Annotated in this window: 101 protein-coding genes, 1 tRNA gene and 3 pseudogenes (1 of these 105 cut by a window edge); 67 read left to right on the top strand and 38 right to left on the bottom strand. The window is 62.5% G+C overall.

The window, feature by feature from the left end; translation table 11 throughout:
- The 8 genes from ccoN to ccoS all read left to right on the top strand — a co-directional run.
- On the top strand, positions 1-1,402 hold the 3' portion of the coding sequence (gene ccoN, locus YU9_RS0111175) for a cytochrome-c oxidase, cbb3-type subunit I (protein ID WP_027572904.1). Its footprint begins 248 nt before the window's first position; the window shows 1,402 of its 1,650 coding nt (coding positions 249-1,650); the start codon falls outside the window, past its left edge; it ends in the stop codon at positions 1,400-1,402.
- Between the two features lie 11 nt (positions 1,403-1,413).
- The gene (gene ccoO / locus YU9_RS0111170) at positions 1,414-2,148 is read left to right on the top strand and encodes a cytochrome-c oxidase, cbb3-type subunit II (RefSeq protein ID WP_027572903.1); all 735 of its coding nucleotides are present in this window, start codon (positions 1,414-1,416) and stop codon (positions 2,146-2,148) included.
- A gap of 13 nt (positions 2,149-2,161) precedes the next feature.
- Positions 2,162-2,326 carry a CcoQ/FixQ family Cbb3-type cytochrome c oxidase assembly chaperone gene (locus YU9_RS0111165; protein ID WP_027572902.1) on the top strand — a complete coding sequence of 55 codons (165 nt, stop codon included), beginning with the start codon at positions 2,162-2,164 and terminating at the stop codon, positions 2,324-2,326.
- Positions 2,327-2,332: 6 nt separating this feature from the next.
- Positions 2,333-3,205: a cytochrome-c oxidase, cbb3-type subunit III gene (gene ccoP, locus YU9_RS0111160; protein ID WP_027572901.1), complete on the top strand. Its 873-nt coding sequence runs from the start codon at positions 2,333-2,335 to the stop codon at positions 3,203-3,205.
- A 120-nt stretch (positions 3,206-3,325) separates the two neighbouring features.
- Positions 3,326-4,792: a cytochrome c oxidase accessory protein CcoG gene (gene ccoG / locus YU9_RS0111155; RefSeq protein ID WP_027572900.1), complete on the top strand. Its 1,467-nt coding sequence runs from the start codon at positions 3,326-3,328 to the stop codon at positions 4,790-4,792.
- Positions 4,793-4,809: 17 nt separating this feature from the next.
- The gene (locus YU9_RS0111150) at positions 4,810-5,295 is read left to right on the top strand and encodes a FixH family protein (RefSeq protein WP_027572899.1); all 486 of its coding nucleotides are present in this window, start codon (positions 4,810-4,812) and stop codon (positions 5,293-5,295) included.
- A gap of 10 nt (positions 5,296-5,305) precedes the next feature.
- Positions 5,306-7,495 carry a cation-translocating P-type ATPase gene (locus tag YU9_RS0111145; protein WP_027572898.1) on the top strand — a complete coding sequence of 730 codons (2,190 nt, stop codon included), beginning with the start codon at positions 5,306-5,308 and terminating at the stop codon, positions 7,493-7,495.
- Positions 7,495-7,707: a cbb3-type cytochrome oxidase assembly protein CcoS gene (ccoS, locus tag YU9_RS0111140; protein WP_027572897.1), complete on the top strand. Its 213-nt coding sequence runs from the start codon at positions 7,495-7,497 to the stop codon at positions 7,705-7,707. Before YU9_RS0111145 ends, ccoS begins: the two co-directional genes overlap by 1 nt.
- Before the next feature lie 245 nt (positions 7,708-7,952).
- Here ccoS and YU9_RS0111135 read toward each other — a convergent pair whose 3' ends face one another.
- From YU9_RS0111135 to YU9_RS45640, 3 genes are all read right to left on the bottom strand, one after another.
- On the bottom strand, positions 7,953-8,582 hold the full coding sequence (locus YU9_RS0111135; protein WP_027572896.1) for a DUF6538 domain-containing protein: 630 nt from the start codon (positions 8,580-8,582) through the stop codon (positions 7,953-7,955).
- 163 nt (positions 8,583-8,745) lie between these two features.
- A complete protein-coding gene (locus YU9_RS0111130; RefSeq protein ID WP_027572895.1) occupies positions 8,746-9,789 on the bottom strand; it encodes a tyrosine-type recombinase/integrase in 1,044 nt (347 codons plus the stop codon).
- Positions 9,740-10,018, bottom strand: a complete 279-nt coding sequence (locus YU9_RS45640; protein ID WP_084298945.1) for an AlpA family transcriptional regulator — start codon at positions 10,016-10,018, stop codon at positions 9,740-9,742. The genes YU9_RS0111130 and YU9_RS45640 overlap by 50 nt, the downstream gene beginning before the upstream one ends.
- A gap of 85 nt (positions 10,019-10,103) precedes the next feature.
- On the opposite strand from YU9_RS45640, the gene YU9_RS0111125 reads away from it, so the two are divergent.
- From YU9_RS0111125 to YU9_RS41295, 3 genes are all read left to right on the top strand, one after another.
- The gene (locus YU9_RS0111125) at positions 10,104-10,337 is read left to right on the top strand and encodes a hypothetical protein (protein WP_027572894.1); all 234 of its coding nucleotides are present in this window, start codon (positions 10,104-10,106) and stop codon (positions 10,335-10,337) included.
- The gene (locus YU9_RS49830; RefSeq protein ID WP_245266348.1) at positions 10,307-10,723 is read left to right on the top strand and encodes an excisionase; all 417 of its coding nucleotides are present in this window, start codon (positions 10,307-10,309) and stop codon (positions 10,721-10,723) included. The genes YU9_RS0111125 and YU9_RS49830 overlap by 31 nt, the downstream gene beginning before the upstream one ends.
- A 98-nt stretch (positions 10,724-10,821) precedes the next feature.
- Positions 10,822-11,811 (top strand): tyrosine-type recombinase/integrase, encoded by a 990-nt coding sequence (locus YU9_RS41295; protein ID WP_371259140.1) that lies wholly within the window; start codon positions 10,822-10,824, stop codon positions 11,809-11,811.
- A 17-nt stretch (positions 11,812-11,828) separates the two neighbouring features.
- Here YU9_RS41295 and YU9_RS0111115 read toward each other — a convergent pair.
- Both YU9_RS0111115 and YU9_RS0111110 read right to left on the bottom strand, forming a co-directional pair.
- Positions 11,829-11,904, bottom strand: a tRNA-Ile gene (locus YU9_RS0111115).
- A gap of 325 nt (positions 11,905-12,229) precedes the next feature.
- Complete coding sequence (locus tag YU9_RS0111110; RefSeq protein ID WP_027572892.1) at positions 12,230-13,204, bottom strand: tripartite tricarboxylate transporter substrate binding protein; 975 nt, start codon at positions 13,202-13,204, stop codon at positions 12,230-12,232.
- A 107-nt stretch (positions 13,205-13,311) separates the two neighbouring features.
- Between YU9_RS0111110 and YU9_RS0111105 the strand changes: the two genes are divergently transcribed.
- Positions 13,312-14,286: a TAXI family TRAP transporter solute-binding subunit gene (locus YU9_RS0111105; protein ID WP_027572891.1), complete on the top strand. Its 975-nt coding sequence runs from the start codon at positions 13,312-13,314 to the stop codon at positions 14,284-14,286.
- A 189-nt stretch (positions 14,287-14,475) separates the two neighbouring features.
- Here the strand turns inward: YU9_RS0111105 and YU9_RS0111100 are convergent, their stop codons facing one another.
- The 3 genes from YU9_RS0111100 to YU9_RS49555 all read right to left on the bottom strand — a co-directional run bounded on the left by YU9_RS0111100 (position 14,476) and on the right by YU9_RS49555 (position 16,936).
- Positions 14,476-15,690, bottom strand: a complete 1,215-nt coding sequence (locus YU9_RS0111100; RefSeq protein WP_027572890.1) for an ABC transporter substrate-binding protein — start codon at positions 15,688-15,690, stop codon at positions 14,476-14,478.
- A 98-nt stretch (positions 15,691-15,788) separates the two neighbouring features.
- A complete protein-coding gene (locus YU9_RS0111095; protein ID WP_027572889.1) occupies positions 15,789-16,682 on the bottom strand; it encodes a helix-turn-helix transcriptional regulator in 894 nt (297 codons plus the stop codon).
- A gap of 62 nt (positions 16,683-16,744) precedes the next feature.
- The gene (locus tag YU9_RS49555; protein WP_156951816.1) at positions 16,745-16,936 is read right to left on the bottom strand and encodes a hypothetical protein; all 192 of its coding nucleotides are present in this window, start codon (positions 16,934-16,936) and stop codon (positions 16,745-16,747) included.
- 31 nt (positions 16,937-16,967) lie between these two features.
- Here YU9_RS49555 and YU9_RS0111090 point away from each other — a divergent pair, with 31 nt between their 5' ends.
- Genes YU9_RS0111090 through YU9_RS0111080 form a run of 3 tightly spaced genes read left to right on the top strand, consistent with a single transcriptional unit; the run spans position 16,968 to position 20,919 of the window.
- Complete coding sequence (locus YU9_RS0111090; RefSeq protein ID WP_027572888.1) at positions 16,968-17,795, top strand: substrate-binding domain-containing protein; 828 nt, start codon at positions 16,968-16,970, stop codon at positions 17,793-17,795.
- A 54-nt stretch (positions 17,796-17,849) separates the two neighbouring features.
- Complete coding sequence (locus tag YU9_RS0111085; protein ID WP_027572887.1) at positions 17,850-18,956, top strand: molybdopterin-binding protein; 1,107 nt, start codon at positions 17,850-17,852, stop codon at positions 18,954-18,956.
- A gap of 13 nt (positions 18,957-18,969) precedes the next feature.
- Entirely contained in the window at positions 18,970-20,919 is a 1,950-nt protein-coding gene (locus tag YU9_RS0111080; RefSeq protein WP_027572886.1) for a molybdopterin biosynthesis protein, read from the top strand.
- 19 nt (positions 20,920-20,938) lie between these two features.
- On the opposite strand, the gene YU9_RS0111075 is transcribed toward YU9_RS0111080, so the two are convergent.
- The 3 genes from YU9_RS0111075 to fdhD all read right to left on the bottom strand — a co-directional run bounded on the left by YU9_RS0111075 (position 20,939) and on the right by fdhD (position 22,764).
- Positions 20,939-21,157 carry a hypothetical protein gene (locus YU9_RS0111075; RefSeq protein WP_027572885.1) on the bottom strand — a complete coding sequence of 73 codons (219 nt, stop codon included), beginning with the start codon at positions 21,155-21,157 and terminating at the stop codon, positions 20,939-20,941.
- A 79-nt stretch (positions 21,158-21,236) separates the two neighbouring features.
- Entirely contained in the window at positions 21,237-21,872 is a 636-nt protein-coding gene (gene mobA, locus YU9_RS0111070; protein WP_027572884.1) for a molybdenum cofactor guanylyltransferase MobA, read from the bottom strand.
- A gap of 1 nt (position 21,873) precedes the next feature.
- Complete coding sequence (gene fdhD / locus YU9_RS0111065) at positions 21,874-22,764, bottom strand: formate dehydrogenase accessory sulfurtransferase FdhD (protein WP_027572883.1); 891 nt, start codon at positions 22,762-22,764, stop codon at positions 21,874-21,876.
- A gap of 107 nt (positions 22,765-22,871) precedes the next feature.
- Here fdhD and mobB point away from each other — a divergent pair, with 107 nt between their 5' ends.
- From mobB to fdhF, 8 genes are all read left to right on the top strand, one after another.
- Positions 22,872-23,399, top strand: coding sequence for a molybdopterin-guanine dinucleotide biosynthesis protein B (gene mobB, locus YU9_RS0111060; RefSeq protein ID WP_027572882.1), 528 nt, complete (start codon positions 22,872-22,874; stop codon positions 23,397-23,399).
- 9 nt (positions 23,400-23,408) lie between these two features.
- On the top strand, positions 23,409-24,665 hold the full coding sequence (gene glp, locus YU9_RS0111055; RefSeq protein WP_027572881.1) for a gephyrin-like molybdotransferase Glp: 1,257 nt from the start codon (positions 23,409-23,411) through the stop codon (positions 24,663-24,665).
- 45 nt (positions 24,666-24,710) lie between these two features.
- Complete coding sequence (locus YU9_RS0111050) at positions 24,711-24,944, top strand: sulfurtransferase TusA family protein (protein ID WP_018317014.1); 234 nt, start codon at positions 24,711-24,713, stop codon at positions 24,942-24,944.
- A gap of 142 nt (positions 24,945-25,086) precedes the next feature.
- A complete protein-coding gene (locus tag YU9_RS0111045; protein ID WP_027572880.1) occupies positions 25,087-26,520 on the top strand; it encodes a sigma-54 dependent transcriptional regulator in 1,434 nt (477 codons plus the stop codon).
- Positions 26,513-28,537 carry a cache domain-containing protein gene (locus YU9_RS0111040; protein ID WP_027572879.1) on the top strand — a complete coding sequence of 675 codons (2,025 nt, stop codon included), beginning with the start codon at positions 26,513-26,515 and terminating at the stop codon, positions 28,535-28,537. The genes YU9_RS0111045 and YU9_RS0111040 overlap by 8 nt, the downstream gene beginning before the upstream one ends.
- Positions 28,538-28,878: 341 nt before the next feature.
- On the top strand, positions 28,879-30,531 hold the full coding sequence (locus YU9_RS0111035) for an OFA family MFS transporter (RefSeq protein WP_027572878.1): 1,653 nt from the start codon (positions 28,879-28,881) through the stop codon (positions 30,529-30,531).
- Positions 30,532-30,842: 311 nt separating this feature from the next.
- Positions 30,843-32,546, top strand: a complete 1,704-nt coding sequence (locus YU9_RS0111030; protein WP_027572877.1) for an NADH-ubiquinone oxidoreductase-F iron-sulfur binding region domain-containing protein — start codon at positions 30,843-30,845, stop codon at positions 32,544-32,546.
- Positions 32,543-35,308: a formate dehydrogenase subunit alpha gene (gene fdhF / locus YU9_RS0111025; RefSeq protein ID WP_027572876.1), complete on the top strand. Its 2,766-nt coding sequence runs from the start codon at positions 32,543-32,545 to the stop codon at positions 35,306-35,308. The genes YU9_RS0111030 and fdhF overlap by 4 nt, the downstream gene beginning before the upstream one ends.
- Positions 35,309-35,448: 140 nt before the next feature.
- Here the strand turns inward: fdhF and YU9_RS41290 are convergent.
- Positions 35,449-36,617, bottom strand: a pseudogene (locus tag YU9_RS41290) (IS481 family transposase).
- Between the two features lie 175 nt (positions 36,618-36,792).
- Here YU9_RS41290 and ybaK point away from each other — a divergent pair.
- Positions 36,793-37,266: a Cys-tRNA(Pro) deacylase gene (gene ybaK, locus YU9_RS0111010; RefSeq protein WP_027572873.1), complete on the top strand. Its 474-nt coding sequence runs from the start codon at positions 36,793-36,795 to the stop codon at positions 37,264-37,266.
- A 9-nt stretch (positions 37,267-37,275) separates the two neighbouring features.
- Here the strand turns inward: ybaK and YU9_RS0111005 are convergent, their stop codons facing one another.
- Positions 37,276-37,959 carry a GntR family transcriptional regulator gene (locus YU9_RS0111005; protein WP_027572872.1) on the bottom strand — a complete coding sequence of 228 codons (684 nt, stop codon included), beginning with the start codon at positions 37,957-37,959 and terminating at the stop codon, positions 37,276-37,278.
- A gap of 153 nt (positions 37,960-38,112) precedes the next feature.
- Here YU9_RS0111005 and tcuA point away from each other — a divergent pair, with 153 nt between their 5' ends.
- Positions 38,113-39,504: an FAD-dependent tricarballylate dehydrogenase TcuA gene (gene tcuA, locus YU9_RS0111000; RefSeq protein WP_027572871.1), complete on the top strand. Its 1,392-nt coding sequence runs from the start codon at positions 38,113-38,115 to the stop codon at positions 39,502-39,504.
- Positions 39,491-40,591, top strand: coding sequence for a tricarballylate utilization 4Fe-4S protein TcuB (tcuB, locus tag YU9_RS0110995; RefSeq protein WP_027572870.1), 1,101 nt, complete (start codon positions 39,491-39,493; stop codon positions 40,589-40,591). The genes tcuA and tcuB overlap by 14 nt, the downstream gene beginning before the upstream one ends.
- A 40-nt stretch (positions 40,592-40,631) precedes the next feature.
- Here tcuB and YU9_RS0110990 read toward each other — a convergent pair whose 3' ends face one another.
- Complete coding sequence (locus YU9_RS0110990) at positions 40,632-44,036, bottom strand: acyl-[ACP]--phospholipid O-acyltransferase (RefSeq protein WP_027572869.1); 3,405 nt, start codon at positions 44,034-44,036, stop codon at positions 40,632-40,634.
- 670 nt (positions 44,037-44,706) lie between these two features.
- Here YU9_RS0110990 and YU9_RS0110980 point away from each other — a divergent pair.
- A complete protein-coding gene (locus YU9_RS0110980) occupies positions 44,707-45,327 on the top strand; it encodes a TetR/AcrR family transcriptional regulator (RefSeq protein ID WP_027572867.1) in 621 nt (206 codons plus the stop codon).
- Positions 45,328-45,342: 15 nt separating this feature from the next.
- On the opposite strand, the gene YU9_RS0110975 is transcribed toward YU9_RS0110980, so the two are convergent.
- From YU9_RS0110975 to YU9_RS0110965, 3 genes are all read right to left on the bottom strand, one after another.
- Positions 45,343-46,656 carry a GGDEF domain-containing protein gene (locus YU9_RS0110975; protein WP_027572866.1) on the bottom strand — a complete coding sequence of 438 codons (1,314 nt, stop codon included), beginning with the start codon at positions 46,654-46,656 and terminating at the stop codon, positions 45,343-45,345.
- Positions 46,657-47,201: 545 nt separating this feature from the next.
- Complete coding sequence (gene pncB / locus YU9_RS0110970; RefSeq protein WP_027572865.1) at positions 47,202-48,506, bottom strand: nicotinate phosphoribosyltransferase; 1,305 nt, start codon at positions 48,504-48,506, stop codon at positions 47,202-47,204.
- Between the two features lie 105 nt (positions 48,507-48,611).
- Complete coding sequence (locus YU9_RS0110965; protein WP_027572864.1) at positions 48,612-49,532, bottom strand: LysR family transcriptional regulator; 921 nt, start codon at positions 49,530-49,532, stop codon at positions 48,612-48,614.
- A gap of 101 nt (positions 49,533-49,633) precedes the next feature.
- Between YU9_RS0110965 and pcaH the strand changes: the two genes are divergently transcribed.
- Together pcaH and pcaG are read left to right on the top strand one after the other, a co-directional pair.
- Positions 49,634-50,422, top strand: a complete 789-nt coding sequence (gene pcaH, locus YU9_RS0110960) for a protocatechuate 3,4-dioxygenase subunit beta (RefSeq protein WP_027572863.1) — start codon at positions 49,634-49,636, stop codon at positions 50,420-50,422.
- Between the two features lie 5 nt (positions 50,423-50,427).
- Complete coding sequence (gene pcaG / locus YU9_RS0110955) at positions 50,428-51,054, top strand: protocatechuate 3,4-dioxygenase subunit alpha (RefSeq protein WP_027572862.1); 627 nt, start codon at positions 50,428-50,430, stop codon at positions 51,052-51,054.
- 24 nt (positions 51,055-51,078) lie between these two features.
- Here the strand turns inward: pcaG and YU9_RS0110950 are convergent, their stop codons facing one another.
- Together YU9_RS0110950 and YU9_RS0110945 are read right to left on the bottom strand one after the other, a co-directional pair.
- Positions 51,079-51,690: an NYN domain-containing protein gene (locus tag YU9_RS0110950; protein ID WP_027572861.1), complete on the bottom strand. Its 612-nt coding sequence runs from the start codon at positions 51,688-51,690 to the stop codon at positions 51,079-51,081.
- Between the two features lie 351 nt (positions 51,691-52,041).
- A complete protein-coding gene (locus tag YU9_RS0110945; RefSeq protein ID WP_027572860.1) occupies positions 52,042-52,947 on the bottom strand; it encodes a helix-turn-helix domain-containing protein in 906 nt (301 codons plus the stop codon).
- A gap of 50 nt (positions 52,948-52,997) precedes the next feature.
- Between YU9_RS0110945 and pobA the strand changes: the two genes are divergently transcribed.
- Entirely contained in the window at positions 52,998-54,170 is a 1,173-nt protein-coding gene (pobA, locus tag YU9_RS0110940) for a 4-hydroxybenzoate 3-monooxygenase (protein WP_027572859.1), read from the top strand.
- Positions 54,171-54,346: 176 nt separating this feature from the next.
- On the opposite strand, the pseudogene YU9_RS51030 reads toward pobA, so the two are convergent.
- The 3 genes and pseudogenes from YU9_RS51030 to YU9_RS0110925 all read right to left on the bottom strand — a co-directional run bounded on the left by YU9_RS51030 (position 54,347) and on the right by YU9_RS0110925 (position 58,509).
- Positions 54,347-56,496 (bottom strand): annotated as a pseudogene (locus YU9_RS51030) (CHASE2 domain-containing protein).
- Between the two features lie 19 nt (positions 56,497-56,515).
- Positions 56,516-57,184, bottom strand: coding sequence for a hypothetical protein (locus YU9_RS0110930; RefSeq protein ID WP_027572858.1), 669 nt, complete (start codon positions 57,182-57,184; stop codon positions 56,516-56,518).
- 185 nt (positions 57,185-57,369) lie between these two features.
- Positions 57,370-58,509, bottom strand: a complete 1,140-nt coding sequence (locus tag YU9_RS0110925; protein ID WP_027572857.1) for an HD domain-containing phosphohydrolase — start codon at positions 58,507-58,509, stop codon at positions 57,370-57,372.
- 268 nt (positions 58,510-58,777) lie between these two features.
- Between YU9_RS0110925 and YU9_RS0110920 the strand changes: the two genes are divergently transcribed.
- From YU9_RS0110920 to YU9_RS0110860, 13 genes are all read left to right on the top strand, one after another.
- Complete coding sequence (locus YU9_RS0110920) at positions 58,778-59,101, top strand: lipid asymmetry maintenance protein MlaB (protein ID WP_027572856.1); 324 nt, start codon at positions 58,778-58,780, stop codon at positions 59,099-59,101.
- Complete coding sequence (locus YU9_RS0110915; RefSeq protein ID WP_027572855.1) at positions 59,101-59,466, top strand: response regulator; 366 nt, start codon at positions 59,101-59,103, stop codon at positions 59,464-59,466. The genes YU9_RS0110920 and YU9_RS0110915 overlap by 1 nt, the downstream gene beginning before the upstream one ends.
- Complete coding sequence (locus YU9_RS0110910; protein ID WP_027572854.1) at positions 59,463-61,544, top strand: chemotaxis protein CheA; 2,082 nt, start codon at positions 59,463-59,465, stop codon at positions 61,542-61,544. The genes YU9_RS0110915 and YU9_RS0110910 overlap by 4 nt, the downstream gene beginning before the upstream one ends.
- Positions 61,544-62,005 (top strand): chemotaxis protein CheW, encoded by a 462-nt coding sequence (locus YU9_RS0110905; RefSeq protein WP_027572853.1) that lies wholly within the window; start codon positions 61,544-61,546, stop codon positions 62,003-62,005. The genes YU9_RS0110910 and YU9_RS0110905 overlap by 1 nt, the downstream gene beginning before the upstream one ends.
- A gap of 37 nt (positions 62,006-62,042) precedes the next feature.
- Entirely contained in the window at positions 62,043-63,740 is a 1,698-nt protein-coding gene (locus YU9_RS0110900; protein ID WP_027572852.1) for a methyl-accepting chemotaxis protein, read from the top strand.
- A 65-nt stretch (positions 63,741-63,805) separates the two neighbouring features.
- Positions 63,806-64,294, top strand: coding sequence for a chemotaxis protein CheW (locus YU9_RS0110895; protein WP_027572851.1), 489 nt, complete (start codon positions 63,806-63,808; stop codon positions 64,292-64,294).
- A gap of 61 nt (positions 64,295-64,355) precedes the next feature.
- The gene (locus tag YU9_RS0110890; protein WP_027572850.1) at positions 64,356-66,155 is read left to right on the top strand and encodes a methyl-accepting chemotaxis protein; all 1,800 of its coding nucleotides are present in this window, start codon (positions 64,356-64,358) and stop codon (positions 66,153-66,155) included.
- A gap of 141 nt (positions 66,156-66,296) precedes the next feature.
- Positions 66,297-67,151, top strand: a complete 855-nt coding sequence (locus YU9_RS0110885) for a protein-glutamate O-methyltransferase CheR (RefSeq protein ID WP_027572849.1) — start codon at positions 66,297-66,299, stop codon at positions 67,149-67,151.
- Positions 67,152-67,167: 16 nt separating this feature from the next.
- Positions 67,168-68,259, top strand: coding sequence for a chemotaxis response regulator protein-glutamate methylesterase (locus YU9_RS0110880; protein WP_027572848.1), 1,092 nt, complete (start codon positions 67,168-67,170; stop codon positions 68,257-68,259).
- 5 nt (positions 68,260-68,264) lie between these two features.
- A complete protein-coding gene (locus tag YU9_RS0110875; protein ID WP_027572847.1) occupies positions 68,265-69,992 on the top strand; it encodes a hypothetical protein in 1,728 nt (575 codons plus the stop codon).
- A 154-nt stretch (positions 69,993-70,146) separates the two neighbouring features.
- Entirely contained in the window at positions 70,147-70,590 is a 444-nt protein-coding gene (locus tag YU9_RS0110870; RefSeq protein WP_027572846.1) for a hypothetical protein, read from the top strand.
- Positions 70,591-71,065: 475 nt separating this feature from the next.
- Entirely contained in the window at positions 71,066-71,350 is a 285-nt protein-coding gene (locus tag YU9_RS0110865) for a hypothetical protein (RefSeq protein ID WP_027572845.1), read from the top strand.
- Between the two features lie 141 nt (positions 71,351-71,491).
- Positions 71,492-71,938 (top strand): CHRD domain-containing protein, encoded by a 447-nt coding sequence (locus YU9_RS0110860; RefSeq protein ID WP_036017228.1) that lies wholly within the window; start codon positions 71,492-71,494, stop codon positions 71,936-71,938.
- 44 nt (positions 71,939-71,982) lie between these two features.
- Here YU9_RS0110860 and YU9_RS0110855 read toward each other — a convergent pair whose 3' ends face one another.
- From YU9_RS0110855 to YU9_RS50755, 3 genes are all read right to left on the bottom strand, one after another.
- Complete coding sequence (locus YU9_RS0110855; protein WP_027572843.1) at positions 71,983-72,345, bottom strand: VanZ family protein; 363 nt, start codon at positions 72,343-72,345, stop codon at positions 71,983-71,985.
- A 72-nt stretch (positions 72,346-72,417) separates the two neighbouring features.
- On the bottom strand, positions 72,418-74,010 hold the full coding sequence (locus tag YU9_RS0110850) for an EAL domain-containing protein (RefSeq protein WP_027572842.1): 1,593 nt from the start codon (positions 74,008-74,010) through the stop codon (positions 72,418-72,420).
- Between the two features lie 481 nt (positions 74,011-74,491).
- Positions 74,492-74,623, bottom strand: coding sequence for a hypothetical protein (locus YU9_RS50755; protein ID WP_256375875.1), 132 nt, complete (start codon positions 74,621-74,623; stop codon positions 74,492-74,494).
- A 1,086-nt stretch (positions 74,624-75,709) separates the two neighbouring features.
- On the opposite strand from YU9_RS50755, the gene YU9_RS0110835 reads away from it, so the two are divergent.
- From YU9_RS0110835 to YU9_RS0110825, 3 genes are all read left to right on the top strand, one after another.
- Positions 75,710-76,000 carry a hypothetical protein gene (locus YU9_RS0110835; RefSeq protein ID WP_027572840.1) on the top strand — a complete coding sequence of 97 codons (291 nt, stop codon included), beginning with the start codon at positions 75,710-75,712 and terminating at the stop codon, positions 75,998-76,000.
- Between the two features lie 41 nt (positions 76,001-76,041).
- The gene (locus YU9_RS49815; protein WP_027572839.1) at positions 76,042-76,458 is read left to right on the top strand and encodes a hypothetical protein; all 417 of its coding nucleotides are present in this window, start codon (positions 76,042-76,044) and stop codon (positions 76,456-76,458) included.
- 363 nt (positions 76,459-76,821) lie between these two features.
- A complete protein-coding gene (locus YU9_RS0110825) occupies positions 76,822-77,055 on the top strand; it encodes a hypothetical protein (RefSeq protein ID WP_245266344.1) in 234 nt (77 codons plus the stop codon).
- Between the two features lie 257 nt (positions 77,056-77,312).
- Here the strand turns inward: YU9_RS0110825 and YU9_RS41280 are convergent, their stop codons facing one another.
- Positions 77,313-78,545, bottom strand: a complete 1,233-nt coding sequence (locus tag YU9_RS41280; RefSeq protein ID WP_245266343.1) for a hypothetical protein — start codon at positions 78,543-78,545, stop codon at positions 77,313-77,315.
- 186 nt (positions 78,546-78,731) lie between these two features.
- Between YU9_RS41280 and YU9_RS0110810 the strand changes: the two genes are divergently transcribed.
- Both YU9_RS0110810 and YU9_RS47570 read left to right on the top strand, forming a co-directional pair.
- Entirely contained in the window at positions 78,732-78,977 is a 246-nt protein-coding gene (locus tag YU9_RS0110810) for a hypothetical protein (RefSeq protein WP_027572836.1), read from the top strand.
- Positions 78,978-79,054: 77 nt separating this feature from the next.
- Entirely contained in the window at positions 79,055-79,297 is a 243-nt protein-coding gene (locus tag YU9_RS47570) for a hypothetical protein (RefSeq protein ID WP_156951811.1), read from the top strand.
- A 65-nt stretch (positions 79,298-79,362) separates the two neighbouring features.
- Here the strand turns inward: YU9_RS47570 and YU9_RS49810 are convergent.
- A pseudogene (locus YU9_RS49810) lies at positions 79,363-80,150 on the bottom strand (IS5 family transposase).
- A gap of 593 nt (positions 80,151-80,743) precedes the next feature.
- Between YU9_RS49810 and YU9_RS41265 the strand changes: the two are divergent.
- From YU9_RS41265 to YU9_RS0110780, 4 genes are all read left to right on the top strand, one after another.
- Positions 80,744-82,474 carry an adenylate/guanylate cyclase domain-containing protein gene (locus YU9_RS41265; protein ID WP_198028226.1) on the top strand — a complete coding sequence of 577 codons (1,731 nt, stop codon included), beginning with the start codon at positions 80,744-80,746 and terminating at the stop codon, positions 82,472-82,474.
- 48 nt (positions 82,475-82,522) lie between these two features.
- Positions 82,523-83,365, top strand: a complete 843-nt coding sequence (locus tag YU9_RS44575; RefSeq protein ID WP_198028225.1) for a phosphatase PAP2 family protein — start codon at positions 82,523-82,525, stop codon at positions 83,363-83,365.
- 114 nt (positions 83,366-83,479) lie between these two features.
- Positions 83,480-84,082, top strand: coding sequence for a papain-like cysteine protease family protein (locus tag YU9_RS0110785; RefSeq protein WP_027572834.1), 603 nt, complete (start codon positions 83,480-83,482; stop codon positions 84,080-84,082).
- 30 nt (positions 84,083-84,112) lie between these two features.
- The gene (locus tag YU9_RS0110780) at positions 84,113-84,742 is read left to right on the top strand and encodes a hypothetical protein (RefSeq protein ID WP_156951810.1); all 630 of its coding nucleotides are present in this window, start codon (positions 84,113-84,115) and stop codon (positions 84,740-84,742) included.
- 482 nt (positions 84,743-85,224) lie between these two features.
- Here the strand turns inward: YU9_RS0110780 and YU9_RS0110775 are convergent, their stop codons facing one another.
- A complete protein-coding gene (locus YU9_RS0110775; protein WP_027572832.1) occupies positions 85,225-85,602 on the bottom strand; it encodes a hypothetical protein in 378 nt (125 codons plus the stop codon).
- A gap of 352 nt (positions 85,603-85,954) precedes the next feature.
- On the opposite strand from YU9_RS0110775, the gene YU9_RS0110770 reads away from it, so the two are divergent.
- Positions 85,955-86,401, top strand: coding sequence for a hypothetical protein (locus YU9_RS0110770; RefSeq protein ID WP_245266342.1), 447 nt, complete (start codon positions 85,955-85,957; stop codon positions 86,399-86,401).
- Between the two features lies 1 nt (position 86,402).
- Here YU9_RS0110770 and YU9_RS0110765 read toward each other — a convergent pair whose 3' ends face one another.
- Positions 86,403-87,065 carry a hypothetical protein gene (locus YU9_RS0110765; RefSeq protein WP_027572830.1) on the bottom strand — a complete coding sequence of 221 codons (663 nt, stop codon included), beginning with the start codon at positions 87,063-87,065 and terminating at the stop codon, positions 86,403-86,405.
- A gap of 62 nt (positions 87,066-87,127) precedes the next feature.
- A complete protein-coding gene (locus YU9_RS0110760; RefSeq protein WP_027572829.1) occupies positions 87,128-87,865 on the bottom strand; it encodes a metallophosphoesterase family protein in 738 nt (245 codons plus the stop codon).
- A gap of 193 nt (positions 87,866-88,058) precedes the next feature.
- Here YU9_RS0110760 and YU9_RS0110755 point away from each other — a divergent pair, with 193 nt between their 5' ends.
- A complete protein-coding gene (locus YU9_RS0110755) occupies positions 88,059-88,685 on the top strand; it encodes a transglutaminase-like cysteine peptidase (RefSeq protein ID WP_027572828.1) in 627 nt (208 codons plus the stop codon).
- An 11-nt stretch (positions 88,686-88,696) separates the two neighbouring features.
- Here YU9_RS0110755 and YU9_RS0110750 read toward each other — a convergent pair whose 3' ends face one another.
- The 3 genes from YU9_RS0110750 to YU9_RS0110740 all read right to left on the bottom strand — a co-directional run bounded on the left by YU9_RS0110750 (position 88,697) and on the right by YU9_RS0110740 (position 90,906).
- On the bottom strand, positions 88,697-89,692 hold the full coding sequence (locus YU9_RS0110750) for a hypothetical protein (RefSeq protein ID WP_245266341.1): 996 nt from the start codon (positions 89,690-89,692) through the stop codon (positions 88,697-88,699).
- Positions 89,693-90,110: 418 nt separating this feature from the next.
- The gene (locus YU9_RS0110745) at positions 90,111-90,386 is read right to left on the bottom strand and encodes a hypothetical protein (RefSeq protein ID WP_027572826.1); all 276 of its coding nucleotides are present in this window, start codon (positions 90,384-90,386) and stop codon (positions 90,111-90,113) included.
- Between the two features lie 76 nt (positions 90,387-90,462).
- Positions 90,463-90,906 carry a hypothetical protein gene (locus YU9_RS0110740; RefSeq protein WP_245266340.1) on the bottom strand — a complete coding sequence of 148 codons (444 nt, stop codon included), beginning with the start codon at positions 90,904-90,906 and terminating at the stop codon, positions 90,463-90,465.
- Positions 90,907-91,301: 395 nt separating this feature from the next.
- Between YU9_RS0110740 and YU9_RS0110735 the strand changes: the two genes are divergently transcribed.
- From YU9_RS0110735 to YU9_RS0110710, 6 genes are all read left to right on the top strand, one after another.
- Positions 91,302-92,504, top strand: a complete 1,203-nt coding sequence (locus tag YU9_RS0110735) for a polysaccharide biosynthesis/export family protein (RefSeq protein ID WP_027572824.1) — start codon at positions 91,302-91,304, stop codon at positions 92,502-92,504.
- A gap of 127 nt (positions 92,505-92,631) precedes the next feature.
- Entirely contained in the window at positions 92,632-93,249 is a 618-nt protein-coding gene (locus tag YU9_RS0110730; protein WP_245266339.1) for a hypothetical protein, read from the top strand.
- Between the two features lie 29 nt (positions 93,250-93,278).
- A complete protein-coding gene (locus YU9_RS0110725) occupies positions 93,279-94,766 on the top strand; it encodes an O-antigen ligase (RefSeq protein WP_027572822.1) in 1,488 nt (495 codons plus the stop codon).
- Positions 94,767-94,933: 167 nt separating this feature from the next.
- Positions 94,934-95,518 carry a hypothetical protein gene (locus tag YU9_RS0110720; RefSeq protein WP_245266338.1) on the top strand — a complete coding sequence of 195 codons (585 nt, stop codon included), beginning with the start codon at positions 94,934-94,936 and terminating at the stop codon, positions 95,516-95,518.
- A gap of 255 nt (positions 95,519-95,773) precedes the next feature.
- Entirely contained in the window at positions 95,774-98,029 is a 2,256-nt protein-coding gene (locus tag YU9_RS0110715) for a polysaccharide biosynthesis tyrosine autokinase (protein WP_027572820.1), read from the top strand.
- Positions 98,030-98,092: 63 nt separating this feature from the next.
- Positions 98,093-98,845: a hypothetical protein gene (locus YU9_RS0110710; protein WP_156951809.1), complete on the top strand. Its 753-nt coding sequence runs from the start codon at positions 98,093-98,095 to the stop codon at positions 98,843-98,845.
- 395 nt (positions 98,846-99,240) lie between these two features.
- Here the strand turns inward: YU9_RS0110710 and YU9_RS0110705 are convergent, their stop codons facing one another.
- Entirely contained in the window at positions 99,241-100,623 is a 1,383-nt protein-coding gene (locus YU9_RS0110705; protein WP_027572818.1) for a family 16 glycosylhydrolase, read from the bottom strand.
- Positions 100,624-100,628: 5 nt separating this feature from the next.
- On the opposite strand from YU9_RS0110705, the gene YU9_RS44570 reads away from it, so the two are divergent.
- The 3 genes from YU9_RS44570 to YU9_RS0110690 all read left to right on the top strand — a co-directional run bounded on the left by YU9_RS44570 (position 100,629) and on the right by YU9_RS0110690 (position 104,299).
- Positions 100,629-101,687 (top strand): glycosyltransferase family 2 protein, encoded by a 1,059-nt coding sequence (locus YU9_RS44570; RefSeq protein WP_051380371.1) that lies wholly within the window; start codon positions 100,629-100,631, stop codon positions 101,685-101,687.
- A 91-nt stretch (positions 101,688-101,778) separates the two neighbouring features.
- Positions 101,779-102,942, top strand: a complete 1,164-nt coding sequence (locus YU9_RS45615) for a glycosyltransferase (RefSeq protein WP_198028224.1) — start codon at positions 101,779-101,781, stop codon at positions 102,940-102,942.
- A gap of 61 nt (positions 102,943-103,003) precedes the next feature.
- Entirely contained in the window at positions 103,004-104,299 is a 1,296-nt protein-coding gene (locus YU9_RS0110690) for a hypothetical protein (RefSeq protein WP_027572816.1), read from the top strand.
- A gap of 16 nt (positions 104,300-104,315) precedes the next feature.
- Here the strand turns inward: YU9_RS0110690 and YU9_RS41245 are convergent, their stop codons facing one another.
- From YU9_RS41245 to YU9_RS0110675, 3 genes are all read right to left on the bottom strand, one after another.
- Positions 104,316-105,446, bottom strand: coding sequence for a glycosyltransferase (locus YU9_RS41245; RefSeq protein WP_084298938.1), 1,131 nt, complete (start codon positions 105,444-105,446; stop codon positions 104,316-104,318).
- Complete coding sequence (locus YU9_RS0110680; protein ID WP_198028223.1) at positions 105,407-106,804, bottom strand: oligosaccharide flippase family protein; 1,398 nt, start codon at positions 106,802-106,804, stop codon at positions 105,407-105,409. Before YU9_RS0110680 ends, YU9_RS41245 begins: the two co-directional genes overlap by 40 nt.
- A gap of 192 nt (positions 106,805-106,996) precedes the next feature.
- Complete coding sequence (locus tag YU9_RS0110675) at positions 106,997-108,439, bottom strand: undecaprenyl-phosphate glucose phosphotransferase (protein WP_245266337.1); 1,443 nt, start codon at positions 108,437-108,439, stop codon at positions 106,997-106,999.
- A 306-nt stretch (positions 108,440-108,745) separates the two neighbouring features.
- Here YU9_RS0110675 and YU9_RS0110670 point away from each other — a divergent pair, with 306 nt between their 5' ends.
- The 3 genes from YU9_RS0110670 to YU9_RS0110660 all read left to right on the top strand — a co-directional run bounded on the left by YU9_RS0110670 (position 108,746) and on the right by YU9_RS0110660 (position 112,852).
- On the top strand, positions 108,746-109,747 hold the full coding sequence (locus YU9_RS0110670) for an ABC transporter substrate-binding protein (protein ID WP_256375872.1): 1,002 nt from the start codon (positions 108,746-108,748) through the stop codon (positions 109,745-109,747).
- Between the two features lie 768 nt (positions 109,748-110,515).
- The gene (locus YU9_RS0110665; RefSeq protein ID WP_027572812.1) at positions 110,516-111,490 is read left to right on the top strand and encodes a GDP-L-fucose synthase; all 975 of its coding nucleotides are present in this window, start codon (positions 110,516-110,518) and stop codon (positions 111,488-111,490) included.
- Positions 111,491-111,547: 57 nt separating this feature from the next.
- Complete coding sequence (locus YU9_RS0110660; protein WP_027572811.1) at positions 111,548-112,852, top strand: WcaI family glycosyltransferase; 1,305 nt, start codon at positions 111,548-111,550, stop codon at positions 112,850-112,852.
- Between the two features lie 93 nt (positions 112,853-112,945).
- Here the strand turns inward: YU9_RS0110660 and gmd are convergent, their stop codons facing one another.
- On the bottom strand, positions 112,946-114,037 hold the full coding sequence (gmd, locus tag YU9_RS0110655; RefSeq protein WP_027572810.1) for a GDP-mannose 4,6-dehydratase: 1,092 nt from the start codon (positions 114,035-114,037) through the stop codon (positions 112,946-112,948).
- Between the two features lie 469 nt (positions 114,038-114,506).
- Between gmd and YU9_RS41240 the strand changes: the two genes are divergently transcribed.
- A partial coding sequence (locus tag YU9_RS41240) for a cadherin-like domain-containing protein (protein WP_036017225.1) occupies positions 114,507-115,063 on the top strand: 557 nt, incomplete at its 3' end.

Here is a 115,063-nt window from a genome sequence, read left to right as displayed (position 1 = left end):
GCCGATCAAGTTCTCGGCGTTCATGGCGATGTTCTGGGGCATTGCCGGATTCCTCGTCGGCCTCATCATCGCCTCGCAGCTGGCCTGGCCCGCGCTGAACTTCGATCTGCCCTGGATCAGCTTCGGCCGCCTGCGGCCGCTGCACACCTCCGCCGTGATCTTCGCCTTCGGCGGCAACGTGTTGATCGCGACCTCCTTCTACGTGGTGCAGAAGTCCTGCCGCGCGCGCCTTGCCGGCGACCTCGCGCCGTGGTTCGTCGTGGTGGGCTACAACTTCTTCATTCTGATCGCCGGCACCGGCTATCTGCTCGGCGTCACCCAGTCGAAGGAATATGCCGAGCCGGAATGGTACGCCGATTTGTGGCTGACCATCGTCTGGGTGGTCTATCTGCTCGTCTTCCTTGCCACCATCTTCAAGCGCAAGGAGCCGCACATCTTCGTCGCGAACTGGTTCTATCTCGCCTTCATCGTGACGATCGCGGTCCTGCATCTCGGCAACAATCCGGCGCTCCCGGTCTCGGTGTTCGGCTCGAAGTCCTACATCGCCTGGGGCGGCATCCAGGACGCCATGTTCCAGTGGTGGTACGGCCATAACGCGGTCGGCTTCTTCCTGACCGCCGGCTTCCTCGCCATCATGTACTACTTCATCCCCAAGCGCGCCGAGCGGCCGGTCTATTCCTACCGGCTGTCGATCATCCACTTCTGGGCGCTGATCTTCCTCTACATCTGGGCCGGCCCGCACCACCTGCACTACACGGCGCTGCCGGACTGGACGCAGACGCTGGGCATGACCTTCTCGATCATGCTGTGGATGCCCTCCTGGGGCGGCATGATCAACGGTCTGATGACGCTGTCGGGCGCCTGGGACAAGCTGCGCACCGATCCCGTGCTGCGCATGCTCGTGGTCTCCGTCGCCTTCTACGGCATGTCGACCTTCGAAGGCCCGATGATGTCGATCAAGGTGGTCAACTCGCTCAGCCACTACACCGACTGGACCATCGGCCACGTCCACTCCGGCGCGCTCGGCTGGGTCGGCTTCGTCTCCTTCGGCGCACTGTACTGTCTGGTGCCGTGGGCCTGGAATCGCAAGGGCCTTTACAGCCTGAAGCTCGTCAACTGGCACTTCTGGATCGCGACCCTCGGCATCGTTCTCTACATTTCGGCGATGTGGGTGTCCGGCATTCTCCAGGGCCTGATGTGGCGCGCCTACACCTCGCTCGGCTTCCTCGAATATTCCTTCATCGAGACCGTCGAGGCGATGCATCCCTTCTACATCATCCGCGCAGCCGGCGGCGGCTTGTTCCTGATCGGCGCGCTGATCATGGCCTATAATCTCTGGATGACGGTTCGCGTCGGCGAACAGGAGGTCCAGATGCCCGTCGCTCTTCAGCCGGCGGAATGAGGAGCTCCACCATGTCGTTCTGGACACGCCACCAAGTCTTCGAAAAGAATTCGATCATTCTCGTCGTCGGCATCCTGCTGGTGATCGCGATCGGCGGTCTCGTCGAGATCACCCCGCTGTTCTACCTCAAGAGCACGATCGAGAAGGTCGACGGGGTCAGACCCTACACGCCGCTGGAGCTGGCGGGGCGCAACGTCTACGTTCGCGAGGGCTGCTATCTCTGCCACTCGCAGATGGTCCGGCCCTTGCGCGACGAGGTCGAGCGCTACGGCCACTTCTCGCTCGCCGCCGAGAGCATGTTCGACCATCCGTTCCAGTGGGGCTCCAAGCGCACCGGTCCGGATCTCGCCCGCGTCGGCGCCAAATATTCCGACGACTGGCATGTCACCCATCTGACCAACCCGCGCGCGATCGTGCCGCAATCGGTGATGCCGGGCTATCCGTTCCTTAGCGCGAACGAGGTCGATCCGGACGCCATTGCCGACCACATGCGCACGCTCCGGACCGTCGGCGTGCCCTACACCCACGAGCAGATCGCCAGCGCAGGCGCCGATTTGAAGGCCCAGGCCGATCCGGACAATGCCGGCATCGACGCCTTCACCAAGCGCTATGCCAAGGCCGTCGTGCGCAATTTCGACGGCAAGACCGGAACGCCGACGGAGATGGACGCGCTGATCGCGTACCTGCAGATGCTCGGCACCCTGGTCGATTTCAAGATCTACAACGAGAAAGCCAATCTTCGCTGAGAAGGCATCAACGATGAAAGCCATCCTGACACTCGACAATCTCGCGTCCGGTCTCGTGACCACGATCTGGACGCCGGTGTTCGTCGCGATCTTTCTCGCGATCATCGCCTACGCTTTTTGGCCCCGTAACAAGGCTGCGTTCGACAAGGCAGCACACCTGCCGTTGCGGGAAGAGTGAGAGACCATGACCGATCATAGCGAATTCGATTCCGTTTCCGGCAAGTCCACGACCGGACACGAGTGGGACGGGATCAAGGAGCTCAACACGCCGCTGCCGCGCTGGTGGGTGATCTGCTTCTACCTCACCATCGTCTGGGCGATCGGCTACTGGATCGTCTATCCGGCCTGGCCGCTGATCTCCAGCAACACCACGGGCATGTTCGGCTACTCCTCACGCGCCGACGTCGCGGTCGAGCTCGCCAATCTCGAGAAGATCCGCGGTGACAGGATGACGGCGCTGGGCGCGGCCTCGCTCGCCGACATCGAGAAGGATCCCGCTCTGCTGGCGCTCGCCCGCGCCAAGGGCAGGACCGTGTTCGGCGACAATTGCGCGCCGTGCCACGGCTCCGGCGCCGCCGGTGCCAAGGGCTATCCGAACCTGAACGACGACGACTGGCTGTGGGGCGGCACGCTCGACCAGATCATGCAGACCATCCAGTTCGGCGCGCGGTCCGGCCATGCCAAGACGCATGAGGGCCAGATGCTCGCCTTCGGCAAGGACGGCGTGCTGAAGGGCGATGAGATCATCACGGTCGCCAATTACGTGCGTTCGCTGTCGGGTCTCTCGACCCGCAACGGCTACGATGCCGCCAAGGGCCAGAAGATCTTTGCGGAGAATTGCGCTGCCTGCCATGGCGACGCCGGCAAGGGCAACCAAGAGCTGGGCGCACCTGATCTGACCGACAAGATCTGGCTCTACGGCTCGGATGAAGCGACGCTGATCGAGACCATCAGCCATGGCCGCGCCGGCGTGATGCCGGCTTGGGAAGGCCGGCTCGATCCCGCCACCATCAAGGCGATGGCGGTCTATGTCCACTCGCTCGGCGGCGGCAAATAGGCCGATCCACGACCGACGACTTATGGCGGGGGCGAAGAAAAGCGCCCCCGTTTGCGTTGGATCAAGGGACTTGCCGGCGCCGGGTCTAGGTTCAATCGCACCTCTCGAAAAGATCCCGCGATGAACAAGACCGTCAACCCGAACCATCTCAAGCCGGCCGACGACGTCGGGCCGCTCTACGCGGCCCGCAAGAAGGTCTACCCCCAGAGCGTCTCCGGCACGTTCCGCCGGATCAAATGGGCCCTGATGGCGTTCTGCCTCGGCGTCTACTATTTCCTGCCCTTCGTGCGCTGGAATCGCGGCCTCGGCGCGCCCAGCCAGGCGGTGCTGATCGATATTCCCAACAGCCGCTTCTACTTCTTCTTCATCGAGCTGTGGCCGCAGGAGGTCTACTACTTCACCGGCCTGCTGATCGTCGCGGCGGTGGTGCTGTTCCTGATGAACTCCATCGGCGGCCGCATCTGGTGTGGCTATCTCTGTCCGCAGACGGTCTGGACCGACCTGTTCTATGCCGTCGAGCGCTTGATCGAGGGCGACCGGCGCGAGCGGATGAAGAAGGACAAATCGTCCGACCCGATGAAGCTCGAGCGCATCTCCGAGATCGTGCTCAAACATTCGATCTGGCTCATGATCGCCTGGTGGACCGGCGGCGCCTGGGTGCTCTACTTCAACGACGCGCCGACCCTGGTGAAGGAGCTCGCCACCTTCCAGGCGCCGATGATCGCCTATGTCTGGATCGGCATTCTCACCGCAACGACCTATCTGCTCGCCGGCTACATGCGTGAGCAGGTGTGTACCTATATGTGCCCGTGGCCCCGCATCCAGGCCGCGCTCACCGACGAATGGGCGCTCAACGTCACCTACCGCTATGATCGTGGCGAGAAGCGCACGTCGGTGAAGAAGGCCGCCGAGCTGCGCGCGCTCGGCCAGGAGGTCGGCGATTGCGTCGATTGCTACCAGTGCGTCGCGGTGTGCCCGACCGGCATCGACATCCGCAACGGACCGCAGATGGAGTGCATCCAGTGCGGGCTCTGCATCGATGCCTGCGACAACGTGATGACCAAGATCGGTCGGCCGAAGCGGCTGATCGGCTATGACAACGACATCAACATCCATCGCCGCCAGGAAGGCAAGGCGCCGGTCTACCGGATCGTCCGCGCCCGCACCGTCGTCTATAGCGCCATCATCGCGGCGGTCGGCGGCTTCATGATCTATACGCTGGCGACGCGCAGTCTGCTCGACGTCAACGTGCTGCATGACCGCAACCCGGTCGCGGTTAAGCTCAGCGATGGCTCGATCCGCAACGCCTACACGGTCCGGCTGCTCAACAAGAGCGGCTATGACCGCGTCGTCGCGATCGACGCCGACGGGCCGGTCAATTTGACCATTCACGTCATCGGCGTCGATTCGGTGACGCCGGATCGGCCGATGATCGTGATCCCGCGCGACTCGACGAGCGAGCTCCGGCTTCTCGTCACCGCGCCGGCCGAGAACAATCCGGAGAAGTCGATTCCGGTCCACTTCCACGTCACCGACATCGGGCTCGGCGTCGTCGCTTCCGCCACCGACAATTTCGTCTCGCCTTAAGGAGTGAGGAGACTGCCATGGCCTCCAAACCGCTGACCGGAACCAAGGTCTTGCTGATGCTGGTCGCCTTCTTCGGCGTCGTGATCGGCGTCAACGCGACCATGATGAAGCTCGCGATCGCGACGCTGCCCGGCACCGATGTCGACAGCCCCTATGCCGCGGGCCTCGTCTATGACCGCGAGATCTCGGCGGCGCAGGACCAGGCCGCGCGCAAATGGAAGATCAGCGCCCATATCGAGCGCCGGAACGACGGCGGCGCCTCGATCCAGGTCGAGGCCCGGGAGGCCGGCGGCCAGCCGATCTCCGGGCTGAAGTTCGGCGGCCGGCTGGAGCGGCCGACCGACAAGCGCGCCGATCTCGCCGTCGAGCTCACCGAAACCGGCATCGGGCTCTATCGCGGCAATGCCGCGTCCGCCGCGCCGGGCCAATGGAATCTGGTGATCGAGGGCGAGGCGCGGGGGACGCGCGTGTTCCTGTCGCGCAACCGCGTGATCCTGAACTGAAGGATTTTGCATGCAGGTCACGCGCGATTTCTCTCACTATGTTCGCGATGCGGGCGAGGGCGTCCAGCACATTGACCTCGCGGTCGAGGGCGTTCACTGCGCCGGGTGCATGGCGAAGATCGAACGTGGTCTCTCGGCCATCCCCGATGTCACGCTGGCGCGCGTCAACCTCACCGACCACCGCGTCGCGCTGGAATGGAAGGCGGGCACGCTCGATCCCGGCCGCTTCATCGATCGCCTCGAGGAGCTCGGCTACAAGGCCTATCCGTTCGAGACCGAGAGCGCGGAGGTGGCAGAGGTCGCCGAATCGCGTTTCCTGCTGCGGTGCCTCGGGGTTGCGGCATTCGCCACCATGAACGTGATGATGCTGTCGATCCCGGTGTGGTCCGGCAACGTCTCGGACATGCTGCCGGAGCAGCGCGACTTCTTCCACTGGCTGTCGGCGCTGATCGCGCTGCCGGCGGCGGCCTATGCCGGCCAGCCCTTCTTCCGCTCGGCCTGGCGCGCGCTGTCGGCCAAGACCACCAACATGGACGTGCCGATCTCGATCGGCGTAATCCTTGCGCTCGGCATGTCCGTGGTCGAGACGATCCATCACGCCGAGCACGCCTATTTCGACGCGGCGATCATGCTGCTGACCTTTCTCCTGGTCGGCCGCTTCCTCGACCAGAACATGCGGCGGCGGACCCGCGCGGTCGCCGGCAATCTCGCGGCGCTGAAGGCGGAGACGGCCGCGAAGTTCGTAGGTCCCGACGAGATCTCGCAGGTGCCGGTGGCGGCTATCCATCCCGGCGACATCGTGCTGCTGCGGCCCGGCGAGCGCTGCGCGGTGGACGGCACCGTGATCGAAGGGCGTTCCGAGATCGACCAGAGCCTGATCACCGGCGAGACGCTCTATGTCACGGCCGAGCAGGGCACGCCGGTTTATGCGGGATCGATGAACATCTCCGGCAGCTTGCGGGTGCGGGTCGCGGCGGCCTCGGAGGCGACGCTGCTCGCCGAGATCACGCGGCTGCTCGATCACGCGCTCCAGGCGCGCTCGCGCTACATGCGCCTCGCCGACCGCGCCTCGCGGCTCTACGCGCCGGTGGTGCACGCGACTGCGCTCCTGACCATCCTCGGCTGGGTTATTGCCGGCGCGAGCTGGCATGATGCGATCGTGACCGGCGTCGCCGTGCTGATCATCACCTGCCCCTGCGCGCTCGGTCTCGCGATCCCGACGGTGCAGACGGTGGCTTCGGGCGCGATGTTCAAGGCGGGGGTGCTGCTCAATGCGGGCGACGCGATCGAGCGGCTGGCCGAAGCCGACCATGTCATCTTCGATAAGACCGGCACGTTGACGCTGCCCGATCTCGAAGTCATGAACGCCGCCGACATCCCTGCCGATATCTTCGCGCTCGCCGGTCGGCTCGCGCTGTCGAGCCATCATCCGGTCGCAGCCGCAGTTGCGCAGGCCGCCGGTGCGAAGTCTCCGATCGTCGGTGCTGTCGAGGAATCCGGTCAAGGCGTCCGCGCGACCGTCGACGGTGTCGAGCTTCGCCTTGGCCGTCCGTCGTTCTGTGGCGCCGAGACGCTGGTCGGCGGCGCCACGCTCGATCCCGAAGCCTCCATCGTGGCCTTCAGCAAGGGCAACGAAAAGTTCATCCTTTCCGTCCGCCAGGGCCTGCGCCCCGACGCGCAAGCCGTGATCACGGCGCTGAAGGCGCGCAACATCGGCATCGAGATCCTTTCCGGCGACCGCGAGCCGGCGGTGCAGGCGGCGGCGCACGTGCTCGGCATTCCCGAATGGCGCGCCGGCGTCACGCCGGCCGACAAGATCGCGCGGATCGAGCAATTGAAACAGCGTGGCGCCAAGATGCTGATGGTCGGCGACGGCATGAACGATGCGCCTTCGCTCGCGGCAGCCCATGTCTCGATGTCGCCGATCTCGGCCGCGCATCTCAGCCAGGCCACCGCCGATCTCGTCTTCCTCGGCCGGCCGCTGGTCCCCGTCGTCGCCGCCATCGACGCTTCGCGCAAGGCGCTGCACCTGATGCGGCAGAACCTCTGGCTTGCGATCGGCTACAATGTTCTTGCCGTGCCGGTTGCGATCAGCGGTGTCGTGACGCCCCTGATTGCAGCGGCCGCCATGAGCGGGTCGTCAATCCTGGTCATGTTGAACTCGCTGCGTGCCCGCAGCGCCTCGCGGGAGATCGTGTGATGGAGATCCTGGTCATCCTGGTCCCGCTTGCCTTGATGCTCGGAGGTGCCGGTCTCGTCGCCTTCCTCTGGTCGCTTCGCAGCGGCCAGTATGACGATCTCGACGGCGCCGCCTGGCGGGCGATTTCCGATGACGATGATGAGACGCGATCGCTCCAGCCGGGGGCGGCGGCATCATCGGCAAAGGACTGGCCGCGACCGCGCGCACGCTAGTGATCATCGCGGTAACGAAATCGACATTCCGGTCAAGCACAGTGACACTCCCGGTGCTCGGCCACACCACTTGGCATATTTACCGCCGCATTGTTGTGCCGTTAGAGAGCGGCGCGACCTGACGCCGGCGAGCAGCTGGCCGCGGCGAATGCCGTCGCGTTTGACCTAGCGCAATGCAGACGTCGCCCTGCGGCAGGATATTGAACTCATTCAAAATCTTCGGGAGATTGCCATGACATCATTGGTCACAGCATCGGCATCGATCGCGAGCAGGTCGATTGCAAGATTTGCGGACTGGCTCGGCCGGTTTCACGGTTCCGAATATTCACCAGATTGGCGATTTTATCGTACTCGCCGACCCGGGCATGTTCGACGTCTGAAACGGCCTCGCGCCTGGGCTGGACCAGGAGCGGCATCAGGCGCGCCACGTTGGCCGGCGAAGCCTCATAGCCGCCACCCTGCAACAGATCGATCGCGTCCAGCTGGAGCGACTCCTCGTCGGCCGTGTGGCCCATTCTCAGTTTGGCGAATCCGGTCGGTGGCTCCTTCATCCAATGGTCGCTGATCCGGGTGTGTTCTTCCTTGCGGAGGGCGTGCAGATCCTGATGGGTGAGCTTGAAGGGCTCGGGCACGAAGGCATCGGCTGCCACCGGAGTCGCGTTCTCTCGGCCCGCAGCCGGCCCCATTCGGCCTCGATTTTCGCGTTCTCTGCGCGCGATCTTGATGGTGGCTTCCCGATCCTTGCTGGTTCCGAGGCTGGCCCAGATCTCGGTCTTGCCGACGAGCGGGCGCAGGTCGGACGGGACCTTCTTGCGGATCCAATAGTTCGCGGAGGTCGGTCGTTTGATGGGCTTGGGCATCTTGATCGTCGGCATGGTGGAGCACCTCGGTGTAGCACCGGCCGTTCAAGAAGCCCTGAAATGAAGGTTAGGCTTGTAAACAAGGGGTCTCCGAGCCCTCTCGGGGGAGAGTCCCACTCTCTCATGGCGACCAAGAACGCCTTCTTCTGGAATCGATCCACATCCCAATCTGTTGTTCCTACCCGTACACTTCGCTCAGCTTTTTGATCGCTGACTCCGCGAGTTCGAGCCGGCCACCCAGATAGTGCGCGTCCAGGATCTCTTGCACGGTCTTCATCGAGTGGCCGGTGATCGAGGCGATCTCCGGCACCGAGCAGTTGGATAGCGCGAGACGCGTAACAGCAGTGCCGCGCAAATCATGGAAGTGCAGGTCCTCCAAGGACGTTTTCTTAAACGCCTTGTCCCAGCTCGTCCTGAAGCCGTCCTCCGTCCACGGCCGTCTGAATGAATTGACCAAAATGGTCACTGCAGAGCGCTTTTCCTTGAGCGCAGCATCAAGCGCTGTCTTAAGCGGCGGCCCCACCGGTATGGTTACACGGCGCCTGCCCTTGCTGCCGCGTCCCTTACACTGACGCATCCGGATGTACGTGCCATCGTAGTCCTTCCAAGTTAGGCGCAGCAGGTCCCCTTGGCGCTGGCCCGTCCACAGTGCAAGCAGTAGAGCCGCCTGCAGCTCAACGGACGCAACGCTGCAGAAGGCCCGGATGTCCTCGGCGCTCCACACGATCTCCGATCGGTCAGAGTCGTAAAGCCGCCCGCCGCGCTCGCAAACGTTCACTGCGATCTTGCCGCGATCCTTCGCAACGGACAGAACACGCGCAATCGTTGTCCAAACGTAGTCCGCCTTGCGCGGCGTATCGGAGAATGAATCACGAAACTCTTTGAAGTCACCCCTCGCGCGCTTGTCTTCGAGAGCGCCGATTGGCATCGATCCAAACTTGGCCTCGACGAGCTTGAGATATCCATCGTAAGCGCGCTTACTCTTGTCGCCGAGATCTTTGTACTCGCTACAGTCCTTGAAGTAGTCAATGAGCGAGCTGAACGTCTCGGCATTCTTCGTTGTGTACGACGACGCTGCTTCGTTGTAGAGGCGCATAAACTCCGGTGTGCCGGGTTCCGCGTCAATGCGCGGGCCTCCTTTCCAAGCGTACCAGTAGGTCTTCGATGTACCGTCAGCGAGCTTTTTTATGGACCAGTTGATCCCTTTCAGCCGCACTCGCATTCTGGGAAGCCTTCCATGCGTCGTATGGTGTTAGTTGAGCTTCAATCTTAGGCTGTAAACCAGATAGCCGGTCAAGGGCCGCGTCAATAGCTTTTCTATCCCATTTGCGTGTTCCGGGAATCGGTTTAGGCATGATTCCGCGTCGAACCCATTCGTTGAACGCCGAAAGCGACTCGCAGCCAGCGTAAGCCGCAGCTTGTTTTTTCGAGATGCCACGCGGCTCGGTCACCCTGTGCTCCACTGCTGTGAATGGCGCCGTATTTCGATCAAACCCGAAAATGCGGCCGAACAAAGAGTGTGGGATCGGCTGTCGTATGTTCGGCCAGCCTGGCGTGGAAATCGGTCAGTCTGCGCGCATGATCACGGACTTGGCTGTGGAACATGATGCGGGACGCGGCAAGAGTGAAGGCGCTCGAAATCTGGACAAGCTTCCAAAAGATTATGAAGCACTGCTTTTCGGAGTTTTGTGCCTGCGTCTGATCAGCGTCGCGCGCGGCGTTCTTGGTGTTGAGCTGCTTTGGTCTCGATCGCTTGTCATGTGGTGCTGACGCACGAGCGCGGGCGGTTTACAGGTCCGAAAGGATCGACGCAACCTGAAATTACACCTGATACCCATCTTCGCCTTGCTGATGCCGTGAAGATCGCGTTTCCTTTAGGAGGAATGACGGTCGCGGGTTTGCGTCGTGAGCGCGATCGTAATGGATTGGTTATCGAGAAGATTGCCGGCAAGGATTTTACAACGCTGGCTCATATCGAACGGATGCGAGAGCTATGCCGCGAAGAAGCAAGGGGGCCCGACTTCAGCTCAAGGCCGCCCGCCGAAACAAGAGCGGGAAGATCAGCCACCAGGCAACCTGGATCATCAGAGACAACGGCCGGGATGTCAGCACAGGCTGCGCTGCAAATGAGATTGCGGCAGCGGAGCAAAAGCTAAGAGACTACATAAGCTCTAAACACACCCCAAAGCGACGAATTCGCCACATAGACGATATCGCTATTGCGGATGTCCTCTCGATTTATTTGGACGCGCAGTTGGACAAGCTTCGGGGGCGTTTCAATGTCGATAGCGAGAGCGAAGATACCATCCCCGATATCCGCAAGTTCAAGAAGCGGATCGAACGGTTGAACGAGTGGTGGGGAGCAAAAATGCTGGGCGAGGTAAATGGGCAGGCATGTCGCTCATACGCCAAGAAGCGCGGCAAAAGGGGAGGCGCGCGCAGAGACCTGGAAGACCTCCGCGCTGCCATTGGTCACCATGCAGCCGAAGGATATCATCGGGAAATCGTGAAGGTGTCGCTGCCGGCGAAGGGGCAACCGCGAGACAAGTGGCTGACGCGCAGCGATGCGGCCAAATTGGTTTGGACCTGCTGGCGCTATCGCGAAATGCAAAAAGGCTCGCGCCGTCCGATGGAGGACGTGAAGGTCCCCACAAGCAAGCGTCCCCTTCGCCATCTTGCGCGGTTCATTTTGTTGGGCATCTACAGCGGAACCCGTGCGGGAGCTATTGCAGCCGCGTCTCCCATTCCGGCGATCGGTCGCTCCTATGTAGACCTGGAGCGCGGCCGCTACTACCGTCTGAAACAGGGCAGCGCCAAAACCAACAAGCGGCAACCGACGGTGCCAATCCCCTTTCGCTTGCTAGCTCATCTGCGGCGCTGGCACCGGATTGATCCAGAGGCGAAGCATTTCGTCGAGTACAACGGAAGGCCCATTACCTCGGTCAAAACGGCGTTCAAGAGTGCTGTGAGGCTTGCAGGGCTTGGTCCGGGCATCTCGCCTCACACTCTGCGCCACACCGCGGCTACTTGGCTGATGCAGAGAGGGGCAGATCCTTGGCAGGCGGCAGGCTATCTCGGAATGTCGCTTGAGGTTCTGCTCAACACGTACGGCCATCACCATCCCGACTATTTGTCCGACGCCGTCGAGAAAATCGCCAAGCGCGATCCCGCCGGCGAACGAAAAGGGGTCGTATCTGGTGCGGTTTCTGGTGCGGTGATTCCGATCAGACGAAACGGGGTCTGATAAGTTGCTGATTCTATTGGTGGGCCCGGCAGGACTCGAACCTGCAACCAGACCGTTATGAGCGGCCGGCTCTAACCATTGAGCTACAGGCCCCGCCGCGAGACAGCTCGCGGGAACGCGCGCCGGCAACGGTGCGCGGTTCGTTTACAGGGATGGAGGCGGGGGTGCAATGCTGGCTCCGGCGGATAGGAACGCCAGCGCGCCCGATTTTTTGAATACCCGAAATCTGCGATGATGCCCTTATAGTCCTGTTTTGCCCGACGGGTCAAATCGAGCTCCGGCAAGGCTCGTTTGGTGGTCGGTAACCCCTTGTAATTGCTGGCCTCGTCTACTGTGCATGGGGTTGTTTTTCGACTTTTTGTTTGAGGGGGACCCGCGGGTCCCCAGATGTCTCGCAAGCAAGCGGATGGGCCTCGGCCTAGTCCACCGAAACCCCGGCGAACTCCACGACCTTGCGCCACTTCTCGGTTTCGTCCGCAACCAGCTTGCCGAACTCGGCTGATGTCATCGGCTTGGGGATGCCGCCGACTTCAGTGAGGCGCGCCACCAGCTTCGGGTCCTTCAGCGCTTCGCCGACGGCCTTGTTGAGGATCTCGATCACCTCGGGCGGGGTGCCCTTCGGCGCGGAGATGCCGTAGAAGCCGACCGATTCGAATCCCGGCACGGTCTCGGCGATCGCGGGCACGTCGGGCACGCTCGGCCAGCGCTGCGGCGAGGTCACCCCGAGCGCGCGGACATTGCCGCCCTTCACCTGCTCCATCGCCGAGGGCAAATTGTCGAAGATCAGCTGCACCTTGTTGGAGATGATGTCGGGGAAGGCGATGGCCGAGCCGCGATAGGGCACGTGCACCATGTCGCACTTCGTCATCACCTTGAACAGCTCGGCCGACATGTGCACCGAGGTGCCGTTGCCGGACGAGGCAAAGGAGATCTTGCCGGGATTGGCCTTGCAATAGTCGATGAACTCCTGAACCGTCTTCGGCGGAAACGCGTTGGAGACGACGAGCATGTTGGTGAGCTGCATGATGCTGGCGACAGGCACGGTGTCGCGCAAAAAGTCGAACGGCAGCTTCTTATAGAGCGAAGTCGAGATCGCGTTGTTGGGCGCGACGAACAGCAGCGTGTAGCCGTCCGGCGCCGAGTTGATCGCGGCCGCCGCGGCGATGTTGCCGCCGGATCCAGTGCGGTTCTCGACGATGACCTGCTGGCCGAGACGATCCGACAGCCACTGCGCCATGATCCGCGCCACGATGTCGACCGGGCCGCCCGCGGCAAAGCCGATCAGCCAGTGCACGGGGCGCTCGGGATAGGCGGCGGAGGCGGGCGGGGTGGCGCTGAAAAGACCTAAGAGAACTGCGAGCCCGAAAACACCGTTACGCAAAATTCGCAACATGACACCTCCCATTGTTCTATTGTCGTTGAGGCGCATGCTTTCACAAAAACCGGCCGCTGCCTACATCGCCGCAAGTCGGTGTTGACGCAGGTCCGCCAGGAACGACCATGAGATTCGCAACGATCCTCATCAGCGCGGCGTTGCTCGCAAGCCCCGCCGCCGCTCAAACCGGAGGTACGGCCATTCCGACCACGACGATCAGCTCAACGATCAGCTTGGGCACCGCAACCCCCGGCGGCGGCTTTCCGCTCTATGGCAATGCCTTCGCCGAGGTGATGAACGCGGCCGATCCGCAAATGTCCATCGCACCCCGCAACACCAAGGGCAGCAACGAGAACATCCCGCTTTTGGAAAAGGGCGAGCTCGATCTCGCGCTGGTCGCGGGCGAGCCGGCCTATGAGGCCTTTGCCGGCATCGGACGCGCGCCGGTTCGCTTGAAGATCCTCACCGCGATCTATTCCAACCCCGGCATGTTCGTGGTGCGGGCGGATAGTCCTTACAAGACGATTGCTGATCTCGTCGGTCAGCCCGTCGCGTTCGGCGCCAAGGGCTCCGGCCTGCCGATCCTGGCGCGCTATGTGCTGGACGGGCTTGGCCTGAAGCAGGACGAGGACTTCAAGGCGGTCTATCTCGACCGCGCCGGCGACGGCCCGGCCATGGTCGACGACGGCCGCGTCGCCGCGCTCTGGGGCGCCGGCATCGGCTGGCCCGGTTTTGCCGCAGTGGCCTCGAGCGCATCAGGCGCGCGTTTCATCGCGCCCAGTGCCGAAGAGATCGCGCGCATCCGCGCCAAGCACGCGTTCCTGAAGCCGCTCACCGTGCCGGCCGGCTCCTATCCGAAGCAGACCGAGCCGATCGCCTCGCTCGGCTCCTGGAGCTTTGTGCTGACGCGCGAGGATTTGCCTGACGATGTCGCCTATCGGCTCGCAAAGACGCTGCACGATGTCGAGGCGACATTCTGCAAGAAGCTCGCGCAGGCCTGCGAGACCACGGCCGCGAACACGGTCGCGGCCGCGCCGAAGGTGGAGCTGATCCATCCGGGGGTGATGAAGTATTTTCGCGAAATCGGCGTGGTGAAATAGCGCGCTCTTCCTTCCTTCTCCCCTTGTGGGAGAAGGTGGCGCGAAGCGCCGGATGAGGGGTTGTCCCCTCGAGTCCGGTGGCAGTTGCATTCGCTGAGAGAGACCCCTCACCCGGCTTCGCTTCGCGAATCCACCCTCTCCCACAAGGGGAGAGGGTGCACCGCGCGCGGCTTCGTAACCGCTACCTCGTCACTTCTTCACCAGCGCACACGCCGGGTCCGGCGGGCCGAACGCCTTGTCGCCGGAGATGGTCGTGAGGATCTTGTAATAGTCCCACGGATATTTGCTCTCCTCCGGCGTCTTCACCTGCACCAGCCAGAGGTCGTGCACCATCAGATTGTCCTCGCGCAGCTTGCCGTTGCGGGCGAAGAAATCCTCGATCGGCTTCTCCCGCATCTTGGCCGCCACTTTCAGCGGATCGTCGGTGCCGGTCTCCTTGATGGCGTTGAGATAGTGCATCACGCTCGAATAGACGCCGGCCTGCCACATCGACGGCATCTTGTTCATCTTGGCGAAATAGCGCTTCGACCATTCGCGGGTCTTGTCGTCCATGTCCCAGTAGAACGACGTGGTCAGGAGCAGGCCTTGAGCTGCCTGCAGGCCGAGCCCGTGGATGTCGGTGATCAGCGCCAGCAGCGCCGCCATCTGCTGGCCGCCCTTGAACACGCCGAATTCGGCGCCGGTCTTGATCTCGTTCATGTTGTTGGGGGGACCGGCGGCGATGCCGATGATCTTGGCCTTGGAGGCCTGCGCCTGCAGCACGAAGGATGAGAGGTCGGGCGTTGCCAGCGGCGGCCGCACCGAGCCCAGCACCTTGCCGCCATTGGCGGTGACGACGGCTGAGGCGTCGCGCTCCAGCGAATGGCCGAAGGCGTAATCGTCGGTGATGAAGAACCAGCTGTCGCCGCCGCGCTTGACCACCGCGTCCGCGGTGCCGACCGCGAGCGCGCGGGTGTCGAACACCCATTGGATCGCGTAAGGCGAGCAGAACTTGCCGTGGAAATCCGCGGTGCCGGTGGAGTGAGTGATGAACAGCCGCTTCTTCTCGTTGGCGATGTTCTGCACCGCGAGCCCGACCGCCGACACCGGCACATCGACGATCAGATCGACCTGATCGACGTCATACCAGCGCCGCGCGATCGCACCGCCGATATCGGCCTTGAGCTGATGGTCGCCGATCACGACGCTGATCGGCTTGCCGAGCACGGTGCCGCCGAAATCGTCGATCGCCATCTGCGCCGCGGTCACCGAGCCCTGGCCGGTCGGCGCCGAGGCCGGGCCGTTCATGTCGGTGAGCACGCCGATCTTGACGACGTCGTCGGAAACCTGCGCCGACACCGCACCCGATAATAGTGCCGCCGCCAGGGCGGCCGCGACCGGCAGTCCAAATCTGGTTGGATTCACGCTTGTCCTCCCCTGAGCCGGCTCGTTGGCCGGTGTTGCACCGGGTATGCCCGGCTGAATTGGTTTCTTTTGCAACTATTTGGGGGCAGGCGTCAACGTCAGGCCGCGAAGCGGATCAGTCCTGCGGGCGAGGGATCGTAGCCGGTCAGCTCCTCGGCACGCTGGCGCAGCCGCCGTTCGCTCAGGAGGCCGAGCAAGGCCTGCATGGCGGGACGGAAATAGCTGCGCTGCCGCATCGCAAGGTCAAAGTTCTCCCAGACCAGTGGCACGAAATCGAGACCGGCCGAGCGCGCCGCGGCGCGCGTCACGATGCCGCAATCGGCCTGGCCGGCGCGGACCAGTTCGGCAAGATCCGGGCCGGTCAGCGCCGGCGCCTCGATGCGGCGCAAATCCCGCGTCGAGGCGCCCGCGCGCTTCAGGAGCACGTCGAGCAGCATCTGCGCGCCCGTGCCCTGTTGCCGCATCGCCATCCGGGCGCCGGTTGCGAGCACGTCGGTCAGGCCGTGCAGCTGCTTGGGATTGCCGTGTGGCAGCACCAGACCCGCTTCGCGGCGCACGAATGCGACCAGCACCGCATCATGCAGGTCGGGAGCTGCCCGCAGGGCTTCGACACTGGCATCGTTGGCGAGATTGTCGGAGGCGTCCAAGGCGTGGAAGTGCACCGCCGCCGCCATCACCTCGTTGCGCTGCAAGCGCTCGAGCCCGCGCGCGCTGCCCTCGCTCATCGATCCGAGCCCTGAGCCGGATTCGCGCAGGCTCCAATCCAAGAGTTCGTCCTGGCCGCCGCCGACGACCGGCGGCGGCTCGGCGATCAGCATGCCGGCCGGACGCGCGAGGCCCGACAGGACCCAGAGGTCGAGCTCGTGCCGTGGGAAGAGCCATTTCCCCGTCACCTTGCTGCAGGGGATCGCACCGGTGGTGACGAGTTCGTAAAGCTTGCGTTCGCCGAGCCGAAGATAATCGGCGGCTTCGCTGGTCGTCAGGAATTCCATCCTGCATTCCTATGCAAATTCTTGCTTCTTTTTGACGTCCGACGCAGGTGGAATTCTGCATTTCAGATTTTTGTCCGCGGGAACCATGCCCGATCATCTCGCTGCTTTGCAACACATCCGCACGCGCGACTTCTGCTTTGGTGAACGATCCTGAATCGATCGCTCGCGCGGCGCGCCTCGGCGGCGTTGCCGAAATTTCCCGGCCGGGCAGCGCGAAAACGCGTCACGAGTGCGGCGCAATCGATCATCATCATGATAGCGTCATTGCTAAGGGGAACCCCGATCATGGGCCGCCTGTCCATTGCATTTGCGCTTCTCTGCGGCCTTACCGCGGGCGTTGCGGCGTCATTCGCGGAGGACCGCGGCATGGTCCTCGCTACGACGACGGCGACGCAGGAGTCCGGCCTGCTCGACTATCTGCTGCCGCTCTTCCGCGACAAGACCGGCATCGATGTAACCGTGATCGCGCGGCGCGCCGACGAGGTGCTCGACGGGGCGCGACGGGGCGAGGTCGACGTCGTGCTGATGCACGCGCGGCCTCAGGAGGAGAAATTCGTTTCCGACGGCTTTGGCGTGAAGCGCTACGACGTCATGTACAACGACTATGTGCTGATCGGGCCGAAGAGCGATCCCGCGGGCGTGAAGGGCAAGGACATCGCGACGGCGCTGAAGGCGATCGAAGCCAAGGGCGCGCCGTTCGTGACGCGTGGCGATCGGTCGGGCACCCACGCCGCGGAGCTCGCGCTTTGGATCGTCGCCGGTATCGACATCGCGAGCGCCAAGGGCGCCTGGTATCGCGAGGCCAAGCAGGGCATGGACGCGGCGCTCGAGGCCGCGCGTACGGCAAACGCCTATGTGCTGTCGGATCGCGGCAGCTGGATTGCCTTCAGGGATCGCGGCGATCTCGACATCGTCGTCGAAGGCGACCGGCGGCTGCTCAACCAGTATGGCGTGATGCTGGTGAACCCTGCGAAGTTCCCGAACGTGAAGAAGGACCTCGCGCAGACCTTCATCGACTGGCTGACGTCGCCGGAGGGACAGGCGGCGATCGCCAGCTACAAGGTCGACGGGCAGCAGCTGTTCTTCCCCAACTCGGACAGGTCGGGCGGCTGAGGCCGGCATCGCCGGCGGTTGCCAAACCGGACGATGCATGGTCCATCATGGCGCATGACCCAGCGCCTGCCGTCCTCGCTCACGCCGCTCGACACCGCGCTCGCGGCTTTGCTGCGAGGCGTCGATCCCGTCGCGCCGGCGGAGGTGCCGCTGGCGGACGCGATCGGCTGCATCGCGGCGGGCACTCCGCTGCTTGCCGCCTATCCTTCGCGCGACATTGCGGCTGCAGACGGCTGGGCGCTATCCGCCAATGATCTCGTCGGCGCGTCCGCTTACTCGCCGCTGCCTTTGACAGAAGTGCCGTCGTGGGTCGAGGCCGGTGACGCGATGCCGGCAGGATGTGACTGTGTGCTCGATGCCGACGCGGTAGAGGTGTCGGGGCCGCTTGCCCAGGTGCTGGCGGAGGCCGTGCCCGGACAGGGCGTCCGGCGCGCCGGCAGCGACATCGTGGAACGCACGCCTGCCGGCGCCGAGGGCCATCCCGTCGGTGCGGCGGATCTGATGCTCGCGCGCATTGCGGGCCTGGAGACAATCGGCGTGCGGCGGCCCCGGCTGCACATCGTGAACGTGCCGGATGGAACGGCAACGGCGCAGCTGATCGCCGGGATCGCGCGCGCGGCGGGACTGGATGTTAAGACGCATGAGGCCGGCGCACGCGATGAAGCGTCGATTGCCGATGCGCTCGATGTGTTCTCCTGCGATATCTTGCTGACGGTCGGCGGCAGCGGCGTCGGCCATCGCGATGCAGCCATCGCGGCGCTGGCCCAACGCGGCGAGGTGATGGCGCACGGCCTTGCCCTCCAGCCCGGGCGCACCGCCGCGGTCGGACGGCTGGGACGAGTTCCCGTCGTCGTCTTGCCCGGCTCGCCCGCTTCTGCGCTTGCGGTGTGGCTCGCGCTCGTGCTGCCGCTCGTCGACCGTTTGTCCGCGCGCCGGCCGCGCCTAAAAGTATCCCGGCCGCTCGCGCGAAAAATCGCATCCAGTGTCGGCATCACTGAGATCGCTTTGCTGGCCCAGGAACATCGTGCCTGGACGCCGCTTGCCGTGGGTGAATGGCCGCTTCAGGCAATCGCCCGTGCGGACGCATGGCTGCTCGTTCCCGCCGGTGACGAGGGATTTGCGGCAGCTACGCCAGTCGATGCCCATCTAATGCGGGAGTGATATGGGTCCCGGTATGACGATGATCCCGAAACCACCAGCCCCCGGCGCGCTCGAACAGGAGCAGTTCCTCAAGATCCTCTCGCGCGAGGAGGCCCTGGCGCGCTTCGAGGCGGCCTTGTTCCCGCGCGTGCTTCGGGGCGAATTGCGCAAGCTCGCTGCTGCGCTCGGCGCGGCGCTCGCTGAAGACATCACCGCACCGATCGACGTGCCGCCGTTCGACCGCTCCAATGTCGACGGCTTTGCCGTGCGCTCGGCCGACCTTGCGACCGCCGGCGAGGGCGCGCCCGTGCGCCTTGCGCTGAATGGCGAGACCATTCATTGCGGCACCGCGCCGACGCTGCAGGTGGTTGCCGGGACCGCGACGCCGATTGCTACCGGCGGTCCGCTGCCACGCGGCGCCGATGCCGTGGTCATGGTCGAGCACACCCAGCCGGCCGGCCTGGATGCGATCGATGTCCGTCGCGCCGTCTCACCGGGGCAATTCGTCTCGTATGCCGGATCCGACATCGCGCGCGGCGAGGCGCTGCTGCGCGCCGGCACCATCATGGGGTCGCGCGAGATCGGCATGCTGGCGGCTTGCGGCATTGCCGAGGTGAGTGTCGCGCGCAGGCCGCGGGTTGCCGTGATCTCCACCGGCGACGAACTGGTTCAACCCGGCCGGCCGCTCGGGTCTGCCGAGATCTACGACACCAACGGCGCCATCGTCGCAGCGGCGGTCGACGAGAATGGTGGCGAGGCCATCTTCCTCGGTGCCATTCCTGACGATGAAGCCGAGCTCGAATCCGCCATGCGGCGCGCGCTGGCGGACTCCGACATGCTGGTGCTGTCGGGCGGCACGTCGAAAGGCGCGGGCGATCTCTCCCATCGCATCATCGGCCGGCTCGGTCAGCCCGGCATCATTGCGCATGGCGTTGCGCTCAAGCCCGGCAAGCCGCTGTGCCTTGCGGTGTGCGACGGCAAGCCGGTGGTGATCCTGCCGGGTTTTCCAACCTCGGCGATGTTCACCTTCCACGACATGATCGTGCCGGTGCTGCGCAGGATGGCCGGCCTGCCGCCGCGCTCCGACGCCAAGGTGGACGCGACCGTGCCTGTGCGCATTGCGTCCGAACTCGGCCGCACCGAGTTCGTCATGGTCTCGCTGGTCGAGGGCAGGGACGGCCTGATCGCCTATCCCTCCGGCAAGGGCTCTGGTGCGATCACGTCGTTTGCGCAGGCCGATGGCTTCCTGCGCATCGATGCGCTTGCGGACCAGATGTCGGCCGGGACGGAAGCCGAAGTGACGCTGTTCACGCCGCATGTGCGCGTGCCGGATCTCGTTATCGTCGGCAGCCATTGCACCGGCCTCGATCTCGTTACCGCACAACTCGCGCATGCCGGCCTGACCGTGCGCTCGATTGCGGTCGGCAGCCTCGGCGGCCTCGCGGCGGCAAAGCGTGGCGAATGCGATCTCGCGCCGATCCACCTGTTCGACGACAAGAGCGAGACCTACAACACGCCCTATCTCGTCGAGGGGCTCGAGCTGGTCCCCGGCTGGCGGCGGATGCAAGGCATTGTCTTCCGCAGGGGCGACAAACGTTTCGAGGGCCTGAACGCGAAGGATGCGGTCGCTGCCGCGCTCGCGGACTCCACCTGCATCATGGTCAACCGCAACCAGGGCGCCGGCACGCGCATCCTGATCGACCGGCTGCTCGGCGGCGTACGGCCTGAAGGCTATTGGAACCAGCCGCGTTCGCACAATGCGGTGGCGGCGGCCGTTGCGCAGCATCGCGCCGACTGGGGCATGACGATTGCGCCGGTCGCCCATGCGGTCGGCCTCGGCTTCATTCCGCTGGCGGAGGAGCATTATGACTTCGCGCTGGTAACGGCGCGCAAAGACCGGCCGGGAGTGCAGGCCTTTCTCGATGCGCTCGGCTCGGACGCGGCGCGCGAAGCACTCGAGCGCGCGGGCTTCCGGCCAGCGTAGATACCAGCTGGGTCTATGGCTACCACGCCTGGTCGGTGCCGCTGCCGGCCTGAGCGGCGCGCTCGCGCTCCTCGGCTTCGGTGGGCGCACGCTGCGCGGCGGGCGGCAGCGGCTTCGGATCCGGCGGGACCTCGACGGTATCAGGCTTGCTCAGCTGTTTCGTGCTTTCGATCGCGTCCGAAACATCGAGTGCGAGATCGACAACATCGAATATGACATCCAAAAGAGAGTTGGCCATGGCTCATCCGGGGCAACGTACCAATCATTGGTCGTTCCCTTGCTCGGCCCGGTTCACGGCCAAGAGCAATGCACCGCCTTTAGGACGCGTCATCCAGCGCCGCCAGCCGCTCGGCCTCGGCGATGTCCTCGACCGTGTTCGCGTTGAAAAACGGATCAAGCGGCTCGGTCGGCCACGTGACCGTCGCCAGCGGATAGCGCGCGGTCCAGCGGTCGATCTTGCGGAGGTCTTCGACCACCAGCGCGTGGCGGAGCTCCTCGCGCAAGGCGACGCGCCAGAGGCCGATCACCGGATGCGACTGCTCGCCTGATGCGGCGACCGCAAGCTGCGCGTTCTCACGCGCGCGTGCGTCATGCAACCGTGCGACGAGATCGCGCGGCAGGAACGGGCAGTCGCCGGCGACGCTGAGCACCCATTCGATCTCCGGCCGATTCGCCGCGGTCCAGTCGAGCGCGGCGAGGATGCCGGCGAGCGGGCCGGGAAAGCCGGGCACGTCGTCGGCGACGACTTGCAGGCCGAACCCAGCAAAGCGGGCGGGATCGCCGTTGGCATTGAGAATCAGCCCGCTGCACTGGGGCGAAAGGCGCGCGATCACGCGCTCCAGAATGGTGCGCCCGCCGATGGTGCGCATCGGCTTGTCGCCGCCGCCCATGCGCCGTGCGAGCCCGCCGGCGAGCAGCACGCCAAGAGTCGAAGGAACACGCGTTGCCGCCATCCTAGTCGTCACCACCTTCGCCCTTGCGCTTGTGCTTGGCCGACTCCTCCTCGATATAAGCGAGGTTCTGATCGTAGACGATCCGCTCCTCGCCCGAGAGTGCAATGAAGCGCTTGCCGCGGGTGCGGCCGACCAGCGTCAGCCCGACCTGCCTGGCGAGATCGACGCCCCAGGCGGTGAAGCCAGAGCGCGACACCAGGATTGGAATGCCCATCCGCACTGTCTTGATCACCATCTCCGAGGTGAGACGTCCGGTGGTGTAGAGGATCTTGTCGGAGGGATCGACGCCGTGGCGGTACATCCAGCCTGCGATCTTGTCGACGGCGTTGTGGCGGCCGACGTCTTCGGTGTAGCAGAGCGGCGTGCCCTCCTTGCACAGCACGCAGCCGTGGATCGCGCCGGCCTCGAGGTACAGCGAGGGCATGGTGTTGATGGTCTGCGTCATCTGGTAGAGCCAGGAGGTGCGCAGCTCCGCTTTCGGCAGCGCGACGCTCTCGACCGCCTCCAAGAGGTCGCCGAAGGCGGTGCCCTGCGCGCAGCCCGAGGTCTGGGTGCGCTTCTTCAGCTTGGCTTCGAAATTGGTGTGGTGCTCGGTACGCACGACGACCACCTGGAGGTCGTCGTCGTATTCGACCTCGGTGACCACATCATTATATTTCAGCATGTTCTGGTTCAGCAGGTAACCGAGCGCCAGATATTCCGGGTAGTCGCCGATCGTCATCATGGTGACGATCTCCTGGGCATTCAGGTAGAGCGTCAGCGGCCGCTCCATCGGCACCTTGATCTCGACCCTGGCGCCGGTCTGGTCGGTGCCGGTGACGCTCTGGGTCAGGCGCGGGTCGTCCGGATTGGGGACGATCAGGGGCACCGGGGCTTTGTCGATCTTCATCATGGCGGCGAGGTTAGCATGACATTCGGGTCAAGCCGATATAAGCATCCTCAAGACAATGGAGAAGGCGGTTCCGGTCGCGTCGTGCGGCTGGCGGAGATCGAGTTACGATGAAAGTCATCGGCCTTGCAGGCTGGAGCGGTGCGGGCAAGACCACGCTGTTGACGCGGCTGATCCCGCATTTCAACGCGCAAGGCCTGCGTGTCTCCGTGATCAAGCATGCGCATCACCAGTTTGACGTCGATGTGCCCGGCAAGGATTCCTGGCGCCATCGCGAGGCCGGCGCGGCAGAGGTGCTGGTTGCTTCGTCGAACCGCTGGGCGCTGATGCATGAGTTGCGCGGGGCGGCGGAGCCGCGGCTGCCGGAACTGCTCGGCAAGCTCTCCGCGGTCGATCTGGTCGTGGTCGAGGGCTTCAAGCGCGAGCCGCATCGCAAGATCGAGGTGTATCGTGCCGCGAACGGCAAACCGCTGCTGTTTCCGGACGATCCCGGGATTGCCGGGATTGCGAGCGACACCGCGGTTGAAACCCGGCTGCCGACCGTCCATCTCGATGATATCCCCGCCGTGGCCGCGTTGCTGCTGGCTGCGGCGATGCCGGTCGAGGAAGTGGTGGCAGGAAGCACCGCGATACGCTGACGAGGCACCATGGCGCAACTGTCGGACGATTGCTTTGCCTTCGGCGGACCGATGATGTCGGTCGACGAAGCCGTTGGCCTCATCACGACGCGCGTCAACGCGATTACCGATCTCGAGACTGTGGCGCTGGTCGATGCCGACGGGCGCGTGCTTGCGCGCGATGTGGCCGCACCTTTGCCGCTGCCGCCGTTCACCAACTCCGCCGTCGACGGTTACGCCGTGCGCAACGCCGACCTTCCGACAAGCGCCGAACGGGCGTTCCCCCTCGATGGTCGCATCCAGGCCGGCGGTCTTGCGCAAGCGCCAATCAAGCCCGGTCACACCGCGCGCATCTTCACCGGCGCGCCGATGCCGCCGGATGCGGACACCGTCTTCATGCAGGAGGACGTCCGCATCGATGAGTCCGGCAAGATCGTGTTGCCGCCGGGCCTGAAGCCCGGCGCCAATGTCCGTCCCGCAGGCGAGGACATTCCGCAAGGTCACGTCGCGCTCCGCGGCGGCCAGCGCTTGCGGCCGCAGCATGTCGCCCTTGCCGCCGCCTTCGGCCTGACACGGCTCGACGTCGTCAGGCGCATCCGCGTCGCCGTGTTCTCGACTGGCGACGAATTGGCCTCGCCGGGCGAGCCGCGCGCCGCCTCGCAGCTATTCGATTCCAACCGCTTCATGCTGATGGCGATGCTGCGCCGGCTCGGCTGCGAGGTCAGCGACCTCGGCATTCTGCGCGACGAGCGCACCTCGCTCGCAAGCGGCCTGAAGCAGGTTGCAGATCACCACGACCTGATCCTCACCACCGGCGGCGTCTCGACCGGAGAGGAGGATCACGTCAAGGCGGCGGTCGAGAGCGTCGGCTCGCTGGTGCTATGGCGGATGGCGATCAAGCCCGGCCGTCCCGTGGCGATGGGCATCATTGATGGCGTGCCGCTGATCGGATTGCCCGGCAATCCCGTCGCGAGCTTCGTGACATTTGTCCATGTGGTGCGACCGACGGCGTTGGCGCTGGCGGGGAGCCTGCCGGAGCCGCTGACGCCCATCCCGCTGCGGGCGGCGTTTACTTACAAGAAGAAGGCCGGCCGGCGCGAATATGTGCGCGCCTCGCTGCGCCGCGCGGAGGACGGCGGGCTCGAGGCGATCAAGTTCCCGCGCGAAGGGGCCGGGCTGCTGTCCTCGCTGGTCGAGACCGACGGCCTCGTCGAACTCGGCGAGGACATCACCAATGTCGAGCCGGGGCAGGACGTGGGCTTCCTGTCCTACGCCGACCTGCTGTAGAGGCCTTCCGTTGACGCAATCGCTTCGTCCCGCCATGTTGCGGCCATGGCCAGAACGACGCTCGATCTCACCGGACTGAAATGCCCGCTGCCCGCCCTGAAGACGCGCAAGGCGCTCAAGCCTTTGCAGCCGGGCGATCAGCTCGAGGTTCACTGCACCGATCCCTTGTCGGTGATTGACATTCCGAACCTGATTCGCGAGACCGGCGACAAGGTCGAGATCACCGAGCGCAACGAGGCGCGCATCGTGTTCCTGGTCGAAAAGAGCGACGCCCCGTAGAAAGGCGAATGTTCACCGCCGCAACGCTTGACTATGCTGCGCCTGCGGGGGAAACCGCCGGGGCTTCGCTGCAATGCGAAAGGCGCCGACTGTCGCAGCGGATGATCTCAAACCTAAGACTCTCAAACCTAAGACATCGGGCATGACTTTCTCAACATCGAGGGCAAGCTCAGCCGCAAGCCCCGCGGTGGGCCGCGAGCCTGCCGTCAAGCCCGGCAAGACGGCTGCGGGGCCGGAGTTCAGCGCGCTGGCGCAGGCCTCCATCCTGATCGTCGACGACGAGCCGGGCATGCGCAATTTCCTGGTGCGCACGCTTGCGCCACGCTGCAAGCTGGTGGACGAGGCGGCCGATACCGACCAGGCTTCGCGCAAGCTCGATTCCAACCGCTACGACGTCGTCATTCTCGATAACATCATGCCGGGCAAGAATGGCGTCGATTGGCTCGCCGAGCAGCGCGCCGTCGGCTTTTTCGCCGACGCCATCCTGATCACCGCCTATGCCGATCTCGACACCGCGATCCAGGCCTTGCGCGCCGGTGCGGCCGATTTCGTGCTCAAGCCGTTCCGCTCCAACCAGATCCTCAACGCGGTGGCACGATGCCTCGACCGTGTCCGCCTCCAGCGCGAGAATTACGTGCTGCGCTATGCTTTGCGCGCCTCGTCCGACCGCACCTTTCTGCGCGACAATCTGATCGGACAATCGGCAGCGACGCTGCGCGTACGCGAGACCATCGCGCGCGTCGCGCGCCTGCCGACCTCGGTTCTCCTCACCGGCGAATCCGGCACCGGCAAGGAAGTGGCAGCGCGCTCGATTCACTCGCTGTCCGACCGCGCCGACAAACCCTTCGTGCCCGTGAATTGCGCAGCGATCCCGCCCGAGATGATCGAGGCCGAGCTGTTCGGACACATCAAGGGCGCCTTCACCGGCGCCGATTCCGGGCGCGAGGGCCTGTTCCTGTATGCGCATGGCGGCACGCTGTTCCTCGACGAGATCGGGGAGCTGCCGCTGCCGATGCAGAGCAAGCTGCTCCGCGTGCTCGAAGACCGCCGCGTCCGTCCGGTTGGCTCCGAGCGTGAAGTTCCGGTCGATCTGCGCTTCATCTTCGCGACCAATGCCGAGCTGCAGAAGGAGGTTGAGAAGGGCCGTTTCCGAGCCGATCTGTTCTACCGGCTCAACGTGATGCAGATTCGCCTGCCGCTCCTGAAGGATCGCGGCGATGACGTGCAGGAGCTTGCCGCCATCTTCATGAGCAAGCTGTCGGTTCAGCTCGGCATGCCGCCGGTGCCGATCGACGCCTCGGTGCGGGCGGCGCTTGCAAGCTATGACTGGCCGGGCAATGTGCGCGAGCTGCGCAATCTGATCGAGCGCACGCTGATCCTCGGCGCCTTCCCCGACGATTTCGCCGGTCCCCGCAACGACGGTCAGTCGGCGCCTGCCGACAGTCTCGCGGAGCTCGAGCGCCGTCACATTCTCGGCGTGCTGAAGGAGGTCAACGGCAATCGCGAGGAGGCGGCGCGGCGCCTCGGCATCTCGCGCAAGACCATCGACCGCAAATGCGCGTTGTGGGATGTCTGATGCTGCCGGCCGCAGCGGCGAGCCCGTGCGGGGACGCTCCGTCCGCTTCCGGCTGCTCGCGATCGCGCTGCTGCCGATGCTGGTCATCCTGCCGCTCCTGCTCGGCGTTGCGATCTATCGCTGGAGCGCGAAATTCGACGCGACCCTGATCTCCAAGGTGAACGGCGACCTCACCATCGCTCACCAATATCTCGCCCGCATTTTGGAAAAGACCGGCGTCCAGCTCCGGGCGCTCAGCCTGTCGGCCCGCTTCCACGAGGTGCTGGGGCCGGATGCGCGCGGCTCCCTGCAGGATCTGCTCGACGAGACCCGCAAGGAAATCGGTCTCGATTTCCTGTATCTGACCAACGATCGCGGCGATGTCCTGGCCTCGTCGCCGCCGTTGCAGCAGCGACCGAGAAGTGACTGGCCGATCATCATGTCGGCGCTGTCGGGCCAGGTCCCTGCGACGGGCGTCGACATTTTCGGCAATGACGAGCTCGCCGCGATTTCGCCGGCCCTGGCCGAGCGCGCGCGATTGGACCTCGTGCCGACCCCGAACGCGGTGCCGACCGACCGCAGCACGGAGACGCGCGGCATGGTCGTGCATGCGGCGAGCCGGGCGATGCTACCTGACGGCGGCGCCGCTGCACTGGTCGGCGGCACCCTGCTCAACCAGAATCTCGAGTTCATCGACACGATCAACGATCTCGTCTATCGCGCGGCGAGCCTGCCGGAGGGCAGCCAGGGCACCGCGACGCTGTTCCTGGACGACGTGCGGATATCGACCAATGTCCGTCTCTTCGAGGGCCGGCGCGCGCTCGGCACGCGGGTGTCGGCGGCGGTGCGCTCGGCCGTGCTGGGCGAGGGGCGAACCTGGCTCGACAGCGCCTTCGTGGTCAATGACTGGTACATCTCCGCTTACGAGCCGCTGGTCGACAGTTACGGCAAGCGCGTCGGCATGCTCTATGTCGGCTTTCTGGAGAAGCCGTTCAGCGAGGCCAAGTACCAGACATTGGTGATCATCATCGCAGCGTTCATTACAATCACCGCCGCGACCGTGCCGATCTTCCTGCGCTGGGCGAGCTCCATCTTCATGCCGCTGGAGCGCGTCACGGCGACGATCACCGAGGTGGAGCGCGGCAACCTCTCCGCCCGCACCAAGATGCCGGTGTCAGGTGACGAGATCGGCCGCGTCGCGGTTCATCTCGACAGCCTGCTCGACCAGATCCAGGAACGCGACCGACAGCTGCGGGAATGGAATGAGGAGCTGAACGTCCGCGTGCGCGAGCGCACCCGCGACCTCGAGCACGCCAATCTCAAGCTCGAGGCGACCACCAAGCAGCTCATCATGTCCGAGAAGCTGGCTGCGATCGGCGAGATCACCGCCGGCGTTGCCCACGAGATCAACAATCCGATCGCTGTGATGCAGGGCAATCTCGATGTCATCCGCAGCGTGTTCGGCGCCGATGCCGACAAGGCGAAGGTCGAGTTTCGCCTGCTGGACGAGCAGATTCACCGCATCAGCCAGATCGTGACCAAGCTGTTGCAGTTTGCAAGGCCGGAGGAATATGCCGGTTATGTCGAACGCCATGCGCCGGCAAGCGTCATCTCCGACTGTCTGCCGCTGGTGCAGCATCTGCTGAACAAGACCGAGATCGCCGTGGTCAGGGACGACCGCGCCAACCGGCTCGTGCTGATGAACCGCAACGAGCTGCAGCAGGTGCTGGTCAATCTCATCGTCAACGCGATCCACGCCATGCCGGAAGGTGGAACCCTGACGCTCCGCTCCTTCGATGCCGAGCGCGACGGCCAGCAAGGTGTCGCCATCGAGGTCACTGATACCGGCATCGGCATGAGCACTGAGGTGATCGAAAAGATATTCGACCCCTTTTACACCACGAAACGGCGGCAAGGCACGGGACTCGGCCTCTCCATCAGCCAGACGCTGATCAAGCGCCAGGGCGGACAGATCACGGCCGAAAGCCGCGTCGGTTCCGGAAGTACATTCACGGTGTGGCTGCCGGAAGCGGCCTGATTGGACATTTTGTCCGAGGCTCTCCGGACATTCTGTCCAGGGCAGCACATTGCGCTGCGGGAAGTCATTGAATCATCACGATGCGACTTCTGGCACGCGCGTTGCTCATATCAAGGCAGGATGTTGAGGGGGATGAGGGCGCGACAGCCGTCAAGGCAACGCTGCTTGCGGGGCGACGGGACATTACCCGCGATCAGCTGCTTGCTCGGCGCACATGAGGCGATGCGCATCAGACGATTCCGCTTCGACATGAAGTCCGACCTGTCATGCGCGGCTGCCAAGCGCGCACGACCGGTCTCAAACCGATGTGCCGGCAAGGCCGCGCTTGGGAGGTAATGCTTATGACGACTGCCGATACCGTTCTTGCACCGGTTGGTGCTTCCGGCTTGCTCGATCGGGAACGCACGATCGCGACGGCCGGTTTCAATCGCTGGCTGGTGCCGCCGGCGGCGCTGTGCATCCATCTGTGCATCGGCATGGCCTATGGCTTCTCGGTGTTCTGGCTGCCGCTGTCGCGCGCAATCGGCGTCACGGCGCCGAAGGCCTGCCCGGACATGTCGCTGTGGCAGGAGCTCTTCACCACGAGCTGCGACTGGAAGGTCGCGAGCCTCGGCTGGATGTACACGCTGTTCTTTGTCCTGCTCGGCGTCTCCGCCGCGATCTGGGGCGGCTGGCTCGAGCGCGCCGGTCCGCGCAAGGCGGGTGTCGTCGCCGCCTGCTGTTGGGGCGGCGGTCTCCTGATCGGTGCCTTCGGCGTCTACGCCCACCAGCTCTGGATCATGTGGCTTGGCTGCGGCGTGATCGGCGGCGTCGGTCTCGGCCTCGGCTACATCTCCCCGGTGTCGACGTTGATCAAATGGTTTCCGGACCGCCGCGGCATGGCCACCGGCATGGCCATCATGGGATTTGGCGGCGGCGCCATGATCGGAGCGCCTCTGGCCAATCTCTTGATCAACTACTTCAAGACGCCGACCTCCGTCGGTGTCTGGGAGACCTTCGTCACGATGGGGGTGGTCTATTTCGTCTTCATGATGATCGGTGCCTTCGCCTATCGCGTGACGCCGGCCGGCTGGCAGCCCGAAGGCTGGACCCCGCCAGTCAAGGCCAACGCGATGATCTCGAAGAACAACGTCCATCTCAACGATGCGCACAAGACGCCGCAGTTCTGGCTGATCTGGTGGGTGCTCTGCCTCAACGTGTCGGCGGGTATCGGCGTGATCGGCATGGCCTCGCCGATGCTTCAGGAGATCTTCGCGGGCAAGCTGATCGGTTTGCCGGAAGTCGGCTTCAACGCGCTCGATGCCGGACAGAAGGCGCAGATCGCCGCGATCGCCGCCGGCTTCGCCGGATTGCTGTCGCTGTTCAACATCGGCGGCCGCTTCTTCTGGGCGTCGCTGTCGGACAAGATCGGGCGGAAGAACACGTACTACACGTTCTTCATCCTCGGCATCATGCTCTACGCGCTGGCGCCGACCTTTGCGGCGATGGGCTCGAAGCTCCTGTTCGTGGCCGGATTCGGCATCATCCTGTCGATGTATGGCGGCGGGTTTGCCACCGTGCCGGCCTATCTTGCCGACATGTTCGGAACGCAGTTCGTCGGCGCCATCCACGGCCGTTTGCTGACGGCGTGGTCGACAGCCGGCATCATCGGCCCGGTCGTGGTGAACTACATCCGCGAGTTCCAACTTGCGGCCGGCGTGCCGCGCGACCAACTCTATAACACCACCATGTACATCCTCTGTGCGATGTTGATCGCGGGCCTGATCTGCAATTACCTGATCAAGCCGGTGGATTCGAAGTGGCACATGAAGGAGGCCGACGTCGCCAAGTTGCAGGCGGCGAGCGCCAGCGCCGCCGCTGCGGGGCCGCACGGCTCCTACGGCATCGGATTTGGCGGGCTTGACATCAAGGCGGCGTTCTTCTGGGCGATCGTCGGCGGTCCTCTCCTCTGGGGTGTCTGGAAGACGCTGGAGAGCGCGGTCAAGATCTTCTGATCGCACATTCGTCGCGAGCGGGAGCGCGCCTTGCGCGCTCCCGCCGTAGCCTCGGAGCGGAAGCGCGATACGATTTCGCTATCGCAGCATGGGAAGCCTTTATTGATATCCAGGCCAATTCAGGCTTCGTTCTATCAGTTGGCGCGTTGGACGAACGCAAGGCCGTGTCCGGGCAGCGATCCAAGGCTGCCCTTTGGGTTGCCCTTGGGCCCGCGCTTAACTGCTTCCGCGAGCATGATAATCTTCTTGGCATCTGGCATGCCAGAAGCTACAACTGGAGCCGTTCTAAAAGACGAGATTGAGACGAATCGATGAGCCACGACGTGCACCAGGTCCGCTCCTTCGAGCATCCCGGCGAGGGACGCCGACGCGCCAAGGCGACCCCCAAGGGGCGGCAGGTCGATCCCACGGCCGCGCACGAGATCGAGCTGTTGCTCGGTGACAGGCCACGGCGGCGCGATCTCCTGATCGAATATCTGCACCTGATCCAGGACAAGTACCACCAGATCTCCGCTGCGCATCTGGCCGCGCTCGCCGACGAGATGAAGCTTGCCTTCGCCGAGGTGTTCGAGACGGCGACCTTCTACGCGCATTTCGACGTGGTGAAGGAGGGCGAGCCCAACATTCCGCCGCTGACGATCCGCGTCTGCGATTCGCTGACTTGCGCGATGCTCGGCGGCGAGAAGCTGCTTGAGGATCTGCAGAGCGCGTCAGGCCCCGGCATCCGCGTCGTGCGCGCGCCCTGCGTCGGTCGTTGTGATACTGCGCCCGCCGCAGAAGTCGGTCACAACTTCGTCGATCACGCCACCGTCGCCAATGTGATGGCGGCGGCAAAGGCCGGCGACACTCACGCGCATCTGCCCAAATATGTCGACTACGATGCCTATCTCGCCGGCGGTGGCTACAAGCTGCTGGGCCGCCTGCGCTCGGGCGAGCTGTCGAAGGACGATCTTCTGAAGGCGCTCGACGATGCTTCGCTGCGCGGCCTCGGCGGCGCCGGCTTCCCCACGGGGCGCAAATGGCGCGCCGTGCTGGGCGAACCCGGCCCGCGGCTGATGGCGATCAATGGCGACGAGGGTGAGCCCGGCACGTTCAAGGACCGCTATTACCTCGAAACCGATCCGCACCGCTTCATCGAGGGCATGCTGATCGGCGCGCATGTGGTGCAGGCCTCCGACGTCTACATCTATCTGCGCGACGAATATCCGGCCTCGCGCGAAATCCTCGAGCGCGAGATCGCAAAGCTCCCCGCGGGCGGCCCGACGCTGCACATGCGGCGCGGCGCCGGCGCTTACATCTGCGGCGAGGAATCCTCCCTGCTGGAAAGCATCGAAGGCAAGCGCGGTCTGCCCAGGCACAAACCGCCGTACCCGTTCCAGGTTGGCCTGTTCGGGCTGCCGACGCTGATCAACAACGTCGAGACGCTGTGGTGGGTGCGCGACATCGTCGAGAAGGGCGCCGACTGGTGGAAGGGCCATGGCCGCCACGAGCGTCACGGCCTGCGCAGCTTCTCGGTCTCGGGACGCGTGAAGAATCCCGGCATGAAGCTCGCGCCTGCGGGTATCACCGTGCGCGAGCTGATCGAGGAATATTGCGGCGGCATGGCCGACGGTCATCAGTTCTACGCGTATCTGCCGGGCGGCGCGTCCGGCGGCATCCTGCCGGCATCGATGGACGACATCCCGCTCGATTTCGGCACGCTGGAGAAATACGGCTGCTTCATCGGCTCGGCTGCGATCGTGATCCTGTCGCACAAGGACAGCGTGCGGGCAGCGGCGTTGAACCTGATGAAGTTTTTCGAGGACGAGAGTTGCGGCCAGTGCACGCCGTGCCGCGTCGGAACCCAGAAGGCGGCGCTGCTGATGCAGAAGCCGGTCTGGAACCGTGCCCTGCTGGAAGAATTGAGCCAAGCGATGCGCGATGCCTCGATCTGCGGGCTCGGACAGGCGGCATCGAATCCGCTTTCCTCCGTGATCAAATATTTCCCCGACGAGTTCAAGGAAGCGGCCGAATGACGAAGATTACGTTCGAGCTCGACGGCAAGCAGGTCGAGGCCAATCCCGGCGAGACGATCTGGCAGGTCGCCAAACGCCAGGGCCGCGACATCCCGCATCTGTGCTATTCGCCGGCGCCGGATTATCGGCCCGACGGCAATTGCCGCGCCTGCATGGTCGAGATCGAGGGTGAGCGCGTGCTGGCGGCGTCCTGCAAGCGTACGCCGTCGGTCGGCATGAAGGTGAAGACGGAATCCGCGCGTGCGGTCTCTGCACAGAAGATGGTGATGGAGCTGCTGGTCGCGGACCAGCCGGCGCGCGAGACCTCGCACGACCCGGATTCGAAGTTCTGGCACTGGGCCGAGACCACCGGCGTCACCGAGAGCCGCTTCCCCGCCGCCGAGCGCTGGGCGACGGACGCCAGCCATCCGGCGATGCGCGTCAATCTCGATGCCTGCATCCAGTGCGGCCTGTGCGTGCGCGCCTGCCGCGAAGTGCAGGTCAACGACGTCATCGGCATGGCCTATCGCAACGCCGGCGCCAAGATCGTGTTCGACTTCGACGATCCCATGGGCGAATCCACCTGCGTCGCCTGCGGCGAATGCGTGCAGGCCTGTCCGACCGGTGCGTTGATGCCGGCCGTGATGCTCGACGACCAGCAGACCCGCGTCACCTACGCCGACAGGAAGGTCGATTCGCTCTGTCCGTTCTGCGGTGTCGGCTGCCAGGTGACCTACGAGGTCAAGGACGAGAAGGTGATCTATGCCGAGGGCCGTGACGGCCCCGCCAATCACAACCGTCTCTGTGTGAAGGGCCGCTTCGGCTTCGACTACATCCATCACCCACATCGCCTCACAAAACCGCTGGTGCGGCTGCCGAATGCGAAGAAGGATGCCAACGATCAGGTCGACCCGGCCAATCCCTTCACCCATTTCCGAGAAGCGAGCTGGGAAGAAGCGCTCGATATCGCTGCCAAGGGTCTGGTCAAGATCCGCGACGAGAAGGGCGTGAAGGCGCTGGCCGGCTTCGGCTCGGCCAAGGGCTCGAACGAAGAGGCCTATCTGTTCCAGAAGCTGGTGCGCACCGGCTTCGGCTCGAACAATGTCGATCACTGCACCCGGCTGTGCCACGCCTCGTCGGTGGCTGCGCTGTTCGAAGGCTTGAGCTCGGGCGCGGTGTCGGCGCCATTCGCGGCGGCGATGGATGCCGAGGTGATCTGGGTGATCGGCGCCAACCCGACGGTGAACCATCCGGTCGCTGCGACCTACATCAAGAACGCTGCCAAGAACGGCGCAAAGCTCTTTGTCATGGATCCACGCCGGCAGACGTTGTCGCGTCACGCGACCAAGCATCTGCAATTCAAGCCCGGCTCCGACGTTGCGATGCTGAACGCGATGATCAACACGATCATCACCGAGGGCCTCACCGACGACCAGTACATCGCCGGCTACACCGAGGGCTTCGAAGAGCTCAAAGAGAAGATCAAGGAGTTCACGCCGGAGAAGATGGAGCCGATCTGCGGCATCCCGGCGCAGACGCTGCGCGAGGTCGCGCGGACTTACGCGCGCGCAAAGTCGTCGATCATCTTCTGGGGCATGGGCATCAGCCAGCACGTCCACGGCACCGACAATGCGCGCTGCCTGATCGCGCTGGCGCTGATCACCGGCCAGGTCGGCCGTCCCGGCACCGGCCTGCATCCGCTGCGCGGCCAGAACAACGTGCAAGGCGCGTCCGATGCCGGCCTGATCCCGATGTTCCTGCCGGACTATCAGCCGGTCGGCCGCGACGATCTGCGCGGCGCCTTCGAAAAGCTCTGGCATCAGGATCTCGATCCGGTCCGCGGCCTGACCGTGGTCGAGATCATGAACGCGATCCATGCCGGCGAGATCAAGGGCATGTATATCGAGGGCGAGAATCCCGCGATGTCCGATCCCGATCTCCAGCATGCCCGCGAGGCGCTCGCCATGCTCGATCATCTCGTGGTGCAGGATCTCTTCGTCACCGAGACCGCGTTCCACGCCGACGTCATCCTGCCGGCCTCGGCCTTCGCGGAGAAGGAAGGCTCCTTCACCAACACCGACCGCCGCGTGCAGCTGGCGCGACAGGTGATCAAGCCGCCGGGCGATGCGCGGCAGGATCTCTGGATCATCCAGGAGATCGGCAAGCGCATGGGCCTGCCGTGGAATTACTCCGGCCCCGGCGACGTTTACACCGAGATGGCGGAGCTGATGCCGTCGCTGAAGAACATCAGCTGGGAGCGGCTCGTGCGCGAAGGCGCGGTCACCTATCCGGCCGACGCGCCCGATAAGCCCGGCAACGAGATCATCTTCACCACGGGCTTCCCGACCGCGAGCGGCCGGGGCAAGATCGTGCCGGCCAAGGTCATCCCGCCGGATGAGATTCCCGATGACGAATATCCGATGGTGCTGTCGACCGGCCGCGTGCTTGAGCACTGGCACACCGGCTCGATGACGCGCCGCGCCCAGGTGCTCGACCAGATCGAGCCGGAGGCGGTCGCCTTCATGTCGCCGAAGGACATGCGCAAGAAGAAGCTAGCGCCGGGCGACTTCATTCGCCTGGAGACGCGTCGCGGCGCCGTCGAGGTCAGGGTCCGTTCCGACCGCGACGTGCCGGAGAACATGGTGTTCATGCCGTTCTGCTACGCGGAGGCGGCCGCGAACCTGCTCACCAATCCCGCGCTCGATCCGTTCGGCAAGATCCCGGAATTCAAGTTCTGCGCGGTGCGGGCCGAGCGCGCGGAGATGCGCGACGCGGCGGAGTAGGGGAGAGCCTCGTCGTAATTACGCACGCGGTTTGCCACACCAACCGCTGTCATGCTCCGCGAAAGCGGGGCATCCAGTACGCCGCGACCCATCGATTCAATCACAACGGTCTCGGAGTACTGGATCGCCCGGTCAAGTGTTCAGCCCGGGGACATGACCGACGGGTGTTCGGGGACATAGCCGACACATTCTCCGCTCGCCAAGTCGATGATAGCGACTTGGTGGGCGGCAAAGAAGATCCCGTATTGCGCATCGTTTGCCGAGGGGCGGATGGCGAGGCGCTCGCCACGGAAGGCCTGTGGCACTTTCCAAAGACGTCCCTTGAAGCTGACATAGGCCTTGGTCGTGGAGACGCAGCGCACGATCTCATGGCTGTCGTATTCGACCTGTGGCAATCGATCGGGCATTGGTCGCTGGCTGGGCCGATATCGACTGGCCGGGACCTGTTGTCCGAGCGCCTCGTGTGGCCGTTCGAAGTTGTAGACTTCCCGCCAGGCGTCGAAGGCACGCTGCGTCTCTGCGAGATCGCGGAACTGTCGCAGTGCGACACCTCAGCCGCGAGGGTGCGGTGGAATCGTTCATTCTTGCCGCGGCTTTGCGGGTGATATGGGCGGCTGTGGATGACGGCGACGCCAAGCTTGAGCAGCCACACCGAGAACCGTGTCCATCGCTCGCCGGAAGGATCACCCCAGGGCGAACCATTGTCGACGAAGAAGGCCTCCGGGAGCCCGTAATGGCGAAAGGTCTTCTCCAGGCGGCTGCGCACGGTATCTGTGCGTTGATCGGCACAGGCCTGCAGGCACAGATCATAGCGGGAGTGGTCATCCACCACCGTCAGAGGATGGCACTGGGTATCGTTGCCGAGCCGAACCCAGCCTTTGAAGTCCATCTGCCACAACAGATTGGGGGCCGGCATCTCGAAACGCTGGCTTGCCATCGGGCCGCCGATCGGAGGCTTGATGCGGCCAGACCGACGCAAGATCTGATGAACTGTTGAGACTGCTGGCGAACGCAAGCCATTGCGCTCCAGGCAGTGAGCTATCTTGCGAGCTCCCCATGCCGGATGGGCATCGCGTACCGCGAGAATACGTGCCTCGAGCTCGCAATCGGTCTGTCCCGGGCTCGCATGCGGTCGGCGCGAGCGGTCGTCGACATTCTGATCCGCTTGCCATCGTGCAAGCCATTTGTAGCCCGTGTCCGGATGGATATTGAACCGCCGGCAGAGCTCCCGCCGGTTCGCTCCCTCCTGCATCGCAAGCCGCACGAACTCCCGCCGCTGATCCATCACCGACACCTCTCGCCAGGGCATGGACTTGGCCTCCTTTACCGCCAAATCCGTGCACTATGATGTGTCGGCTATGTCCCCGAACACCCGTCGGTCATGTCCCCGGGCTGAACATCAAGCCGGGCGATGACAGTGACTGTATGGAGCCGGCTTGTCCACACCGCTTCGCTCCTCCCAGTGACGGTGATAGATATGGCCCATGTCCAAGGTCACCCCAGCCACACGCGCGCTCACGGCCGCCGGAGTTGCGTTCACCGTCCACGCTTACGACTACGATCCTGACGCCGAGAGCATCGGGCTTCAGGCGGCCGCCGCCCTTGGCGAGGACCCGGCGCGCGTCCTCAAGACGCTGATGGCCTTGGTCGACGGCAAGCCGGTCTGCGTGGTCGTTCCGTCGGACCAGGAGGTCTCGATGAAGAAGCTCGCGGCGGCGGCTAGCGGCAAGTCGGCGCAGATGATGAAGCCGCCGGAGGCCGAACGCGTCACCGGCTATAAGGTCGGCGGCATCAGCCCGTTCGGGCAGCGCAAGCCGGTACGCACCGTGATCGAGCAGAGCGCGCTCGCGCACGACCTGGTCTATCTCAACGGCGGCCAGCGCGGCTTGCAGGTGCGGCTGAAGCCCACCGACGTCCGGGATGTCTTGAAAGCGATGGTCGCGGACGTGCTTGCGTGAGCGTCTCGCTTACTGCTTCTGCAGCAGCTTGAGCCGGCAGCGCAGCGCCTCGCGGATGTGCGCCCGCGCGAGCTGCTCGGCCTTGTCGCCGTCGCGCGCCGCGATCGCCTCGATAATGGCCTGATGCTCACCGTGGCTGGTCGAGGGGCGGCCCGATACGGTGAAGGTGGTCGGGCCGAGCAGGGCGATCCAGTCCTGCAATTCGCGAGAGGCGTTGTCGAGATAGCGATTGCGCGCGGCGCGGCAGATGGCGCCATGGAAAGCGCGGTTGAGCCTCGCCATCTCGGCTGCGTCGGTCGCGGATGCCTCGACAAAGGCCTGCTCGATATCCCTGAGTGCGTCGATCTCCGTGGCCGAGGCATGCGCCGCGGCGAGGCGCGCCGCGGCGCCTTCCAAGATCTCGCGCATGGCGTAGAGCTCGAGCACCTCGGAAATGTCGAGGTTGCGCACGATCAGGCCGCGGCCGCCGGCAGGCTCGACGAAGCCGCGCGCTGCGAGCCGGCCCAGGGCTTCGCGAACCGGGGTGCGGCTGACCTTCAGCCGCTGCGCCACTTCCTCCTCGCGCAGGCGGTCGCCGGCGCGGTAGCTGCCGGCCTGCAGCGCCTCGCATAGGGAGCGGAACACGGCTTCGCCGAGCGCCACGCCGCCGTCGCGCGCGATCGTTCCGCCTGTCTTTGCCGGGCGTCTGGCCATGCATCCTCGTCGACCGCCTAGCGCATCCTGCCCATGCAGAGATGTCGCTTGCGCCGCTTCTGTATATCTTTGTATACAAAAGTACGCAATGGGCGGGCCGGTTGATCCGCGTCGAGCAGAATGTCTCTAACTTCGTCGCATCGGACAGAGGGGATGAGCAGCAAATACGACGTGCTGGTGATCGGCGGCGGCAATGCGGCCCTGTGCGCGGCGATCAGCGCCCGGCGCGGCGGTGCCTCGGTGCTGGTGCTCGAAGGTGCACCAAGATTCTACCGCGGCGGCAACACCCGCCACACCCGCAACATGCGCTGCGCCCATGATGCGGCGACCGAAATCCTGACCGGCCCCTATACCGAAGAGGAATTCTGGGAGGACCTGCTGCGCGTTACCGGCGGACAGACCGACGAGGTGCTGGCGCGCCACATGATCCGCGAGTCCAAGGACATCCTGAACTGGATCGTGGAGCAGGGCGTACGCTGGCAGCCCTCGCTCGGCGGCACGCTGAGCCTCGGCCGCACCAACTCGTTCTTTCTCGGCGGCGGCCGGGCCATGCTCAACGCGCTGTATCTCACCGCTGAACGGCTCGGCGTCGAGGTCGAATACGATGCCGAGGTCACCGACCTCGTGATCGAGGACGGCATGTTCCTCGCCGCGCGCCTCAAGCGGCCGGTCAAGGGCGAGACCGAGATTCGCGCGACCTCGCTGGTCGCGGCGGCCGGCGGGTTCGAGGCCAACATCGAATGGCTGAAACAATATTGGGGCGAAGCCGCCGACAATTTCCTGATCCGCGGCACGCCCTACAATCGCGGCTCGATCCTGAAGATGCTGCTGGACAAGGGCGTGCAGGAGGTCGGCGACCCCACCCAGTGCCATGCGGTCGCGATCGACGCCCGCGCGCCGAAATTCGACGGCGGCATCATCACGCGGCACGACTCGGTCGTGTTCGGCATCGTCGTCAACAAGCATGCGCGGCGCTTCTACGACGAAGGCGAGGACATCTGGCCGAAGCGCTACGCGATCTGGGGCCGGCTGGTCGCGGCGCAGCCCGACCAGATCGCCTACATCGTCTTCGATTCCACCGTCGTCACGAGCTTCATGCCGACGCTGTTTCCGCCGATCGCCGGGCAGTCTGTGGCCGAGCTGGCGAGCAAGCTCGAGCTCGATCCAGCCGCGCTGGAAAAGACCATCACCGAGTTCAACGCCGCGGTGCAGCCCGGCACGTTCGACCACACCATCCTGGACGACTGCCGCACCGAGGGCATCACCCCGCCGAAGACGCACTGGGCGCGCAAGATCGAGACGCCGCCTTATCTCGCCTATCCGGTCCGGCCGGGCATCACCTTCACCTATCTCGGCACGCGCGTGAACAAGGAGGCGCGGATGCTGATGAAGGGCGGCAAGCCGTCCGCCAACATGTTCGCGGCCGGCGAGATTATGGCGGGCAACGTGCTCGGCAAGGGCTATGCGGCCGGCATGGGCATGACCATCGGCAGCGTGTTCGGGCGGATCGCGGGACGGGAAGCGGCGAAACATGCACGGAACTAGGATTTTGGACGAAGCCGACCGCCTGATGACGGTCTGCAATTCCTGCCGCTACTGCGAGGGCCTGTGCGCGGTATTTCCGGCGATGGAGATGCGCCGCGCCTTCTCCGACGGCGACCTCAACTATCTCGCCAATCTCTGCCACGCCTGCGGCGCCTGCTACGTCGACTGCCAGTTCTCGCCGCCGCACGAGTTCAGCGTCAACGTCCCCAAGACGCTGGCGGTGGCGCGCGCGGAATCCTATGCGGCCTATGCCTGGCCGCCGGCGCTGTCCGGCGCCTTCGCGCGCAACGGCCTCGTCATCAGCGTCATCGCCGCGCTCAGCATGGCCGCCTTCATTCTCGGATTCGCCGCGCTCAACGATCGCAACGTGCTGCTCGGTGTCCACACCGGTCCGGGTGCGTTCTACAAATTGATGCCGCACAATGCGATGGCCGTGCTGTTCAGCGCCGCCTTCCTCTACGCCATCCTGGCCCTCGTCATGAGCGTGCGCGCGTTCTGGCGCGACATCGGCGCACCGATTGGCGGCCGTGCGGACGGTGGCTCCATGTTTCAGGCGATCCGCGATGCCGGCGAGCTGCGTTATCTCCATGGCGGCGGCGTCGGCTGCTACAACGAGGACGACAAGCCCACCGACCGGCGCAAGCTGTACCACCACCTGACCTTCTACGGCTTCCTGCTCTGCTTTGCCGCGACCTCGGTCGCAACGCTCTATCACTATCTGCTGGGGCGCGAGGCGCCGTATCCGTGGTGGGACCTGCCGGTCGTGCTCGGCACGCTGGGCGGCATCGGTCTCATCGTCGGGCCGATCGGCTTGTTCACGGCCAGGATGCGGCGCGATCCGGTGTTGCTCGACGAGTTCAGCTACGGCATGGATGTCGGCTTCATCGCCATGCTGTTCCTCACCGGCCTCACCGGAATGGCGCTCCTGGTCCTGCGTGAGACCGCTGCCATGGGGCCGCTGCTCGCGCTGCATCTTGGCGCGGTGTTCGCATTGTTCATCACCATGCCCTACGGCAAGTTCGTGCACGGCATTTATCGCTTCGCCGCGCTGGTGCGTTACGCGCAGGAGCGGCGGACGGCGGCGTGAGCTGCGAACCCGCCTGGTTGAGGCACCTCATGCTTCCGTCTTACGCCACCTCGCGCTCCGGCGCGGATGCCTGTTCGCGGGCCATCGTCGTTGCCGTGACATAGTCGGTCTTGCCGGTGCCGAGCAGCGGCACCTTGTCGACCACCATGATCGTCGCGGGCACCGTCAGCTCGGACGCGCCGATCGTCTTGGCCTGGGCCTGCATGGCGCTACGCTCGGCATTCTTCTCCGTCGTCAGCAGCACGATGCGCTCGCCCTTGCGCTGATCCGGGATCGACACGGCGACGGAAGCAGCCTGCGGCCACAGCGCCGTCGCGATGGCTTCGACCGCCGACAGCGAGACCATTTCGCCCGCGATCTTGGCGAAACGCTTGGCGCGGCCCTTGATGGTGATGAAGCCCGCGGAGTCAATCGCCACGATATCGCCGGTGTCGTGCCAGCCGTCGGGAAGCTTTTCGAGCACGCCGGGATTTTCGGCCCTGAGGTAGCCGAGCATCACGTTCGGCCCGCGCACCGAGAGGCGTCCGCCTTCCTCGATGCCGGGGACCGGATCGAGGCGGCTTTCCATCAGCGGCGACAGGCGGCCGACGGTGCCGGGACGATTGGCCATCGGCGTGTTCATCGCCAGCACCGGCGCCGTCTCGGTGACGCCGTAGCCTTCGAGAATGCGGATGCCGTAGCGCTCCATGAACACCTGCCGCGTGCGGTCCTTGACCGCCTCGGCGCCGGCGATCACAAGGCGCAGGGTGCGGAAGTCATAAGGGTGCGCCGAGCGTGCATAGCCGGTGAGGAACGTGTCGGTGCCGAACAGGATGGTGGCGCCGGTCTGGTAGATCAGCTCGGGCACGATCCTATAGTGCAGCGGCGACGGATACATGTAGATCGGAATGCCCGCCAGCATCGGCATCATCATGCCGCCGGTCAACCCGAAGGAGTGGAACACCGGCAGCACGTTGAACACCTTGTCATCGGCATTGGCGTCGACCCGGGCCAGCGCCTGCGCCGCGTTGGCGAGGATGTTGCGGTGGGACAGCACCACGCCCTTCGGCGTGCCTTCCGAGCCCGAGGTGAACAGCACGACGGCGGGATCGTTGGCCTGGCGGGCGACGCGGGGCGTCGTGCCGGCGAGCAAGCCCTTGATCTTGTCGGCGATGCCGATCGAGGCGCGGACGTCCTCGAGATAGACGATTCGCGCCTCAGCCGAGATCGCGGCCATCAGCTTGTCGAGCTTGCCCTTCTCGATGAAGGCCTTCGACGTCAGCACGGTCTTGACCTGCGCGGCCTTCATGGCGGCGAGCACGTTGACCGGGCCGGCCGAGAAGTTGAGCATCGCCGGCACGCGGCCGATGTTCTGCAGCGCCATGAACACGACGGCGACGCCCGCGGAGTTCGGCAGCAACACGCCGACATTCTCGCCGGCAGCGGTGCCGCTCTCCAGCTTCCGGCTCAGGACCTGCGCGCCGAGGATCAGCTTGCGATAGGTCAGCTTGGTGCCGAGCGCGTCCTCGATGATGACCTTGCCGGTGTCGCGGTCGCGATAGGCGTGTCCAAGTGCTTCGAACAGCGTCTGATCGAGCATGGCGTTCTTCACGAGCGCGTCGATCATGACGTCCTGCAGCGCGGCGCCGGCGGCATTGCGGCGGGCCTTGCCCTTGAGCGATTCATCAACTGGGAGCTTGACCGGCGGCAGAATGGTGACCGTCACCCGCGGAAACCATGACCTCTTGATCTGGCTGCTGTTGAGATAGCTGAGATACGAGCGCTGTGCGCCTTCGATGCGAACCGGCACGACCACGGCGTCGGCCTTGTCGGCGATCATCGCGGTGCCGTCATAGACCTTCATCAGCGAGCCGGAGACGGTGATGCGTCCTTCCGGGAAGATCACCACCGGCTCGCCCGCGGCAACGAGCTTGATCAGGTCGCGTGCGGCCAGCGGCTTGGTCGGGTCCATGGTGTAGTGCTTGACGACGCGCAGGAACGGCTTGGCCCACCAGGCCTTGGCGATGCCGGTATCCACCGCGAAGCTCGCGTCGATCGGCAGCACGGCGTGCAGCAGCGGGCCGTCGATCAGGCTGACATGGTTGGGCGCGATCAGCATGCGGGTGCCCGGAGGCGGCAGGTTCTCGAGGCCACGCACCTCGGTGCGGAACAGTGCGCGGAAGAGCAGTCCGCCGAAGTCGCGCACGCCTTCCTTGCCCCACTTGGTGAGGACGAACCACACCGCGCCGAAGCTGGCGACGCCGAGGCCGAAGAAGATCCAGCCGACATGCAGCCCGCCCGCCTGCAGCAGCGCGACGAACAGCGAGCCGACCACCATGAAGGCGGCCTGCAGCACGTTGCCGGCGGCAATGATGCGCGCGCGCTCGGAAGGTTCCGACCAGGCCTGGACCGCGGCAAAGGATGGAACGACAAACAAACCGCCGCCGAATGCGAAGGCGACGAAGTCGACCAGCATGCGCAGGCCGCCGAACGAGGTTGCGAAGCCGAGCGCGGTAATGTCTTGCCCCTTGGCGGTCACGGCGATGGCGAAGGCGAGATCGAGGCCGGCAAACCCCATGATGATGGCGCCGATCGGCACCAGCGCGAGGTTGGGGCGAACGTGGCTGAGGCTTGCGGCAAACAGCGAGCCGATGGCGATGCCGATCGCGAAGATCGCAAGGCACAGCGTCACCACGCCCTCGGTGCCGCCGACCACTTCCTTGATCAGTGCCGGCAGCAGCGACAGCACGATGGCGCCGACCAGCCAGAACCAGGAGACGATCACGGTGCCGTCCCACAGCCGGTGATCGGCGTAGAGCGTCCTGAGCAGGCTCATCGTCGAGGTCCAGGGATTGGCGTTGACGGGCAGATCGGGCGCGGAGGGCGTTGTCTGCGGAATGCGGGACGCGAACGCCCAGGACAACAGCGCCAGCACCACGACGGCGGATGCGACCCAGCCCATATGCGCCGAGCCGGCCACGAACTGGCCGCCGGCGACGGTGCCGAGCAGGATCGCCATGAAGGTCGCGCCTTCGACCAGAGCGTTGCCGGTCGCGAGCTCGCCGAGCTCGAGCTGGTCCGGCAGCATGGCATATTTCACCGGGCCGAACAGCGCCGCGATGGTGCCGAACAGCGCGAGCGCTGCGAACAAGAGCGGCACCGAATGCAGGAAGAAGCCGGCGGCGGCAAAGCCCGCGGCGAAGATCTCGGCGAATTTGAGCCGCCGTGCGACGACGGACTTGACGTATTTGTCGGCGAGCTGGCCGCCCAGCCCGGACAGGATGAAATAGGGGAAGATGAAGACGGCGCCTGCGACCGTCACCAGGGCATCGCCGTGGCCGGTCGCCGCGCTGTAAAGCAGGATGATGACGAGTGCGTTCTTGAGCACGTTGTCATTGAGCGCCGAGAAGAATTGCGCCCAGAACAGTGGCGCGAAACGGCGTGACGACATCAATTCCCTGATCATGACTAGTCCTGTTTTGGAAAGGCAGCCTGAGGTTGTTACATTGACGGTGAGACGTCACGACCGGAGGCATTTGGGATGAACGCGTGCAGGATAACGACATCGCCGGCCTGCTCTGTCCCCTCAGTCCTCTGATCCTGTTGGTCTCCAAGTGGTCTCGTTAGGTTCGCAAATATCTGGTCGAGGCCGCGTCGAGCTCGGGTGGAGCGGCCTCGCTCGCCCGGATATGGCGCCGGGCGATGAAGGAAAGGCTGAACCGCATCGCTGAAATCCGCCGGATCGGCCGCGCACGTCCAGACATGGTGAGTCCATCCTTGCAGCCGGCTCTTGCATTCGAGCCGATCCACGTGTGCGCGCTTCAGGTGAGATGGGAGAGGTGGCGAAAGGGCGAGAGGCGGCCGAGCAGGCTGAACCGCCGGCCCTCGTGAGGCGCACGGGCGCGATTGGCCCACATCCGGACGGTCGCCCGGCGTTCCGCGAGCACACCCGCAACGTCGCAGGCATTGGCGATGCGATTGATCGGCGCCATGGCGAACCGCAGCAGGGCCCGGCCGAAGCCGGTCACGAGGGCGCCCGCGTCATCGACGAAGGTGGCGGCGATATCAACAGCGAGGGTTTGCATTTTCCAGGTCTCCGGGTTAATTTGAACAATGTTCACATGAGTAGCTTGAAAATGAACAATGTTCAAGAAGATTCGCCGCGTGACCAAAAAAAATCTCGGCGCCGGCTCCAGATCGTGGAGATCGCCCGCGGCATCATCTCAGCTAACGGGCTGAGATCATTGAAGGTTCGGGACGTGGCCGAGGCGGCCGGCTGTTCGGTTGGCAGCGTCTATAACGAGTTCGGCGACTTCGACGGGGTGATCCTGACCGTCAATCGGGAGACGGTACAGGCGCTCACGGCGCGGCTCCGGGGTGTTCCTGCCGAGGATCCGGTTCGCCAGCTCTATGGGCTTGCCCAGACCTATCTCGACTTTTTTGCGGGACACGCCAATCTGCTGCGCTCCTTGTTCGAGCATCGGATGGAGGACGATCGACCTTATCCGGACGACATCCTTCAGATGGTGATGGATGCGTTCGCGCTGATGCATCCACCCCTGGTGCGGCTATTGCCGGATGCGGATGACGTGAAGATCGCGCTGCTGTCGCGCACGCTGTTTTCCGCGGTGCATGGCATCATCTCGCTCGGCCTCGAGGAGCGCATGGTGGCCGTGCCGCCGCAGATGCTGCGCCAGCAGATCGAACAGTTCGTCGACGTCCATCTCAGAGGGCTCGGGATTCTGCCTATGCGGTGACAGCGGCGACCCGCGTCAGGCGCGCGCTGCCTCGCGCGGCCGGAGCGCGGCGGCGACGGTAACGACGCCCGGTCTTCCGCTCTCGACCTGAACCCGGTTGCGTCCCTTGTCCTTGGCGCGGTAGCAGGCGGCATCCGCGCGCCGCATCGCATCCTCGAGCGTGGTGTTGCGGTCGGTGATGCAGGCGACGCCGATGCTGGCGGTCACCGCGAAGCAGCGATCGTCCCAGGCGAAGCTGAACAGTTCGAGCGATCGTCGCAGTCGTTCGGCGATGTCGACGGCGTTTGATGGCGCGCACTGCGGCAGGATCAGGCCGAACTCGTCGCCGCCGAGCCGGGCCACCAGATCAAGCGACTGCCTGTCGTGTTGCAACAGGCGCGCGATCTGGCAGAGCAGGCGGTCGCCCGCGAGATGGCCGCAACTGTCGTTGACGTTCTTGAACTGGTCGAGGTCGAGCAGGATCAGGGCGAGCGGACCTGCCGCGGCATTGTCCAGCTCGCCTTGCAGGCGCGCCTCGAAGGCGCGGCGATTGGAAAGGCCGGTCAGCCAATCGTGCGATGCCTGCCAGGCGAGGCGCTCCTTCTCGGCATGCAGGGCGTCTTCGAAGGTCTGTCGCTGCAGCACCAATCGGCGCGTGTGCCAGATCAGGAGCAGGATCAGCGTTGCGGCGGTGACGATGTTGACGAACGTCAGCGTCACCTTGATGGCACGGGAGCCCTCACCGAGGACGGTGGAGAACCGCTTGGCATGAACAGTGAACTGCGCGTTGAGCTCCGAGAGCCGGGACGACAGGAAGTGCAGGCGGCCGTCGTCCTGAATGGGGCCCCTCGCCAGCTCAGACCGGATCACCTCGCCGAAGACGCTCAGCTCCAGCAGTATGGGATCCGTGGCTGCCCACTCACGGATCGCTTCCTGGAGGAAGCTGACGCGGTTGAAGTAGCGAAACAGCCAGATCAGTCCCGGGACGTCATCGGGATGGTTGCCGCCTTGCAGGAAGCCGATGCGGGCCGCCTCGACGTCGACCGGATCGCGCTGGAGCGCCCAGCGCGCGAACTCGTCCCCGATGGGAACGGCGAGCGAGGCCTGATATTGCGCGAACTGGCTCTGCTCGCCCGAATGCAGATAGCGATTGAGGAAATAGACGGCGTTCTTCTGCGAGCGCGACCACAACGCTTCGCCGGCGACATAGGCGCGGACCGAGGACATCACCTCGAGGCTGAATCCCGCGACCGCCGCCTGGAGCACGACGACCATCACGAAAGGCGAGACGAGCTTGATGACGTGAAGGAAACTATGTCCCTTCGTCGAGGTCGCTGTTCTGCGAGACACCCTGCATTCCCCAAATCGATCAACGATCCCAGCGGAGCGTTGCGCGCCTGCAACGCAAAGTAGAGGAGAATGTTGCTGAACTCGACCTGAAAAGCGCAAGCGACTGCGTCGCAGGGTGAAAGCGCCGTGAAGTGGATGCGCGCAGATCGCCTCAAATGCCGGTCGAACGGAACTGGCGCGGCATCGGTGAGCCAATGCCTCGCATTCATCGTGCGCGGTTTACTCGATATAGGGAAGTCCGCTCCGCAGCTAAAGCGTGATGAGATAAGGCTCGATAGCCGCAACGGCGAAGGTGGGCTCTCTCTCCCGCCTGCGGGAGAGGGTTGGGGAGAGGGTGCTTCCGCAATGGGACAATCCCCTAGTGGGGAGAGCCCTCACCCGGCGCTTCGCCATAGCCGAGGCTTTGCCTCGGCGTCTCTTGAGTTGACGGCCGCCGAAGGCGGCCTTCGCCTCTCTCGCATCCGCCTTCGCCACGGCTTCGGCGGACGAGAGCGGGAGAGGTGAGCGAGCCCGCGGCAATCGATTGGACCTAATGCGACTCCACCTTACACCAGCACCGGCTTGCGCACGCGACCGGCGTCGCCGAACACGCGCAGGTAACGCTCGATCTCCGAGGGAAGGCCGGTCGCCTTCTCCGGATTGTCGGAGAGCTTGACGGCCGGACGTCCGTCGACCGACGACACCTTGCAGACCAGCGAGATCGGATCGAGATCGAACGAGCCGTCCGGCGTGCAGCCGACGAAGTCGTTGGTGAGATTGGTGCCCCAGCCGAAGGAGAGCCGCACACGCCCGGCGAAGTGCTGATAGGTCTCTTCGATCGAGCCGACGTCCATCGCGTCGGAAAAGACGAGCAGCTTGTCCTTGGGATTGCGGCCCTTCTTCTGCCACCAGGCGACGATCTCCTCGCCGGCCTGGATCGGCGGCGCGCTGTCGGGGCGGAAGCCGGTCCAGTCGGCGACCCATTCCGGCGCATCGCGCAGGAAGGCTTTGGTGCCGAAGGCGTCGGGCAGCGCGATCAGGAGGTTGCCGCCATAGGTCTGGCGCCACTGGTCGAGGATGCGGTAAGGCGCCCAGCGCAATTCCTCATCGTCCCTGGCGAGCGCGGCTGCGACCATTGGCAGCTCATGCGCGTTGGTGCCGATGGCTTCGAGATCGTTGTCCATCGCGAGCAGCACGTTGGAGGTGCCGATGAAGGAGGAGCCGAGGCCTTCCTTCACCGCCTCGACACACCAGCGCTGCCAGAGGAAGCCGTGGCGGCGGCGGGTACCGAAGTCGGACAGCCGCAAGTTCTCGAGCTTGCGCAGCCGCTCCACCTTGGTCCACAGCTTCGCCTTGGCACGGGCGTAGAGCACGTCGAGCTCGAAGCGGCCGCGGCCCTTCATCGCCGCACGCGAGCGCAGCTCGTTGAGGATCGCAAGCGCCGGAATCTCCCACATCGTGGTGTGGGTCCAGGGCCCATGGAAATGCAGCTCGTACTGGCCTTCGACCTTGCGCAGCTCGTACTCAGGAAGGCGGAATTCCGCCAGCCAGCGGATGAAGTCCGCCGAGAACATATGGGTCTTGCCGTAGAAGGTGTTGCCGGCCAGCCAGATCAGCTCCTTCTTGCTGAAGCGGATGGTGCGGGCGTGGTCGAGCTGGGCGCGCAGCTCGCCCTCGTCGATGATCTCGGCGAGCCGCACATGGCGCGAGCGGTTGATGACCGAGAAGGTCACCTTCTGACTCGGGTAATCCTCCCGAATCATCTGCAACATCAATAACTTGTAGAAGTCGGTATCAAGCAGGCTGCGGATGATGGGATCCAGCCGCCAGCTGTGATTGTAGGTCCGGCTCGCAATGTCGGTCACTGTCATGAGAGGATTTTAGCGCGGCTCCCCTTGCGCAACCAGTGGGTTTGGGAAGGGCAGTCTTGCGGATGGCGGCACCCGATGTCTGCGCTTGATATCAGGACTTTGATATCAGGACTTGGCGGCCGTCGCCGCGACGGCCTCGAGCTGGCTCCTGACCCAGCGATGGGCCGGGTCTTTCTGGTAGCGCTGGTGCCAGACCATGAACATCGGCAGCTCGGCCAGGGTCCGCGCGCGGGACGCGAGCGGTATCGGCGTTTGCGCAAAACCGCGCATTACGCCGGATGCGAGCAGGCTCGGCATGCTCGCAAGCATATGCGAGCCGCGCAGGAAGGACGGCACGCCCGAGAAGCTCGGCACGGAGATCGCGATGTCGCGGTGGAGCCCGTTCGCGGCCAGCCGGCGGTCGAAGTCGAGGCGCTCATTATCGGTATAGACCACTGTGATGTGACGCGCCGCGAGATAAGCGTTGCGGCTGGCCGGCGCGGCACGTGCCTTTGCATCGTAGTAGCAGATGTAGTGATCCCTCAGCAGCCGCTTCTGCACGATGTCGACGCCGGATGGCGGCAGCGGCGTGATCAGGAGATCGCAGCGGTTCTCGCGCAGCATCGCAGGCGAGGGCGATTGCGAGGGGATCACGCGCAGGTTCAAGCTCTTCACCTGGCCGGCGACATGGCTGAAGAAGCGCGGCAGCAGCAGGTCGCGCTGCAAGTCGTTGGCGGCGATCGTCAGCGACAGCTGGGCCTGGGCCGGCGCGAAGCTGACGCCGCCGGCAAAGCTGCGCATCTCGTCGATCAGCGCGCGTGCCTTGTCGGCCAGCGCCTGGGCATGGGCCGTCGCAACGATGCCGCGGCCGGACTTGGCGAACAGCGGATCGCCTGCGATCCGCCGCAGCTTGTTCAGGGCGTGGCTGACGGCGGATTGCGTCAGGCCCAGGCGTGTTGCGGCCGCCGTGACCGAGCCTTCCTCCAGCACGGCGAGGAACAGCCGGAGGGCGTGGCCGTCGAGGGCCAAACGATCGATTTCATTCATGCAATATATTATAATCGATCTATTTATCTGTGGAATAGGCCGGCCCATGATCTCCCGACAAGCCGCGCCCGACCCCGGGCTCCCAGGGAGAGACAACGCCGATGAATGCCCAGGCACCAGCCTTGCGGGATCCCCGCCTCAACCGCCCTGAGCCCTTTACGCCGCCGCTCGGCGACGGCGGTTTCTTCCAGCGTGATCGTTCCGTCCATCCGCCGGCACATGCGCCGGGGTACAAATCCTCGGTGCTGCGCTCGCCGCGCCAGGCACTGCTGTCGCTGGAGAGCTCGATCTCGGAGATCACGGGGCCGGTGTTCGGCCACAACGATCTCGGCCCGCTCGACAACGACCTGATCCGCAACTACGCCAGGGATGGCGACCCCGTTGGCGAGCGCATCATCGTCCATGGCCGCGTGCTGGACGAGACCGGCCGCGGTGTTCCCAACACACTGGTCGAGTTCTGGCAGGCCAATGCCGGCGGCCGCTACCGGCACAGGAAGGACACTTATCTGGCGCCGGTCGATCCGAATTTCGGCGGCTGCGGCCGCGCGCTCACCGACGATACCGGCTACTACTATTTCCGCACCGTGAAGCCGGGACCCTATCCCTGGCGCAACTACGTCAACAGCTGGCGCCCTGCCCACATCCACTTCTCGGTGTTCGGCTCGGGCTTCGCCCAGCGGCTGATCACGCAGATGTATTTCGAGGGCGATCCTCTGATCCCGGTCTGCCCGATCCTGACGACGATCCCGGACAAGGATGCGCTCGACCGCCTGGTCGCGCCGCTCGACCTCAACGCCTCGACGCCGTTCGACTCGCTCGCCTACCGCTTCGACATCGTCCTGCGCGGCCAGCGCTCCACCTATTTCGAAAACCGCACCGCGGGGAACTAAAGCCCATGCCGCAGCCGCTCAACTATCTCAAGGAAACCGCCTCGCAGACGGCAGGGCCCTACGTCCATATCGGCTTGATCCCGGCGATGGCCGGCTTCGACATCTTCGAGAAGAACTTCTCCAACGTGCTGGTGACGTCGAACACCAAGGGCGAACGCATCACGCTGGAAGGCAGGGTGCTCGACGGCACCGGCACGCCGCTGCGCGACGTGTTGCTGGAGATCTGGCAAGCCAATGCGGCCGGCCGCTACAACCATCCGGCCGATCGCTCGGCCGGCGCGCTGGAGGAAGAGTTTCGCGGCTGGGGCCGTGCCGGTTCCGACTTCGACAGCGGCCTCGTCACCTTCGAGACCATCAAGCCGGGCGCGATCACCGACAAGGCGGGCCGCAAATGCGCACCGCACGTCAATGTCTGGATCGTCGCGCGCGGCATCAACATCGGCCTCAACACGCGGCTCTACTTCTCGGATGAAGAGGCGGCCAATGCCGCCGATCCCGTGCTCAACCTGATCGAGCCGCCGCTTCGCCGCAAGACGTTGGTCGCGACGCGCAGCGAGCGCTCCGGCAAGGTCGTGTACTCCTTCACGATCAATTTGCAGGGGCTGGAGGAGACGGTGTTCTTCGACGTGTGAGTGTTCGGAGGCCGTCTCGCAGGGTCACTCGACCCGGTCGTCGCGTTTGATCGTTCCGCGCGCGAGGAATTGCGGTGGCTGCCGCAGCTCGCGCGATCCCGGCCGCTCGACCGGATCGCGCCCCAATTTTGGTCTCAGGTCTGCCAAATCAATGAAGACGTCCGCCTGCCGGCGCAGGTCGTCGGCGACCATGGGCGGCTGAGTGGAGAGTGTGGAAACGACCGTGACGCGGACACCGCGGCGTTGCAGGGCTTCCACCAGCGAACGGAAATCCCCGTCGCCCGAGAACAACACGATCTGATCGACATGCTGGGCGAGCTCCATCGCGCTTACGGCGAGATCCACGTCCATGCTGCCCTTCACCTTGCGACGGCCGGTGGTGGCGTCGACGAACTCCTTGGTGAGCTTGGTGACGACGGTGAATCCGTTGTAGTCGAGCCAATCGATCAGCGGGCGGATCGACGAATATTCCTGATCCTCGATGACGGTCGTATAGTAGAAGGCCCGGAGCAGCGTACCTCGGCTCTGAAATTCACTGAGCAGGCGCCTGTAATCGATGTCGAAGCCGAGCGCCTTGGCGGTGGCATAGAGATTGGAGCCGTCGATGAAGAGCGCGATCTTCCCAAACGAAGACATTATGCACAAATCCCCAGGTCGGCACGAAAGCTGACGGTCCAGCCGAAATGGCGCGGTGTGTCGGCCGGAAAATACTGAAGGCGCCGATGGCTTGCTGAAAAAGCGGCGCAGACGACCGGACAGGGTTGGCCGTCTTGCGCCGAGGTTAGGGAGGAAGTTCCATGCCACCAGCGCCAGGGCGCCGAATGCAGTCACGCTAAGGCGTTCGCATCCCCTGCTCAATTGTACGGAGGTAAAGGGCCTCTATCCAAAGGATGGGGCGCCATATACGAAGGTAAGTGGCAAGCAGAGCCATCGCGGCTCGCAACGTGGGCGTCGACCACACGTGCCCCGGGTCTTTGGTCCGATGCGTCAGCCTTCGTCGCCATGGAGCTGCGCGCGAAACGCGCGCGGCGATACGCCCGTGGCTGCGGCGTAGACCCGGCTGAAATAGGCGGGATCATCGAAGCCGAGCGCATAGGCAATCGTCGAGACCGGCAGGTTGGTGTAGACGAGGTTGCGCCGCGCCTCGCGGATCAGGCGGTTGAGGATGAGGTGCGAGGCGGTGTCGCCGGTCGCCGCCCGGGTGATCCGGTTGAGATGCGTCGGGGTCACCGACAGCGCCTTGGCATAGTCGGCGACGCTCCAGCGCTGCAGATGATGCTGCTCCAGCAGTGCCTCGAAGCGGCGGAATAATCCGCTTTCCGCCGTACCGTTGCCGCCGCTCCCGCCCGCGAGCGCACGTGCCACGAGCCCGATCATGGCCGACGACAAGGCGCGGAGCACGTGCGCACGGCCGAAATCGCGAGCGGCGTGTTCGGCGAAGATCTGCTTCATGATGGCGCGGATCTGCGGCGTGCCGCGCACCACGCCCGATTGCGCCAGGACACCGCGCAGGCCTTCGGCCGAGAGCAGCGCCTCGTCCAGGATCTCGGCGGCGATGGTCAGTACCCAGCCCTGGGTATCCGGCACAAAGCGGAAGCCATGGACGTGGCCGACGGGCACGTTGACGATCTGCATCGGCTTTAGCGGCACCACCCGCCCGTCAAGTGTCCCCTCGCCGCCGCCGCGCTCGATCAGCAGCACCTGATGCAGCCTGGCATGGCGATGCACGGCCAGCGTCCAGTCGTGCAGCACCGAGCGGGACGCGATCGTCTCGCAATGCACGACGTCAGGCAGATCGCCGGACTCGCCGAACAGATTGTAGACCCGGATCGGCGGGGCAGGGGCGGCATTCTTCATGTTCGAATAGTACAAGACAATGACGAAACCCTCCATCGGTTTGCAGCGCCGATTCTGCAAGAAAGTGCCGACGGGAGGACGCAAAAATGAAAGTTCAGGTCTGTATCATCGGCGGCGGGCCGTCCGGGCTGCTGTTGTCCCAGCTCCTGCACCTCAAGGGCATCGATACGGTCGTGCTGGAGAAATACAGCCGCGATCACGTGCTCGCCCGTATCCGCGCCGGCGTGCTCGAGCACGGTTTTGCAAAGCTGATGCGCGAGGCGCAATGCGGCGAGCGGATGGACCGCGAGGGCGAGATCCACAACGGATTCGAGATTGCCCATGACGGCGTGCTGTCCCATATCGACCTGCACAAGCATTCCGGCGGCAATTCGGTGCTGGTCTACGGCCAGACCGAGCTGACGCGCGACCTCTACGAGGCGCGCGATCGCCTCGCCGGCAAGGTCGTGCACAATGCCGAGGAGGTGACGCCGCACGATCTGACATCGGAGCGGCCCTATGTCACCTATCGCTCGAACGGTGAAACGATCCGCGTTGATTGCGACTACATCGTCGGCGCCGACGGCTTTCACGGCGTCAGCCGCAAGTCGATCCCGAAGGACGTGCTGCGTGAATATGAGAAAGTCTATCCGTTCGGCTGGTTAGGGGTGCTGTCGCGAACCAAGCCCGTGTCGCCCGAGCTGATCTATGTGAAGCACGAGCGCGGCTTTGCGCTCTGCTCCCTGCGTTCGCAGGTGCTCAGCCGTTACTACATTCAGGTGCCGCTGACCGACAAGGTGGAGGACTGGAGCGACGATGCTTTCTGGGCCGAGCTGAAGCGCCGCCTGCCGGAGGAGGTCGCCGGCCGCCTGATCACGGGCCCGTCGATCGAGAAGAGCATCGCGCCCTTGCGCAGCTTCGTTGCCGAACCGATGAGCTATGGCCGCCTGTTCCTCGCCGGCGATGCCGCTCACATCGTGCCACCGACCGGCGCACGCGGGCTGAACAGCGCCGCGTCCGACATCTACTACCTCTACCACGCCTTGCTCGCGCATTATCAGCGCGGCGACGAGTCGGGCCTCAAAGGCTATTCTGCCAAGGCGCTCGCGCGGATCTGGAAGGCGCAGCGCTTCTCCTGGTGGATGACGATGCTGCTGCATCGTTTCCCCGACCGGCTCGAATATGAGGATCGTCTGCAGCAGACGGAGCTGGACTATCTGCTCTCGTCCGAGACGGCGCAGCGATTGCTTGCGGAGAATTACGTGGGGTTGCCGTTCTAGGCGCCCTTGACCCTCCCCTGGAGGGGGAGGGTCGATCGCGCGCAGCGCGAGCGGGGTGGGGTGGTCTCTCCACGCGGGCACCATCTCGGTGGAGAGACTGTCACCCCACCCCGTCTCACATTTCGCTGTGCTCCATGTGAGCCGACCCTCCCCCTCCAGGGGAGGGTAAGAGGCCGCTACTTCCCTTCCAGGATATTGACCGGCGTCCAATCCGACGGCGGTGGATTTGCGGCAAGAGTTCTCGCGCGCTTGGTGAACAACGCCGCCGCCGGATCGCTCTCCGCCGTCTTTCCGAACGCATCCGCGGCCTTCGCAAACTCCCTTGCCCGCCAGCACGTCAGCCCCTCCGCATACGCCGCGGCGACCTTCGCCTGCGCGGCAGTCTCCGCGCCCGTCTCCGCGAGCGGCTCGAACACCCTGATCGCCTCGCCGCGCCCCATCACCCTGATCGCATCGAGCTCGCGCCAGGCGAAGGTGTCGCCGGTCTGCGCGACCGTCGCTTCCGATGCCATGATCGCGGTGCCGTAATATTTGTTGGCGCCCTCGAGCCGCGAGGCGACGTTTACGGTGTCGCTCATCACGGTGTAGTTGAAGCGGCGCCGCGAGCCGATATTGCCGACCACGGCTTCGCCGCTGTTGAGTCCGATGCGATGCGACAAGCCATGACCGGCGAACGCGGGATTGTTGGCATTGAGCTCGGCCAGCTTCTCGTGGCACTTCAGCGCAGCACGAACCGCGTTGCGCGCATGCGCGGGGTCGTCTGCGGGCGCGCCGAACATGGCGACGATGGAATCGCCGATATATTTGTCGACGTAACCGCCATGGCCCTCGATGATGTCGGTCATGGCGGAGAGATATTCGTTCATCAGCGTGACCAGCTCGCCCGGCGTCATCGTCTCTGCGATCGAGGAGAAGCCGCTGAGGTCGGAGAAGAACATGGTGACGTAGCGCATTTCGCCGCCGAGCGCCGGCATCTTGCCGGAGGCGACCATGATCTCGATCACCTCGGGCGCGAGATAGAGCGCAAAGCTCTTGCGCAGGAAACGCTCGTCGCGGTCGGCCAGCACGAAGCGATAGCCGATCATCATGGCGAGCGCGGCAAGACTCGCGAGCGCAGGCTCGGTCAGCGGCAGTGCCAACGCATGCACGAACGCGCCGACGGCAACGGCTGCGTAAACGGCGGTGAGGGCGAGCCAGGCGATCACCGCGCCGGCGGGTGCGAGCATGCAGGCCGCGCAGGCGATGATCGCTGCGAGCGCAATCGTGAGAATGGTCCGCATGGGAAAGCCGAGCTCGGTCACCGCATCCTGCTCGATCAGGTTGCGGATCACAGTGGCATGCACGAATACGCCTGCAATGTCGCTGCGGGTCTTCTGTGCGGTGCTGGCAGGGGCAGGCAGCGCGCATCGTGACCCCCGCGAGCCGTCATATCCGCCGGACAGCCGCATCGAGGTTAGCTTGCGATCCTCGAAATTGAGGATGGTGCCGAGCAGCACGACCTTGCCCTCGAAGGCGCGGCGGAAGAAATCGCGGTCGCCTTTCTCGACGCAGGTGTGCAGATCGGCGAAAGAATAGGCCGGGACGTCGCGGCCAGGCCGCGGAAGTTGAGCGTGAGCGTGTTGGGCACTGCGCTCGGGATGGCATAGCCGGATAATTCTGTCGTACCGGACGGCGCGATCTCGGGCTTGCTACCGAGGGCCCGCGCGGCGAGCTCGACCGCCATCGCCGGAACCGGCTTGCCGTCGATGGAGAAGCTCAGCGGCATTCGCCGGATCACGTCGTCGGGATCGGTGTGGACGTTGAGAGCGCGGACATTGTTCTTCACCGCCAGCTGCTGTGCGCGGTAGGGCCTGTCCGGATGGTCGTTGCTCAGGATTTCGCCGAGCACGAGCTTGCCGCCGTCGGAGAGCTGCCGCAGCGCGATGAGGTAGTCCCGATCGAACCCCCTCACGCGGCTGCCGAACGACGCATCGCCAAAGGGAATCTCGGATTGTTCGATCGAGCTCGGAAAGATGACGTCGAAGCCGATCACCTTGGCGCCGCCTTCGGTGATGTTGCCGAGCACCCGGCCGATCTCGCGCGTCCAGGTCTGCGTCGGCGATCCTTTGAAGGGTGGCGTGTCGTAGGTCTCCCCGTCGATCGCCACGATGACGACTGGCGACGTCGCGGGATCGCGGCGGTCGCCAATGATCTTGCCACGCAGCGCCGTGAGGATGTCGAGAGAAAGACCTTGCAGCATCTGAAGCGGTGGTGACGTGAAGACCGCGCCCGCAAGGAGCGCGATCAGGATCGCCGCAACGATGTCCCGCCTGCCGATCCGCCGCATCGCGCCTTCGCTAGGCTTCCTATTCGAGCCGCAGCAGGCGGCCGATGATCGGTGTCGGCGAGGCGGTGGCGCTGGCGTCGATCTGGAAGGTGTAGCGCTTGGCACCGAGAATGGCGAGATAGCTGCCGCCCGGGGTCAGTGACTTCCCGGCCTTGGCAAAATCATAGAACTTGCCGCCGATCATGGCATCGCCCTTGAGCGGCACGCTGATCGTGGGTTCCTTGCCGTCGGTGCGCTCGATCACCAGTGTGCTGCCGGCTTTGGCTTGCACCAGCGGCGAGACGCCGTAGAGCGTCGGCAGCTTGGCCGGCGCGCCCTTCGCGTCCGACCGCATGGTGCGGAAGGTCGTTGCGGCACTCTGGTTCGCCTCGCGCTCGGACAGTTTTGCCGCATTGGTGTCGCAGGGCACCTTTTCCCGCTTGACCTCGCCGAGCTGCACGGTGCTTTGCTCGGCGCCGACCAGAACGACACCTTCGCTGATCGTCTCGCGCTGGCAGGATTTGAGGTAGCTGAGCGTGATGCTGGCCTTGGGGCCGAGCTTGATAATCTTGCCCGGCGCCACATAGTCCATGAACGCGATGCCATCGACCTTGCCCTGGACGTCCTCGACGATCGCGGCAGGAGTCTCCGCCAAAGCGGGGGCCGCAAGAAAGAACGCGCCGACACCGGCGCCGATCAGGCTTTTCATGGGAATTCTCATCCAATTCGACGATGCTCTGGTGCCCCGTCCTGGTTCGATGCCTAGCAGCAGGGCGCCCAGGCAAGTGTGACCAGAATCACTCTTAGTTGTTGGTGCCACCTTAGCAGGAACAGGTTCAAACCGGCGACCGCAGAAAAATGGAGCCGCGGCAAGATGTTGGGGGATTGACCATGTCAGGCGGTCGGGACGGCCTCGGCCGAATGGTCCTCGCCTGAGGGGCTCTCCGCCGCACTCTTTATACTGGGAGCGAGAGGGGCCTCGGTCCTTTGAAAAGGAATCGTCCGCTGACCGGCGGCGATCTCGACCACCTCGTCCCAGCGCGACAGGAAGGCCTCGACGCAGGCCGGATCGAACTGCCGGCCCGCGTTCTCAGCCAGGTAAGCGCGCGCCATCTCGAGCGCCATTGGCTCCTTATACGGCCGCCGCGTTGTCAGAGCGTCGAAGACGTCGGCGACAGCGACCACGCGCGCGGCGACCGGGATTTCATTCGCCTTAAGGGCGTTCGGATAGCCCGCGCCGTCCCAGCGCTCGTGATGACCTGCGGCAATTTGCGCCCCGAGCCGGATCAGCTCGCAGCTGGAATCGGCCAGGATCCGCTCGCCGATCGTCGCGTGGGTGCGGATCACCGCCATCTCCTCGTCGGTCAGCTTGCCTGGCTTCAGCAGGATATTGTCGGGAATGGCGACCTTGCCGACGTCATGCAGGGGCGCGGCCAGATAGATATCGCGGCAGAGCCGGGCCGGCAGGCCGAGCTGCTCGGCGATGATGCGGCTGTACCTGGCGACCCGCAGCGTGTGCTCGCCGGTGTCGTTGTCGCGGTATTCGACCGCGAGCGCGAGCCGCAGGATGATCTCCTCCTCCCGCTCGCCGAGCTTTCGCGTCGCTGCGGCGACTTCGCTGGCCAGATGCGCGGCGCGGTCGTTGAGCTTGCGTACGGCTGCACCAAGCTGAATCAAATTCCGCAGGCGCACCGTCATCTCGACGCTCTGCGGTGCCTTGGGCAGGAAATCGGTTGCACCCGCCTGCAGCGCTTCCATCTTCACGTCGTCGGTCTGCCGGGACGTGATCATCGCGATCGGGATGTCGGCGCAGCCGGGAAGGGTGCGGAGCGTGCGGATGAAGCTGATGCCGTCCATGTGCGGCATCTCGTAATCGACCAGGACGAGGTCGAAGACGCGCTCGCGCGCGCAGGCCAGCGCCTCCACGGGATCGAGGAAGGTGGTGGCCTCGACCAGACCTTCGGCCTCGATGTGCCGTTTCAGGAAGTTGAGGACGGAGCGGCTGTCGTCAACCAGAAGCGCTTGGGTCAGCATCGGCGGCCGGGGCTCTCTTCGCTGGCAAAGGCACGAACCCCTTGCATAGCCCGCACAAATTTAACGCGAAGCAAATGCGTCGTACGGGTGCGCGTCGATGGGTATGCGCGTCTTGCATGAGATTTCGACAGACTATGCACGGTTGCATGCATTCGCGCGAAGTCCTTGGGAATGTGACCCGTAGTTGTACGGAGTCCTCCGTTAGGGGTTTGCTCATCTGATTCACGTCAAACGTGTATCGGAAAGTTTTGCAAAGGCGGGGGCAGCGATGGCGCTCAATCCGACGGAGCCGAAGTGGTCGTTGCGGTTGCCCGCCGATTGCAGCATCGCGGCCATTCGCAGCGTCTACGACCTCATTCGCGAGGCGTTCGGTCGTCAGGAGCGGCTCGAGATCGATTGCTCCAGCGTCGACAAGGCCGACGTGACGTCGATCCAGCTTCTGCTGTCGACCGCCAAGACGGGCGAGGCCCAGGGCCGCCCGGTGGTCCTGACCTCCTTCTCACAGTCTCTGCGCAACACCCTTCGCCGCGCCGGCTTCACGAGCGAGGCGCTGATCGATCAGCATTTCCCGCAAAAGAAAGATGGCACCTGATGGCCACGATTCTGACCGTCGATGATTCCCCCAGCATTCGGCAAATGATCAAGGTCGTGCTCGAGCCGGCCGGTCACAACGTGATCGAGGCCGGCGACGGCGCGCAAGGGCTCGCCAAGGCGCAAGCCGGCAAGCTCGACCTCGTCATCACCGACCTCAACATGCCCGTCATGAACGGGCTGGAGTTGATCCGCGCACTGCGCAAGCTGCCGGGTGCGGTCGGCATGCCCATCGTCTTCCTGACCACCGAATCCAACGACACGGTGAAGCAGGAGGCCAAGAGCGCCGGCGCCACCGGGTGGATCACCAAACCCTTCAAGCCTGAACAGTTGCTCGCCGTGGTCGGCAAGCTGGTGCGCACATGAGCGCAATGGACCCGACCGAGGTCTTCCGTCAGGAAGCCAGCGAGCTCTTCGAAGTTCTTGAAGGGGCCCTACTCGATCTCGGCCAGCGTCCCGACGACCGCGAGCTGGTCGATTCTGCCTTCCGCGCCCTGCATACGATCAAGGGGTCGGGCGCCATGTTCGGCTTCGACAAGGTCGCCTCCTTCACCCACGAATTCGAGACTGCCTTCGATCGCGTCCGCAGGGGCGAGATCAAGCCGACGCAGGAGCTGATCTCGGTCGCACTTGCCGCCAAGGACTACATCCGCGCCTTGATCGAGGACCCGCAGTCGACCGATGACATCATCGGCGAGGCCATCCTCGACGACCTCAAGCGCTTCGTCTCCGCCGACAAGCCGGCCGCTCCGGCCGTCGAGCTCGCCGAGGCGCCGCCGCTGGCGCCTGGCGAGAGCAAGCAGGCCGGCTGGCACCTGTATCTGGAGTTCGATTCCCACATCCTGCGCAACGGCTCGAATCCGCTCGACCTGTTGGAAGATCTCTGCAAGCTCGGTCCTTGCTTCGTCGTGCCTGTCACCGACGGCATCCCGTTCCTCGACGAGATGGAGCCGGAAGACTGCTACCTGAAGTGGGACGTCAAGCTGCACGCGGCTTGCAACAAGGACGCGATCGACGACGTCTTCATGTTCGTCCAGGACGAGATGAAGCTGACGCTCTCGCCTTTGGAACATGTCCAAGCGCCCGCGCCGGCCCCGCTGTTCCAGCTGCCCGACGAAGAGCCGGTGATCGCCGAGATGGCTGCGCTGGTGGTGGAGGCCGTCGCCGAGCAGCCCGCCGCAAAGGCGGAGCCCCAATCTGAGGCGAAGCCGGAGGTCAAGCGCGAGGCGGCACCCGCGCGCCGCGAGGACGCCAAGCAAGAGCGCGGCATCGCCACCGTTCGCGTCCAGGCCGAGCGCCTGGACGAGCTGATGGACCGCGTCGGCGAGCTCGTCATCGCCCAGGCGCGGCTGACCCAGCTTGCCGCCTCCGGCTCCGACCTCTCGATCAAGATGATCGCCGAGGAGATCGAGCGTCTTGCCTCTTCCTTGCGCGACACCACGATGGGTGCACGCATGGTACCGATCGGCTCCTTGTTCGGCCGCTTCCGCCGCCTCGTGCACGATCTGTCGCGGGATCTGTCCAAGCCGGTCGAATTCGTCACCTCGGGCGAGGATACCGAGCTCGACAAGACCATGATCGAGTGCCTGGCTGACCCGCTGGTGCACTTGATCCGTAACGCCATCGACCACGGCATCGAGGACACCGTCACCCGCGCTGCCAATGGCAAGACCGAGCAGGGCCGGATCGAGCTCGCCGCCGTGCATTCCGGCGCGCAGGTGCTGGTCACGGTGAAGGACAATGGCGGCGGTCTCAACACCGCGCGCATCCGCGCGAAGGCGGAAGAGCAGGGGCTGATCGCGGCCGGCGCCGTGCTGACCGACCATGAGATCCATCAATTCCTGTTCCACCCGGGCTTCTCGACCGCGCAGACGATCTCTGCGCTGTCGGGCCGCGGTGTCGGCATGGACGTGGTCAAGCGCACCATCGAGAATATGCGCGGCTCGATCGACCTGTCGACCAAGGCCGGCCAGGGCACCACCGTGACGCTCCGCCTGCCGCTCACGCTCGCGATCATCGAAGGCCTGCTGATCCGCGTCGGCGAAGGCCGCTACATCATCCCGCTGTCTGCGGTGGAGGAGTGCGTCGAGCTGACGGCCGAGGACGAGCGTTCGCGCGGCCGCAACTTCCTCAATGTGCGCGGCAATCTCGTGCCCTTCCTGCGCCTGCGCGAGCTCATGTCGGCCTCCGGCGCGCCCGATCGGCATCAGAAGACGATCATCATCTCGACCGGCGAGACCCGCGTCGGCCTCGTCGCCGACCAGATCATCGGCAACCACCAGACCGTGATCAAATCGCTCTCCAAGCTGCACTCCGACGTCACCATCTTCTCCGGCGCGACGATCCTCGGTGACGGCACGGCGGCGCTGATCCTCGACGTCGCGCAGCTGGTCGCGCTGGCGCAGTCGAAAGTCGAGAAGCAGCATATCAACGAGGCGGCGTGATGACCCAGGATTTGGCGCGCGAGCAGCAGTCCGGCGCAATGCAGGTCGTGATGATCGGCCTCGGCGAGGAGAAATTTGCACTCGACGCCGGTCTCGTGCGCGAGATCATAGATCCGGTCCCCGTGACCAAGGTGGCAGGCGCGCGCGCCTTCGTTCCCAGCGTGATCAACGTCCGCGGCAACGTCATTCCGCTCGCCGATCTGCGGATTCGCTTCGGCATGCCGCAGCTCGACAACTCGGCCGACACGCGCATCGTCGTCATCGAGCTCGAGCTCGACGGGGAGCCGGTTCTGGTCGGCGTCACCGCCGACAAGGTCTACGAGGTCACGGAGATCTCGCAGACCGACGTGCAGCAAACGCCGCGCGTCGGCATGCACTGGAAGCCGGAATTCATCCGCTTCATTGCGAAGTGGCGTGAAGAGTTCGTCATCGTTCCGAACATGGAACGCATCCTGAATTGAAATGAGGTCTCGGGCGAGACCGGGGTAGGGGCTGGAAATGAGATTTACCGTCAAGGCAAAGCTTGCCAGTGCGTTCGGCTTGGTCATCGTCCTGTCCGCGGTCGCGGGCGGTGTGGCCTACATGAAGCTCGGCGACATGATGGCGACGGCCGACAGCATGGTCCTGCGTGCAAACCGGATGGAGAAAGCGACGCAGATCGAAAAGGATATCCTGCTTCAGTTGCGCGCCGAAAAGAACGCAGTTCTCGGAACGGAAGCTCAAGCCGAGCAGTTTGCGGTTGAGGCAGCGAGGCTTCGCGAGCAAGCGACCAAGACCAGGGATGAGGTCTACGCGCTCGCCAGCGAGGGAGGCAGGAAGCTGCTCGACAGCTTTGCAGCCGCATACGCCAAGATGAATACGTACCAGGAAGAGACGATTCGGCTGGCGAAGACCGACAAGACCAAGGCCATGGAGCGCTCGATGGGTGACGGCCGCAAGGTCGTCGCAGACGCGATGGAAACCATGGGCGCCTATGTCGCCAACACGAAGAAGCAGATGGCCGAGCAGGCTGTCCAATCCAAGGCAGACGGGCACCAGGCCCAGTTCTTGCTGATGACGCTGATCGGCATTTCGCTGGCAGTTGCGATCGGAGCTGCGCTCTGGATCTCCATCTCGATCAGCCGTTCGCTCGGAAGGGCTGTCGGGCTTGCGGGTGCGGTCGCAGAAGGCGATCTCAGCCGGACCATTCCCTCGGCGAGCAACGACGAGATCGGAGATCTCGTCAGGTCGCTGAACGCGATGGTCGAGAAGCTCCGGCAGATCGTCGCCGAGGCGATCACGGCGGCGCAGAACGTCTCCGCCGGGAGCCAGGAACTGTCCGCCAGCGCTGAGCAGCTCTCGCAGGGTGCGACCGAGCAGGCCTCGTCCGCCGAGGAAGCCTCCTCCTCGATGGAGGAGATGGCCTCCAACGTGAAGCAGAACGCCGACAACGCCAACCAGACCGAGAAGATTGCTGCGCAATCGGCCAAGGACGCCGAAGCCAGCGGTGTCGCAGTCGGTCGTGCCGTCGAGGCGATGCAGACCATCGCCGAAAAGATCACGATCGTGCAGGAGATCGCGCGCCAGACCGACCTGCTCGCGCTCAACGCGGCGGTGGAAGCGGCCCGCGCCGGCGAGCACGGCAAGGGTTTTGCGGTGGTCGCCTCCGAGGTGCGCAAGCTCGCCGAGCGCAGCCAGGCGGCGGCGGCAGATATCGGCACGCTCTCGACCGACAGCGTCAAGGTCGCGCAAGAGGCGGGCCAAATGCTGTCCAAGCTCGTGCCCGACATCAAGAAGACTGCCGAGCTGGTGCAGGAGATCACTGCGGCCTGCCGCGAGCAGGACGTGGGCTCGGCCCAGATCAACCAGGCGATCCAGCAGCTCGACAAGGTCGGCCAGCAAAACGCCAGCGCGTCCGAACAGGTGTCCTCGACCTCGGAGGAGCTCGCCTCGCAAGCCGAGCAGCTCCAGTCCACCATCTCGTTCTTCCGGATCGAGCAAGCTGCGCGCAAGGAGAATGCCGCGGCCGAGCCGATCGACCGCGCCGTCGGTCAGCTCCGGGCCAAGGCTGCGCACATGGCGGCCGTCGATCGCGGCGCGAAGAAGCCGGCTCCCGTCCGCAAGCCGGCACGTGCGATGAAAGTCGCCGGCGGCGGTGGCTTCGCCTTCGACATGCATGACGGCGAAGACGACCGCGACGCTGAGTTTCAACGCTGATCAACCGGTCCGGCCTCGCGCCGGACCGCGCTCACTTCCAAACCCTCGGATCCCTGGACTGCATCATGGCCGCAACCTCGCAATATCTGACGCTCGGGCTCGCCGGCGAGACGTTCGGCATCAGCATCCGCAATGTCCGTGAGATCCTCGACATGCGGCCGATCTCGCGGCTTCCGCACGCCCCGAACTTCCTGCTCGGCATGATCGACGTGCGCGGCAGCGGCTATCCGATCGTCGACCTTCGGACCAAGCTCGGCCTGCCGAGCGTGCCGGCCACCGAAGCCACCCGCATCATCATTCTCGACGTGCCGATGAAGGGCCGTCTGGCCGGCGTCGGCTTCGTCGCCGACTGCGTGTTCGAGGTTACCGACATCGACGAGCAGGCGATCGAGCCCATCCCCGAGGTCGGCGGCCGATGGCAATCCGATTATGCCTCCGGCATCGGCCGCAAGGGCGAAAAGTTCGTCGTCATTTTCGACCTCGCCAAGCTGATGGCGAACGACAAGATTCCGGAAGAGCGCGACGCCGGCGCGGACGCGCCGCGCGCCGCGTGAGTTTGCAAGAGTGAAGCGTGGTCAAGCGTAGGAACCTCAATTCGAACCAAATGAGATTGACATGAGATTCACAGTCAAAGCCAAGCTCGCCAGCGCCTTCGGCGTCGTCATTCTTCTTTTCATTATAGCAGGCGTCGTAAGCTACACGAAATTGTCGGACATGGCCGCAACCGCGGAATCCATGGTGCTTCGTGCCAAGCGGATGGAGAAAGCCGCCGAGGTCGAAAAGATCATCTGGCAGCAGCTCAGGGCGGAAAAGAACGCAATTTTGGGAACGCCGAGCGAAGCCGATGAATTCGCCGCGCAGGCCGCCAAGCTCCGCGAGCAGGCAACGAAGATCAAGGACGAGGTCTACGCGCTCGCCAGCGAGGGCGGCAAGAAGCTGCTCGACAACTTTGCGGGTGCCTACGCCAGGATGAACGCCTATCAGGAAGAGACGATCAGGCTGGCAAAGACGGACAAGGCGAAGGCAACGGAACGCTCGATGGGTGATGGGCGCAAGGTGGTCGCAGACGCCACGGAGGCGATGGGAGCCTATGTTTCGAACGCCAAGCGACAGATGGCCGAGCAGGCCGCGCAGTCCAGCGAAGAGAGTCATCGCGCGCAACTGATTCTGATCGTCCTGGTCGTTGTCTCACTCGTCGTTGCGGCACTCGGCGCAGTCTGGATTTCGATCAATATCAGCCGGTCCCTCGCCAAGGCCGTCGGGCTGGCTGATGCTGTGGCGATCGGTGACCTCAGCCAGAAGATCGATGCTTCCAGCAACGACGAGATCGGCGATCTCGTGAAGTCCCTCAACGCGATGACCGTCAACCTCAACAAGACCGCGGCCGTCGCCAACGAAATTGCACAAGGCAATCTCACGGTCGAAGCCAAGCCGCTGTCCGACAAGGACACGCTCGGCCTCGCGCTCGAGCGTATGGTGGAAAAGCTCCGGCAGATCGTGTCGGAAGCTCTGACCGCGGCGCAGAACGTCTCCGCCGGCAGCCAGGAGCTCTCCGCCAGCGCCGAGCAGCTGTCGCAGGGCGCCACCGAGCAGGCCTCGTCCGCCGAGGAAGCCTCCTCCTCGATGGAGGAGATGGCTTCCAACGTGAAGCAGAACGCCGACAATGCCAGCCAGACCGAAAAGATCGCGGCGCAGTCCGCCAAGGACGCGGAGGCCAGTGGGGCCGCGGTCGGCCGCGCCGTCAACGCGATGCAGACCATCGCCGAGAAGATCACGATCGTGCAGGAGATCGCGCGCCAGACCGACCTGCTCGCGCTCAACGCGGCGGTCGAGGCCGCACGCGCCGGCGAGCACGGCAAGGGCTTTGCAGTGGTCGCTTCCGAGGTGCGCAAGCTCGCCGAGCGCAGCCAGGCGGCTGCGGCCGAGATCGGCACGCTCTCGGCCGACACCGTCAAAGTGGCGCAGGAGGCCGGCTCGATGCTCGCCAAGCTGGTTCCTGACATCAAGAAGACCGCCGAGCTCGTCGAGGAGATCACCGCGGCCTGCCGCGAGCAGGACGTTGGTTCGGCCCAGATCAACCAGGCGATCCAGCAGCTCGACAAGGTCGGCCAGCAGAATGCCAGCGCATCCGAGCAGGTGTCCTCGACCTCGGAGGAGCTCGCCTCGCAGGCCGAGCAGCTCCAGTCCACCATCGCGTATTTCCGCATCGAACAGGCTGCAAAGAGCCAGGCGGCCGCGCCGATCGACCGGGCGGTCAGCCAGCTGCGCGCCAAGGCGGCCTCCATGGCGGCGGCCGAGCGTCCGGCCAAGAAGCCGCAGGCCAAGCCGGTGCGCGCCGCAAAGGTTGCCGGCGGCGGTTTCGCTTTCGATATGAAGGACGGCGAGGACGACCGGGACGCCGATTTCCAGCGCTAGGACCCGCGAGGGCTCCTGCGGACCGGTCGGTTCGGTGGACCGGTCCGCCTTCAGCGGTGACGTGAACGCGTGAGATTCAAGATGGCCCTTACGGCCCGACATTCAAATGCAGGCGGCCGTTACGAAGCAGGGTCGTCGTCCATGATGCCCGCCATACAGGACACGGCCGTGCATCTGTCCGACCGCCACTTCCGGACCATCGCCGAATTGATCGAGAGCCAGGTCGGCATCAAGCTGCCGCAGGGCAAGCGGCTGATGCTGGAGGGGCGGCTGCACAAGCGCGTGCGCGCGCTGAACTTCGCCGGCCTCAATGAATATGTCGAGAACCTGTTCGAGGCGGATCTTTTCGAGACCGAGCTTACTCATCTCATCGACGTGGTGACGACCAACAAGACAGATTTTTTCCGCGAGCCGCAGCACTTCACCTTCATGAGGGACGTCGCGGTCCCCGCCCTGCTCAGATCGCATGGACGCAAGAACGCGAACCTGAAGATCTGGAGCTCGGCGAGCTCCACCGGCATGGAAGCCTACACGACCGCGATGGTGCTGGACGACATGACGCGGAACGGCTCGCGCTTCCAGTACCGCATCCTCGGCACCGACATCTCGACCGCGGTGTTGCGCCTCGCCAGGACGGCGATCTACACCCGCGACGTTCTCGCCCCGGTGCCGGAGCCATTCGTAAAACGATATTTTTCGTCGTCGCGGGACAAATCGCGCGGCGAAGTGCGGATCGTGCCTGAGTTGCGTCGCATGACACACTTCATGAGGATGAACCTCATGGACAAGTCCTATCCCGTCGATCGTGACGTCGATATCATCTTCTGCCGCAACGTCCTGATCTATTTCGAGCGGGAGACCCAGCGCAAGGTGGTCGAGCAATTGTGCGGCCATTTGCGTCCGGGCGGCTATCTGCTGGTCGGGCATTCGGAATCGATGATTCACAGTGCCGTGCCCGGGCTGAAGCAGGTTCAGCCAACCATCTTCCAGGTCTAGCCGGAGCGCAACCACGATGCCGAGGGGGAAAGTTCGCGTGCTGATCGTGGACGATTCGGCGTCGGTGCGCCAAATCCTGCAGACGATCCTTTCTGAGGACCCTGATATTGAGGTGATGGCGACGGCGTCCGACCCGTTCGTTGCCGCCAAGCGGCTCGAGAAGGAGCTGCCCGACGTCATCATTCTCGACCTCGAAATGCCGCGCATGGACGGTATGACCTTCCTGCGCAAGATCATGGCGCAGCATCCGATCCCGGTGATCATCTGCTCCTCGTTGACGGAGGAGGGCTCGAACGTGATGTTCGAGGCGTTCGAGGCGGGTGCGGTCGACATCGTGCCGAAGCCGAAGATCGACACCCGGCAGGCGCTGCTCGAATGCTCCACGCGGCTGCGCGAGGCCGTGAAGTCCGCCGCCCGCGCCCGGGTGCGCCCCCGCGCGGAGCGTCGCGCCATCGAGAAGAAGCTGACCGCCGATGCCATCATCCCGCCGCCGGTGCAGGGCAGGGCGCGGCCGACCACGGAACGCATCGTGTGCATCGGCGCCTCGACGGGCGGCACCGAAGCGCTCAACGACGTGCTGGAGATGCTGCCATCGCATTGTCCGCCGATCGTCATCGTCCAGCACATGCCTGCGGGCTTCACCGCGGCCTTTGCCAAGCGTCTCGATAGCGTCTGCCAGATCAGGGTCAAGGAGGCCGAGGACGGCGAGCCGGTGCTGCCGGGCTGCGCCTATATCGCGCCCGGCGCGCGGCACATGTTGCTCCAGCGCATCGGTCTGCGCTACCAGATCGCGATCAAGGACGGCCCGCCGGTGTCGCGGCATCGTCCATCGGTGGACGTGCTGTTCCGCTCGGCCGCCCAGCATGCCGGTGCCAACGCGCTCGGCGTGATCATGACCGGCATGGGCGATGACGGCGCGCGCGGAATGCTTGAGATGCGCAAGCTCGGCGCCTCGACGCGGGCGCAGGATGAAGAGAGCTGCGTGGTGTTCGGCATGCCCAAGGAAGCCATCGCCCATGGCGGCGTCGAGAAGGTCGTGTCGCTGCACCACATTCCGCGCGAGATCATGCTCTGGTATCAGGCCGGGCATCCAGTGGTGACAGGTTGACGGCAATGTCGCTCATTCCAGCCAATACGCTCACCGAGGCCATCGCAGGGATCGAGGACGTCTCCTCGCGCATCGAGGACGTGTTCGCGCGCGTCGGCCACGAGCTCGGACGCGGCCATCTCATCTTCAAGGAGCTGAACCACGGCCTTGCAACGCTTTCCTCGGAACTCTCAGGTGCAGAGATCGAGGGGGCCGCGACCGCGCTCCAGGAGATCGCCGCGCGGCTCAGCGAGCTGGCGCAGGCGCTGCCGGCCGAGACCGCGCTGCTCGAGACCATCGGCAAGAGCACGGCGGAGGCATCTGCTCTGCTCAAGCCGCTGTTCAAGCACATCCAGATGATCACCATCATCGCCCGCAGCGCGCGGATCGAGGCCGCCTCGCTCGACGGCGACCGCGAGGGCTTTCTCGCCTTCACGCAGGAGGCCTACGATCTCGGCAAGGCCGTGCAGGGCGCGATCGAGGGCTGCGCGCGGGATCAGCAGCGCCTGGCCGAGGCGGTCGCCACCGCATTCGGCCGGCAGAAGGAATTCGAAAGCCGCTACCGCAATCAACTGGCGGCGGAGAGCGTCGAACTCGGCTCCGCCTATTCCGGATTGCGCGATCAGCGCAGCAACGGCAGCCATCTCGCCGATCTCGCAAGTTCCAGCACCAGGAAGATCGCCGAGGCCGTCGGCAGCGCGATCATCTCCTTGCAGGCCGGCGACAGCACGCGTCAGCGTCTCGAGCATGTCTCGCACGGCCTCACGCTCGCCTCGGGACCCGCCCCGAGCCTCGTTCCCGAACCTGTCGCGAGCGACGACGGCGCGCGCACGATTTGTCAATTGCAGGCGGCCCAGCTGAGAGATGCCCAGCGCGAGTTCGGCGGTGACATCGGCCAGATCGTTCGCGCGTTGACCGCCATCCTGCACGATGCGGGCAGTGTCGTCGGCCACGGCCGCACCCTGTTCGGCGGTGAGGACGACGGTTCGTCATCGTTCCTGGCGCGCATCAAGCAGACGCTGGCGCACGCCTCCACCCTGATTGCGACCTGCGAGGGCGCCGGCCGCTCGGTGGACGAGGCGCTCGCGATCGTCGAGGACACGCTGACGAAATTCCGCCAGGCGATCGCCGGGCTGGCCGAGGCGACAGTCGACATCACGCTCATCGGAATGAATGCGGGCCTCAAGGCTAGCCATCTCGGCAGCCGCGGCAGCGCTTTCGTCGTCATTGCCAACGAGCTGAAGGCCACCGCCGATCAGGTCGCGGTGGGAGCGGGGCGTCTGAGGCCCGTGCTCGACGGCATCGAGCGCTCGGCGAGGGACCTGAAGGAGCTTCGCGTGCAGGGCGATCCGACGCAGCTCGCCAAGCTCGAACCGCAGATTCTCCAGGCGCTGCGCGAGGTCGAGGCCGGCAATGAACGGCTCGGCAGGCTGATGAGCCGGCTCGTCGATGAAGGTGCGGAATTCGAGGGGCTCATGAATTCGGCGCAAGCCCTGATGACCACGCTTGGTGAAGGCTCCGCGGCATTGCCCGCGGTCGCGGCGCGGCTCGAGACCGCGAGCGCGGGCGCGCAGAAGCCGCGGCCGCAAGCGCAGGACGAAACGATGCTCGACCAGCTGTTTGCGCGTTACACGATGGAGCGCGAGCGGGACGTCCACCGGGAATTCCTGCAAGCGCTCGGGCTGACGTCGGTCACCACCACGCGCCGGCTCGAGGCAGTCGAGGCTGCGGACGACGGGATAGAATTGTTTTGATTGTTGCTGCGGGCATCGCCTCGTGCGCCCGCAGAAATTTGACCGATTGACTTTGCAGGGCGTTAACCGTGGCGGAATGCTCGCCGGCGACGGTCATTGTCGCGCCCCCACCGTTCGTTGCAAATACGCAGGGAATTCATGGGTGGATGTTTCCATGCTGAAAGAGGGCAAATACGCAGCGTGGTTCAGAACCGCGCAAGCGCAGGGCACCGGTATCGTGCATCTGGCCCAGGGCCGGATCTCGGGCAGTGACAGCTTCTTCACCTATGGCGGCTCGTACCAGTTCGATGACGACCAGCGTTTCACGGCCGTTCTGACCACACGGCGACATGCCGACGGGCCGCCGACGGTGTTCGGACTCGACGAGGTCGAGGTCGAGCTCTCCGGCGTGTATAGCGGTGCGATGGCGACCTGTTCGGGCACGGCTCGGCAGGCGCCCGAGGTGACGTTCGAAGCGACGCTGATCTACAGCCAGGAAGAGGCGCCGGCTGCCGACGCCCGGTGCGCGGTCGTGAAGCTCAATGCCGACAAGCTGCCCAAGAGGCTCGACGGCCGGTCCCGGCCGCGGCATCCGTTCCCGGCTGGCTCGCCCAAGTAAGAGCCAGTACGACGGCAATCCGCGCAGCTCCACCCGCGCTCGCGCCTGAGGCGCGCTGAGATTTGGATGAAACGTCGTCGCACCTTTTGTTTGAGCATGATCTTTTCCGAGAACCGCTTCACATTTTTCCGGATCATGCTCTGAAGCGGAATGGCTTTAGGTTGAGTCGATTGCCACGGGCTCGGTGCAACCTCTCCCGCTTGCGGGAGAGGTCGCGCCGAAGGCGCGGGTGAGGGCTTTCTCCTCTAGGGGGTTATCCCATTGCGGAAACACCCTCTCCCCAGCCCTCTCCCGCAAGCGGGAGAGGGAGTGCACTTACGTTGTAGCAATCAAACCTGATCTCATCATGCTCTAGGGCCACGATTAGCATTGCGTTGACATTGTTGTCTCGAATTCGCGCCGCGGCCGCGTTGCAGCAACTCTGCCTTTAGAAGCGAGAGCTAGTCTCGCGCCCGATCTAGCGTGGTGGAAGAACATGCCTCAAATCTGGATGACATACGACGAGCTCGGCGCGCTTTGCGGCTGCGGTGCAACGGAGGCCCGCGAACGTGCCATCCATTTGTCGCTCGATCGTCGGAAGAGCCGCGACGGGGCGACGCGCGTCAAGCTCGATCTGGCGCTGACGGCCAAATTCTTTGCATCCGTTCGCGAGGCGGATCTCGACCTCGATTGCGCCATTGAAGCGCTGCACAACACCCACCGGCAGATGGGTGAGCTCCTGGCTCCCTCCGAGTTCCACGCCAGGCGTGGGGCGGCCTGAGTCCCCGCGTGGTCGGGGCCTTGACTGCGAAGGCTAAATCCCGCGGTTGTTGCCCCGAATCAGCATAAGCTCCGTGGTGGAATTTCCGGCTGCCGTCGGTGTTTCGATCGCGATAGGGAGCGGAGTGCGCGGGAGGAGTGCATGAGCAAAGCCGTGTGTCGGCCGACGTTGGCGTTGTTGGGAACGCTCGCGCTCGTTGGAAGCGTCATTGCGGCGAGCGGAACGGCAAGCGCGGAAGTCGTGAAGCTGCAAGCCGAGCTCAAGGGAAGCAACGAAGTGCCTCCGAACGGCTCAACCGGGTCGGGCAAGGCCGAGGCAAGCTACGACACTGAAGCCAAGGTTTTGACTTACGTCGTTACCTATACCGGACTCACGGGGCCGGCGATGGGAGCGCATTTTCACGGTCCCGGCGAGGCCGGCAAGAATGCTGGCATCGTCCTGCCGTTCAAGACGGTGCAAAGCCCGATCCAAGGCAGTGCCACGCTCACCGATGAGCAGGCGGCAGATCTGCTGGCTGGCAAATGGTACGCAAACATCCACACGGCCGCGAACCCAGGCGGTGAGTTGCGCGGTCAGATGGTGAAGTAAGGACCGGGTCCCGCGGTCATCTCGCCAGGGCGATGCTGGCCGCTTCAGGACGGTGGTCTGGGCAGGAACGCCAGGATCATCTGGGCGAGCATGACGCCCACGGTGCCTCCCGCCGCCTTCTGCAACACGTCGAGAAAGCCCGGATCGCGGTCGGGTATGAACGATTGCATGAACTCCAGCCCCATAGCGACGGCTATGACGAGAGAGCAAGCCAAACCAAACCGTCCGGGCAGCAGGAAGGAAAGAAGGAAGCCGAGCAGCCCATAGGCGCTGAAGCGCTCGATCACGACGACCCAATAGGTCTCGTGATGCCCGATGAGCGCGGGCCTTCCCGACAGCCTCGCCAGGGTGGCGTAGACGATCAGTGCAAGACAGATGCTCGCGGCTGCAATGAGGTGGCTGCGCATGGCGCCAGCATAGCCGGTTGGTTGCCGGTCTTGTTCGAAAGCCGAAAATATCGTTAAAGGCCCGCGTTGGGGTCAGGCCACCAAAACTGTGTCGCCGGAGACCGCCGCGCCTGATTGCGTCACGCGGCGCGACTCCACGAGCTCATGGAAGCGGGCAGAGGGCACGGGCGGCGCAACGAGATAGCCTTGACCCTCCTCGACGCCGGACGCGATCAATGCGCGGAGCTGCTCCTCCGTCTCGATGCCTTCCGCGACCACGGTCATATTGAGGTCCTTCGCGAGCGCCACCAGCATTTCCACGATCGCCGTCGTCGATGCGTCCACGGTGATCGTGTCCACGAAGAACTTATCGATCTTGATCATGTCGGCGCCGAGGCCCTTCAGCCGGGACAGTCCGCTATGGCCGACGCCGACGTCGTCGATAGCGACGCGGAAGCCACGGTCCCGCAGCTCGGCCACGACCGCCGCGGCGCGCGCGAGATCGTCGAGCTCGTCGCGCTCGGTGATCTCGACCACGATCTGGCGCGCGGAGACTCGAGCCGTCAGGACCGTGTGGCGCAGCGTTTCGACGAAGCCGGCACTCAGGAGATGGTTGGGCACGACATTCAGGGACAGCTTGAAATTCTTGTTTGCCCTGAGCAATGGCCTCAGCTCGGCAAGCGCCGATCCCAGGATCTGCCAAGTCATCGCCTGGATGCGCCCACTGGATTCGGCGAGCGGAATGAAGTTCATCGGCGGGACCACCGAGCCATCTCGGCGCAGCCAGCGAGCCAGAATCTCGCAGCCCTTGATCTGACCTGTCCTGAGGTCGAAGATCGGTTGATAGTATGGCTTGAACTCGCCGGCTGCCAGCGCCCGATCGAGATCGGCGACAGGACCCTCCATGCGGCGGCTGCGTGCCAGCAGGATGCCAAAGATCGCGCCAAGTCCGAGAGCCACCGCGACTGTGGGCCAATAAGCCTCGTTATTCCAGCTCGAAAGCACCGCGCGCTCGAGCTGGATCGTGGCACGAAGCGGGAAGCGACTGGAGTTTCTGTCGAAGCTGATCGGCTCGAGCAGGGACTTGCCGGCGTCGGTCTGGAATTCGCCGAGCTTCTCGCCATTGCTCAAGGCGAGGATCACGTCGCTGCGTGCGCGCAGCTCGGCGGGCATGATGTCGAAGAGGCTGGCGTTAATGCCGACAATGGCGACGAGCGCGGAGCTGCCATCGATGTCCCCGAGCACGCCCAGGGCGTCGCCCCCGAACTGCTCCACGCGAAACAGCGAAAGCGCCTTGTCGCGCGAAGGCAGCATGTCGCGCCGATCCACCCATCCCTTGTCGAATTCGAGCGTCTCGGAATAGGCCGAGCAGATCACGGAGCCATCCGGTTTGACGAGCCGGACGTCCTTGATCGCCGAGCGCTGGTAGACGTGCAGGCGGATGGCTTGCAGCGCCCCCGGCTCGCAGCTGGCGAGCTTGCGCCTCGCGAGCTCGTCCAGGCTGGCCGCGGCAAAATCGACCGCAAATTCCGACCGGCGCAGAACGACCTCGGTCAGCTCGTTGAGCTGATGCGTCTGCTGGTGGCGAATGACCGCCTCAGCGCCGAAATGGCCCGCCAAGGCGAACGCCATCGTGCTCGCAAGCACGAGCGCCGCAAACGGAAGGCTTGGTCGCAGCAGTCGCATCCGGTTCAGGCGAAATCAGGCGAGGTTCAAATTCGGGCAAGGCTTGAAGATTGATCCTAGCCAGCGGGGGCTAAGATAGGGTTTAACGGAGACCGGCCCGGAAAGGCCCACCCGAGCGATGGCTTGACCAATGGTCTGGCGGCCCGGGATAGAAACGAGCATGGAAAGTTGAGCAGTATGATCAGGACGTTAAGCCTCCTCCTTGCGTTGGCTGTCGGGAGCTCTGTGGCCTCGGCGCAGGGGACCAAAGACACGCCATCGGGCACGCAGCCCACCGCGCCCCGCAGCGGCACGGGCACCAATTCCGGGTCGGACAGCATGGGTGGCGCGTTCAAGGGAACGGGGACGCCGAATTACGGCACCAGCCCGGGGATGGGCTCCCAGAAGAAGACGCATAACTAGTTGAGCGGGCTAGACCACCGGACGGGACGCTCAATCAATGCTCGCCGCCCGCATGCGGCGAGCGTTGCCGTTTTTGCAGTCAGGTTTTCTTCGCCGCCTTCGACTTCAACGAAAGGCCAAGGCGCAACGCCATGCGCTTGATCGCATCAGGCGAGCGCCCGAGAACTTTCGCCGCTTGCTCCAGCGAGGCTGAAGACTTGGCCAGCTCCATGAGCCGGCGATCTTCCTTGAACGACCAGGGCCTGCGCGCCATAACCGAAATGATCCTCTCGTCGACAAAACGACAAAGCCGCCAAGCGGACCCATGTTCGCTCGACGGCTTTGCTTGGGTGGGGCCGGGCTTGGGGGAGCCCGGTGCGAGAGATGGATAAGCAATCGCTGAGAGTTCGCAACAAACAACGCAGATTAAGCTAACCTCTCAACCTTACCGCGATGAAGTTGGTGCAGGGCGCTCCGTATAACCACGGATGTTTCGCCAGCAGTGTCGTCCGCGAGGGCCACCAGATGCGTTCGAGAACCTGTCGGAGGCATATCGTGCAGATCGCAGCTATGCCCGACCGCAGCGCGTTCAGTCGCTTCGTTTGAGGCTGCTTGCCGGAGTGAACAGGGGTTAACATCGCGGGCTGGATATCGCTCGCGAATTGATGAGAGATTGCGTCATCCTTTGGGACTTGGTTTTCGCGACGACCAAACTTCAAGCACCACGTTGCACAAACTTCATGTTCGTCTGACAAAAGTTTCAGCGCCGGTGATCTTGAAGTCGTCGCAGCATCACGTTGAAATGTGCCGGGAGGAGCGTTCCGAAAATTGGGAACATTCCAAATGCTTGCAGTTCTGCTTTTGATTTCGATTTTTGCAGCTGGCTTTTGCTGTGGCTATGGTGTGCGGGCATGGCGCTCGCGCAAGCGATCGGCACGATATCGTCTTTATGCGCCCTACACGCCGGCATCGATGGGAGCTAGGCAAAGTGAGCATCCATCGTAATGGCAGAGCCATGGGCGCGATGTTGAGCCGGAGCTGATCTTGTTTTGCAGCCAGGTCTGATAACCATGTGCAATTAGGTTAACATGGTGCGGTCCTTGAGAGCTTCGGAAAGGCGGCCTAGAACGTATCGGTTCATGGCGAGAGTTTAGCCGCCTCGATATTTTTCGCGGCTCGCATAGGTAGGCGTGAATGGTGTATTTGATTACGTTGCTGGGCGCGACTTGCGTCCTCATTTTGATCGCGTTTGTTCGTACTTTTGATCGGCGGCTGAAAGAACTTCCGGGGCCTTGGATCATGAACGAGGGCCATTCGAATGACTGATCAAAGGCACAACGCGCCCCGCAGATATTTCGTCGACGCCCAAGGGCATCGTGTTCTGATCGGCCTGTCTCCGGAAGAGACGGCGGAGTTCGAAGCACTGGATCTTGCATCGAACGAGACAGTGCATTTCACATCCGAGATCCGCGCGCGAAAAGGAGCAGCCGCGGAGGGCGAAGTCCGATGGCTCGAGCTCTATTCCAAGCACGAAGGAGCTTGGCGGGCGTGGATCGCACAAAGCCAGGCAGGACGGGCGCAGGATTTAGGCTTTGTTAACTATGTCTGACCGATGGTAGCCGCCTGAATCTCGAATGTGGGATGGCCCAGATGTTTCAGCTGTTCCTGAGAGCGCGCGCACACAATCTTCTCGGCTCCCGCCGCGAGGACAAAGGCTTCAAAGCCCGCTCCGTCGAGCGTGATGCGGAGACCGATCGCGTGCGGATCGGTGCCGTTCTGGCGGCGATCGAAACAGCATTGCAGGAGGCGGAAAGGGAGCAGGCCGGGCTCAACCGTCGTGTTGACGATGCTCTCGCGCGCGCATCCGTCACCTTCGGAAACGGCACCGATGAATATCTCGAGCGGGAGGCGCTCGATAATTATCATCAGGATCTCTTCGCGGCCGACATCTCGAACGGCCAGCGACGGCTCAAGGAATTGGCGAGCAGCATCGCCCACTTGAAGTTCGTCAAGACCGCAATGCTCACGCGTTTCCCGGACTTCAAGCCGCCGCAGCTCAACAGCTAGCATTGGGGATCTCGCTGCGCGATTTGCGGCCATCCTTCGAGACGCCCGCTTTGGGCGGGCTCCTCAGGATGAGGGGTGACGTGCGCGGCAGCAGTTTCAACGGGCTCTGACGCCGATTAGCCTCATCCTGAGGAGGCGCGTAAGCGCCGTCTCGAAGGACGAGGGCGTGCACTGAGGGCCGCCGCCACGAGTCTTATGCGATAGCCGTGCGGCACTCAGGCAGACCGCGTGACAATCCAGCACCGCTTTGCCGTTTGGCGCTTCGATCCTTTTTGATATGCTTCCGGCAAGAATTCCCGGATGTGAAGGAGCGAACAGGTGCCGGTCAAAAATCTACGAACGTTGTTTGGATTGGCATGTGTCTTGACGCTGGTCGCCCCGGCGACGGCTTCGGCCATCACTGCCGAGGTGGCGCGCGCATGCGATGCCGCGGTCGCCAAGGCCTTTCCGCCCAGGCAAATCGGCAATCCCGCGGCCGGGAGCACCAAGGGAACGGCCAAGGATCAGCGCGAATACTTCCAAAAATGCGTCGCCAACAACGGCAAGGTCGACGACATGCCGGCGGATGCGCCAAAGGACAACAAGCCGACTAAATAAGAAACGGGACGCAGCGCTAAAAGCGTGATGAGATGAGGCTCGATAGCCGCAAAAGCGAAGGTGGGCTCCCTCTGCCGCTTGCGGGAGAGGGGTGGGGAGAGGGTGCTTCCGCAATGGGACAATCCCCTAGTGGAGAGAGCTCTCACCCGGCGCTACGCCATAGCTGAGGCTTTGCCTCGGCGTCCTTATGACGGCCGCCGAAGGCGGCCTACGCCTCTCCCGCCAGCGGGAGAGGTGAGCGAGCCGCGGCAATCGCTTCAACTTAATGCTATTCCCTCTATCGCCGCGGCGGCGGGCAGGGCGAGTAGAACGCGCCGTTGGTCGCATTGATGCGTTCGACGCATTGATTGGGATCGGTGATCGTTCCAGCCACGGTGAAGTCGTAGCCCATGCCCTTGACCACGACGATGTAGCGGCCGGGCGCGAGTGTAAAGCCGTCTTGCTCCGGTTGCAGCAATAGCATTCTCGACTGGTCGTCGATCGGACCTACCTTGTAGGGGTAGGACATGCTGCGGATGACCCCAGGAATCGCCGGCGCTGACCATGGCGGCTTTCCCGGTCGCATCGACGCCCATTGCCCGGGAAACTTTCGCGACCACCCGAACCTCGGTCCCGCTTGCATCAACACCCCCGTCAGGCCTGAACACGATGAATTTGACATCGCCGTCCGACAATGTGGTCACGCTCGGCGTGTTGATGGCGGCGGAGATCGCGACGCGCCGGTCCGGGATTTTTCCAGGTACCGGCTTGAGCTCATGGAGCTGGCCCTCGCTCAAGGCGTAGACGCCGAACGTCGCCGGCAAAGGCATCGAGGGGTGCGCAGCTGGCGCCGGCTCCTTTGAGCTGTCCGGCGTTCGTTCCACGGTCTCGCCCGCCGAGCGAGTCGGGATCCCGGTCGGCTGAGGCTCCGGACTTTTCTGCGCACGCTCGGACAGCGGCGCCACCTGCGACAATGCGGTCAGTGGTGTCTTCAGCCGTGGCCAAGAGACGACCGCGGTCCCGGCGCCTGCAACGAGCAGGAGGATGGCGGTCAATCGAACGAGAGACTTGAAGGCGCCGCTCCGTTTGGCTTGGTCGAGCGATCCTGGCGGTGCGGCAGGATGGCGCGGCGTCTCGGCCGTCGGAATGGCTGGTGAAGCCGAGCCGGCCGCCGTCAGAATCGTCGGAGGAACAGGGACGTTGGCAGGCGGAGAATTCGCCGCGGCGGCTGCGGCAGCCTTTGGCGGTGAGGATGTTCCGCTTGGTTCAAAAGACCCCTCGACCTCCCGAATGGCGCGTTCGAGGACTTGCTGGAGCGCTCGCGCTTCCCGCGCATCGACGTGGGTGAATTGCTCCAGAAGCTTGATACGGGCCAACTCGTACACGACATCCCGCATCTGCCGGGGGTCGTCGGAGATTTCGCGGATTCGCTCGGTCAGCAGGCGGACAAGTCCGGCCTTGATCTCTTGCGCCGTCGAGGCGCGGGCTGCTGTGTCGCCGGGCTCCGTCATCAAGGCCGATCAACTAGCCCGGATGGTGCTGTTTCGCTAGGCTTTTTCACCCGGATCCCGTTGACCAAACGGCGGACCGCGTCGATGGATCGGACCTGCCAAGGTCCTGCGAGATCGTCTCGAAGAGCTTGCTTTTGGGCACAAACCTGTGACATTTCGCCCAGCTCCTCTTTCCGGTGTTCGACCATGCGCGGCATTCTGACAGCGATCATGTTCTTGGCTTTCCTGGTTCAGTCTGCTTCTGCGCAAGGGACCAAGGATCAGGCCAACACCACCAGCTCCAGCATCGTGACGACGCCCGAGAAAAAGAAACAGACCACCCAGGCTGCCTCGCGGCCGACCGCTGTCCGGAATGTGACGGGGAGCCTTCCTGCCGGACGGGCGGCCCAAGGCGTCTGGAGGGATGGCAAGCTGATCGCCGTGCCTCGCTGAGGTCACGCAACGAACCGTGATGCCGCCGTGAAGGAACGGTGGTCGCCTCCCTGACGTTTTTGCTCGGGAGATCTCGCATGAAACGATTAGTCTTGATCACACTCGCGCTTGTCGTGCCTGCCGCCAGCGCCTGGGCCCAGGGCGTCAGTGACCCCTCGACACCCAACCGCAACGTGATCATCGTCAACCCGTCGCAGCCCGCGCCCCCCAACGCGACGCCGAATATCCCGAGCCGGATCGAGCCGCCCGTGACGAGGGGCGGATATGCCCGACCCTATCACGGGAATAGAACCCGGGGCAGTGGCTCGAGCCGCCGTTAGAGATCCGGAAAAGTGTGCAGCGGTTTTCCGAAAAGATCATGCTCAAACAATAACCTAAAGCGCGATTAGCGATTCATCCTGGGACGCGGACTCATAAAGACGCAGCCATAGCCTGAAAGACGCAGCCATAGCCTGATTGACGCGAGCTGAACGAAGGCAAGGTAGTTGGCGGCCAGCCTGTCGTAGCGCGTCGCCACCCGACGACATTGTTTGATCCTGTTGAAGAACCGCTCGACCTGGTTGCGAGCACGATAGAGATAGGGGCTCAAGCAGACCGGGTCGCTGCGGTTGCTTTTCGGCGGATGTTGGCCCACGAGCCCTTCTTCATGGCAAGCTCCCTGGTCCAATCCGCGTCATAGCCACGGTCGGCAAGCAGCATTGACCCGGATTTGAGACGAGAGAGCAGTTTTCCGGCAAGTCGAACGTCATGGGCTTCACCGGGGCTCAGCGCCAGCCGTACTGGCAGACCATGCCATCGACTACCGCATGGATTTTGCTCGTGAAGCCGCCGCGGGACCTTCCCATCGATTGGCGCTGGTTCCCTCAGGCTCCATGTTGATGCAGGCGGACAATGGAGGTGTCGATCATCTGGACAGCGGCATCATGGGCAGTGGCGAGCGCTTCTATGATACGGCCCCAAACACCGGCCCGCCGCCACCTGACGAAGCGGTTCTAGCAAGTGGTGTATGGCCCAAACGCCGTCGGCAGATCACGCCGAGGGTGTTCCTGATCGGAGGACCCAGAAGATGCCATTCAGGACCCGTCTGTCGTTCACCCGAGGAACGCCACGCGGCTCGTTCGGCAGCATCGGCTTGATGGCGGTCCATTCATAGTCGGCGAGTTCGTAGTGCATGATTCGAGCCCCCAGTTCGGGAGTTTGAATCACGGCAGTCCGGCCAAACGCAACGCTCTTGGCGCGCCCCTGCTACGGCGCTTACGGACAGGAGCGGACAACAACCTGCCCTCAATCTCTGCAAAACCGTCGAAAATGAACCCGAAGCCGACCTTGGCAGAGCGGCGAACTAAAGAGGTCCCATCCAGACCGCCGAATTGGACCCCGCCAGCTTCGCCTGGCTCGCGCGCTGCCACTTCCTCTTCGTGACACCACACTCCTGAAGGCAAGCCGACTTTCAATCGCAAGTGGTTGTAGCGGTGCCACTTTACGCGTCAGCCATCGCGTGTGATTTCGGTAGCGTCCCGATGAAATTGCGTCTAGCCTATTGTCGATTGGTTCATACGACGAGGCTCTGTTCGGCGAGAGAATCCGCCGACGAGCGACATTCCTCGCGAGGATCAATGAAATCAGTGCCTTCGAGCGTTGCTCAATGTTCGCCGAACACTGCCAATGACGGCGGTGCGACGACGTTGAGCAGTTGCGCGCAACAGGACTCTGATCCCTCAATAAGCGCTGTCCCCGAGTTCGAAAGACCTTTCCGAGCTGTTCTTGTGGCTGACGTGGTCAGCTATACTCGGCTCATGGAAGCTGCGGAGGTCGAGACGCACAGTCGTTATCGGGCCCTTCGTGTCAGCGTAATAGACCCCGCCTTGGTTAGTCGAAGAGGCGAGATTGTTAAAAATACAGGCGATGGTTTCGTTGCGGTGTTCGAGAGCCCGGCAGATGCCCTCCGCTGCGCCTCTGAGCTGCAGCGGGAAGTCACTGGGTTTGAGGCTCAACAACCTCCCGAGCGCCGCATCGCTTTTCGCATCGGTGTTCATTGGGAGCCGGTTATCTTCGATCTGAACGATGTTTATGGACATGGCGTCAACATCGCAGCACGCCTGCAATCCGTCGCTCCCGCTGGTGGCGTTGTGGTCTCCTCTGTCCTTCTGAGGATGGCCTCTGATCTGAGCGAGCTCAAGTTCGACGACTTGGGCGAACTCCATCTCAAGAACCTGTCACGGCCTGTTCACGCCTTTCTCCTCCGCATGCCGGGAGTAGACCGCAGTACAGTGCGCGGCGCTTCCAGAAAGCTCTCGGGGCGCGCCAAATTGCCTTCCATAGCTGTTCTTCCGTTCACGAATATCTCCTCGGAGGTCGGCGACAGCTATTTTGCCGAAGGCTTCGTCGAAGACATTATTGTTAGCTTGAGTAACATTCGGGAGCTGCTGGTCGTATCACGTGGGTCGACGATGCCATTTCGGCAGCGAATAGTTGATCCCGTTGAGGTGAGCGAAAAGCTTGGCGTTCGCTATTTCGTTAGCGGTCGCGTTCGCCGGTCGGGGAAGCGGATCCGGCTCTCGGTCGATTTGGTCGATGTCACCTCCGGCTCCGTCGTGTGGGCGCAACATTATGACGCGGACCTCGCGGACGTCTTCGGTGTACAGGACGAAATCGTCACTAGCATCGTCGAGAAAATCGCTGCTTACGTCCGCCGGGCCGAAGTCAAACGTGCGCTGCGAAAAACTCCCAAGAGCCTGAACGCATATGACTATCTCCTCCGTGCGCTTGACCTGCTCTACAAATTCGATTTCGCGAGCTTTTCGCAAGCCAGGGGACTGCTCGAGAAGGCCATAGAGGAAGACCCTGAGTACGCGGCGCCGTACGCGTACTCTGCGAAATGGTACAATTTCAGCATCGCAGAGGGCTGGTCGTCAGATTTCGATGCGGATTCGGCTGAGGTGATCCGGCGATCCAATTGCGCCATCGAAAGAGACCCGCACAACGCTCTCGCGCTCGCGATTCAGGGGCACGGGAAGAGCATGTTCTTCCGCGACTACGACAGCGGATTGGATCTGTGTGAGCGTGCTCTCGCCATATCCCCAAGCAACTCGTGGGCATGGGTGTTCAGTAGTGGGACGCCCGGATTCATCGGCGATGCTCCAACCGGAATTGCCCGGGCGGAACACGCGATCCGGCTGTCGCCGCTTGGCCAACAGGCCTTTTTCAATTTCTGCCTGCTCGGCCAAAATCATTATCTGAACGCAGCTTTTGATGATGCCATTCGCTGGTCAAAAAAGTCTTTGAACCTCAGTCCACGTTTTGGAAACGCCGCACGAGTCTTGGCCGCCAGTCTGGTCGCTGTTGGTCGCGTGGATGAGGCGCGGCAAGTGTCGCTGCACCACAAGCACATCCTGCCCGCCTTTAGAGTATCGGACTACGCACGCCGTTGTCCGTTCAAGGAGCCTCAGGGGTCTTTGTATGTAGAGCGTTTAAGAGCAGCTGGGTTGCCGGATTGAAGGGGCAGGAGCCCGGCTCAGGTTGTTAGCCCCTCGATGGAGAGCGCGATGACTGATGTCGAAGGCGGCGGAGTCGGCGGGGGTGGCGGTGGTGGCGGCGGCGGCGGCGGCGGAGGCGGTGGGGGCGGCGGAGGCGGCGGCGGCAACGGTTCAGTGAGCGGCGGTTACGTTGGCGGCGGAGTCCCCCCACGTCCCTTCCCAATCTTCGAGGGCCTGTGTCCCATCCAGCCTGATCGCTTGAATTACGAAGCGACATTCCCTGAATCCGCTTGGCGGCCTGACTTTTTTGCTCAGATAGCATTGGCCGAATTCGGCAGAACTGATTGGCAAAGCATAGATGTCAGGGGTCCGCCGACCAATCACGCCGTCATTTTTGCGGAAATCGAGGATCTTCTTGGGCCGGCGATGGATGATCGCGACGATTTGGCAAATGAGATCATTGACCAGGACGTCAGACTCGTCGGGTATTTTGCGCAGGTCCTCATGCTCTCGCCGTCCGCGCATCCAAATACGATCAAGATCATTGAGATGGCTGACCATGTCGGGCTGATGGTCGCCGTCTATTATAAGCTCAAGTTCAATCGTGCGCGGCCGCAACAGGTGTGTCCGGCGCTTTTTCCAATGATTGCCTCTCCCTGGCACGCCTCCTATCCAAGCGGACATTCGCTTGAGGGTCACCTGATGGCGTTGTCGCTGGGAGAGATTATGCCCGGCGCTAAGAGCGCACTGATGGCACTGGCCGCGCGCATCGGGAGGAATCGCGAGGTCGCCGGCGTCCACTACTCAAGTGACACCGCTGCTGGGAAGGAAATTGCTGAATCCGTGTTTCTGTACCTCAAGGAGTGCGCCACTTTTAGCGCGGTGCTCGATGCGGCAAAAAAAGAGCACTGAACGTAGTACAACGCCGCGCAGCCGAAATTGCATCGCTTGACTGTGCGACGAAGCACCAAGCGATGAGCAGTACTTGAAGTCTGACTTATCGATTTCAGCCTGGAGGGAATTGCCATGGGCGAGTTGGAGGAAGTTTCCGTAATTGACAGGACGCGGATTCCGCTGGACCTGGGCTTTGAGGAGCCGGAGCTGGAGACGACAACCGAGGCGCTGCATCCCAATTTTACGATGCAGCAACAGTGTCACGACTACTGGTGCTGGGCAGCCGTCGCTTCCAGCGTCTCGGGTTTTTACGACGAGGCCAGTCCTTTCACGCAGTGCCTCATCGCCAATCTCGTGCTTAACCGGCAAGATTGCTGCGATTTCGCTTGCGGCATTCCGAATTTGGAATTCGATGTGCCGCACACGCTTGGGGCACCACTCAACCAAGTCGGTTGCCTCGGTGAACTGGCCCTCGACCACCGCGCGACACGAATGGACGTGCAGCAGGAGATCAACGCAGGCCGGCCCCTTTGCGTACGCACGGTTTGGTCCGGTGGAAATGGAGGGGCGCACTTCCTGGCGATAGTTGGATATCTGCCGGATACCGACAGTTTGGTCCTTGAGGATCCCTTTTACGGCCCGACACCCGAGATCAACTATGACCTATTTTGCACACGGTACCAGCACGCGCGCGGTGTTTGGAAGGATTCCTACTTTACGAAGGCTCCTGATTAGCAAATCGCCTCTACGGAAGGAGAGAACGAGATGCCAATTCATCCCAGCGATCCTCCGGCGGCTGCCGTCGAAGCCGTGAGACGAGCGGTGGCCAGCCGCGCGGGCAAATCGAAATTTCCGCAGTCCAACCTTTCCGCTGCAGACCTCCGTGCGGTATCCATTTCTATGCCGCATCGGGTCGCCCACCTGCCACTTGAAAATATCCATCGCGCAGCCAGCCTCAGGACGGCCGCGATACTGGATAACTGGAGATTTCTTGTTCATGAGACGAAGCGGCGCATTGTCGCCGACAATGATGAACGAGAGGAGCCCGTGCCAATTGCTGTTGCCACAATGGTCACGACCAGAGCGGGGACGTACGAACTGGGTGAGTTGAACGAAGGGCCATTTGTGGCGGCAACCGAGGAAGCGATTCGCCGTGCCGAGAAACTCCCCGAGGTTCAGAAAGGACGCTTCGAGGCTGTATTGCTCATCGTGCCAGCGGTCTACGTGGTAGCGCTCTGGCTGCAAGATCAACATGGCGATGCGGACCTCTTGCTGACGATGCCGCCATCGAACACGGCGTTGATGCCGTACCAGCCGATGACGTCGCCCGCATTCCTCGACATCGTGCACAAGCTTGCTCAGAGGGTCCCTTCCGATGACGTTACGAGAGGGTGACCGCGGTCACCTCTTTTCAAGTGCCATGATCGAAATACCGAGAGTGTAAGACAATGCGCGCGAGAAACGGAGTGAAGGCGGCGCGACTTCACTAGGGCAGTCCGGTCGTCAAATGATATGAGGCGCACGAAATCCGCAGCACCGCCTTCGGCCGCAGGGCGATGCGCTCGAGGCCACGGAAAACGCATTCCGATGGTGCGTGTCGGCCGCCCAGAGGAAATCGCGAACGCGGTTCTTTAAGCTATGCAGCGGCGCTGCGAGTCATGTGACCGGCGAGTCCATCTCGGTCGACGGCGGCCTCGTCATGCGTTGGAGTCGTCTTCTGGCCCATCGCGACATATCGCGCTGCCGCACGGAGTCGGTCGCGATAGGGGCAAAGCAGACATTGCTTTATCGCATCACGCGGCCGGGTTTATGGGTACACGGCCTAGCCGCATCGCGCTCTAGTCTAGTCGCGCTGAACACCAGGATCCCAGCGCGGGCTATTGCGGATTGACCTCGACCTCCAGTGTCGATGTCCCTGCAACGTTACGGTTCTTGCCCGAGATCAGCAGTGTGAACTTGTCGCTGCCGCGCGTTTCGTTTTCTGCCGAATAGCGGAAGCCGGATCCGAGCACCGCCAATTGTCCCCGCGATGGCCCGATCACGACCGATACCTTGAAGATCTGCATGTACGACCAACGCAGGCCCTGGATGCAGTCCGCCCCAGGGGCGATCGACATCGTCCATTTCACCGTATCGTACGACAAGGCGAAGGGGGTCCGTTCCTTGATGCAGAGGGGACTGGCGTGCGCCGCGAGGCCAGGGATGGCGGACGCCACAACGGCAACACCTAACAGCAATACCGGCCTTGCACGCATTTTCGGTAACTCCACGAGCGGATGCCGAAACTTAGCAGCAATGACCTAATGCGGTCTTAGAACGGAGCTGTTGCCTTAGGCCGATCATACGATCCTGGATCTCGGGGACACCAATCATCCGGTCGGCCTTTCCCAGACCATGCCATCCTACCCCTGTTTTGCCCGACGGATCAAACCGAATTTCGGAAAGGCGTAACCCATTGATTTGGCTGATGCCGGCTACTGTGCATGGGGTTGTTTTTCGATTTTTTGAGGGGACGGCCGCAGCGCTCTTAAAATGTTGCAATTGGCAACCTCATAAGCTGAAGTTGCGGCGGCCTCGCTGTGCTCGGCCCACTTGGGAGTCATCGGAGTGCGATCCACCCGCCGCAAGTCCGTATCAGATCGCCGGATGTCGGCGCGCGCGCCGGTGAAGGCGACCGTGGCCGCCGCTGTCGGATTGGCCCTCTATGCCTGTCCGCTCTTATGCCTTGCTCAGACCGAGCCGGAGCCGTCCGTCAACGACTATCTTCCACCAAGCGAGCCGGAAGTCTCGCGCGACGAATGGCGGCAGCGGATCGAGGACGCGCGGCGCCGCGCCAAGGAGGTCTCGCGCGAGCGGAGGGAGCATCCGGAGCTCTACAAGCCAATTCCGGAAGATCCGGACCTTGTCGCGACCGAACGTCTCCTTCGCGACGACAGCCTGCAGCGAGGCGACGTCGTCGCGACCAAGAAGGGCATGTTCGTCTACCAGGGGCGATCCGATCAGCCGCGCCGCGATCAGGACTTCGTGCCGGTCAACCCGAAATCGGTGCGCTGAGTTAGTACCGCCGCAAGATCTCGTTGAATTTGGGATCGGTCACTTTCGTCGTCTCCAGCAGCAGCGACTTGCCTTGCGGCGTTGCCTGCACATAGGCCGCGATCAGCAGGGGCTCGTAACGCGAGCGATTGGCCAGCGCCGACCGGATGTCGGATTGCGCCAGCAGCTTGACCTCTTCGTCGGTTGCAGCGGCACTCGAGGTCACGGTCTGGACGCGAGAGAAGGCAACGTCGCTCGGCACCGACCCGGTCAAATAGGACATCTTCACTGTGGGCGTGACCGCCTCACCGGCCTGAGCCTGCAGCGTGACGAGCGTGAGCCACAGCGCGGGCCGGATCGGTGAGACTTTCAAGGCGGCGATGACCGCGGCTTGGACCGTCTTGTTCGCGCTGGCCCTTCCGCCTGCGTCGATCGACGGACGGTGAAGAATGTCAGCGGCCATCGCTGCCGCATAATTCGCCAGCAGATCGCCATCCCATGAGAAAGAAGCCAAGACACCTGCGGCCGCCAGCTTGGCCTTGTCCGGCGGAATCTCGCCCGAGAACAAGTCGCTGGCGCGAAAGTTCGGTCGTACGAGATCGCCATAGAACGCCATGCCGGCGTGAAGCGCCAGCACGATTGCGGTGCAGATGCCGATGACGCGAAGCAGGTTGATGCGGGTCATGGAGGAATTGACGAAGCCTGTGCGGGCGAGCCAACGACGGGATTGAGGTTAAGCCGGAGCCCTCAAATTGCGAGCAGACTATCGCCTTGGATCGTGAGCAGCGTCAAGTTTCCGGTCGCGTAGGCGCCGGTGTCGATGTTGATGCGGTTCGGGCGGATATCGGGCGCGCTGACCGGCGTATGACCGTGAACGATATATTTGCCGAAGCGCTCCTCGGAGGCCAGGAATTCCTCACGGATCCAGAGCAGATCCTCATCCTGCTGGCGATCGAGCGCGACGCCCGGCTTGACACCGGCATGGACGAAAAAGAAGTCGCCGCAGGTGAAGGACGAGGGCAGTTGCTGGAGGAAGGCCAAGTGCTCCGGCGGCAGCGCGCGTTTCAGTCCTTCGATCAGCTCGACCTGCTGCTCCGCGGACGGATTCATGGTCGGCGTGATGCCGTAGGAGACGAGTGTCAAGAGGCCGCCATAGTGGCGCCACTCCTGCAGGCGGGCGGGATCCTTGAGCACCTCGAGCAGGAAGACCTCGTGGTTGCCCTTCAGACAAACCGTCTCGTGCGACTTCGAGCGTTCGATCAAGAGATCAAGAACGGCGCGTGAGTCCGGGCCGCGGTCGACATAGTCACCGAGAAAGACCTGAATGGCGCGTTCGGGGGCCGAGCGGGCAAGATCGACGTCGATCACGGTTAACAGCGATTGAAGCAAGTCGGCACGGCCATGCACGTCGCCGATCGCATAGACGCGAACGCCGTCGGGAAGCCGAGGCTTGGTCTTTTTGCGAAAGCGGCTGGAAAGGCCCATCAGGTCGGTCGAATCGCCTCGGCGTCACGAGCGGAACGTCGTGACCGCTCTTAGCAGAACAAGTCACACATCGGTATTCTTAATTGTTTGCAACCAACGCGCCCGCATTTTGATTAAAGCATCGCGCGGCCTTTGAGCCGTATTTCAAGAGGTCTCGCGTAGCGTCCTTCCCAACAAGAACGGGGAGCGCGACATGCGCAAAGTTGTAAAGTTCCTGGCGGCCGTGGCCGCTGTCGTCGTTGCTGCGGGGACGCAGCGGAGCGCGGAAGCCGCCTTTGTCGGCGCGCCCATGGGGCTGCGGGGCGCCATCCAATACATCAAGTTCGACCAGCCCACGCTGGCGCCGATGGCGTTCACCATCTTCTGCCTGAAGTACAAGGATGAGTGCAAACCGCGACCGCAGCAGATCGTCTTCCGGGGCGGACGCCTGAAGCTTACGGCCGAGCGCATGGCGCAGATGCAAGAGGTCAACCAGCGGGTCAATACCGCGATCCGCCCCGAGCCCAACCTCGAAGGGCTGCGCGGCGAGAAGTGGCTGCTGCATCCGGCGAGCGGCGATTGCAACGACTATGCTGTGACAAAACGCCACGATTTGATCGCCAAGGGCTTTCCGGCGCGCTCGGTGCTCTTGAGCGAGGTCGTGACCACCTGGGGCGAGCATCATCTCGTGGTCGTGGTGCGCACCTTCTCCGGCGATCTCGTGCTGGACAATCTCTCCGGCCACATCATGCCGTGGTCGAAGAAGCCCTACCGCTGGGTCCGCATTCAGTCGCCCAAGAACCCGAACTACTGGGCCTCGCTCGGCGATCGCGCGGTCTGATCACCCGCGCTCTATCGTGATGAGGATTGACTGACGCTCTGCGACAGCCCCAGTCCCACGATCACCGAAAGACACAGGATTGCTGCTGGGCGCAGCAGTCCGGGGCCAGCAAAGCTCTGGACGAGTGCAAAGAGAACACAGGCCGCGGCCGCAGCCGGAAAGAACGAGTCGCGTCCGCGCTGCAGGGCGCCGAAGAACAGGCGGAGCAAAGCGATCAGGCTTACCGCTATCGTGGCAGCCAGGCCGATCCATCCCATCCCCGCAAACACGGAAGTGGCCGCCGAGGGCGCGGACAAAACAGCGCCGGCATCGCTCTGATAGATCCTGCCCACCGCAGCGAAGGTCCCGGCGCCGGCGCCGAACCAGCGTGTATCGGCCAACATGCGCTCGAGGGCGGCCTTGGTCTCGGTCCCCATCTCCGGGATGAGCCGCAGGAGGATCGGTCCGGAGCTCTTCTCGAACAGGAAGGTCAGCACGATCGCCGCGCCGATCAGGGCTGCGGCCGACAACGCGCCCGCGGCCAGTGGCGACAGGTCCAGTCTGCGGATGACGAGGATCAGCAGGATCACCACGACGCCAAACGCCGCTGCGATCGCGCTGTTCGAGCCCGAAAACCCAAAGATCGCGGCAGCGCTGACCAAGGCCCCGACGAGGCCGCAAAGGCCGATCGCAACCGAGCGGAGCAAAGAGTGACGCGTTTCGGCCCGTTCAGCTGCGAGCTGCATGACCGCCAGATTGAGCATGAGGCCGAGGCCGGCCAAGGTCGTCGCGAGGTCATGGGGCGCGGCTCCAGCAAGCGCCGGCGAGAGCCGATGCAGGTCCAACATCAAGGCCGAGACCGCGGTTACTCCGCTCAGCACGAACAGAACCAGCTCGGCCCGGCCGCGGTTGCGGACCACCAGGATCGCGACGCTGAGCAACGAGACCGCTGCCAGCGCCAGCAGCAGCGCGTTCACCGTCAAGCCGATATCGGCCGTGATCGGCCCGAGCGACAGGCCGCCGAGCACGTCGCGAGCGCTGGCCCAGATGGGGTGCGCAAAGCTCAGCGGAAGCGGGGCGAGCTGGGCCGCAATGCTCAGCGGAATGGCGACCAGAATCCAGCGGCCCCACGAGGTCGCGCGGACATAGTGCTCGTAATCGGCCTTTCGCGTGCTCAAGGCGGCGGCCAGCAAGCTTAGCGCTGCGGCCACCGTCCCCAGCTGTACGCCAATCTTGGCGCCGGCGATTTCGAGAGCGGATGCGGAAACGATGGAAACGATGAGGGCAAAATAAGCGAGGGACAAACGGCGCTCGATGAGGAATCCTGAAACGATCAGGTCACCATACAAGCGAGCCGCGCGTTTTCAAGCAGAGGTCGGCCCAGGCGAACAGCGCGGCTCCGGCCATTCGCGCGCGAAGCTTCATCGCAGCGTCAGCTGCGGGTCATCAGCGCACAGTTTTGACCGGTCGGGCGAATACGCGGCCAGCGCGCGCGGCAGCAAGGCCAAAGCGAGCGCCTGACCCGAAGAGGTAGCCGCCCTGCAGGGCGATGGCTGCGAACACCAGGCCTTTAAGGCTCTCGAGCACCGTGAGATCGACCAGCAGGCCGACCGGGATGGCGGCGAGCAGCATGACAAAGGTCAACGGCAGCAGCACCAGGACCCGAAAACGTTGGCCCAGCACGGCACCTACCAAAAAGCTGAAAATCAAAAACGCGGTCATCCGAAACACTCTCCGTGTTTCGGACCCTAGGTTCCTCCCCCTAAAAAGACCCTTAAGTTGTATGGCTAAATTTGGCCTATAGGCCGCAATTTGCCAGTAATGAATTGTAGGCTTCGCGCAGCCCGTTCAGGGCCACCGTCCCCTTGATCTCGCTGTCGCTCTCCCTCACGACCACGGACAGCGAAGCCGTCGTCTGCCACTTGCCGGCGGCAAAGGCGGAGACCTCGTCGGGCAGGAGCACGGCAGCGCCCGCGGCCGCCATGTTGGCGTCGAACGTCAGCGTGCCGCCGCCGCTCGCGGCGATCGTGACCTTGGGGTGGCTCCGGGGCGGGAAGGGCCGGATCAAGGCCACCAGCACATCAATCTTGCCCTTCGGTGCGCAGCGGACGATCAGGCCGGCGAAGTCCGGGTCCGACTGGGTCGTGTCCGCCGTCTTCATGATCGCGGCGAAGCTCTCGCCGTCCTTGGCCCCTTGGGTCCGGGTGAATTTCCAGACGGAAGAGGGGGCAGGGGCGGCCACCGCAATAACGGGTGCGCCCTGGCACGCGGACCGCGCACAGGGAACGGGCCGTTCAAAGGGGCGATCTGCGCTGCCGAGGAGTGAGCCTGCCAGGAGGGTGATCAGAAGGAGGCCAGACACGGGGAATCCTACTCTTAATAGATCCAGCCTAGCAGGCGGACGCGAGGTCAAGAAGCCTCATGCTCGACACACTGAGTCCTCGGACTGGGCGGTTTGCGCGCCAACCGGGCACACGAAATACAACAAATAGTCACAAAGGGTTAAACCAGGCCCCAAACAGTGGCCCGGGCGCCACAGTAGCCCACGGATTGCTCCGTTAACCACCGGGAACACTTGTCGCACCATCCCCTAGGCCGTACCAATTTACGTCACTTGGGGAGCCTCGGGCGCGATTCATGTCATCTATTGCCAAGACCTTTGTATTGAAGCCGGCGTTCCTGGCGTTCGCTTTGGCGCTCGGGGCGTGTTCGACCAATCCGGGGTCGGGACCGCTCACGGACGACGTCAACAACAAGATCCAGACCGAAAACGCGCCGGCGTATGAGCTGGTGCCGCTCAATCCGGCGACCGTAAAAATCCTGCACACCCATGAGCCCAAGGGGCTCGCCGGCGTGTTCACCGACCGCCGTCCGCCCGCCAGCATCGTGTTCGGCATCGGCGACGTCGTCAGCGTCACCATTTTCGAAGCCGCGGCCGGCGGTCTGTTCATCCCGGCGGAAGCCGGCGTCCGTCCGGGTAACTATGTGACGATCCCGGATCAGTCGGTCGACAATGACGGCTTCATCACCGTGCCCTATGCCGGCCAGGTCAAGGCTGCGGGCCTGACGGCGGTCCAGATCCAGCGCGCGATCGTCGATAAGATCGCCAACCGCGCCATCGAGCCGCAGGCGGTCGTGGCGATGGCCTCGCAGCGCACCCAGCTGATCAGCGTGCTCGGCGAGGTTAACTCGCCGGCGCGTTATCCGGCGAGCGCGGCGGGCGCCAAGGACCGCGTCCTCGACGCCATCACCCGCGCCGGCGGCATCAAGGGCCAGGGCTTCGAGACCTGGGTCATGCTCGAGCGTGGCGGCAAGCGCGCGACCGTGCCGTTCGAGAATCTCGTGATGGCGCCCGAGAACAACGTCTATGTGCGCCCCGACGACAGCATCTACGTCTATCGCGAGCAGCAGAAGTTCCTGGCGTTCGGCGCCAGCGGCCAGAGCGGCGAGTTCAACTTCGATGCCTGGCGCATCAACCTGGGCGAAGCGGTCGGCAAGGCTGGCGGCCTCCTGGACGGTCAGGCCGATCCGGCTGCCGTGTATCTCTATCGCCGCGAGCCGCGCGAGGTTGCGGCCCAGCTCGGCATCGACGTGAGCAGGTACACCTCGGAGACGATCCCGGTCATCTTCAACGTGAACTTCCGCGATCCCGGCGGCTTCTTCCTGGCCACCAAGGTCATGATGAAGAACGGCGACATCATCTATGTCTCGAACTCGCGCAACGTCGAAGTTGCCAAGTTCCTGCAGTACCTGCGTGTGATCATGGCGACCGGCAGCGATGCCATCAATCTTGGCAACGACGCGCTGATCTTCCGCAACAACATCAAGCTGGCGCCGTAAGGCGAGGACTTGACCGACCAAAGACGATGGCACCGGGGCTTGTCCCGGTGCCATTTTCGTTTAGCAATCGAAGCGGTGCTGCTGCGCCGACAGCCCGGGATCTGATCGAGGCGCCACGCGGCACGGCGTGCCGGTCATCGGTCACCCCCGCGGTCTTGCAAGGGGCTTCATGCGCTTTCGAACATTTTGCCGTGTTCTGGCTCTCGTCCCGCTTACCTTCGGGCTTGCGCCGGTCGGGCCGGTGCTCGGCGCAGAGATGGGCGTCCGCCATCGCATCGATGTGATGGTTTCCGCCGAGCCTGACGCTCCCGTCCTGTCGCGCCTCAAGGGCGCCAGGGGCGAGCTGTCCTTCACCGTCCGCCTCTCGGCGAACTCCAAGGAGAGCAGGTTTTTCGGGATGCTGCGTCCGTCCTTCCCTGACATTATCGTGCCCGATGGCCCGGGCAAGCCGCTGGTGCAGCAGACCAAGCTCTGGGAGGAGGATGTCTGCCATCAGCGCCGCGGCCTGCCGAAGGTCACGGTGACCCAGCTCGGCGGGCATTTTGCCGAAGGGGAGGGGCGGATCGGAATTTCCGCTATCAACCGGCACATCGGCGTTCTGGTCCCGCCCGACGAATTAACCCCCGGAATAAAACTCGATCAGGGGAGTGATAGCTTTGGATTATTCTATGCGTTCCGCGCGCAGAGCCGGAACAGCCGCCTCAACGTGGATCTGAAGATCTATCCGATCGATTGCTTCCTCTAGGCGCGAGCGAAGGCTCGCAAGACATGACAATGCGCCTTTGGCTTCCCAAGATTCGCTGGTCATGGAGCTTGCCCGCGGCCTTCATCCTGTTCTTCGTGGCCGCCGGCGCGCCGTTTCCGTTCGGCTCGACCAATGATCTGTCGATCGCGTTCTGGTGCCTGTGTCTCGGGATCGCGGTGACCTTCGCGCCGACGCGCGATCTGCGGCGGCCGCATCTGTGGCTCGTCGCCGGCATCGGCGTGATCGTTGCCGCCTACGCCTTCGTGCTGCATGAGCAGCTCTCCGACCATCCCTGGGTCGCGCCGTTCCAGCCGATCTGGAAGCAGGCCTCGGATCTGCTCGGCGTGCCGATCGCCCCGTCCGCGTCCATCGTCAAGAACGAAGCGTTCTTCGCGCTCGGCGCTCCGCTCGCCAATATCCTCGCCATCGTGCTCGGCATCACCGTCGGCGCCGATTGCGAGCGCGCCCGGAGATTGCTGTGGGTGATCGCGATCTCAGGCGCGGCTTACGCGATCTACGGCGTGCTCTCGTTCCTGATCGAGCCCACCATGATCCTGTGGCGGGACAAGACCGCCTATCTCGGCAGCGTCACCGGCACCTTCATCAACCGCAACACGGCAGCGGCCTATTTCGGCTCCTGCGCGGTGATCTGGATGCTGCTGATCCTGGAGGATGCCCGCCGCCGCTTGCCGGAGCGGCACATCGAATGGCGGCGTTTGTCGCTCGATCTGCGCACGATTCCACCGAAAGAGATCCTTCCGCAGCTTGGCTGCCTGCTGATCTGCCTGATGGCGATGTTCATGACGACCTCGCGCGCCGGCGTCGGCCTGTCGCTGCTCGCGATGATCGTCGCGTTCACGCTGTTCCTGCGGAAAGACCTGCCGCCGCGCACCGGCATCTGGATTTCGCTGGGCACAGGCCTTGCCGTCGCGCTCGGCCTCTTGCAGCTGCTCGGGGGCCGCGTCTCCAGCCGCTTCGACAGCCAGGGTCTGGTCGACGAAGGCCGCGTCGAGGCCTGGAAATCGACGCTTCGGATCATCGCCGACAATCCCTGGTTCGGCACCGGCATGGGCACCTTCCAATGGGCCTTCCCGCCGTACCGCAGCCCGAACATCTCGATTCGCGGCGTCTGGGATGCCGCGCATTCGACGCCGCTGGAGCTTGCCTCCGAGGTAGGCATTCCGATGGCGCTGCTGGTGGCGCTCGCTTGGGCCGTCATGCTGCTCATGCTGGCGAAGGGCGTGTTCGGACGAAGGCGCGATGCCATCATCCCGCTGGCCGCGGCGGCCACCGCGACGCTGTCGCTGCTGCATTCGTGCCTGGACTTCACGCTCCAGGTGCCCGGCTACAGCATTCCGTTCTTTGCGCTTTTCGGCGCCGGCCTGGCGCAATCCTTCCGCACCAGGGAGGGCCGCCCCATACCGGAGACCGGCGCCACCAGGAGGCGAGGCGGGAGCCGTCCGACAACTGCCGACGCAGTGCCGCGCGCGATGCCCGAGCTTCACAAAAGTGTCTAGATTTGAAGCAGTTGCGTCGTTTACGAAGTCTTTAGAATAGATGGACAGCCCTTTTCTCTTCGGATAGGTTCCTGCACTGCACAGCCATTTGCCCGGGCCGAGAAAGCAATCGGGGCAGCTGATTTTTTGGAGGTTGATTTATGAGCATTAGCAGAATCGCGCTTCGCATGGCTGCCGCTGCGGCTTTCGCCGCGACGATTAGTTCGGCCGCCAGCGCCGCCATTTACCCGCCGCAGCGCCAGCTGCCGGCCACCGTCATTTCCGACTTCAAGGCTTCCCCCAACAGCCTGTTGCAGCAATATCCGACTGGCGGCCCGCAGCTGATCTCGCGCGTGCGCGACCTCGGCGCCTCTGATCCGACCACGCTCCCGGGCCTGATCGCGCTTCTGAAAGATCCCGCGACTACCAAGGACCAAATGCGCGCGATCGTCGCCGGCCTCGCCCAGGTCGCCCGCATGGCCGCGCAGCAGGATCAAGCCTATGGCAACGAGATCCAGGCCGCGATCGCTGGCACCAATGCTGACGTGATTGCTGCCTATCAAGCCGCGATCGGTGACGTCACAATCGCTGCTACTGGCGGCGCGGGAGGCGGTGGCACCGGTGCAGGGGGCCCGACCGGAACCAGCGGCCTCGCGACCGGCGGTAGTGGCGGCGGTGGTACTTCGTTCGGTAACAACACCACCGCCAACAACGCCACAGGCATTGGTAGCGGTTCTGTGGGTAGCTCAACGAATAGCGTGAGCCCTCGTTGATCATCGACCTCGCGGTCGCAATGAAGCTTTCAGCGGCGCCATTGAGGCGCCGCTTTGTTTTTTGCCGTTAAGGTTCACGGCAGATAGCGCGTCGAACTAGCTGTGTGTGATACCAACCACGTTCAACCGCAGGCGAGATTGTGATAGTCTTTACAAATAATGTAGGCTTAGGGATCGGGTTCGCTGCGGACGCCTCGGAGCAGTTCGGAAGACTCTGATTCGTAAGATAATTGATTGGTTTCAGGAATTTGCTAGATGTTGCAGGTGAACAAGCCAACCTCGGAGATCAGCCGTGATTTCGCCGAGGTCGACGGCAACTCCTCCCGCACGCTCACCTCATATCTCGATACTGTCCGCCGCCAATTTCCGACAATGTTGGCGATTGTATCGGCTTGCATGATTCTGGCGCTGCTCTATCTCTTCACTGCTGCGCCGCTGTTCACCTCGACCGCCTCGATGGTGATCGACACGCGCAAGGTGCAACTGTTCCAGCAGCAATCGATGCTCGGCGATGTCGCCATCGATTCAGCGACTGTCGAAACCCAGGTTGAAATCCTGAAATCGGAGAACATCAGCCTCGCCGTGATCCGCGATCTTCATCTCACGGAAGATCCCGAATTCACGGGCAGCAGTGCGGGCTTGCTCGGCATGACCATCAGCTCTGTGACCGGCCTGTTCTCCTCCGGCTTCGCGCCTTCTGAGTTCGAGCTCACGCGTAAGGCTCTTCAGCGATTCGAGAGCAACCGATCGATCAAGCGCCTCGGCGTCACCTATGTGATGGAAATCAGCTTCACCTCACGCGACCCGCAAAAGGCCGCTCGCATTGCGAATGCAATCGCTGATACCTACATCGTGGACCAGCTCGAAGCTAAGTATCAGGCGACGCGCCGCGCAAGCGTCTGGCTCCAGGACCGCATCAAGGAGTTGCGCACTCAAGCTTCAGCAGCGCAGCGGGCGGTGGTAGATTTCAAGACCGCGAACAATATTGTCGATACCGGCGGGCGGTTGATGAACGAACAGCAACTCGCGGAGGTCAACAGCCAGCTGGTGCTGGCGCATGCCTCCACAGCCGAGGCCAAAGCCCGGCTTGACCGCATCAACGACATCCTCAAGCAGGACATTCCGGACGCCAACGTTGCCGACGCGCTGAAGAACGACACCATCGTTAAGCTGCGCGGACAATATGTCGACATGGCCTCCAAGGAATCGATTTGGTCAATGAAATACGGATCCGATCATCTTGCGGCCGTCAACCTGCGCCGGCAGATGGCCGAGATCAAGAAGAACATCATCGACGAGCTGAAGCGTATCCAGGAATCTTACAAGAGCGATTACGACATCGCAATGACCCGTGAGGAGGCAATCAAGTCTAGCCTCGCTAACGTCGTCTCGGAATCGCAGCTCACCAACCAGGCGCAAGTGCAACTCCGCGAGCTCGAGAGCAATGCGCAGAGCTACCAGGCGATGTATGACAATTTCCTCCAGCGCTACATGGAGAGCGTGCAACAGCAGTCGTTCCCGATCACCGAGGCCCGCGTAATCAGCGCAGCGACCACACCGCTGGTCAAGAGCGCTCCAAAGACGCTGGTGATCCTTGCGGTGAGCTTGCTCGCCGGCCTGATGGTGAGCTTCGGGGTCGCCGTGGCGCGTGAGTACGCTGACAGCGTATTCCGTACGACAGCGCAAGTCGAGGAGGAGCTAGGGGCCAACTGCGTGGCCATCGTTCCGGCGCTCGGCAGTACCGGGTCGACGCCAATATTGGGCGGCAAGCTTAGCCGGCGAAATAGCAATCCGCAGCCGGACCTTCTGCGCTTTGTCGTCGACAATCCTCTATCACGCTTCTCTGAGGCGGTGCGATCGCTGAAAGTTGCTATAGACCTGAACTCCATCGTGCGCGAGAACCGCGTGCTGGCGGTGACCTCGACTCTTCCTAACGAAGGTAAGAGCACGCTTTCGACCAACCTTGCGCAGCTTATTGCCCATGGTGGAGCGAGGGTCATTCTGGTCGATGTCGATCTGCGTAACCCATCGCTTTCTCGCTCCTTGATCCCGGATGCGCAGGTTGGTCTCGTCGACTTAGTTACGCACAAAGTTCAACTCGAGGATGTCGTCGCCGTCGATCCTCAGACCCAACTCGCCATCTTGCCTGCCGGCGCAACTTCGAAGCTCCTGCACACCAACGAGATTCTGGCTTCCAAGCCGATGCGCGATCTCGTCGCGGTGCTGCGTGCGAAATATGATTACGTGGTGCTCGACATGCCGCCGATGGCGCCCGTGGTGGACGTGCGCGTCACCACCCCCTTCGTCGATTCGTACGTATTCGTCGTGGAGTGGGGGAAGACCAAGATCGACGTCGTACGGCACAATTTGCGCGGCGCGCCGGAGATCCAGGACAAGCTTTTGGGTGTCGTTCTGAACAAGGCTGACACTAAGCTTCTCTCTCGCTATGAATCCTACCACGGCCGCCATTACTATCAAAAGTACTACGCCCGCTATGGGTATGTGGAATAGTGAGCGTCGCGCAGCCGCGGTGGTCTAAGGGCTGCCTGGCGTCTCGAAGGATATTCTGCGAGAATGCCTTTCTTTGCATGTGTGAGGTCTTTGCTGTTTGTGTTTGGTGTTCTTGGGGTCATCTGGCCTCTCGAAGCGCTGCCCGCGCTTCTGGTGGCGGTGCCAGTCAAGGAGCCAATGGCGCGCATCCTCGCTGCTGACCGTTTCAAGCCGGGCGCGTTGAACGGAGTAGTTGCCGCGCTGCAAGCTCAATCGAGGCCAACGATCGCGCGCAATGATGTCGCGCGGGCGGAAGCACTGATCGGGCTGCGGATTGCAGAAGAAGGAGCAGGGCGAAGGAGCGCGGAGGAGACCGACTTCGAAGCAGCCAAGGCAGAGGTGAAGATCAGGACTTCGCTTGGGCTCAACCCGGCCGATTCATTTCTGTGGCTGATGCTGTATTCCGTGGAGACCGCTTATCATGGTTTCGACGAGAAGATCTTTAGCTTTCTCTCTCAATCCTACAGCACTGGTCCGATCGAGGGCTGGATCGCGCTTCGACGAAATAAGTTGGCTCTCGCCACCTTTCCGAAGTTGAGTGGGACCACGCAAGAAAAAGTGGTCTCGGAGTTTTCAGGCATGGTGGATAGCGAATTTACTGATGCTGCCGCGCTGAACTTCATGGGCGTGGGCTGGGCGGAAAGGGAGCGTCTGCTGGCCAGCATTGCAGATGCGAACATCATCCCACGCGAGGCTTTTGCAAAACAGTTGGCCCGAGAGGGACTAAAAATCCATGTCCCGGGGGTTGAAATCGATGAGAGGATATGGCGTCGATGACGATGGACATGCCATGGAAGCTTACTGCAGTCGGTCTGCTGCTGTCGTTGTCGTCTGGTGGGTATGCGCAAACGGTCTCACACAATCCGCCGAGATTGACCTTTCAAGGGCCGGCTGAGCAATCGGGATCGACGGTAATACGGGATGCGCTTGGAAGGCCCTGTTTGGACGTTGAAGCGGCAGCGAGGGCGCATGTAGCCAATCCTAACGCCTTTGATCACGTCGTCAGCATCAAGAACAACTGCCCTCGATTGGTGAAGGTGACCGTATGCTACGCGAGTTCCGACAGATGTACGGACACAACCCTTGCCAGTTATGCCAGGTCTGACGTTATCTTGGGGACGATGACAGGCGTAAAGCTGTTTAAGTATTCAATGAGACAACGATAGTTGCCGCTATTGCCGACGCAGGATCAGCAGGCGGCAGGTTTTGGATTTGACCGGTTGTTTAACCCCGGTGTCACAGGCCAACGGGACGTGCCAACCTTGCGTTTCCCTTCCGCTCGATGATATTTCCGCGAACAGTGTGAAATTCCCCCGCTGAGAAAGTGCCGGAAGCGCCAGGCGAATTTTTCTGGTGCCGTCCACTCCACGCTCTCCCAGATGCTTCACACGTTTTGCATACAATGTCGTGCGGGCATTTGTGGTCTCATCAAGCAAGAAGATGTTAATCGTCTCGTCTCGCCACGTATCGTCCGGCAGCCTTATGGGTACTTCCACCTCCGTGGGGCCCTCGTTAGACAAGAGACTAGCCCCCGATGGATCGCGAGCAAGAGAGGATCGGACAGGCAAGAACGTTGGCTTCGGCATATCGCCATGATCAGTTTCGTACGAAAATTGAACTGGATCAGGAGTTGCTTTGCTTCCACCACAGAGTCTGGAACCCTCATTCGAGGGAGTAAATTGACAAACGTGAACGTAGTCTATTCTGAACGACTGGGGGAACGCGGATTCGTCAATCCCGTGCCGGCCAGCCCATCCGGCACCACCTATCGCAAAATTCAAAATCACCTGGGCTGGCGGGCCCAATACACCGTCCGGACGTAGCCAACTGTAGGGACGAGAATAAATCAGTCGTCCGTCCCAAAAGAACGAGATCTTGTTAGGGGCCCATACCAAACCAGCGGTGTGCCAACCCGCGTTCAAAGGAACGTCAGCACGCATCTGGTTGCGGCGAGCATTGAAGGATGGGTCAACGAACGTGAACACACTCGCTGGAGCCTTATCTTGAGCTCCCGAGTGCAACATCGTATCTTTGTCCTCGACCTCGTTTATGACGTATTCAAATATATCGATTTCCGGTGGGTGCCAGGTACGTCCGTCCCGATCATAGTCGCCTAGCAGCCAAAAGGCTGGCCATATCCCCTTTCCTTTAGGTAGGAAAACGCGGGCTTCAAAATAGCCATAGTAAAAGGTTTGATGTGTCCGGATCATACCAGAATCGAGGTAATCCGAATTTCCCTTCTTGGCGATCAGGCTCAAAACGCCATCCGAGAGAAGGTGGCTATCGCGATAACGCTGAGCCTCGTCCTTGAAGTGGTCCAGCGTTTCATTTTCGTAAATATAGCGAGTGGCCCACTTATCCCTATCCAGGACGTTAGTGCTGAACTCATCCGAAAATACCAATTTCCAGCCGCTTGCGGTCGCCGATCCAATTGTCAAGGATATGGGAATTAAGATTGACGACAGAATCCTGGCCGCTCTCTTGAGTGAAGCAATAGAACGATAGCTCTCAAAGGCCATGTCCAGATTTTCCTTCCGTGTCAGCAGACCAGGCATTTCGAATGACTCTTCGACCAACAATCAGCGTTATTATAACGAATTATAATTACGAGGAATACATCGGGCACGCCATCCAGAGCGTGCTGTCGCAGACCCGCCTGCCGGACGAGATTATCGTGATCGACGATGGGTCCACGGATTCATCCTCCGACATTATTCGCTCTTACGGAGACCGCGTTCGGGCGGTGCTTCAATCGAACCAGGGCATACGCAGCGTCACGAGTACTGGTTATGCTATCTCCACCGGCCAAATTGTCATGTACCTGGATGCCGACGATCTCCTTTATCCGACTGCCGCCGAACAAGTCGAGAAGGCGTTCGGTCCCGGCATTGCAAAGGTGCAGTTTGACCTGGACGTCATCGACGAACATGGTCGCCGTCTTGGCAGACGTATGCCGGATTTTTCCCGGGGGGCCCTCACGGAGGCGGAATTAGCTCGCGAGTTCAGCCAAACGGGCACGTACCGTTGGCCCGTTACCTCGGGGAACGCCTACTCACGGGATTTTTTGAGCCAAGTGATGCCGATCAGCCCGCCAGTATCTTTGGATGGAGTTCTCAATACCGTCGCTCCACTCTATGGGGGAATCATCACCATCTCGGACCCGCAAGGTCAGTATCGCGTGCATCAAAGAAACAACAGCCGAAGGAGCCTCAGCGGGAACATTGCTTTCATCCCGGATTTTGCAACTAGAATCAGGTATCGTAAGGAGGAGTTCGATATTTTGCGGGAGCACGCGGCTCGTCTGGGGCGCGCGTTGCCCAGCGGAGATTTCCTCGACCACGAATTGGTGTTCCTGAACTATCGGATCATGGCGCGAAAATTACTGCGCGAGGATGGGAGCGATCATACCAGATCTCTCCTCGATCTGTGGACGAAAGGCATGATTGCGATAGGTCGTGGTCACTTCCGGTGGAGTGTCGCCCTTAAGCACACGATATGGATATGCAGCGTAACACTGTTGCCCGCGTCCTTGGCGCAGAGACTGATCGCAATGCGCTTCTCGAGAACTCATTGGCGTTCGAATGTTCGTAGTCTCCTCGCGCGTTCATCCCGCATATAGCGAGCTGGGCTTGTCTTGCTTATGCGAACGAACGTGATCCGTACCGCTAGCACAGCTAGCGGGGGAGATTGGAATCCGTTAGGGGGTGCTCTTGAAACAAGTCCTTTGGATATCTGGACGTGTCCCGTCGCCACTCTACAGTGGGGACGCGCTCTACTCTGCCGGGCTAATTGAGGCTCTCGCCTCTACCGGGCAAGCTGCTGTTCATGTCTTCGGAACTCAAAGAGACGGTCACAGGAATGACGAGAAGCTGTTTGGTCTGCCGGATGTGACGTGCAGCATCGTTCCGCCCCCGCTTGGGACTGGACTCGGCAGCCTAATTTCCTCGCTGCCAAGAGATGCATATAATCTCGCTTCTGCGCCTTTGCGAGAAGGTCTCAAAGATATCCTAGGCCGGGCGTGGGATTGGATAGTTATTGATCATGCCAATTCGGCCGGCGTTCTAGATCTGATCAAGGATCGTCGCGTGCCGATCTGTTATATTGCCCATAACGCGGAAGGGGCGATCCGTCCAACTATTTCCCGGGAATTCAAGGGCGTCGCTCGACGAGCCATCATGAGGATAGATGCCGAGAAGTACCGTCGCCTAGAACGAAAAGTCGTTGCGGCTGCAGATGCAGTGATTTGCATCACAAGCGACGATGCTTCGTACTTTGATCGACACTGCTCCAATATTCATGTCATTCCGCCGGTGTACCTTGGCGCGGCGAGCCCTCGCCGCGCCATTCATGCGGCTTGTCCGAGAGCTTTGGTCCTGATTGGATCCTTCGAATGGGCTGCGAAGCAGCGAAACCTGCAGCAGATACTGGACTTGCTCGTCCCAACTCTTCGACGAAATGCAGTCAACCTTCAGGTCGTTGGCGCGGTGCCGGGAGCGATCCGGGCGAAGTACGAAGGAGATGAATCTGTAACCTTTCTTGGCCGCTTGCCTGATGTGCAACCGATTTTTGAAGCGTGCAGGGGAGGGCTAGTCGCGGAGGTCCTGGGGGGAGGCTTCAAACTGAAGATATTGGACTATGCGTTAGCCGGCTTGCCAATCTTCGGGTTGAGGCCCGCGTTAAGCGGCATGGCTCCGGAGGAGCGTTCTGCAATGTTTGCGGCTGATAATATGAGCGAACTAGCTGACCTCATCGTCAACAACATCGATGATTTGGAAGGACTCAACCACTGCCAAATAAAACTTCAGAGCTTGGTGGCGCAGCGATTTGGCCTTGCAGCGGGAATGCTGCGCATGAGCCGCGTCTTTCTGGAGTAATGGACTTGCGACCGCTCATTCAGCAGTCTCGATCACTGTTTCTTGGACTAGGTGCCGTGGAATGATGGCAAGAGTCCAGGCTTCTCCGGCCTTCTGGGAGGGACGACGTCAGGTCGTGGCAGGTCGAGCCGCCATCGAGCTGACCCGGCTCGCAAAGCTCGCTATCTGGTGCTCCATCGTTTCGTTACTCTTCCTCTCGCAGATCGCCGTCAATATCGGTGAATTTCCCGCTTCAACCGATCTATTTTGCTATCTGGCATTCAGCGCTTATCTTCTCGGGTCCGGGTTCGCGACGCTGGAAGTTTCAATTGCCCTACTTTGGCTGGCTGTCGGGGCAATCGGCTCCAGTCGAATAGCCTATTCGACGGAGCCGACCTCATGGGCCTCCCTTTTTTTGCTTCTCTGTCTCTATGCTCCGTTTTCAGTCAGACTTGTTCACCGCGATGGGATGGAACGAGTCAGCGAATACGTCCGATCTACGTTCGTTATTTTGACGGCGGTCATAGCCGCAATTGCAGTTCTTCAGCTGTTAGCTGTGAATGTCTTCAGAGCGTCCAGCCTCATAAACATCGCGTTCATCTTGCCTGATGAAATTCGCGGAGCTGGCACTTATTCGTTCTTTCGAGAGAGCGGCGGTATCGTTAAGGCCAATGGCTTCTTCTTGAGAGAATCTGCGACGCTATCCATTTTAACTGCGCTTGGTTTCTTGCTCGAATACCATTCAGAGCGAAGAAAGCTCTTCATAATCGTTCTTTTGCTAGCCGGGCTGCTGTCGTCGGTCTCGGGCTCTGGTGTCATGATCGTCATAGTAGCCTTTCTCGTGCCGACCTCTCTAAGGAAGATTCCGTTTTTTGTGGGCGCGCTTATGTTTCTTTTTGCGTTACTTACGTACGGTTCCGAAATTCCTGGACTAAGTTTGTGGCTTGATCGTCTGTCGGAGTTCGATAGCCGTGGCTCAAGCGGCTACGCAAGATTTGTCGCTCCGATTCAGATGCTGGAGCGAAGCGTTGCAAACGGAGATCTTGCAATCTGGCTTGGCAATGGCGGTGGAAGTTATCTTCGTACAGTTGCTGCGCTTCAGCTGAAATATGAAATCAACGATCCAACCTGGGCAAAGCTGATCTATGAGTATGGCGTAGCCGGCTTTTGCATTGTCGTTGGCCTCTTTGCATACCGGTTGTACTCGAGCCGTCTCCGCCCAGAGATTTGCACCGCAATTCTGTACGCTTGGATCAGTGCAGGTAACGTCTTGAAGCCGGATTTTGTGCTTTTGGTTTGGATGTTGAGCCTGGTCCACGAGGATCGCAAGTCGCTGTTTCGCGCGATTCCACGCGATGAATCCAAGCAACGAAGCTGAGCTGCTTCTGATTTGCTCAGGCCGACTGAATCGTTCGCTGCACAAATCTGGGGCGAGACATCGGAGCAAACCGCCAAGAAATGAGGACGCGGGCAATTCGTTTCGGTGCAACAGCGACAGATACCAGCCAGAATGACATTGCCATATGTCTCAGCGGTGTGAGCCCCTGCGGGCTGCAGGTAGCGACTAGGCCATCTCTCAAACAGCTCAAGACCGCGTCATTGTGAATCGGATGGCTTTCATGCGCGAGCCGCAAAGACGCGATACGCATTGCAAGATTATAGAACCCGTAGCGCCACCGGTCGGGAGCGACCTCAACGCCGAACTTCTGTGCGACCTTGGCGCCGTACTCAGTGCGCGTAATGTGTCTTCCCAAATCCCGTGCTATGCGGGCCAAGTCCAGAGTCAGTTGGGCGCCATCATTCCTGCCGTGAATTCTATACGAAATCAGCGGCTTGCAGACGGTCAATACATCACCCAGCAGGGGAGCCGTCGCCAGAAAATAGCTGTCGATCCATCTATCCATGTTTTGTTGTAGCGGAAAGATCTGTTCAAGAAAGTCTCTTGAAAGCAGGTTTCCAGACGTTGGGGGGGTCGGATAGCTAGCAGTGGTGGCCAGCGATTTCCTGATCTTCTCAGGCGTGGTGTTCTTATTGTATTTCGGGAACACGCTCCCGAGAAATCGGCCACTCTCGTCGACTAGCCTCATTTGAAACTGAATCGATGACCACCCGGGTCTCATCACAGTCTTAGCTTCGCGAAGCAAGGATGGATGGACAGTATCGTCTGCATCGAGAAACAGAACCCACTCGCCTTTGCTAATGCGATAGCCCTCTTCGGCAGCGCTCGCCTGGCCTCGATTGGCTTGGAAGATCATCTTGATGCCGCGAGATGCGAATGATTCGATGATGCTTCGGGATCGATCCGTCGAGCCGTCATCGACGACGATCACTTCAACATTTGGCCAATCGATGTTAAGGGCACTCGAAATAGCTTCTCCGACAAATCTTTCGTAATTGTAGTTGCATATTATCACGGAAGCTAGTTTCGAGCGATCTGCTGGCGCGTGACAGGAATAGCTGGTGAGAGATGTCATTTCGAAGACCTTTATGGATTCCCAGATGGCTTCTGTCTTTGCGAGCGCCAAAGCTCAATCGCGAGCACCAGCGAATGCTTGGCGAGTATCAGCGACAATCCTGCATAGATTAGGAAACCAACAACTGACAGGAGCACTATGCTCAAGCTGGGCTGTGTGCCGGGCAGGAGTTGGCGCGTAAGATTGATTCCGATAGCCATCAGACCCGACGCGATCGACGGTGCGGCCAGCATGCGAAGGTGTGCATACGAGGAGAGGTCGCACTTGCGATAGACCAGAAGCGTCAGCAACGTGAGTGCTAAGCACTCACTACCGGACCAGACTGCCAAGGCGTAGTCTATGCCGGGAAGTCGGGTAGCGGCGATGGCCATGGCCATATACGCGAGGACTACAAGGTTGACCGAGCGGATGCTTTTGATCTCACCGATGGCGCTTAACAGCGATGTCATGAACAGGCGAGGAGCTTGAACAAGAACTATAAGGCTTAGCCAGAGCGCTGGCTCGGCGGCGGGTAGCCATTTCGTTCCAAAGATTACGCTGATGAGTTCAGGTGCTTCGCAACCGATCCCTACAAAGATCGGATATATCAAAGCGCACCCTATCGTGAGAGCAATTCTATATGCTCTCAGAAGCCGTTCCCGATCGTGCTGCAACCGAGCCATCGATGGAAGCATGACTTGCGAAATGGCGGTTGCAGAGATTGCCCATACTGTGTCGACGAGCCGAAAAGCCATGTTGAGAAAGCCGACTTTTTCGACACCGAGGAATACTCCTGTAAAGAAGATAAAGGCGCGCTTTGTGGCAAAGTTTGTCGCGAGTGACGTGACCGCTCCAACGCTATAGTTGAGCACATCAGCTAAAGGGCGCAGTTTTCTTGTCAGGCGAGGACGCCACTCGGTTAACAACACTAGTGTGGCAGAGCCTAGGATCGTCATTAGAAGCGATTGGATAACCAGAGACCAAATACCGAATCCCATCAAAGCTGCCAGTATTCCGATCGCTGCTCCAGCTGTGCGGCCAATTAGCGTGCGAATTGCTAGAATTCGAAAGCCGAATTCTTTTCGCAAGCGCGCGTTTAAAATGCTTGTTGGAGCTTCGAACAGCAGGCCAATTCCGAGCACGCGACCGACGTCACCAATTCGCGGATCGCCGACCAGGGCGGCCAGAAGCGGGAATATGGTCAGCAAGATGCCAAAGACGACAGCGCTGACAAGCAGCGATACTGTGAACGCCGCGTTAAAGTGGGCATCGCTTGCCTTGGGCTCTCGAACCAAGGCGTCGTGGAACAACATATTGGTAAAGATGCCGGCGACCTCGATCACCGACACAGCGACCGCGTAGGAGCCGAAGTCATTGGGATCAAGAAGCTTGGCAAAGATGATCAGCGCTACAAAGGAAACGGCGGTCAAGCTGCCGTTTTCGATTATGCTCCACCAGACAGAATGGATTGCAGTGCGTGCGAGCGACAAAGCTGGAGGACTCAAGTGGTTCTCAGGCGACAGCGGGATGCCACCAATCCTACCAAGCCCGAGCTAGAATGTTGAAGTGTTTGCATCGCAAATCCAGCGCGTGACCTTACTCAGTACGGCTCCGCGAGCCTGTCAATAGGCACTCGGGTTGAACAGAGTGAGGGTAGCTGTCCGAGCGAGAATCAAAGCATCCAGCCCCACGCTCCAATTATTGATGTACCACAGATCATACTCCACGCGCTTCTGCATCAGCTCGAGCGCGCGGGTTTCTCCGCGGTAACCATTAATTTGGGCCCAGCCGGTGATGCCGGGCTTGACGTGGTGACGGAACGCGTAGTTGCCGATGATCTGCTCATATTCGGTATTGTGGGCGGCCGCATGCGGGCGCGGGCCGACCAGCGACATGTCGCCCTTGAGCACGTTGAAGAGCTGCGGCAGCTCGTCGATCGAGGTCTTGCGCAGCCATTTGCCGATTGGCGTGACGCGCGGATCGTTCTTCTGCGCCTGTTGAATCGTCGGGCCGTCCTCGAGCACGCGCATGGTGCGGAATTTGAAGATCCTGAAGGAGCGCCCGCCAAAACCGTGGCGGGTCTGACGGAAGAACACCGGGCCCTTCGAGGTCAGCTTGATCATGATCGCGGTCACCAGCATCACGGGTGCGAACACCAGGAGCGCAAAGCTGGCGCCGATGAGATCCAGCGCGCGCTTGAGCGCGCGTTCGCGAAGGGTGAGCGGGGCGCGGCGCAGTTCGGCGGTGAAGGTGTTTCCGGTGCCTTGAAGCGGATAGCGCAGGAAGCGCGCTGTATTGGCGTCCGGCACCAGATGCACCGGGAGCGGCAAAATCTTCAGGACGTCCAGGATGCTGTCGATCGCATGCTGCCGGCTCCAGTTGATCAGCAAGAAGACGTGCTCGATCCGGTGCTCGCGCGCATAATTGATCATCTCTTCGAAGCGCGGGGCGAGCGAGGAGAGCAGCAGCGGGGAGGCGAGCTCCTTGGCCGGGATCTCCATCACCCGCATTAGGCGGTAGCCGTGCTGGCCGAGGTCGTCGACCGCGTTGGACGAGGTGGCAAGGCCGAACTCGGCGATCATGATGGCGCGGCCGTTGGCGAAGGCGCCGGTGCGCAAGGCATGCGCGGTCCAGCGTGCCGCAGCGATCTTCCAGGCGAGCAGGGCGGTGAGGCCGACCAGATAGAACGAGATCGTGGTGCCGCGGGAGAACTCGTCGCTGACCTTCATCGTGAAGGCGATCGCCAGCAGCGCGCCGAACAGGCCGGTCCACGTCGTCAGCATCAAACGGAACGTGCGCGGCAGATCGGTGACGGTGTTCAGCCGGTAGCCCTGCTGCACGGTCGTCAGAAGGATGAAATTGATTGCAACCAGCAGGCTGGCCGCCGCATAGATGTCGGCCTTGCCGAGCGTGCCCGCGGTGGTCACGTGATAGCCAGCCGCGCAGCCGATCCCGCTAACAACGATCAGCGCTGCATCGACCACAGCTATCAATCGTTCGACAACCACAGGGCGCAGCCAGCTCGGCGCAAACCCTATAGCTGCTACCGGAGATTGCTCGACCACGCGAATTTCCGCCACAGAATCAGGGACGGGCACCGGCCGAGTGGAAAGCGTTGTCATCCTGCCAAACCCATTGACGCAAAATTATTTACTTGAACAGCAGCGCTATCGGTCAAAATCGCTGTTAAAACAAGGCGAAGGAAAAATTAACCTTACCCTACAACTATATTGTCGTCCATCTCGCCTCAACTGATACGTCAAACTCCACAACTTGTTAGGAAGATCTCGTTGCCTCGAACCCAGTCCCGGCGAAGGGCCCGGCCGAGAGGGAAGTGGTACCTTGGCATCGGCCTTGCGGTCGTCGCTTCGGTGGGAATCGTGCTTCTCCTTCTTCGTTCCGATGCGACCCCTCCACAAGCGCGAACAGCTTCCAGGCCCGTAGCAGTCAAATTCGTCCTGGACGGGCCATATGGCGCACGGTTTGCCGGCGAACTCGCTGCGTCGAGGCAGGGATATTTCTCGTCCCGTGTAGAGTTGGCGGCCCAGCCCGAAGATCCTAATTTCGTCCAAGCGATCGCACGCCAACATGCCATCGGCGTGACGAGCGGCCAGAAGTTCTTGCTGGCTAGCTGGCGCGGCGTCCCGGTAACCGCCTTCGCCGCAAGCTTTCTCGACACCTGGGCCGCGATTTTCACGCTCGAAAGCTCGGGATTGCGCAGGCCGGCTGACCTGGTTGGAAAAAGGATCGGGTATCGCAGAGCGAGTGAGGGGGACGTCGTTTTCGATGCTATGATGGCGCAGCTCGGGCTTCCCCGAAGCCAGATGGCCAAGGTGCCTGACCGCGACGGCTTCGAGGCTCTGCGGACCGGGGAGGTGGACGCGATCATTGCCGCTATCGACGAGCAGCCGGATCCGTCGAAACCGACGTTCGCAAAGTTGAACGTCATTAAACCGCAGGACTATGGCATCCATGTCCCGGGCTTGGTCTACTTTGCAAGCAATGAACTCATCCATGATCAGCCGTCGGTTATCGCCGACGTCCTTCAGGGCCTCATTCGGGGGTGGCACTTTACCTATTCAGATTATGCCCGGAGCGTACCCGTTCTCGCCGGTGTCGGCTCGGTCGAGCTTAATGCCGAGCGACTGCGATTCGAGCTGCAGCAGCTACGCCCACTGGTGCTACCGACCGGCGGTCGCATCGGCGACTACGACGAAAGCCGCTGGCGGACGCTTCGGGATATTCTCATCTTCTCTAAGCTCGGCGAGGATGATGTGCCGTTGGCTCAAACGGTCAACTACCAGTTCCTTCGGGATGTGTACCGCCATTCACCGGAGCTGGCTTCCCCCGGGGCCTGGAGTGCGGAAAAGTAGGACCTGGAAGCCACACTTGTGTGCCATGTTGACCCAAAAGGGCTTTAACTGCCGCGGCATCGGTTGCTTTTCTGCCGGCAGCCTTGGTAAAATTCAATCCATTGTTTGGGCTAGTCGCGGGGCGGTCTGCGGACCGTGGCGCCGGTTGGCCGGGGCTGACAGGCAAGTTAGCCATCAAGTCCGCAGGGGCCAGGAGCTTTTTGGGATGTTCAAGATGTTGATGCGAGCAGGTTTTTTGGCCGCCGCCCTCTCCCTTGGCGCAGCAAGCGGAGCAAGTGCCGCGATGCAAATGCCAGCACCGGCAGCCCTGCTGACGGGCGCGAGCCAGGTAACGCCTGTTACGTTCTGGGCTCAGCCGTACCCATATCGGTATGTGCCGTGGCGCCGCTGCCCCCTGGTGCGGGTCGAGACACCCTATGGCTGGTATATGGACCGCGTTTGCGCGCCTGTCGGCCCTATCCTTCGTCGGGCGTACTGAGGTTGGGCTAACCGAGCGGCTGCCGTTTTTCGCCGAACTTTCAAGGCAGCCACACAGCTCAGCGGCCGCTTTGCTCATTTTGTTTCGCCGTGTGCTGCCCTTTTGTGCGCGCAGCACGGGTTCACCATGAATATCGTTATCGCGCCGGGATAGGCTGTCGCATAGTGAAGATTGTGTTACCAGATTGACGAGGCTGCATCGGCAGCATGATTGCGTAATGCGGCGGCCGGTAACCGAGATCTCACGGGAGTGGCCGTGATCCGGCCAATTGAGCTTTGGTAGAGGATAGGATGGCAGGAGGTTCAACCTTCGATCTCACGGGCAAACGTGTTTTTGTCGCGGGTCACCGCGGCATGGTCGGATCAGCTGTCGTCCGCAGACTTGCATCGGAGAATTGTACCCTGCTGGTTGCCGACCGGCATGAGCTGGACCTCACAAAGGAAGAGCCAACGCTGAAATGGATTCAGGCCAATCGTCCCGACATTGTGGTTCACGCCGCTGCTAAGGTCGGCGGTATCGCAGCCAACAACACTTTCCCAGTCGACTTTCTCTGCGACAATCTTGCGGTGGAATTGAACGTCATTCGCGCAAGTCACGCGGTTGGCGTGCAGCGCCTGTTGTTCCTCGGCTCATCCTGTATCTATCCCAAGCACGCCAAGCAGCCGATCGCTGAAAGCGAATTGCTGACGGGACCGCTTGAGCCGACCAACGAGTGGTATGCGATCGCGAAGATTGCCGGCCTCAAGATGTGCCAAGCGTATCGTCGTCAATATGGCGATGACTTCATCTCTGTGATGCCGACCAATCTCTACGGCCGCGGCGACAACTATCATCCGGATCACAGTCACGTGCCCGCAGCATTGATCCGGCGCTTCCACGAAGCCAAGATGGCTAATGCGCCCAGCGTCATCGTGTGGGGCACCGGCACGCCGCTCCGTGAATTTCTCAACGTCGATGATTTCGCGGATGCCTGCGTCTTCCTTTTGAAGAACTATTCAAGCGACCTGCCAATTAACGTCGGTAGCGGCGACGAGCTATCGATCGCAGACTTCGCTGCGGCTGTAGCCGAGGTCGTCGGCTACGAAGGTAGGTTGATCTTCGACACCTCCAAGCCTGATGGTACGCCGCGCAAGCTCCTGGATAGTTCACGGATTCATGCGCTTGGATGGCGGGCGACCACTTCCCTCCGGGCAGGGCTTGCTTCGGCCCTTGAAGACTTCCTTCAGGGCCATGGCCGTCATTTGGAGGTTAGCCGGGCCAGTTGAGCAGCCCCATACGTTGATTGCCAAATTCTTTGAATCGTTTTTCGTTGGATTGTATCAATGCGCATTCTGCTAGTCGGCATCAATTACGCGCCCGATCTCATTGGGGTGGCGAAGTATAATACGGAGCTGTGCGAAAGCCTCGTCGACGAAGGTCACGAAGTTAGGGTGATCACCGCGCCACCATATTATCCCAACTGGAAGATCCCGACGAAATTTAGTGCGTCATATTTCAGGGCAACGGATATCAATGGCGTCCGCGTCACGCGCACGCCGATTTACGTTCCTGCGCAGCCATCGGGTGGGAAACGCTTAATTCATCATGCATCCTTCGCATTGAGCAGCATGCTGCCGGTTACGAAAGAGGCATTCAGCTGGCGCCCTGATATCATGCTTTCGGCGGCCCCCTCATTGATGTCAGCTGCATTCGTCGCCTTCATCGCCCGCCGGATTCGCGCCAAGTCTTGGCTTCATGTGCAGGATTTCGAGGTCGACGCGGCCTTCGATCTGGGATTGCTCCAGAACGAGTATCTGCGAAGGGTGATGCTCAAGACGGAAGCTGCTATTGTCCGCTCGTTTGACAAGGTTTCATCGATCTCTCCGCAGATGGTCGATCGACTGCATGGCAAGGGTCTGGAGTTGGGACGCACAAGCGAGGTCAGGAATTGGATCGATACGAGTGCGATCTTTCCCGCATCTCGGCAGACAAGATACCGTCGAGAGCTGGGCATTCCTGCCACGGCGATTGTTGGGCTCTATTCAGGCACGATGTCGAACAAGCAGGGTCTAGATCTTGCAATCGATGCGACTGCCGCTCTGGACGATAGTCATCCCAATATTCATCTCATTCTTGCTGGCGAGGGGCCTCACAAAGCCAAGTTGGTCGAAATGGCGGACGGCCGCTCGAAAGTTCACTTCTTGGATTTGCAGCCCAATGAGAGTTTCAATGAGTTGATGGCGACCGCCGACTTTCATCTCATTCCTCAGAAGGCGGAGGCGGCCGACCTAGTCCTGCCTTCAAAGCTTGGCGCAATCCTGGCATCCGGCCGGCCGGTCATTGCAATGGCAAGTCGAGGGACTGGACTCGCCGCGGAAGTTGAGGGCGCTGGGCTAGTCGTTCCTCCGGGAGACTCGCGGGCGCTTGCCGCCGCAATTGTGAAGCTGAGCGAAGAACATGCGCTTTGCAAAGAGCTGGGTGCTGAGGGGCGAAGGCGTTCTATCGAGCGTTGGGATCGCCGAACGATCGTTCGACGCTGGGTCGAGGAGATGGCAGCCATGAAGGCTCCATTTGGTCCGGAGCCAAAACCCACCCTGATACCCAGGGCGGCCTCAATTCCGGTGAAGGATGCCGTTCCTCTGCCTTGATGAAAGCAGAAAAGCAGGTCGGCACACCCAATCTTGAATCGATAAGGGCGGGAGCGTTTAAGCTCCCGCCCTTCCGTTTACATTTGCCGCCATTCACTCGTGGCGCGGATAATATCTGAACCCGTGCTGCTTGATGAGTTCGTCGCGCTTTGCCGACTCGAGATCTTCCTTCATCATTTCTCGAACGAGGCTTTCGAACGATGTCTTGGGCTCCCAGCCGAGTTTCTGCTTCGCCTTTGACGGATCACCAAGAAGCGTCGCGACCTCAGTCGGACGGAAATAGCGGGGATCGACGGAAACAATGCACTTTCTTGTGGCAGCATCATATCCCTTTTCCTCGACGCCGCTGCCCTCCCATCGAATTGTTGTGCCCACTTCACTGGCGGCCACGTTGACGAAGTCCCTGACGGAGTGTTGTACGCCGGTCGCAATTACGAAATCTTCGGGCTTGTCCTGCTGCAGCATCAGCCATTGCATTTCGACATAGTCGCGCGCGTGTCCCCAATCGCGTAGGGCGTCCAAATTGCCGAGGTAAAGCCGTTCTTGAAGACCCAAATGAATGCGTGCGAGTGCCCGCGTGATTTTGCGTGTGACAAAGGTTTCGCCCCGGACCGGGGACTCATGGTTAAACAGGATGCCGTTGCATGCATACATATCGTATGCCTCACGGTAGTTGACCGTAATCCAATAGGCATAGAGCTTGGCGACAGCATACGGAGAGCGTGGGTAAAAGGGAGTTGTCTCCTTTTGCGGAGTCTCCTGAACCAGGCCATATAATTCGGACGTTGATGCCTGGTAGAACCTAGCTGTCTTCTCTAATCCGACGATACGCATCGCTTCGAGAATTCGGAGCGTACCAAGTGCGTCAGAGTTCGCCGTGTATTCTGGTTCCTCGAACGAAACGGCAACGTGGCTTTGCGCGGCGAGATTGTAGATCTCATGGGGTTGAATCTGACCAACAATACGTATGAGGCTCGAAGAGTCTGTCAGGTCGCCGTAATGCAGGCGGAACGCTGGGTTGGGTTCATGAGGATCCAGGTAAAGGTGATCGATGCGGTCAGTATTGAATAGCGAAGTCCGGCGCTTGATGCCGTGAACTTCATAGCCCTTCTCCAAGAGCAATTCAGCCAGATAGGCGCCATCTTGACCAGTCACACCGGTAATCAGTGCACGTTTTTTTGTCATAGCAATCTCTAAGCTCGATACCCCGTTCGTACTCGAAAACCGGGCCAATAGGGAGAGGTCGGGCCGAAAAATCAAGCTTAGATTAACGGCTCTTGAGGCCTCCCAGTCCGCAGGAGGTGTCGTGCTAACGCAGCTCGGGTTCATGCATACCCTATTTCAAAGAGCTCTTCGTGCTATGAGCAGGGACACCAGTGCGGGTCTTTGGGCACGGAAGGTCTTTCGACCGGATGGCACCCGTGCTAGCCGCGAACAGGTACTTGTCAAGGCGTTACTCATCAATCGGTTACAGTCCGGGAGCAATGCACACGCTCCTCGTTCGAACAATTAGCGAATGTTTCACGAAGTCGAAATTTTAGGTGAACGTTAAGCTCGCAAAGGCTGGGTACTGTTCTGATTCAATTTGTTGGGATCCGGGTAAGCCGATCTTGAAAGGGAGCGTGGATCGTAGCGCCACAAATGCGGGGCGCTCATGGCTAAATCAACAAAGACCCAGAACTACGCGAGCATCGTAATCGGTACTTCCGGCGACGACATTCTTTCTGGCGGCACGGGTAATGATTTGTTGACCGGAGGAGGCGGGCGCGACACGTTCCTGATCTCGAAAGGCTTTGGTTCCGACACCATCAGTGACTTTACCGGGGGGGCAGGTGGAGACATATTACAGGTCGAGAATTATGGCTTCGCAAATTTCGCCGCCTTCAAGGCCGCAGCAAAGCAAGTCGGGCCTGACGTTATTGTAGCTCTTTCAAGCAGCGAATCTCTTACGCTTAGCAACTTCAAGCTGAGCGCATTGGTTGCCGGGAATGTCCTGCTGGTCAATGAGATTGTCAATCATGCACCGGTGGCGGCCCCGGTAAGTTTGGTCGCGGGCATCGAGGACACCGCCTACACGATAAGTGCGGCGACCCTGCTAGCTGGAGTTACGGACGTCGACAGCTCCTCGCTGTCGATCACCTCGATCAGCGTGGCCAGCGGCGGCGGCAGCATTGTCAACAATGGCAGTGGCACCTGGACGTATACGCCGGC

This window comes from Bradyrhizobium sp. WSM1743 (assembly GCF_000473065.1).
Lineage (GTDB): Bacteria > Pseudomonadota > Alphaproteobacteria > Rhizobiales > Xanthobacteraceae > Bradyrhizobium.
Note: the sequence above shows the minus strand (reverse complement) of the source record. Positions and strands in the feature narration are given on the sequence as shown.

Coding starts and splice junctions, on each gene's coding strand:
- YU9_RS0110765 (WP_027572830.1), bottom strand. CDS start 87,065: ATGACCCGCATCAACCTGCTTCGCGTCATCGGCATCTGCACCGCAATC.
- YU9_RS0111035 (WP_027572878.1), top strand. CDS start 28,879: ATGACGACTGCCGATACCGTTCTTGCACCGGTTGGTGCTTCCGGCTTG.
- pcaH (WP_027572863.1), top strand. CDS start 49,634: ATGAATGCCCAGGCACCAGCCTTGCGGGATCCCCGCCTCAACCGCCCT.
- YU9_RS49815 (WP_027572839.1), top strand. CDS start 76,042: ATGTTTCAGCTGTTCCTGAGAGCGCGCGCACACAATCTTCTCGGCTCC.
- YU9_RS0110705 (WP_027572818.1), bottom strand. CDS start 100,623: ATGCCTGGTCTGCTGACACGGAAGGAAAATCTGGACATGGCCTTTGAG.
- YU9_RS0110925 (WP_027572857.1), bottom strand. CDS start 58,509: ATGCTGACCCAAGCGCTTCTGGTTGACGACAGCCGCTCCGTCCTCAAC.
- YU9_RS44570 (WP_051380371.1), top strand. CDS start 100,629: ATGACTCTTCGACCAACAATCAGCGTTATTATAACGAATTATAATTAC.
- YU9_RS0110910 (WP_027572854.1), top strand. CDS start 59,463: ATGAGCGCAATGGACCCGACCGAGGTCTTCCGTCAGGAAGCCAGCGAG.
- YU9_RS50755 (WP_256375875.1), bottom strand. CDS start 74,623: ATGGAGCTGGCCAAGTCTTCAGCCTCGCTGGAGCAAGCGGCGAAAGTT.
- YU9_RS0110760 (WP_027572829.1), bottom strand. CDS start 87,865: ATGGGCCTTTCCAGCCGCTTTCGCAAAAAGACCAAGCCTCGGCTTCCC.
- YU9_RS0110875 (WP_027572847.1), top strand. CDS start 68,265: ATGTCGCTCATTCCAGCCAATACGCTCACCGAGGCCATCGCAGGGATC.
- YU9_RS0110850 (WP_027572842.1), bottom strand. CDS start 74,010: ATGCGACTGCTGCGACCAAGCCTTCCGTTTGCGGCGCTCGTGCTTGCG.
- YU9_RS0111125 (WP_027572894.1), top strand. CDS start 10,104: ATGTTCGGCCAGCCTGGCGTGGAAATCGGTCAGTCTGCGCGCATGATC.
- tcuA (WP_027572871.1), top strand. CDS start 38,113: ATGAGCAGCAAATACGACGTGCTGGTGATCGGCGGCGGCAATGCGGCC.
- YU9_RS47570 (WP_156951811.1), top strand. CDS start 79,055: ATGAAACGATTAGTCTTGATCACACTCGCGCTTGTCGTGCCTGCCGCC.
- YU9_RS0110745 (WP_027572826.1), bottom strand. CDS start 90,386: ATGACCGCGTTTTTGATTTTCAGCTTTTTGGTAGGTGCCGTGCTGGGC.
- pcaG (WP_027572862.1), top strand. CDS start 50,428: ATGCCGCAGCCGCTCAACTATCTCAAGGAAACCGCCTCGCAGACGGCA.
- YU9_RS0110710 (WP_156951809.1), top strand. CDS start 98,093: ATGCCTTTCTTTGCATGTGTGAGGTCTTTGCTGTTTGTGTTTGGTGTT.
- YU9_RS0111145 (WP_027572898.1), top strand. CDS start 5,306: ATGCAGGTCACGCGCGATTTCTCTCACTATGTTCGCGATGCGGGCGAG.
- mobB (WP_027572882.1), top strand. CDS start 22,872: ATGAAAGTCATCGGCCTTGCAGGCTGGAGCGGTGCGGGCAAGACCACG.
- YU9_RS0110810 (WP_027572836.1), top strand. CDS start 78,732: ATGCGCGGCATTCTGACAGCGATCATGTTCTTGGCTTTCCTGGTTCAG.
- YU9_RS0110780 (WP_156951810.1), top strand. CDS start 84,113: ATGCCAATTCATCCCAGCGATCCTCCGGCGGCTGCCGTCGAAGCCGTG.
- YU9_RS0110915 (WP_027572855.1), top strand. CDS start 59,101: ATGGCCACGATTCTGACCGTCGATGATTCCCCCAGCATTCGGCAAATG.
- YU9_RS0110855 (WP_027572843.1), bottom strand. CDS start 72,345: ATGCGCAGCCACCTCATTGCAGCCGCGAGCATCTGTCTTGCACTGATC.
- pncB (WP_027572865.1), bottom strand. CDS start 48,506: ATGACAGTGACCGACATTGCGAGCCGGACCTACAATCACAGCTGGCGG.
- YU9_RS0111110 (WP_027572892.1), bottom strand. CDS start 13,204: ATGTTGCGAATTTTGCGTAACGGTGTTTTCGGGCTCGCAGTTCTCTTA.
- YU9_RS0111130 (WP_027572895.1), bottom strand. CDS start 9,789: ATGCGAGTGCGGCTGAAAGGGATCAACTGGTCCATAAAAAAGCTCGCT.
- YU9_RS0110755 (WP_027572828.1), top strand. CDS start 88,059: ATGCGCAAAGTTGTAAAGTTCCTGGCGGCCGTGGCCGCTGTCGTCGTT.
- YU9_RS0110690 (WP_027572816.1), top strand. CDS start 103,004: ATGATGGCAAGAGTCCAGGCTTCTCCGGCCTTCTGGGAGGGACGACGT.
- YU9_RS0111165 (WP_027572902.1), top strand. CDS start 2,162: ATGAAAGCCATCCTGACACTCGACAATCTCGCGTCCGGTCTCGTGACC.
- YU9_RS0110785 (WP_027572834.1), top strand. CDS start 83,480: ATGGGCGAGTTGGAGGAAGTTTCCGTAATTGACAGGACGCGGATTCCG.
- YU9_RS0110885 (WP_027572849.1), top strand. CDS start 66,297: ATGATGCCCGCCATACAGGACACGGCCGTGCATCTGTCCGACCGCCAC.
- YU9_RS49555 (WP_156951816.1), bottom strand. CDS start 16,936: ATGATGATGATCGATTGCGCCGCACTCGTGACGCGTTTTCGCGCTGCC.
- YU9_RS0110905 (WP_027572853.1), top strand. CDS start 61,544: ATGACCCAGGATTTGGCGCGCGAGCAGCAGTCCGGCGCAATGCAGGTC.
- glp (WP_027572881.1), top strand. CDS start 23,409: ATGGCGCAACTGTCGGACGATTGCTTTGCCTTCGGCGGACCGATGATG.
- YU9_RS0111150 (WP_027572899.1), top strand. CDS start 4,810: ATGGCCTCCAAACCGCTGACCGGAACCAAGGTCTTGCTGATGCTGGTC.
- YU9_RS0110720 (WP_245266338.1), top strand. CDS start 94,934: ATGGCTGCCGCTGCGGCTTTCGCCGCGACGATTAGTTCGGCCGCCAGC.
- fdhD (WP_027572883.1), bottom strand. CDS start 22,764: ATGATGAAGATCGACAAAGCCCCGGTGCCCCTGATCGTCCCCAATCCG.
- YU9_RS0110895 (WP_027572851.1), top strand. CDS start 63,806: ATGGCCGCAACCTCGCAATATCTGACGCTCGGGCTCGCCGGCGAGACG.
- YU9_RS0111030 (WP_027572877.1), top strand. CDS start 30,843: ATGAGCCACGACGTGCACCAGGTCCGCTCCTTCGAGCATCCCGGCGAG.
- YU9_RS0110775 (WP_027572832.1), bottom strand. CDS start 85,602: ATGCGTGCAAGGCCGGTATTGCTGTTAGGTGTTGCCGTTGTGGCGTCC.
- YU9_RS0110735 (WP_027572824.1), top strand. CDS start 91,302: ATGTCATCTATTGCCAAGACCTTTGTATTGAAGCCGGCGTTCCTGGCG.
- YU9_RS0110660 (WP_027572811.1), top strand. CDS start 111,548: ATGCGCATTCTGCTAGTCGGCATCAATTACGCGCCCGATCTCATTGGG.
- tcuB (WP_027572870.1), top strand. CDS start 39,491: ATGCACGGAACTAGGATTTTGGACGAAGCCGACCGCCTGATGACGGTC.
- YU9_RS0110950 (WP_027572861.1), bottom strand. CDS start 51,690: ATGTCTTCGTTTGGGAAGATCGCGCTCTTCATCGACGGCTCCAATCTC.
- YU9_RS0110920 (WP_027572856.1), top strand. CDS start 58,778: ATGGCGCTCAATCCGACGGAGCCGAAGTGGTCGTTGCGGTTGCCCGCC.
- fdhF (WP_027572876.1), top strand. CDS start 32,543: ATGACGAAGATTACGTTCGAGCTCGACGGCAAGCAGGTCGAGGCCAAT.
- ccoO (WP_027572903.1), top strand. CDS start 1,414: ATGTCGTTCTGGACACGCCACCAAGTCTTCGAAAAGAATTCGATCATT.
- YU9_RS0110860 (WP_036017228.1), top strand. CDS start 71,492: ATGAGCAAAGCCGTGTGTCGGCCGACGTTGGCGTTGTTGGGAACGCTC.
- YU9_RS0111045 (WP_027572880.1), top strand. CDS start 25,087: ATGACTTTCTCAACATCGAGGGCAAGCTCAGCCGCAAGCCCCGCGGTG.
- YU9_RS0110990 (WP_027572869.1), bottom strand. CDS start 44,036: ATGATCAGGGAATTGATGTCGTCACGCCGTTTCGCGCCACTGTTCTGG.
- YU9_RS0110865 (WP_027572845.1), top strand. CDS start 71,066: ATGCCTCAAATCTGGATGACATACGACGAGCTCGGCGCGCTTTGCGGC.
- YU9_RS0111090 (WP_027572888.1), top strand. CDS start 16,968: ATGGGCCGCCTGTCCATTGCATTTGCGCTTCTCTGCGGCCTTACCGCG.
- YU9_RS0110870 (WP_027572846.1), top strand. CDS start 70,147: ATGCTGAAAGAGGGCAAATACGCAGCGTGGTTCAGAACCGCGCAAGCG.
- ybaK (WP_027572873.1), top strand. CDS start 36,793: ATGTCCAAGGTCACCCCAGCCACACGCGCGCTCACGGCCGCCGGAGTT.
- YU9_RS0111050 (WP_018317014.1), top strand. CDS start 24,711: ATGGCCAGAACGACGCTCGATCTCACCGGACTGAAATGCCCGCTGCCC.
- YU9_RS44575 (WP_198028225.1), top strand. CDS start 82,523: ATGACTGATGTCGAAGGCGGCGGAGTCGGCGGGGGTGGCGGTGGTGGC.
- YU9_RS0110900 (WP_027572852.1), top strand. CDS start 62,043: ATGAGATTTACCGTCAAGGCAAAGCTTGCCAGTGCGTTCGGCTTGGTC.
- YU9_RS0110965 (WP_027572864.1), bottom strand. CDS start 49,532: ATGAATGAAATCGATCGTTTGGCCCTCGACGGCCACGCCCTCCGGCTG.
- YU9_RS41280 (WP_245266343.1), bottom strand. CDS start 78,545: ATGACGGAGCCCGGCGACACAGCAGCCCGCGCCTCGACGGCGCAAGAG.
- YU9_RS0110980 (WP_027572867.1), top strand. CDS start 44,707: ATGAACAATGTTCAAGAAGATTCGCCGCGTGACCAAAAAAAATCTCGG.
- YU9_RS0110725 (WP_027572822.1), top strand. CDS start 93,279: ATGCGCCTTTGGCTTCCCAAGATTCGCTGGTCATGGAGCTTGCCCGCG.
- ccoP (WP_027572901.1), top strand. CDS start 2,333: ATGACCGATCATAGCGAATTCGATTCCGTTTCCGGCAAGTCCACGACC.
- YU9_RS0111040 (WP_027572879.1), top strand. CDS start 26,513: ATGTCTGATGCTGCCGGCCGCAGCGGCGAGCCCGTGCGGGGACGCTCC.
- YU9_RS0111005 (WP_027572872.1), bottom strand. CDS start 37,959: ATGGCCAGACGCCCGGCAAAGACAGGCGGAACGATCGCGCGCGACGGC.
- YU9_RS0111095 (WP_027572889.1), bottom strand. CDS start 16,682: ATGGAATTCCTGACGACCAGCGAAGCCGCCGATTATCTTCGGCTCGGC.
- YU9_RS0111105 (WP_027572891.1), top strand. CDS start 13,312: ATGAGATTCGCAACGATCCTCATCAGCGCGGCGTTGCTCGCAAGCCCC.
- YU9_RS0111075 (WP_027572885.1), bottom strand. CDS start 21,157: ATGGCCAACTCTCTTTTGGATGTCATATTCGATGTTGTCGATCTCGCA.
- YU9_RS0111085 (WP_027572887.1), top strand. CDS start 17,850: ATGACCCAGCGCCTGCCGTCCTCGCTCACGCCGCTCGACACCGCGCTC.
- YU9_RS0110665 (WP_027572812.1), top strand. CDS start 110,516: ATGGCAGGAGGTTCAACCTTCGATCTCACGGGCAAACGTGTTTTTGTC.
- YU9_RS0110890 (WP_027572850.1), top strand. CDS start 64,356: ATGAGATTCACAGTCAAAGCCAAGCTCGCCAGCGCCTTCGGCGTCGTC.
- YU9_RS0111080 (WP_027572886.1), top strand. CDS start 18,970: ATGACGATGATCCCGAAACCACCAGCCCCCGGCGCGCTCGAACAGGAG.
- ccoS (WP_027572897.1), top strand. CDS start 7,495: ATGGAGATCCTGGTCATCCTGGTCCCGCTTGCCTTGATGCTCGGAGGT.
- ccoG (WP_027572900.1), top strand. CDS start 3,326: ATGAACAAGACCGTCAACCCGAACCATCTCAAGCCGGCCGACGACGTC.
- YU9_RS0110835 (WP_027572840.1), top strand. CDS start 75,710: ATGACTGATCAAAGGCACAACGCGCCCCGCAGATATTTCGTCGACGCC.
- YU9_RS0110945 (WP_027572860.1), bottom strand. CDS start 52,947: ATGGAGGGTTTCGTCATTGTCTTGTACTATTCGAACATGAAGAATGCC.
- YU9_RS0110930 (WP_027572858.1), bottom strand. CDS start 57,184: ATGAAAAGCCTGATCGGCGCCGGTGTCGGCGCGTTCTTTCTTGCGGCC.
- YU9_RS0110880 (WP_027572848.1), top strand. CDS start 67,168: ATGCCGAGGGGGAAAGTTCGCGTGCTGATCGTGGACGATTCGGCGTCG.
- pobA (WP_027572859.1), top strand. CDS start 52,998: ATGAAAGTTCAGGTCTGTATCATCGGCGGCGGGCCGTCCGGGCTGCTG.
- mobA (WP_027572884.1), bottom strand. CDS start 21,872: ATGGCGGCAACGCGTGTTCCTTCGACTCTTGGCGTGCTGCTCGCCGGC.
- gmd (WP_027572810.1), bottom strand. CDS start 114,037: ATGACAAAAAAACGTGCACTGATTACCGGTGTGACTGGTCAAGATGGC.
- YU9_RS0110715 (WP_027572820.1), top strand. CDS start 95,774: ATGTTGCAGGTGAACAAGCCAACCTCGGAGATCAGCCGTGATTTCGCC.
- YU9_RS0111135 (WP_027572896.1), bottom strand. CDS start 8,582: ATGCCGACGATCAAGATGCCCAAGCCCATCAAACGACCGACCTCCGCG.